The sequence below is a fragment of the Microcystis aeruginosa NIES-4325 genome (genome assembly GCF_008974145.1).
Classification (GTDB): Bacteria; Cyanobacteriota; Cyanobacteriia; order Cyanobacteriales; family Microcystaceae; genus Microcystis; species Microcystis aeruginosa_G.
This window is the reverse complement of the sequence record NZ_BJKP01000005.1, coordinates 56,748-150,113: the sequence shown is the minus strand read 5'-3', so window position 1 is coordinate 150,113 and position 93,366 is coordinate 56,748. Positions and strand designations below refer to the sequence as shown.

The 93,366-nt window shown below is 44.8% G+C and carries 93 protein-coding genes, 3 tRNA genes and 5 pseudogenes (1 of these 101 cut by a window edge); 40 read left to right on the top strand and 61 right to left on the bottom strand.

The features are described 5' to 3' along the window. Positions 1-143, bottom strand: a pseudogene (locus tag MiAbW_RS04665) (IS630-like element ISMae26 family transposase); the annotation flags it as partial. 63 nt (positions 144-206) lie between these two features. Between MiAbW_RS04665 and MiAbW_RS04660 the strand changes: the two are divergent. The 9 genes and pseudogenes from MiAbW_RS04660 to MiAbW_RS04615 form a co-directional block, all read left to right on the top strand. Continuing rightward, positions 207-401, top strand: a pseudogene (locus MiAbW_RS04660) (transposase); the annotation flags it as partial. A gap of 199 nt (positions 402-600) precedes the next feature. Beyond that, on the top strand, positions 601-933 hold the full coding sequence (locus tag MiAbW_RS04650; RefSeq protein ID WP_151695127.1) for a TMEM165/GDT1 family protein: 333 nt from the start codon (positions 601-603) through the stop codon (positions 931-933). A 327-nt stretch (positions 934-1,260) separates the two neighbouring features. Continuing rightward, positions 1,261-1,536 (top strand): TMEM165/GDT1 family protein, encoded by a 276-nt coding sequence (locus tag MiAbW_RS04645; protein WP_151695126.1) that lies wholly within the window; start codon positions 1,261-1,263, stop codon positions 1,534-1,536. 546 nt (positions 1,537-2,082) lie between these two features. Then, positions 2,083-3,399: an urea ABC transporter substrate-binding protein gene (gene urtA / locus MiAbW_RS04640; protein WP_151695125.1), complete on the top strand. Its 1,317-nt coding sequence runs from the start codon at positions 2,083-2,085 to the stop codon at positions 3,397-3,399. 94 nt (positions 3,400-3,493) lie between these two features. Continuing rightward, positions 3,494-4,654, top strand: coding sequence for an ABC transporter permease subunit (locus MiAbW_RS04635; RefSeq protein ID WP_151695124.1), 1,161 nt, complete (start codon positions 3,494-3,496; stop codon positions 4,652-4,654). A gap of 3 nt (positions 4,655-4,657) precedes the next feature. Continuing rightward, positions 4,658-5,812, top strand: a complete 1,155-nt coding sequence (urtC, locus tag MiAbW_RS04630) for an urea ABC transporter permease subunit UrtC (RefSeq protein ID WP_151695123.1) — start codon at positions 4,658-4,660, stop codon at positions 5,810-5,812. A 110-nt stretch (positions 5,813-5,922) separates the two neighbouring features. Then, positions 5,923-6,669 carry an urea ABC transporter ATP-binding protein UrtD gene (gene urtD, locus MiAbW_RS04625; RefSeq protein ID WP_002732385.1) on the top strand — a complete coding sequence of 249 codons (747 nt, stop codon included), beginning with the start codon at positions 5,923-5,925 and terminating at the stop codon, positions 6,667-6,669. A gap of 39 nt (positions 6,670-6,708) precedes the next feature. After that, a complete protein-coding gene (gene urtE, locus MiAbW_RS04620) occupies positions 6,709-7,407 on the top strand; it encodes an urea ABC transporter ATP-binding subunit UrtE (RefSeq protein WP_151695122.1) in 699 nt (232 codons plus the stop codon). A 21-nt stretch (positions 7,408-7,428) separates the two neighbouring features. Beyond that, complete coding sequence (locus MiAbW_RS04615; RefSeq protein ID WP_151695121.1) at positions 7,429-8,646, top strand: NAD(P)/FAD-dependent oxidoreductase; 1,218 nt, start codon at positions 7,429-7,431, stop codon at positions 8,644-8,646. Between the two features lie 124 nt (positions 8,647-8,770). Here MiAbW_RS04615 and MiAbW_RS04610 read toward each other — a convergent pair whose 3' ends face one another. Next, positions 8,771-10,405 carry an alpha-D-glucose phosphate-specific phosphoglucomutase gene (locus tag MiAbW_RS04610; RefSeq protein ID WP_151695120.1) on the bottom strand — a complete coding sequence of 545 codons (1,635 nt, stop codon included), beginning with the start codon at positions 10,403-10,405 and terminating at the stop codon, positions 8,771-8,773. Between the two features lie 250 nt (positions 10,406-10,655). Beyond that, the gene (pruA, locus tag MiAbW_RS04605) at positions 10,656-13,625 is read right to left on the bottom strand and encodes an L-glutamate gamma-semialdehyde dehydrogenase (RefSeq protein WP_151695119.1); all 2,970 of its coding nucleotides are present in this window, start codon (positions 13,623-13,625) and stop codon (positions 10,656-10,658) included. 506 nt (positions 13,626-14,131) lie between these two features. On the opposite strand from pruA, the gene psb27 reads away from it, so the two are divergent. Then, positions 14,132-14,533 (top strand): photosystem II protein Psb27, encoded by a 402-nt coding sequence (psb27, locus tag MiAbW_RS04600; protein WP_151695118.1) that lies wholly within the window; start codon positions 14,132-14,134, stop codon positions 14,531-14,533. 138 nt (positions 14,534-14,671) lie between these two features. Further along, positions 14,672-17,041 (top strand): endonuclease MutS2, encoded by a 2,370-nt coding sequence (locus tag MiAbW_RS04595; protein WP_151695117.1) that lies wholly within the window; start codon positions 14,672-14,674, stop codon positions 17,039-17,041. A gap of 616 nt (positions 17,042-17,657) precedes the next feature. On the opposite strand, the gene MiAbW_RS04585 is transcribed toward MiAbW_RS04595, so the two are convergent. Together MiAbW_RS04585 and MiAbW_RS04580 are read right to left on the bottom strand one after the other, a co-directional pair. Next, positions 17,658-20,762 carry an efflux RND transporter permease subunit gene (locus MiAbW_RS04585; protein ID WP_151695115.1) on the bottom strand — a complete coding sequence of 1,035 codons (3,105 nt, stop codon included), beginning with the start codon at positions 20,760-20,762 and terminating at the stop codon, positions 17,658-17,660. A 150-nt stretch (positions 20,763-20,912) separates the two neighbouring features. Further along, entirely contained in the window at positions 20,913-21,590 is a 678-nt protein-coding gene (locus MiAbW_RS04580; protein WP_151695114.1) for a C40 family peptidase, read from the bottom strand. Between the two features lie 496 nt (positions 21,591-22,086). Here MiAbW_RS04580 and MiAbW_RS04575 point away from each other — a divergent pair, with 496 nt between their 5' ends. The 7 genes from MiAbW_RS04575 (at position 22,087) to trpE (ending at position 29,530) form a co-directional block, all read left to right on the top strand. Next, positions 22,087-23,475, top strand: coding sequence for an LCP family protein (locus MiAbW_RS04575; RefSeq protein ID WP_151695113.1), 1,389 nt, complete (start codon positions 22,087-22,089; stop codon positions 23,473-23,475). 2 nt (positions 23,476-23,477) lie between these two features. Continuing rightward, positions 23,478-23,978, top strand: coding sequence for a pentapeptide repeat-containing protein (locus MiAbW_RS04570; protein WP_151695112.1), 501 nt, complete (start codon positions 23,478-23,480; stop codon positions 23,976-23,978). 127 nt (positions 23,979-24,105) lie between these two features. Further along, positions 24,106-24,693, top strand: a complete 588-nt coding sequence (locus MiAbW_RS04565; RefSeq protein WP_151695111.1) for an anthranilate synthase component II — start codon at positions 24,106-24,108, stop codon at positions 24,691-24,693. A 61-nt stretch (positions 24,694-24,754) separates the two neighbouring features. Further along, positions 24,755-25,564, top strand: coding sequence for an MBL fold metallo-hydrolase (locus MiAbW_RS04560; protein ID WP_151695110.1), 810 nt, complete (start codon positions 24,755-24,757; stop codon positions 25,562-25,564). Between the two features lie 79 nt (positions 25,565-25,643). Then, positions 25,644-27,281, top strand: coding sequence for an ABC transporter permease (locus MiAbW_RS04555; protein ID WP_151695109.1), 1,638 nt, complete (start codon positions 25,644-25,646; stop codon positions 27,279-27,281). A 168-nt stretch (positions 27,282-27,449) separates the two neighbouring features. Then, entirely contained in the window at positions 27,450-27,875 is a 426-nt protein-coding gene (locus MiAbW_RS04550; protein WP_151695108.1) for a photosystem I reaction center subunit II PsaD, read from the top strand. Between the two features lie 134 nt (positions 27,876-28,009). Continuing rightward, positions 28,010-29,530, top strand: a complete 1,521-nt coding sequence (gene trpE / locus MiAbW_RS04545; RefSeq protein ID WP_151695107.1) for an anthranilate synthase component I — start codon at positions 28,010-28,012, stop codon at positions 29,528-29,530. Positions 29,531-29,560: 30 nt separating this feature from the next. Here trpE and MiAbW_RS04540 read toward each other — a convergent pair whose 3' ends face one another. Next, entirely contained in the window at positions 29,561-30,742 is a 1,182-nt protein-coding gene (locus MiAbW_RS04540) for a PulJ/GspJ family protein (RefSeq protein WP_151695106.1), read from the bottom strand. A 257-nt stretch (positions 30,743-30,999) separates the two neighbouring features. On the opposite strand from MiAbW_RS04540, the gene gloA reads away from it, so the two are divergent. Beyond that, positions 31,000-31,410: a lactoylglutathione lyase gene (gene gloA / locus MiAbW_RS04535; protein WP_151695105.1), complete on the top strand. Its 411-nt coding sequence runs from the start codon at positions 31,000-31,002 to the stop codon at positions 31,408-31,410. 21 nt (positions 31,411-31,431) lie between these two features. Then, positions 31,432-31,905 (top strand): CYTH domain-containing protein, encoded by a 474-nt coding sequence (locus MiAbW_RS04530; RefSeq protein WP_151695104.1) that lies wholly within the window; start codon positions 31,432-31,434, stop codon positions 31,903-31,905. An 18-nt stretch (positions 31,906-31,923) separates the two neighbouring features. On the opposite strand, the gene nusB is transcribed toward MiAbW_RS04530, so the two are convergent. The 3 genes from nusB to hemJ all read right to left on the bottom strand — a co-directional run bounded on the left by nusB (position 31,924) and on the right by hemJ (position 35,175). Continuing rightward, a complete protein-coding gene (gene nusB / locus MiAbW_RS04525; protein WP_151695103.1) occupies positions 31,924-32,577 on the bottom strand; it encodes a transcription antitermination factor NusB in 654 nt (217 codons plus the stop codon). Positions 32,578-32,714: 137 nt separating this feature from the next. Further along, complete coding sequence (locus MiAbW_RS04520; RefSeq protein WP_151695102.1) at positions 32,715-34,178, bottom strand: DNA phosphorothioation system restriction enzyme; 1,464 nt, start codon at positions 34,176-34,178, stop codon at positions 32,715-32,717. Between the two features lie 409 nt (positions 34,179-34,587). Then, complete coding sequence (gene hemJ, locus MiAbW_RS04510) at positions 34,588-35,175, bottom strand: protoporphyrinogen oxidase HemJ (protein ID WP_151695101.1); 588 nt, start codon at positions 35,173-35,175, stop codon at positions 34,588-34,590. Positions 35,176-35,563: 388 nt separating this feature from the next. Here hemJ and MiAbW_RS04500 point away from each other — a divergent pair, with 388 nt between their 5' ends. Both MiAbW_RS04500 and MiAbW_RS04495 read left to right on the top strand, forming a co-directional pair. Further along, positions 35,564-36,220, top strand: coding sequence for a sigma-70 family RNA polymerase sigma factor (locus MiAbW_RS04500; protein WP_151695100.1), 657 nt, complete (start codon positions 35,564-35,566; stop codon positions 36,218-36,220). A gap of 113 nt (positions 36,221-36,333) precedes the next feature. After that, entirely contained in the window at positions 36,334-36,885 is a 552-nt protein-coding gene (locus MiAbW_RS04495) for an anti-sigma factor family protein (protein WP_151695099.1), read from the top strand. A 3-nt stretch (positions 36,886-36,888) separates the two neighbouring features. Here MiAbW_RS04495 and MiAbW_RS04490 read toward each other — a convergent pair whose 3' ends face one another. Continuing rightward, on the bottom strand, positions 36,889-38,094 hold the full coding sequence (locus MiAbW_RS04490) for an acetate kinase (RefSeq protein WP_151695098.1): 1,206 nt from the start codon (positions 38,092-38,094) through the stop codon (positions 36,889-36,891). A 377-nt stretch (positions 38,095-38,471) separates the two neighbouring features. Between MiAbW_RS04490 and trxA the strand changes: the two genes are divergently transcribed. Continuing rightward, positions 38,472-38,795, top strand: coding sequence for a thioredoxin (gene trxA / locus MiAbW_RS04485; protein WP_151695097.1), 324 nt, complete (start codon positions 38,472-38,474; stop codon positions 38,793-38,795). Positions 38,796-38,804: 9 nt separating this feature from the next. On the opposite strand, the gene dprA is transcribed toward trxA, so the two are convergent. The 5 genes from dprA to efp all read right to left on the bottom strand — a co-directional run bounded on the left by dprA (position 38,805) and on the right by efp (position 43,529). Then, positions 38,805-39,953 carry a DNA-processing protein DprA gene (dprA, locus tag MiAbW_RS04480; protein WP_151695096.1) on the bottom strand — a complete coding sequence of 383 codons (1,149 nt, stop codon included), beginning with the start codon at positions 39,951-39,953 and terminating at the stop codon, positions 38,805-38,807. 294 nt (positions 39,954-40,247) lie between these two features. Next, on the bottom strand, positions 40,248-41,102 hold the full coding sequence (locus MiAbW_RS04475) for an Rpn family recombination-promoting nuclease/putative transposase (RefSeq protein ID WP_151695095.1): 855 nt from the start codon (positions 41,100-41,102) through the stop codon (positions 40,248-40,250). Positions 41,103-41,322: 220 nt separating this feature from the next. Beyond that, complete coding sequence (locus MiAbW_RS04470) at positions 41,323-42,309, bottom strand: zinc-dependent alcohol dehydrogenase family protein (protein ID WP_151695094.1); 987 nt, start codon at positions 42,307-42,309, stop codon at positions 41,323-41,325. 2 nt (positions 42,310-42,311) lie between these two features. Continuing rightward, complete coding sequence (accB, locus tag MiAbW_RS04465; RefSeq protein WP_151695093.1) at positions 42,312-42,806, bottom strand: acetyl-CoA carboxylase biotin carboxyl carrier protein; 495 nt, start codon at positions 42,804-42,806, stop codon at positions 42,312-42,314. Between the two features lie 165 nt (positions 42,807-42,971). After that, positions 42,972-43,529: an elongation factor P gene (efp, locus tag MiAbW_RS04460; RefSeq protein WP_151695092.1), complete on the bottom strand. Its 558-nt coding sequence runs from the start codon at positions 43,527-43,529 to the stop codon at positions 42,972-42,974. Positions 43,530-43,823: 294 nt separating this feature from the next. On the opposite strand from efp, the gene MiAbW_RS04455 reads away from it, so the two are divergent. Beyond that, on the top strand, positions 43,824-44,141 hold the full coding sequence (locus MiAbW_RS04455; RefSeq protein ID WP_151695091.1) for a DUF3067 family protein: 318 nt from the start codon (positions 43,824-43,826) through the stop codon (positions 44,139-44,141). A gap of 108 nt (positions 44,142-44,249) precedes the next feature. Here MiAbW_RS04455 and MiAbW_RS04450 read toward each other — a convergent pair whose 3' ends face one another. Together MiAbW_RS04450 and MiAbW_RS04440 are read right to left on the bottom strand one after the other, a co-directional pair. Next, positions 44,250-44,873: a PEP-CTERM sorting domain-containing protein gene (locus MiAbW_RS04450; RefSeq protein ID WP_151695090.1), complete on the bottom strand. Its 624-nt coding sequence runs from the start codon at positions 44,871-44,873 to the stop codon at positions 44,250-44,252. 418 nt (positions 44,874-45,291) lie between these two features. Continuing rightward, positions 45,292-45,945: a PEP-CTERM sorting domain-containing protein gene (locus MiAbW_RS04440; RefSeq protein ID WP_151695089.1), complete on the bottom strand. Its 654-nt coding sequence runs from the start codon at positions 45,943-45,945 to the stop codon at positions 45,292-45,294. Positions 45,946-46,242: 297 nt separating this feature from the next. On the opposite strand from MiAbW_RS04440, the gene MiAbW_RS04435 reads away from it, so the two are divergent. The 3 genes from MiAbW_RS04435 (at position 46,243) to MiAbW_RS04425 (ending at position 49,239) form a co-directional block, all read left to right on the top strand. Further along, the gene (locus tag MiAbW_RS04435; protein ID WP_151695088.1) at positions 46,243-46,926 is read left to right on the top strand and encodes a PHP domain-containing protein; all 684 of its coding nucleotides are present in this window, start codon (positions 46,243-46,245) and stop codon (positions 46,924-46,926) included. A 222-nt stretch (positions 46,927-47,148) separates the two neighbouring features. Further along, positions 47,149-49,047, top strand: a complete 1,899-nt coding sequence (locus MiAbW_RS04430; RefSeq protein WP_151695087.1) for an NAD(P)H-quinone oxidoreductase subunit F — start codon at positions 47,149-47,151, stop codon at positions 49,045-49,047. A 120-nt stretch (positions 49,048-49,167) separates the two neighbouring features. Further along, positions 49,168-49,239: transfer RNA gene (locus MiAbW_RS04425), tRNA-Thr, on the top strand. Positions 49,240-49,428: 189 nt separating this feature from the next. On the opposite strand, the gene MiAbW_RS04420 is transcribed toward MiAbW_RS04425, so the two are convergent. From MiAbW_RS04420 to MiAbW_RS04405, 4 genes are all read right to left on the bottom strand, one after another. Further along, entirely contained in the window at positions 49,429-52,935 is a 3,507-nt protein-coding gene (locus tag MiAbW_RS04420; RefSeq protein ID WP_151695086.1) for a DEAD/DEAH box helicase family protein, read from the bottom strand. A 331-nt stretch (positions 52,936-53,266) separates the two neighbouring features. Beyond that, complete coding sequence (locus MiAbW_RS04415) at positions 53,267-54,412, bottom strand: restriction endonuclease subunit S (RefSeq protein WP_151695085.1); 1,146 nt, start codon at positions 54,410-54,412, stop codon at positions 53,267-53,269. A 149-nt stretch (positions 54,413-54,561) separates the two neighbouring features. Next, positions 54,562-54,753: a hypothetical protein gene (locus tag MiAbW_RS04410; protein ID WP_104397518.1), complete on the bottom strand. Its 192-nt coding sequence runs from the start codon at positions 54,751-54,753 to the stop codon at positions 54,562-54,564. Positions 54,754-54,756: 3 nt separating this feature from the next. After that, positions 54,757-56,268, bottom strand: coding sequence for a type I restriction-modification system subunit M (locus tag MiAbW_RS04405; protein ID WP_151695084.1), 1,512 nt, complete (start codon positions 56,266-56,268; stop codon positions 54,757-54,759). Between the two features lie 180 nt (positions 56,269-56,448). Here MiAbW_RS04405 and MiAbW_RS04400 point away from each other — a divergent pair, with 180 nt between their 5' ends. Together MiAbW_RS04400 and MiAbW_RS04395 are read left to right on the top strand one after the other, a co-directional pair. Further along, positions 56,449-56,640 (top strand): hypothetical protein, encoded by a 192-nt coding sequence (locus MiAbW_RS04400; protein ID WP_151695083.1) that lies wholly within the window; start codon positions 56,449-56,451, stop codon positions 56,638-56,640. 58 nt (positions 56,641-56,698) lie between these two features. Then, on the top strand, positions 56,699-56,896 hold the full coding sequence (locus MiAbW_RS04395) for a type II toxin-antitoxin system RelE family toxin (protein WP_274596519.1): 198 nt from the start codon (positions 56,699-56,701) through the stop codon (positions 56,894-56,896). 79 nt (positions 56,897-56,975) lie between these two features. On the opposite strand, the gene glmS is transcribed toward MiAbW_RS04395, so the two are convergent. From glmS to MiAbW_RS04275, 23 genes are all read right to left on the bottom strand, one after another. Next, entirely contained in the window at positions 56,976-58,877 is a 1,902-nt protein-coding gene (gene glmS / locus MiAbW_RS04390; protein ID WP_151695082.1) for a glutamine--fructose-6-phosphate transaminase (isomerizing), read from the bottom strand. A 680-nt stretch (positions 58,878-59,557) separates the two neighbouring features. Continuing rightward, positions 59,558-60,124, bottom strand: coding sequence for an adenylate kinase (locus tag MiAbW_RS04380; protein WP_151695080.1), 567 nt, complete (start codon positions 60,122-60,124; stop codon positions 59,558-59,560). A gap of 71 nt (positions 60,125-60,195) precedes the next feature. Further along, positions 60,196-61,515, bottom strand: coding sequence for a preprotein translocase subunit SecY (secY, locus tag MiAbW_RS04375; protein ID WP_151695079.1), 1,320 nt, complete (start codon positions 61,513-61,515; stop codon positions 60,196-60,198). Between the two features lie 249 nt (positions 61,516-61,764). Beyond that, entirely contained in the window at positions 61,765-62,208 is a 444-nt protein-coding gene (rplO, locus tag MiAbW_RS04370; RefSeq protein WP_151695078.1) for a 50S ribosomal protein L15, read from the bottom strand. Positions 62,209-62,218: 10 nt separating this feature from the next. Further along, a complete protein-coding gene (gene rpsE, locus MiAbW_RS04365) occupies positions 62,219-62,740 on the bottom strand; it encodes a 30S ribosomal protein S5 (protein ID WP_151695077.1) in 522 nt (173 codons plus the stop codon). Between the two features lie 26 nt (positions 62,741-62,766). Beyond that, complete coding sequence (gene rplR / locus MiAbW_RS04360) at positions 62,767-63,129, bottom strand: 50S ribosomal protein L18 (protein WP_002746610.1); 363 nt, start codon at positions 63,127-63,129, stop codon at positions 62,767-62,769. A gap of 3 nt (positions 63,130-63,132) precedes the next feature. Further along, complete coding sequence (rplF, locus tag MiAbW_RS04355; RefSeq protein WP_151695076.1) at positions 63,133-63,693, bottom strand: 50S ribosomal protein L6; 561 nt, start codon at positions 63,691-63,693, stop codon at positions 63,133-63,135. Positions 63,694-63,798: 105 nt separating this feature from the next. Further along, positions 63,799-64,200, bottom strand: coding sequence for a 30S ribosomal protein S8 (gene rpsH, locus MiAbW_RS04350; RefSeq protein ID WP_151695075.1), 402 nt, complete (start codon positions 64,198-64,200; stop codon positions 63,799-63,801). A gap of 229 nt (positions 64,201-64,429) precedes the next feature. After that, a complete protein-coding gene (gene rplE / locus MiAbW_RS04345) occupies positions 64,430-64,969 on the bottom strand; it encodes a 50S ribosomal protein L5 (protein WP_002787866.1) in 540 nt (179 codons plus the stop codon). Between the two features lie 54 nt (positions 64,970-65,023). Then, positions 65,024-65,377: a 50S ribosomal protein L24 gene (gene rplX, locus MiAbW_RS04340; protein WP_151695074.1), complete on the bottom strand. Its 354-nt coding sequence runs from the start codon at positions 65,375-65,377 to the stop codon at positions 65,024-65,026. Between the two features lie 40 nt (positions 65,378-65,417). Next, complete coding sequence (gene rplN, locus MiAbW_RS04335) at positions 65,418-65,786, bottom strand: 50S ribosomal protein L14 (RefSeq protein WP_002732358.1); 369 nt, start codon at positions 65,784-65,786, stop codon at positions 65,418-65,420. A 20-nt stretch (positions 65,787-65,806) separates the two neighbouring features. Then, on the bottom strand, positions 65,807-66,049 hold the full coding sequence (gene rpsQ, locus MiAbW_RS04330; protein ID WP_002734070.1) for a 30S ribosomal protein S17: 243 nt from the start codon (positions 66,047-66,049) through the stop codon (positions 65,807-65,809). Between the two features lie 6 nt (positions 66,050-66,055). After that, positions 66,056-66,274: a 50S ribosomal protein L29 gene (rpmC, locus tag MiAbW_RS04325; RefSeq protein WP_002796424.1), complete on the bottom strand. Its 219-nt coding sequence runs from the start codon at positions 66,272-66,274 to the stop codon at positions 66,056-66,058. Continuing rightward, positions 66,274-66,693 carry a 50S ribosomal protein L16 gene (rplP, locus tag MiAbW_RS04320; RefSeq protein WP_002734310.1) on the bottom strand — a complete coding sequence of 140 codons (420 nt, stop codon included), beginning with the start codon at positions 66,691-66,693 and terminating at the stop codon, positions 66,274-66,276. The genes rpmC and rplP overlap by 1 nt, the downstream gene beginning before the upstream one ends. Positions 66,694-66,723: 30 nt before the next feature. Beyond that, the gene (gene rpsC, locus MiAbW_RS04315; RefSeq protein ID WP_061432468.1) at positions 66,724-67,452 is read right to left on the bottom strand and encodes a 30S ribosomal protein S3; all 729 of its coding nucleotides are present in this window, start codon (positions 67,450-67,452) and stop codon (positions 66,724-66,726) included. A 23-nt stretch (positions 67,453-67,475) separates the two neighbouring features. Beyond that, positions 67,476-67,835 carry a 50S ribosomal protein L22 gene (gene rplV / locus MiAbW_RS04310; protein ID WP_002734454.1) on the bottom strand — a complete coding sequence of 120 codons (360 nt, stop codon included), beginning with the start codon at positions 67,833-67,835 and terminating at the stop codon, positions 67,476-67,478. Positions 67,836-67,956: 121 nt separating this feature from the next. Next, positions 67,957-68,238: a 30S ribosomal protein S19 gene (rpsS, locus tag MiAbW_RS04305; protein ID WP_002753908.1), complete on the bottom strand. Its 282-nt coding sequence runs from the start codon at positions 68,236-68,238 to the stop codon at positions 67,957-67,959. Between the two features lie 30 nt (positions 68,239-68,268). Beyond that, positions 68,269-69,102, bottom strand: coding sequence for a 50S ribosomal protein L2 (rplB, locus tag MiAbW_RS04300; protein ID WP_151695073.1), 834 nt, complete (start codon positions 69,100-69,102; stop codon positions 68,269-68,271). 33 nt (positions 69,103-69,135) lie between these two features. Beyond that, positions 69,136-69,441 carry a 50S ribosomal protein L23 gene (locus tag MiAbW_RS04295; RefSeq protein ID WP_002746599.1) on the bottom strand — a complete coding sequence of 102 codons (306 nt, stop codon included), beginning with the start codon at positions 69,439-69,441 and terminating at the stop codon, positions 69,136-69,138. Further along, a complete protein-coding gene (gene rplD, locus MiAbW_RS04290) occupies positions 69,431-70,063 on the bottom strand; it encodes a 50S ribosomal protein L4 (RefSeq protein ID WP_151695072.1) in 633 nt (210 codons plus the stop codon). Before rplD ends, MiAbW_RS04295 begins: the two co-directional genes overlap by 11 nt. Positions 70,064-70,083: 20 nt before the next feature. Then, positions 70,084-70,722 carry a 50S ribosomal protein L3 gene (gene rplC, locus MiAbW_RS04285; protein ID WP_151695071.1) on the bottom strand — a complete coding sequence of 213 codons (639 nt, stop codon included), beginning with the start codon at positions 70,720-70,722 and terminating at the stop codon, positions 70,084-70,086. Between the two features lie 566 nt (positions 70,723-71,288). Further along, positions 71,289-71,627, bottom strand: a complete 339-nt coding sequence (locus MiAbW_RS04280; protein WP_151695070.1) for a P-II family nitrogen regulator — start codon at positions 71,625-71,627, stop codon at positions 71,289-71,291. A gap of 183 nt (positions 71,628-71,810) precedes the next feature. Continuing rightward, positions 71,811-72,296 (bottom strand): DUF4079 domain-containing protein, encoded by a 486-nt coding sequence (locus MiAbW_RS04275; RefSeq protein WP_151695069.1) that lies wholly within the window; start codon positions 72,294-72,296, stop codon positions 71,811-71,813. A 198-nt stretch (positions 72,297-72,494) separates the two neighbouring features. Between MiAbW_RS04275 and MiAbW_RS04270 the strand changes: the two genes are divergently transcribed. Then, the gene (locus MiAbW_RS04270; protein WP_151695068.1) at positions 72,495-73,166 is read left to right on the top strand and encodes a phosphoribosyltransferase; all 672 of its coding nucleotides are present in this window, start codon (positions 72,495-72,497) and stop codon (positions 73,164-73,166) included. A 162-nt stretch (positions 73,167-73,328) separates the two neighbouring features. Here MiAbW_RS04270 and MiAbW_RS04265 read toward each other — a convergent pair. Next, positions 73,329-73,401, bottom strand: a tRNA-Arg gene (locus tag MiAbW_RS04265). A 56-nt stretch (positions 73,402-73,457) separates the two neighbouring features. Between MiAbW_RS04265 and surE the strand changes: the two genes are divergently transcribed. Further along, positions 73,458-74,270: a 5'/3'-nucleotidase SurE gene (gene surE / locus MiAbW_RS04260; protein ID WP_151695067.1), complete on the top strand. Its 813-nt coding sequence runs from the start codon at positions 73,458-73,460 to the stop codon at positions 74,268-74,270. 47 nt (positions 74,271-74,317) lie between these two features. After that, a complete protein-coding gene (locus MiAbW_RS04255; RefSeq protein ID WP_151695066.1) occupies positions 74,318-74,899 on the top strand; it encodes a DUF3727 domain-containing protein in 582 nt (193 codons plus the stop codon). A gap of 221 nt (positions 74,900-75,120) precedes the next feature. Here the strand turns inward: MiAbW_RS04255 and MiAbW_RS04250 are convergent, their stop codons facing one another. The 5 genes and pseudogenes from MiAbW_RS04250 to MiAbW_RS19900 form a co-directional block, all read right to left on the bottom strand. After that, a complete protein-coding gene (locus tag MiAbW_RS04250; RefSeq protein ID WP_151695065.1) occupies positions 75,121-75,951 on the bottom strand; it encodes a metal ABC transporter permease in 831 nt (276 codons plus the stop codon). 270 nt (positions 75,952-76,221) lie between these two features. Further along, positions 76,222-76,986: a YebC/PmpR family DNA-binding transcriptional regulator gene (locus MiAbW_RS04245; protein ID WP_151695064.1), complete on the bottom strand. Its 765-nt coding sequence runs from the start codon at positions 76,984-76,986 to the stop codon at positions 76,222-76,224. Positions 76,987-77,072: 86 nt separating this feature from the next. Next, a pseudogene (locus tag MiAbW_RS04240) lies at positions 77,073-77,651 on the bottom strand (RNA-guided endonuclease TnpB family protein); the annotation flags it as partial. A 4-nt stretch (positions 77,652-77,655) separates the two neighbouring features. Further along, positions 77,656-78,051 (bottom strand): transposase, encoded by a 396-nt coding sequence (locus MiAbW_RS04235; protein WP_172967341.1) that lies wholly within the window; start codon positions 78,049-78,051, stop codon positions 77,656-77,658. 191 nt (positions 78,052-78,242) lie between these two features. Continuing rightward, positions 78,243-78,643 (bottom strand): annotated as a pseudogene (locus tag MiAbW_RS19900) (PEP-CTERM sorting domain-containing protein); the annotation flags it as partial. A 253-nt stretch (positions 78,644-78,896) separates the two neighbouring features. On the opposite strand from MiAbW_RS19900, the pseudogene MiAbW_RS04225 reads away from it, so the two are divergent. Continuing rightward, positions 78,897-79,391 (top strand): annotated as a pseudogene (locus MiAbW_RS04225) (Rpn family recombination-promoting nuclease/putative transposase); the annotation flags it as partial. Positions 79,392-79,440: 49 nt separating this feature from the next. Continuing rightward, positions 79,441-80,328, top strand: a complete 888-nt coding sequence (locus MiAbW_RS04220; RefSeq protein WP_151695062.1) for a lipid kinase — start codon at positions 79,441-79,443, stop codon at positions 80,326-80,328. 2 nt (positions 80,329-80,330) lie between these two features. Here the strand turns inward: MiAbW_RS04220 and MiAbW_RS04215 are convergent, their stop codons facing one another. Together MiAbW_RS04215 and MiAbW_RS04210 are read right to left on the bottom strand one after the other, a co-directional pair. Continuing rightward, entirely contained in the window at positions 80,331-81,386 is a 1,056-nt protein-coding gene (locus tag MiAbW_RS04215) for an amino acid ABC transporter substrate-binding protein (RefSeq protein WP_151695061.1), read from the bottom strand. Between the two features lie 36 nt (positions 81,387-81,422). Continuing rightward, positions 81,423-82,163, bottom strand: coding sequence for a TIGR00297 family protein (locus MiAbW_RS04210; RefSeq protein WP_151695060.1), 741 nt, complete (start codon positions 82,161-82,163; stop codon positions 81,423-81,425). Between the two features lie 44 nt (positions 82,164-82,207). Here MiAbW_RS04210 and MiAbW_RS04205 point away from each other — a divergent pair, with 44 nt between their 5' ends. Further along, positions 82,208-82,912 carry a cytochrome b/b6 domain-containing protein gene (locus MiAbW_RS04205; protein ID WP_151695059.1) on the top strand — a complete coding sequence of 235 codons (705 nt, stop codon included), beginning with the start codon at positions 82,208-82,210 and terminating at the stop codon, positions 82,910-82,912. Positions 82,913-82,927: 15 nt separating this feature from the next. Here MiAbW_RS04205 and MiAbW_RS04200 read toward each other — a convergent pair whose 3' ends face one another. The 3 genes from MiAbW_RS04200 to MiAbW_RS04190 form a co-directional block, all read right to left on the bottom strand. Further along, entirely contained in the window at positions 82,928-83,167 is a 240-nt protein-coding gene (locus MiAbW_RS04200) for a 2Fe-2S iron-sulfur cluster-binding protein (protein WP_151695058.1), read from the bottom strand. A gap of 9 nt (positions 83,168-83,176) precedes the next feature. After that, complete coding sequence (gene cobQ / locus MiAbW_RS04195; RefSeq protein WP_151695057.1) at positions 83,177-84,652, bottom strand: cobyric acid synthase CobQ; 1,476 nt, start codon at positions 84,650-84,652, stop codon at positions 83,177-83,179. 219 nt (positions 84,653-84,871) lie between these two features. Then, positions 84,872-85,273 carry an Npun_F0494 family protein gene (locus MiAbW_RS04190; RefSeq protein ID WP_172967342.1) on the bottom strand — a complete coding sequence of 134 codons (402 nt, stop codon included), beginning with the start codon at positions 85,271-85,273 and terminating at the stop codon, positions 84,872-84,874. Between the two features lie 115 nt (positions 85,274-85,388). Here MiAbW_RS04190 and MiAbW_RS04185 point away from each other — a divergent pair, with 115 nt between their 5' ends. The 3 genes from MiAbW_RS04185 to MiAbW_RS04175 all read left to right on the top strand — a co-directional run bounded on the left by MiAbW_RS04185 (position 85,389) and on the right by MiAbW_RS04175 (position 86,985). After that, positions 85,389-85,691, top strand: a complete 303-nt coding sequence (locus tag MiAbW_RS04185) for a hypothetical protein (RefSeq protein WP_151695055.1) — start codon at positions 85,389-85,391, stop codon at positions 85,689-85,691. A gap of 55 nt (positions 85,692-85,746) precedes the next feature. Then, positions 85,747-86,202, top strand: a complete 456-nt coding sequence (locus tag MiAbW_RS04180; RefSeq protein ID WP_151695054.1) for a (2Fe-2S) ferredoxin domain-containing protein — start codon at positions 85,747-85,749, stop codon at positions 86,200-86,202. A 99-nt stretch (positions 86,203-86,301) separates the two neighbouring features. Then, positions 86,302-86,985 carry a response regulator transcription factor gene (locus tag MiAbW_RS04175; RefSeq protein ID WP_151695053.1) on the top strand — a complete coding sequence of 228 codons (684 nt, stop codon included), beginning with the start codon at positions 86,302-86,304 and terminating at the stop codon, positions 86,983-86,985. Positions 86,986-87,067: 82 nt separating this feature from the next. Here the strand turns inward: MiAbW_RS04175 and MiAbW_RS04170 are convergent, their stop codons facing one another. The 4 genes from MiAbW_RS04170 to MiAbW_RS04155 form a co-directional block, all read right to left on the bottom strand. Next, a complete protein-coding gene (locus MiAbW_RS04170) occupies positions 87,068-87,724 on the bottom strand; it encodes a discoidin domain-containing protein (protein ID WP_151695052.1) in 657 nt (218 codons plus the stop codon). A gap of 324 nt (positions 87,725-88,048) precedes the next feature. Next, positions 88,049-88,234: a hypothetical protein gene (locus MiAbW_RS04165; RefSeq protein ID WP_045360613.1), complete on the bottom strand. Its 186-nt coding sequence runs from the start codon at positions 88,232-88,234 to the stop codon at positions 88,049-88,051. Between the two features lie 235 nt (positions 88,235-88,469). Beyond that, positions 88,470-89,324 carry a prohibitin family protein gene (locus MiAbW_RS04160; protein WP_151695051.1) on the bottom strand — a complete coding sequence of 285 codons (855 nt, stop codon included), beginning with the start codon at positions 89,322-89,324 and terminating at the stop codon, positions 88,470-88,472. A gap of 3 nt (positions 89,325-89,327) precedes the next feature. Beyond that, positions 89,328-89,801 carry an EVE domain-containing protein gene (locus MiAbW_RS04155; RefSeq protein ID WP_151695050.1) on the bottom strand — a complete coding sequence of 158 codons (474 nt, stop codon included), beginning with the start codon at positions 89,799-89,801 and terminating at the stop codon, positions 89,328-89,330. Between the two features lie 320 nt (positions 89,802-90,121). Here MiAbW_RS04155 and MiAbW_RS04150 point away from each other — a divergent pair, with 320 nt between their 5' ends. Next, on the top strand, positions 90,122-91,471 hold the full coding sequence (locus MiAbW_RS04150) for a sensor histidine kinase (protein ID WP_151695049.1): 1,350 nt from the start codon (positions 90,122-90,124) through the stop codon (positions 91,469-91,471). Positions 91,472-91,490: 19 nt separating this feature from the next. Here MiAbW_RS04150 and MiAbW_RS04145 read toward each other — a convergent pair. Continuing rightward, positions 91,491-91,563, bottom strand: a tRNA-Glu gene (locus tag MiAbW_RS04145). 127 nt (positions 91,564-91,690) lie between these two features. On the opposite strand from MiAbW_RS04145, the gene MiAbW_RS04140 reads away from it, so the two are divergent. Beyond that, positions 91,691-93,196 carry a hypothetical protein gene (locus tag MiAbW_RS04140; protein WP_151695048.1) on the top strand — a complete coding sequence of 502 codons (1,506 nt, stop codon included), beginning with the start codon at positions 91,691-91,693 and terminating at the stop codon, positions 93,194-93,196. Between the two features lie 18 nt (positions 93,197-93,214). On the opposite strand, the gene MiAbW_RS04135 is transcribed toward MiAbW_RS04140, so the two are convergent. Further along, on the bottom strand, positions 93,215-93,366 hold the final stretch of the coding sequence (locus tag MiAbW_RS04135) for a DUF4126 domain-containing protein (RefSeq protein WP_151695047.1). The gene runs 397 nt beyond the window's last position; only the last 152 of its 549 coding nucleotides appear in the window; its start codon lies off the right edge, out of view; the stop codon is at positions 93,215-93,217.

Here is a 93,366-nt window from a genome sequence, read left to right as displayed (position 1 = left end):
CCTGTTTCTTTATGTTGCTTCAATAACTTCTGAATAAAGCTTTTAGCCACGTCAAATCTCTGGGCTAGTCCTCGAATGGAAATTTTTTCTTTCTTCCAGACATCGATAATTTTTTGGCGAAAATCTAGGGAATAGGGTCTCATAGGAAGCTGGTAAGTTCTATTATTTGTCTATTTGCTTTTCATTGTACCTCATAGCTCCAAGAATTGCTATATTTACCTCCTTATTCTCCCGAATTCTCTCCTATTGAAAACTTTTGGTCAAAAGTGAAAGCGATGTTAAGAAAACTGAAGGCGAGAACTTACAAAGACTTAATAGAAGGGATTGAATTGGCTATGTTACAAGTTACTCAAAAAGATATTCGCAATTGGTTTACTCACTGTTGCTATTGTACCTCATAAGTCAGAGAATTGCTATAAATTCCCGTATTCATAGCTATTATGACACTGAAAACGGTCAAAGAATCGAGAAAAAAAAAGAATTACCCAGTTTTAAGGCACTGGGTAAAGATGGTCTCTGTCGCTTGCTTTTTTACGAGACTAGACTTTTGTATCAACTTTTGACGGACAATTTAGTAAAGTGATGATGTTAAATGAGCCGATGAGTGATAGCAAATCGATCCCCTTGACCGAGAAAAAGCCAGATAATCCACCTTCTTGGAGTTTTTGGACGGTGTTTAGTTCCACCTTCCTAACCATATTTTTGGCTGAAATCGGCGATAAAACCCAATTAGCCACCCTTCTGATCAGTGCCGAATCCCGATCCCCCTGGGTGGTTTTTGCCGGGGCAGCCACCGCTTTAATCGCTACCAGTCTCCTCGGTGTCCTGATCGGTTATTGGATTGCCCGTCGTCTTTCCCCCAAAACTTTAGATATCGCTGTCGCTATCCTTCTTCTTTTGATCACCGGGTTACTGATCGGCGATATTCTCTAGGTCATCATTAATCAGTATTCGGGAGTCAAGAGCCAGGAGACAGGGTGATAGGGTTTTGGGCTTCGGCCGTGAGCTTTTGCCGAACGGGTGATAGGGTGATGAGACAGCTTCCCCACTTCCAATCACCCCAATCTCTAAAATAAATGTCTTGCATAATCAAGTTTTGGTAGTCCAAAAACGTCAAAAATAAGGATTAAGTGGCACAAAATCTCTAAATAGAGCATTTAATTGATTATTTTTCCTTCCTAATTCTCCTGACTACTGACTACTGGCGACTGACTCCTAACCAACCACGAAAATTTTTGATTTTTACAAGAGGTCTAATTTATGAATTGGCAATTATTCGGACTGACATTTATCACGGTTTTTTTGGCAGAAATCGGCGATAAAAGTCAGTTAGTAGCGATCGCTCTCGGTGGCAGTTCCAAATCCCCCAAAGCTGTCTTTTTTGGCTCAATTACCGCCTTAATCCTGACCAGTTTCTTAGGAGTCCTTGCGGGCGGCAGTATGGCGCAGTTATTCCCCGCTAAGATATTAAAAGCGATAGCGGGCATTGGTTTTGCTCTGCTTGCTGTCCGGCTGCTTTGGCCAGATTCGGATTGATAATTGGGTTTGGCTGAATATTACTGGAAGCCTTACTAGAAAACGGTTTTGGCACTTTTTCTAGGCAGGCGAGGCCATTGTGTTATTATAGCGTTTCCTGTTCGCAAGAGGTACATCATCAATGTTGAAAAGCTTAATTATCAAAGGTTTAATTGTGCCACACAGGTATGAGAAATGCTATATAAACCTCTTGCATAATTAATTTTTGAGTGTTCAAAAACGTCAAAAATAAGGATTAAATCGCATAAAATCTGTAAATAATAGACCATTTAATTGATGATTTTTCATTCTTAATTCTCCTGACTCCTGGCTACTGACTCCTGATAGCTAAATAACTGAGGCAAACTCCCTAAAAATAATTAATTTTTCCTAAAAAAGTAGCGAAAATTACAAAAAACATCTAAAAAGTAGCGAAAATTACAAAAAATCTGCTAACCTAGCCTTAATATCACACAGATATTCGTAGAAAAATTGCCGAAAATCTCCTCAGCAAAAACATCCGTGTGAAGTAGCTAATATTGTCAGCGAGGTTAGTTCAAGATCATCATGTCAAATTTAGGACGACGTAAATTTCTCCTGTACGGTTCTGCCGCTTTGGGAACCAGTATTCTGTTAAAAGCTTGCGGTGGCAATCAAAGCCAAACTCCGACGGCTAGTCCTAGCCCAGCTGCTAGTCCTGCTCCAGCTTCTGGAGAGACAATTAAGGTGGGTATTCTGCACTCCCTCAGTGGCACCATGGCCATCAGTGAAACCAGCGTAGTTGATGCGGAAAAACTGGCGATCGAGGAAATCAATGCCGCCGGTGGTGTTCTTGGTAAACAGATCGAGGCAGTGGTGGAGGATGGCGCTTCCGATTGGCCAACTTTTGCCGAAAAAGCCACCAAACTGATCGATCAGGACAAAGTTGCGACTGTCTTCGGTTGTTGGACTTCCGCCAGTCGTAAGGCGGTTTTACCCGTGTTTGAAGCCAAAAACCATATGCTCTGGTATCCCGTCCAGTACGAGGGTCAAGAGTGTTCTAGAAATATCTTCTACACCGGTGCCGCACCTAACCAGCAGATCGAGCCGGCAGTGACTTGGTTGCTGGAAAATAAAGGGAAAAAATTCTTCCTCGTCGGTTCCGATTACGTTTTTCCCCGCACCGCCAACACGATTATTAAAGAGCAGCTAAAAGCGAAAGGCGGCGAAACCGTGGGCGAAGACTATCTACCCCTAGGTAACACGGAAGTTACCCCGATTATCACCAAAATTAAGCAAGCTTTACCCGATGGCGGCGTTATTTTCAACACCCTCAACGGTGATAGTAACGTGGCTTTCTTTAAACAACTGCAAGCGGCTGGTTTAACTCCCGATAAATATCCAGTCATGTCGGTGAGTGTTGCTGAGGAAGAAGTTAAACAGATTGGTAAGGAATATCTCCTCGGTCAATACGCTTGTTGGAACTATTTCCAAACCGTAGATACCCCCGCTAACAAGAAATTTGTTGCGGCTTTTCGAGCTAAATATGGTGAGGATCGCGTCACTAACGACCCCATGGAAGCGGCCTACATCATGGTCTATCTCTGGAAGCAAGCGGTGGAAAAAGCGGCAACCGCCGATGATCTGGACAAAGTTCGCGCCGCAGCCGTAGGACAGAAATTCGATGCTCCCGAAGGACCGGTGGAAATGTTCCCCAATCATCATATCTCCAAAACCGTCCGCATTGGTCAGGTGAGAGATGATGGTCTATTTGACATCGTTTGGTCAACTCCGGGGGTAGTGGATCCGCAACCCTGGAACCAATTTGTCCCCGAAACTAAGGGCTTTGCCTGTGACTGGACGGATCCGGCTAAGGGCGGTAAGTTCAAAATGGAAAAATCCTAGTTTTAAGAATTTTTCCAGATAATAACGAGGGTGAGGTGGACATTAATGTTCACCCCCCTCTTTAAAACTTAAAAATGCACGGGAATAAGGAAAAGTGTCAGCATTATTAGAAGGATTGTTTAATGGTATTAGCATCGGTTCTGTGCTATTGCTGGCCGCTTTAGGACTGGCGATTGTCTTTGGACTGATGGGGGTGATTAATCTCGCTCACGGTGAGTTGATGATGTTAGGGGCCTACAGTACTTTTGTGGTGCAGAATGTCTTTAAAGGTTTCGGTTCTCCCTTCTTTGATACCTATGTTTTATTCGCCCTACCGATAGCTTTTTTAGTGTCGGGATTGGCTGGATTATTATTAGAAAGAGGGGTGATTAGGTTCCTCTACGGCAGACCCCTAGAAACGCTGCTGGCTACTTGGGGAGTCAGCTTAATTCTGCAGCAATTTGTCAGAAGTGTCAACGGATTATTAGTAATTAGTTTAATAGTTTTCTGTCTCTTATTTTTTGGGGCAATGACCCTGTTAACTCGTCGCTTAGATTGGGAGAGAATTCGCAATTTAGCTATCGGTGTCACCCTGCCTTTATCCCTAGCTATCGCTGGATTATTAGGCTATCTTTTATCTTTTAATCCCGTTCTCGCTCGACCCTGGTTTAGTGCCAGAAACGTCGATGTCACCGCTCCTGTTTGGTTACGAGGAGGTTTACCTTTACTGGGTTTTCAAATGCCCTATACCCGTATATTTATTATCATTTTAACTGCTATTTGTTTGTTAGGGACTTATTGGTTTTTAAATAAATCTTCTTGGGGTTTACGCATTCGTGCCGTCACCCAAAATCGCCAGATGAGTGCCTGTTTAGGCATTCCCACCAATCAAGTGGATGCTTTGACTTTTGCCCTCGGTTCGGGATTAGCTGGAGTTGCCGGTTGTGCGATTAGTTTCTTGGGTTCCGTCGGTCCAAATGTGGGACAAAATTATATTGTTGATACCTTCATGGTAGTGGTGGTGGGAGGAGTGGGTAATCTACTGGGAACTATTATCGCAGCCATGGCCATTGGTGTGGCTAATTATTTAATTGGTTCGGGAACTTTTGCCCTGATGTCCGGTTCCGTGGCAGCACTAAAACCCCTAACGGATTTCTTCGTCTTTTTCTCCACCACTAGCATGGCCAAAGTGATGATTTTTGCTTTAATTATTGCTTTCTTGCAATTCAAACCTGCGGGAATTTTTCCTCCTAAAGGACGTACTGCCGAGTTATAGATTATGATTACCGAAACCATCACTAGAAACGAATCCCGACAACGGGAGAAGAAAAAGTTAATCACGGAAATCGCTGTTATTGTTGGTTTAGTGGTCATCTTTGCGGTGTTGCTGCCCTTAGCTTTGTCGGCTTTCCGTTTGCGTTTATTGGGGCGATTTCTTTCCCTGGCTATTGTCGCTTTGGGGATAGATTTAATCTGGGGTTATACGGGTTTATTAAGTCTTGGTCATGGCATCTTTTTTGCCCTCGGTGGTTACTCTTTAGCCATGTACCTAAATCTTCAGTTACCACCCGGACAAATGCCCGAATTTTTTACTCTCTACGGGGTGACAGAATTACCTTTTATTTGGCAACCTTTTTATTCACTACCTTTGACAATTCTAGCCCTAATTATCGTACCAGCGATCGTGGCGGGATTGTTAGGTTATTTAATCTTCCGCAATCGCATTAAAGGGGTTTATTTCTCGATTTTGACCCAAGCGGCTTTACTGGTATTTTTTAACTTTTTTAACGGTCAACAAAAGTTAATTAACGGCACTAATGGCTTAAAAACCGATACCCAAACAATTTTCGGGTTGCTGGTGGGTTCTGATGCCGTTCAAGTGGCCTTTTATTTACTCACAATTGTCTGTTTACTGGCCATTTATCTCCTCTGTCGTTGGTTAACTACGGGCAGATTTGGGCGCTTATTAGTCGCCGTTCGCGATGATGAGGTGCGTGTCCGTTTTTCCGGTTATGATCCTACTTGGTTTAAGGTGTTAGTTTTTGCCATTTCTGGGGCAATTGCTGGTGTTGCCGGCGCTCTTTATACCGTGCAAACGGGAATTATCACTCCTAACTCTATGGATGTCGCTTTTTCCATTGAAATGGTGATTTGGGTGGCTGTGGGGGGACGTGCTACCCTTGTAGGGGCAGTTGTCGGTACTTTATTGGTACGCCTGGCCCAAACTTTTTTAAGCGAACAATTTCCAGAAGTCTGGGTATTTTTCCAAGGGGCCTTATTCCTAATTGTGGTGACAGTGCTTCCCGATGGTATTCTCGGTGGGATTAAACGTTTGCTGACTCATTTTGGTTTCCGCAAAACTTTAATTACCTATCCTAGTATTGAGGAAGATCCAGAAGTGCAACTGGAAAAAGAAGAATTAGAGCATAAGTGATCTTAGCTATCAGGAGTCAGGAGTCAGGAGACAGCTTTTTTCTCCCCTCTCCCTAATCCCCATCACACCATCACCCTATCACCCCTATTCCCTACATCCTCTTAGAAATTATGACTGGAAAAATCTTAGAAATCGAGAATCTCACCGTTAGTTTTGGGGGTTTTAAAGCTCTCAATAATCTTAATTTCAGTATGGATACGGGAGAATTGCGGGTGATTATCGGTCCTAATGGTGCGGGAAAAACCACGTTTTTAGATGTGATTACGGGGAAAGTGCAACCCACCATCGGACGGGTATTATTTAAAGGTCGAGATCTCCGCAAAATTCCCGAATATGCGATCGCTCGTTTAGGTATTGGTCGCAAATTCCAAACTCCCAGGGTATATTTAAATCTAACTGTCCGAGAAAATCTCGATTTAGTTAGTAATCGCAATAAAAATGTTTTCTCAACTCTTTTCGGTCGTCCTCCCCTAGAAGATAGCAGAAAAGTTATTGGTTTATTGGAAACTATCGGGTTAACTGCTAAAGCTGATTTATCCGCTTCTTTACTGTCCCACGGCGAAAAACAACGCTTAGAAATTGGCCAATTAGTGGCCCAGTCACCAGATTTACTGCTAGTAGATGAACCCGTAGCAGGATTAACCGATGAGGAAACGGAAAACGTGGGTAATTTGTTATTAAATCTAGCGGAAAGTCATTCAATTATTGTCATTGAACATGATATGGAATTCGTCCGTCAAATTGCCCGCAAAGTCACGGTTTTACATCAAGGAACTGTTCTCTGTGAGGGGAATATGGAGCAAATCCAAAATGATCCGAAAGTTATTGAAGTTTATCTAGGTTCCTCGGAAGAATAAGAAAGTAAAATGATTAAAATTAGTTAAAAAGGGTTGACAATGTTACACATATCTGATCTCAATGTTTACTACGGAGAAAGTCATATTTTAAGAAATGTTGATCTCAACATTAATGCGGGAGAAATGGTCTGTTTAATTGGACGTAATGGCGTGGGTAAAACTACCCTATTAAAAACCTTGATGGGTATCTTAAAACCGCGAGCGGGAGCAATTAGTTATGAGCAAGAAAACCTGATTAATAAAACCTCAGATCAAAGAGCCAGATTAGGACTGGGTTATGTGCCGCAGGGTAGGGATATTATTCCCCGTTTAACGGTAAAAGAAAATTTAATTCTCGGTTTAGAAGCTTTACCCACAAGGAGAAAAAATGCCACAATTCCCGAAGAAATCTTTGATTTATTTCCCGTTTTAAAAACCATGTTATCGCGGATGGGAGGAGATTTAAGCGGGGGACAACAACAGCAATTAGCCATCGCTCGCGCCTTAGTCGGAGAACCGAAATTATTAATTTTAGATGAACCCACGGAAGGAATTCAACCGTCAATTATTCTCGAAATTGAAGCGGCGGTGCGGCGTATTGTGGCCAGCAAAGGAATCGCCGTTTTATTAGTAGAACAACACCTGCATTTTGTCCGCCAAGCTGATCGATATTACGCCATGCAGAAAGGGGGAATTGTTGCTTCTGGTTTCACGAGCGAATTAAGTCAAGAAGTCATTCAGCGATTTTTGGCGGTTTAAACTTAACTTTTTCCTTGACATATGACTCAAATAGTCGTAATTGGTGGCGGGGCAGCGGGATTTTTTGGGGCAATTAAAGCGGCAGAATCTAACCCAAAAGCTGGCGTTACTATCCTAGAAGCGGCAAAAGAACCTCTGGCGAAAGTGCGGATTTCGGGAGGGGGACGCTGTAATGTAACCCATCATTGTTTTGATGTTTCCCAATTGGTTAATTATTATCCTCGCGGTGGCAAAGCACTACGGGGAGCTTTTAGTCGGTTTCAACCTCAAGATACTATTAAATGGTTTGAATTGCGGGGGGTAAAACTCAAAACAGAAGCGGATGGGCGAATGTTTCCCAGTACCGATAATTCTGAAACTATTGTTAATTGTCTGCGGGAAAGTGCGACTTTTGCTGGGGTTGATTTAAGGCTAAATTCCCCAGTTAAATCGGTAAAAAAACAGGAAGAAAGTTTTTTGATTGAATTAAAAAAAGATGAGCAAATTAGGGCAGACAAGCTGTTAATTGCTACGGGAAGTAGTCCTTTTGGTTATCGCACCGCTCAAGATTTAGGTCATTCTCTAGTCTCTCCCGTCCCCTCTTTATTTACCTTTCAAATTGCCGATCCTCGTCTGCAAGATTTGTTAGGGGTTACTGTGGATAAAGTGCGAGTTCGTCTTGGGGGGAGTAAATTAGAACAAATCGGATCTTTATTAATTACCCATTGGGGAGTCAGTGGACCGGCTATTTTAAAACTCTCTGCTTGGGGAGCGCGGGTACTTCACGAGCATCATTACCGAATGCCTTTAATAATTAATTGGTTAGGGGATTATCATCCTGAAAAATTGCGAGAAATTATCTTACAAACTAAAAGTGAATATCCCAAAAGAAAACTTTTTAATTATTGTCCTTTTGAACAGTTACCTAAGCGTCTTTGGCAGAGTTTATTAAGTTACTTGACTGTTAACTCGGAAACTCCCTGGACAGAATTATCTAAAAATACTCTCAATCGATTAATGATTGAATTACAGCAAGGGGAATATCAAATCAAAGGCAAAGGGGTGTTTAAGGAGGAATTTGTCACCTCTGGGGGAGTGAATCTTCAGGAAGTGGATTTTAAAACTATGGAAAGTAAAATCTGTGCGGGGTTATATTTTGCCGGGGAGGTACTAGATATCGATGCAGTCACGGGGGGATTTAATTTTCAAAGCGCTTGGACTACCGGTTATCTCGCCGGACAAGCTATGGGCAATAGATAGGGCTGGCTGAATAAATCTAAAAACCTTGTTATCTTTCGGCTTTTTTGAGATCAAAAAGTGCCAGCCCCCTGAAAATGGTTAAAACCCCACACCCTGCCCCCATGAGAAACTTTTTCAACCAACCCTAGGTAATAACCGTGGGTTGTTCCCGTCCGGTGGATTGACGAATTTGACCGATTTCTTCGGCTAAATCAATTAACGGCTGTAGGGCCTTTTGGGTGTCGATATCGTGTTTACTTGCGTCCGGTTCATAACTTTCTAGATAAACCCGGAGAGTTGCCCCTTTAGTTCCCGTACCCGAGAGACGGTAAATAATCCGAGAACCATCGGTAAAACCAATGCGAATCCCTTGATTTTTACTCACACTACCATCCACGGGATCGGTATAGCTAAAATCATCGGCATATTCCACTTCATAGTTACCAAATTGTTGACCCTTAAGGTCTAAAACCAGCTTCTGGAGACGTGCCATCATCTCTTTAGCCGGTTCTAAGGCGACTTCTTCATAATCATGGCGAGAATAGAAATTGCGGCCAAATTCTTGCCAATGACTGCGGACAATTGCCTCTACAGATTCCCCTTTAACTGCCAAAATATTTAACCAGAAAAGAACCGCCCATAAACCATCTTTTTCGCGAATATGATTGGAACCCGTGCCGAAACTTTCCTCCCCGCAAAGGGTTGCTTTCCCCGCATCCAACAAATTACCGAAGAATTTCCAACCGGTGGGAGTTTCATAACAGTCAATTCCCAGTTTAGCCGCTACGCGATCGGCCGCCGCACTGGTGGGCATCGATCGCGCCACTCCCGTGATACCATTTTGATAGCCTGGTACTAGATGAGCGTTGGCAGTTAGTACAGCTAAACTATCACTGGGGGTAACAAAAAAATTCTGACCGAGGATCATATTGCGATCGCCATCTCCATCGGAAGCAGCCCCAAAATCCGGGGCTTCTTGACCGAAGAGAATTTCTACCAGATCATGGGCATAGACTAGATTAGGATCGGGATGACCACCACCAAAGTCCTCTAGGGGAACACCATTTAATACTGTACCCTTGGGCGCGCCTAAACGCTGTTCAAATAGGGCATAAGCGTAGGGACCCGTCACCGCATGGAGAGAATCCATGCACATTTTAAACTTACCAGAAGTGAGTAGGGCCTGAATGCGATCGAAATCAAAAATCTTTTCCATCATTTTGACGTAGGGAGTAACCGCATCAATCACTTCCACATCCATAGTTCCCAGTTTAAAGGAACCGGGGCGATCGAGGTTAATATCGGCCCCTAAGAGGATTTTATAACTGCTAATCACCTTCGTCTCAGCATAAATTGCATCGGTGATATTTTCCGGGGCCGGTCCGCCGTTAGTAATATTGTACTTAATGCCAAAATCCCCCTCTGGACCGCCGGGGTTATGACTAGCGGAGAGAACAATACCGCCAAAAGCGTTATTTTCCCGAATTAACCCAGAAATAGCGGGAGTGGAGACAATACCATCGGTTCCCACGAGGATTCTACCGATACCGTTAGCGGCGGCGATTTTCAGGATAGTTTGAATAGCTTGACGGTTATAATAACGACCATCTCCACCGACAACTAGGGTTTGACCCTCGATACCGTCTAAAGTATTGAAGATAGCTTGAATAAAATTTTCCAGATAATGGGGTTGTTGAAAAACGGGAACGGATTTTCGCAGTCCGGAAGTCCCCGGTTTCTGGTCACTAAAGGGTTTTGTGGCAACGGTTTCAATCGTCATAGTCTTTTCTTGATGGGCTGACGCAATTGTAAACTTAAGTATATAGCAGTAGGTTGACAGCCAAGAAATCGGGTAATACTAAATCCGTTGAGTATAGGCTACATATTAGGATAGGCAATAGGCAAAAAGGCAATAGGCAAAAGGAGGAATAAATAATCAGTCTTTAATAACCGGATTTAGTATTAGCCGATAAATGAACTAGATTTGGGGGGTATAAACCCCCAATAATAGCCAATTTTAGCTATATCGCCTAATCAGCCCCTTCAATCGGTGCAAATCCCTGACGTTGAATATTCTCGCTGATGTGACGAGGTTCGAGGAATTGCAGCAGATAATCGGGACCCCCTGCTTTGGAACCTACCCCCGACATCTTGAAACCCCCGAAGGGTTGACGGGAGACAATCGCGCCGGTGATTCCCCGGTTAATATAGAGGTTTCCCACTTCAAATTCCTCCATAGCTCGGTTAATATGGGCAGGAGTGCGAGAATATAAGCCACCGGTTAAAGCATAGTCGGTTCCGTTAGCTACAGCTAAAGCTTCCTCGAAATTGCTCACTTTGATAATCGCCACCACTGGACCAAAAATCTCCTCCCTGGCAATCACCGCATCGGGGGGAACATTCTTAAAGACGGTGGGACTGACGAAGTAACCCACTTCTGGAATTGGCATCTCTAGGGCTAATTCTGCCTCTTTTTTGCCAGTTTCGATGTATTCCCGAATTCTTGCCTGAGCTTTCTCGTCGATAACCGGTCCTACTTCCGTACTCGGTAAATCCGTCGGCCCGATATTGAGGGACTTGGTAGCCTCAACAAAGCGATCCACAAAGCTATCATAGACGCTTTCCAGAACGATTATCCGCGAACAGGCCGAACATTTCTGGCCGGTGTAGCCAAAAGCCGACTTAACCGCACCGACAACGGCCTGATCTAAATCGGCACTCTCATCGACAATTAGGGCATTTTTGCCGCCCATTTCGGCGATAACTCGTTTTAGGTGTTTTTGACCCTTTTGCACGATAGAGGCATCTGTATAGATGCGACAGCCCACTTCTCGTGAACCGGTGAAGGCGATTAGGTGAACATCGGGATGGCTAACTAAATGCGCCCCCACCTGGGAACCTTTACCCGGGATATATTGGAAGACTCCGGCAGGAATACCAGCTTCTAGGAGAATCTCGGCAAATTTCGCCGTAATTACCGAAGAAGTCTCAGCCGGTTTCAATAGCGTGCAGTTACCTGCTACTAAAGCTGCTACTGTCATCCCAACTGCGATCGCTAGAGGGAAATTCCAGGGAGAAATCACTAAAGCAATACCCCGGGGTTGGTAGGAATAACGATTATTTTCGCCTGCTACGTCGAAATTATGCCCTAAATCCAGTCTTTCCATCTCGGAGGCGTAATAACGGCAAAAATCGATCGCTTCTGACACTTCTGGATCCGCCTGTTGGATAACTTTGCCCACTTCCAAACAAATCCAGGCCGATAACTCGTGTCGTCGCGCTTCCATCAAATCTGCCGCTTTTCGTAGTATTTCGGCTCTTTTAGCCACTGGGGTGCGTTTCCAAGCGGGAAAAGCCTGTTTAGCCGCTATGATCGCTTTTTCTGCCTGTTCCACCTCAATTAAGCCTACTTTTCCCACTATTTCCTGCGGGTTACAGGGATTAACGGAATTAATTTGAACATTGGTGGTGACGTATTCGCCATTAATTAGGGGTAAATAGGTCTTACCGAGGGAATTTTTGACAAAATTAAGGGCTTGATTGGCTTTATTTCTTAATTGCTCGTTGGCATAATCTGTATCGGGGGCATTGGGAAAACCGGGGATAATCGGGTTATCCTTGCCTAAAACCCGGGGGGCTGCGATTAAATCTTCCACGGGACGATCCTCCAAATTTTGCCGTAGGAAGGAACTATTAGCGGTATTTTCTAATAAACGGCGGATTAGGTAGGCCATACCGGGTAAAAGTTGTCCGTAGGGGGAATACACCCGCACCCGATGACCCCGCTTCACTAAGGCTTTGGCTAATTGGTCGCCCATGCCGTACAATACCTGCATTTCAAAGCGACGACGGGGAATTTGTAAACTTTCTGCGATCGCACAAGCCAGAGCTTGCGATCGCACGTTATGACTACCGATAGCAGCGTATAAATATTGATGATTTTCCAATAATAACCGTGTCATACGCTCATAATTGGCATCTGTGGCGGATTTTTCGTTATATACTGGCTGTGGCCAGTGATTTTGCCTAGATTTAATCGTTTCCTGATCCCAGTAAGCACCTTTGACTAGCCGGACAGTCAGGGGATAACCGCGCTTTTTAGCCCAATTAATTAAATCTTGTAAATCTTGGGCAGAATCTCTTAAATATGCCTGTAGGGTGATGCCAATATCGGTACGACTGCGAAATTCTTCTTCTAGGAGTAATTCTTTTAGGATAGCCAGGGTGAGGTTTTTATAAACGTACTGTTCCATATCAAAATGGACTGCTACCCCTAACTCCTGAGCGCGTCGCAACAGTAGGCGAATGCGATCGCAGACTTTCTCCTTACTGCCAATGGGATCTATGGGATCAAACTGAGAATAAAAGGCAGTTAGCTTGACAGAAACCTGCACTTGTGGTAGTAAGTCGCCGTCCGCTTCATCAATTTGGCTAACTTTATTCCATTTAGTCGCTTCTTGAGCCAAATGGGTCATTAAATCGAGATAACTTTCTAGATAAACTTGGGTTTCTGCTTCAGTAATTACCGCTTCACCGAGGAGATCTATAGTAAAAGCCATTTTTTCCTTGCGCAGACGGGTGACAGTGCGAGTAATTTGTCCTAGGTCTTCCCCGGCGATATACTTACGAGCTAAGGTTTCTACGGATTTACTGATCACACTGGCGGCCGTTTGAGCCGGCAGGGAGTTAGGATCACTAAAGTTGAGGATACTTTTCAGCGCACTGGGCAGTTCTACGGAGGCATCACCGAGGTATTGTTGGAGATGATTAGCGATCTCGGCATTACTGCGTAAAGCGGGTAAACAATCAATAAAACGGAATAATTGTACTCGTAAATTGGGGTTAGACATGGCCCAATCGAGTAATTTATCATCCCAACGCATTTGATCCTGTAAAGCAGACCAAAGACCTTTTTTTTCGCGAGTTTCGGCTAAAAGTTGTCTAGCGATCTCTTGGGTTTTGGTTTCGTAGTTTTGAGTTGAGTCGATTTGGATAACCACGGCGATTCAAATAAAAAAATTATCAATGGATTCAGCTTTCAGCAAGCTACCGTCAGCCTTCAGCCTAAAATTCAGTTTTTGAGCTTTTTCAGCTGATTGCCGCTCTTAATGGCTCTTTTCTCTGGTTTATATTCTTACCGAAGGACTAATCAAAGCTAATAGCCGATCACTTTTGCTGAACACTCTATTGTACTCGATCGAGTGGGGAAGTGGCACGGTTGGGGAATTGATCACTGATATAGCGTTTTTCAGTCTGCTGAGGTACAAAAGTTATGGGTTTTAGACAAAAGGCAACCGCCACCAGTGCCTTATCGCAACTCACTCCGGGTTGATGGCATCGCAACTTTTAGGCAAAAATGGGGCTTTTGCAGCCCAAAAAGCCTATATTTTGGCTATTTACCCCCAGTTGACCCCTGATTTTTGCAGCCGGTTGACTCTCATGGAGAACTGGTCACGGTTTCCTGATAGGATAAGGTGACTTGGGATTAACTTATGGTGTTGAAAATATGTCTCTAAAACCTTACATTTCTCGCTTATTAGCTTTGGTTCTCGTCCTTGTCATCGGATTGATGGGTTGTTCTAGTAGTTCGGGGTTAACGGGCAATTATGGAAAGGATACCCTGACGGTGATTGAAACTTTAACCACAGCCCTTGATTTAGTCAAAGATGACCCGAATAAAGCGGCAGTTGAGTCGCAGGCAAAGGAACAAATCAACGATTACATCTCCCTCTACCGACGAGATAAAAAATCCGGGGGTTTGCGTTCTTTCACTACTATGCAAACAGCTTTAAACTCTGTAGCAGGTTATTATACCGCCTACGGTTCCCGTCCCATCCCCGACAAACTCAAACAACGTTTAAAACAAGAATTTAAACAGGTGCAATTCTCTCTCCAGAAAGGAATTTAGATACAGTGATCAGTTATCAGTTATCAGATGTGGGTTTACTATCTACTGCCGACCGCCGACCGCCCCCTGCCTCCTGCAAAAATCAGACCAAATCCGGTTAGACTAGAAATACAAAGCGTATTATAAAAAACTACAAAATTGATTCAAGACGAAACCCTAGAATTATTGGAATGGCCGCGGCTATGTCAACACCTAGCTACTTTTGCAGCGACTAAACTAGGTGCGATCGCAATTCGTCAATTGCCGTTACCGGAAAGCAAAGAGGAAAGTTTAAACCTACTCTCCCAAACCAAAGAAGTTTATAGCTTAGAACAAAAATTAGATAGTCGTCTTTCCTTTGATGGGATTAGCGACATCGGCGATGCCCTAGAAAGGGCGCATCTGGGGGGTTTATTATCGGGACAGGAACTTTTAAATATTGCCACGACTTTAGCGGGAGTGCGACGTTTACGCCGTTTAATTGACGAACAGGAAGATATACCAGTTTTAAAAGAGTTAGTAGCGGAAATTCGCACCTATCCAGAGATAGAACAGGAAATACACCGTTGTATCGATGAAGATGGCCGGATATCTGATCGCGCTAGTCCCCAATTACGGGAAATTCGGGGACAAATGAAGGTGATTAGAGAGCGAATTTACCGAAAATTACAGGATATCATGCAAAAACAGGGGGGGGCTATCCAAGAAGCGGTGATTACCCAAAGAAGCGACCGCTGGGTGATTCCCGTCAAAGCAGCGCAAAAAGAGCAAATACCGGGGATAATTCACGATACTTCCAGCACAGGGGCTACTTTTTACATTGAACCTCACTCTATCGTTGACCAAGGCAATCAACTACGGCAATATCGTCGTCAGGAACAAATCGAAGAAGAAAAAATCCTGCGGCAGTTAAGTAATCTGATCGCCGAAGCCTTTGAGGACTTAGAATATTTACTAGCGATCGCTACTAGGCTCGATCTGGCCACCGCTAGAGCCCGTTACAGTTTATGGTTAGAGGGTAATCCCCCCCGCTTTATCGATGGTTCGGAAACGATTACTTTACGGAATTTGCGTCACCCTTTGCTCTGGTGGCAAAAACACCACGAACAGGGGGGGGAGGTCGTACCAATAAATGTGCAGATTAGCCCAGAAATTCGGGTTGTTGCCATCACCGGACCAAATACTGGCGGAAAAACCGTTACTTTAAAAACCCTCGGATTAGCGGCTTTAATGGCGAAAGCGGGCTTGTTTATTCCGGCGCGGGAACCAGTGGAGATACCCTGGTTCGATCAGGTTTTGGCCGATATCGGGGATGAACAGTCTTTACAACAGAGTTTATCGACTTTTTCGGGTCACATTCGCCGGATTGTCCGCATTTTAGCGGCTTTAAATTCTCGTTCCTTGGTTTTACTCGATGAGGTGGGAGCAGGTACGGATCCAGCCGAGGGAAGTCCTTTAGCGATCGCTATTTTACAATACCTCGCCGATCATAGTTTACTGACGGTGGCTACCACTCACTACGGGGAATTAAAAGCGTTGAAGTATCGAGATTCTCGCTTTGAAAATGCCTCGGTAGAGTTTGATGATCGCACTCTTTCCCCCACTTATCGACTATTATGGGGCATTCCGGGGCGTTCTAATGCTTTAACTATTGCCCAGCGTTTGGGATTGAATCCCGAAATTGTGGCCGAAGCGAGAAATCATCTGGGTGGGTTATCGGAGGAGATAAATCAAGTAATTGCCGGTTTGGAAGCGCAAAGACGGGAACAGGAGTCAAAAGCTAAGGAAGCTAGTCAATTACTGCAACAAACGGAGAAATTTTATACAGAGGTGTCCACGCGGGCTAATTCTCTACAGGAGAGAGAGCGAGAATTAAAGCGTTATCAAGACCAGGAGATACAAAAAGCTTTATTATCTGCAAAAGCAGAGATTAATGAGGTTATTCGCCGGTTGCAAGCGGGAACAAAAACCGGTAAAGATGCCCAAAAAGCCACAGAGGAGTTAACTGCGATCGCAGAAAGGTTATTACCAAAAACGGAAAAAACTAAGGTTAATTATCGTCCGCAAGTGGGGGAAAGGGTACGCTTGCCCAATTTGGGACAAACTGCCGAAGTTTTAGCAATTTCATCAGAATCAGAGGAGATTTCCCTGCGTTTCGGTATGATGAAGATGACCCTACCCTTAGATCAGATTGAGTCTTTGGATGGTCAAAAAGTGGAAACTGTGCCAAAACCTGCCAAAAATTTGCCACAAACTCCCGCAAAACCCCAGGAGACTCCTTTAATTCGTACTTCTAATAATACCGTCGATATTCGCGGTTCCAGGGTGGCAGAGTCAGAAACGGATATCGAACAGGCGATCGTCAGGGCTACCCCATCGGGTATATTATGGATTATTCACGGTAAAGGTACGGGGAAATTGCGTCAAGGTGTTCACGATTTCCTATCCCGTCATCCCCAGGTAAAACGCTTTCAATTAGCACCCCAAAATGAGGGCGGTTCGGGAGTAACTATCGCTTATTTAACTTAGGGTTTGCTGAATAGGTTTTTTGTCGGGTTAGAAGTCAGTTATCAGTTATCAGTTATCAGTTATCAGATGCGAGTTTTCAGTTCATTGTTTACTGATCACTGAAAATACTCCCCAACTCCCACTCTACAATAACTACTGGCAGCCAGAAATACATTGGGTTACTATCATACTTTGTGCTTTTTGTCAAAAAAACTTTTTTTTTGCAATAAAACTACACAAAAAAAAGATCATCGTTGTGGGTGAAATTGACTAATTTACCCGTCTTAATTAGGATCACCTTCTAGGTGTGGTAAGGGTTTCAACCGTTGCCGCCCAAAAAATTACAAGATAAACCATTATGAAATTCTATCAAATCGCTGTAACCATTGGAACATCGTTGTTAAATAAAAATCTTTCTCAATTAATTCTTAAGAATTTGTAAATATTGCGTAATGTTAATTTAAATATTCTCAAGTTTTGGGAGTTAATCAATAATTTTTGCTTATATTTAGCCAAGATTCGGTTAGGAGACAGTATTCTCCGAGTCAGAATTCAGGAGTCGGGAGTCGGGAGACTGTTTTTATTTATTCTCCCTTCTCCCTTCTCCCCTCTCCCCACTTCCCACTGTGCAAGGGGATTATTTTGTGGAGAATAAAACGTAAAAACAGGGAATAATAAAGAGAGTTAACAGAGTTGCTAAAGACAAGCCCGAAAAAACGACAATTCCTAAAGGCTGCAGGAATTCTCCCCCCTCTCCCAATCCTAAAGCGAGGGGAAATAAACCTAAAACCGTGGTCACGGTAGTCATTAAAATCGGTCGTAAACGTTGGGGAGCGGCCTTTAAAATAGCTTGTAGTCGAGTAAAACCGAATTCTTGCCGCAATTGATTGGCTAATTCCACCATAATAATCCCGTTATTAACCACAATGCCCACCAATAAAACCACCCCGACGATGACAATGGCATTGATCGGGGTTTTGGTCAAATATAGTCCAAAAATTCCCCCCGCTAGGGCCAAAGGAACGGTTAACATAATCACCAAAGGGTCTATGAGCGAGTTATACTGCACGGCCATGACCACAAAGACTAAAAATACCGATAAACCCGCTAATAAACCCAAAGAACCCTGAATTTCTTGATTAGACGTGGCAGCAGCACTGGGTAAAATGCTGATACCATCAGGTAAGGGAGTGGAATTTAAAACCGATTTTACCCCTGCGAGTGCGTCACTTAATTTCGCTCCCTCGACCAAACTGCCGATAATAATAAAAACTTGACGCTGATTGATTCTCTGGATGACCCCTGGGGTTTTTCCCGCTTCAATCTGGGCGATATCTGCTAATTTTAAGTCTTCTTGCCTATTGACAAAAATCGGTATTTGTGATAGGTCACTAATGGTTTGCTGCGAGTTGGGGTCCAATTGCACCCGGATATCGATTAATCTTTCTCCCCGTTGCAGTTGGGTGGGGATAAATCCTTGAATAGCGGTCTGTACCGTTTGTCCCACTTCTGGGGTACTCAATCCCAAACTATTTAAGCGCGTCCAATCGGGTTTAATCTGGATTTCTGGTTGTCTGGGGTCAGCATCGGCACGAAAACGCACACTAGGGACTTTTTCATCGAGAATACTGAGGATTTCTTCACCAGCTTGCTCTAAAGTTTTGCCATCGCGTCCCTGTAACATCACATCCACATCGGCACCAACGGAGGGAGAGTTATTAAGAATAATACCGCGCACTTGACCGGGGGTGAGACGCAAACGCACGTTAACGAGGTTTAATTGCTCTAATGCTTTGCTCATGCGTTCGATATATGCTTCTGTATTAGTGCCTTTTTTGAGATTAATCGTACTAGAAGCGCGCAAAATATTTTCATTGGTAGTTGTACCAAAAAGAGAACCGCCACTGGTAGTAAAAACATACTGAGTTTCCGGTTGTGATAATAAAATCTTTTCTACTTCCCGCATCACCTGACGGTTAGTATTTAAATTGGTACCGGGGGGAAATTGGGCAAAAACGTTCACCTGTCCGGTTTGAATACGACTAAAGACTTCTTGGGGGATATATTGCCAGAGATAAAAACTACTTCCCCCTAAAATTAAAAAGGCCAGTAGGATAACAAGTATTCTGTAGCGGATGATTTTAGCTAAAAAACGACCGTAGAGAATAGTTAAACCTTCTAGACGTTGACTAAAGACTCTTAAGAGCCAAAATCGCTGAATACCACTAGAAACCCGCATATTTAACAAACGACTGGCTAACATGGGAACAACGGTTAACGCACACAGCAGAGAAGCAGCCACAGCAAAACTGATAGTGAGGATAATCTCGTTAAACAGTAGGGAAATAAAACCACCCAGTAATAAAAATGGCAGGATAGAGACGAGATTAGTCGCAGTGGAGGCCACTAAAGCAGATTCTACCTCTTGGCTGCTATTCCGGGCAATTTCTAAAAAATCTCGCTTATTTTGGTTTTGATTAACTTTGAGGGCAATATTTTCCAGCATGACAATGGAATTATCTACCACGATACCCACTCCTAGGGCCAATCCTCCCAAACTAAACACATTTATCGATAACCCGAATAACTTCATACAGATAATTGCGACGAGGGTAGAAAGAGGAATCGCTAGGATAATGATAAAAGTCTGTCGCAGGGAACCCAGAAAGACGAATACAGTCAATCCTGCTAAAATTGTCCCCGCTAATCCCGAAGAAACCACGTTATTAACCGCGTTTTGGATAAATACAGACTCATCGGTAGTGGGGACAACTTGTATCCCCTCTGGAATTAACCCGGATTTTTTTAATTCGGCAATGCGTTTTTTGACCCCTTCTACCACAGCAATCGTGTTCGCATTCGGTTGTTTTTGGACGCTAACCCTGACGGCATTTTTTCCATTTAGGGTGACAAAAATTCTTTGTTCTTCTGTCCCATCGATAACTCTGGCCACATCCCGCAGATAGATTTTTTCTTCGGGATTATTACTATCGGTCAGTGCTAAATCTTGAATGTCCGCTACGTTTTTAAATTTCCCCACCGAGCGGGTTAAAGGTTCCCCTGTTTCTCCCTCTAGTCGGCCACCAGAGATGTCCTGATTACGTCTTTCTAGGGTGTCTAAAACCTGATTTAATCCCACTCCTAAAGATTGTAATCGCTGCAGGTCAATATTAACTTGAATTTCTTCTCTAACTCCCCCAATCACGTCCACTACTGCCACTCCTTCCACAAATCCTAATTCTCTCCCTAATTCTTCATCAGCAAATAATCTTAAATCTTTTAGGGGTAGGGTATCAGAAACGAGAGCAAATTCATAGACGGGTAAACGAGATGGTTCAAATTTATTTAAGCGCGGTTCTTCAATAATATTGGGTAAATTTTGTCGGACACGATTAAAACTTTCGGTAGCTTCATTTAAAGCAACATTTAAATCTCCCCCTGGTTGAAAAAATAAATCTACTCGCATCCTTCCCTCGCGAGTTTCTGAATAAACTTGCACTACTCCCTCGGTGGCACTCATTCCTTCTTCTAGGGGTTTAGTTACTTCTTCGAGAATAACTTCCGGGGAAACTCCAGGGACATTCATCCTTAAACTAATGCGAGGATAAGTGATAGAAGGAAGCAAATCTACTTGTAACCGATTTAGAAAAAAAAGACCGATGATGATAACTGCTATAGTTAACATCAATACGCCTATATGACGACGAATTGATAGACCGCTTAGGGAGATGTTTTCTAACATGATTACACTAAATAAGTTGAGTATAGGCTACTTATAGAGGAGATGCAAAAGGCAAAAAGCAAAAGGCAAAATGGGAGATAAATAATCAGTTTTTAATAACTAAATTTATTATTACCTATGGGGAATAGTAACCTGATAACTGATAACTAATTAATTGTACATAACTCGACCGAAACCCCATAATTTTTGATAATAATGACGACTGACGCTATCCCTATCATCGGTGAGTAGATTGATAGCTATACCATTATTACCTGTTTCTTTTCCTGAACTGTGGATATATTGATTATTACCTAAATATAAAGCCACATGATTAACTCTTTTATCACCAAAGAAAATTAAATCTCCTGGTAGTAATTCCTCTCGGTTTATTTTTTGACAAAAAGCCTCCTGTTGATAGGAATCTCTCGGCAACCAAATGCCAAAAGTGGCAAAAGCAGCTTGGATTAATCCTGAACAATCGTAATTAGGTGCAAGGGTTCCACCCCAGAGATAATGATTGGTACGATTCATTGCTTCCTGAGTAAAAGTTATAATCTCAAGAATATGTTTTTCTATATCGGAACGAGTTAGAGGAATTTTTTGATAAGCTGTGGCGGCTGCCGCAATCGCATCTAAATCTTCTAGGGATAACCAAGCTAAATAATTATCTTCCCTTAGCTGAATTTGTAGCCCTTTTTCGGTAATTTCTAGGGAAAGAAATTTTAATTTTCTTCCCTGTTGTGCTTGGGTAGCTAACTCTTGACAACTGGGAGAATTGTAGAGATTTAAGTCTCGCACACAGAGATATTCTTGGGTAGATGATGGGGGAAGGGAGATGATTCTCATAAAAAATATATCAGAATTATATTGACAGAAAAAACTGCCCAACTAGCCAAAAGCAAAGGGATAAAAACGAGTAGAATAACCTTAGTTCTGTCATCTTCAAGTTTCCACCTCTCTTAATTCTTGGCTACAGAGATAATCTATAACTGAACTGAATCCCTGAAAAATTATTAAACCTCTTGCCTAATTAACTTTTCACGGTTCAAAAACGGCGAAAATAAGGATTAAATCGCCTAAAATATCTAAATAGAGCATTCAATCGCTTATTATTCATTCTCAATTCTCCTGACTACTGACTACTGGCTACTGACTCCTAACCCTAACAACAATTTTTGATTTTTACCACAGGTGGATGATAGCCAGTTCCTTAACAATATGTTACAATAACCAGCGGGAGGGGGGAGTGATCAATATCTGGAACTTTTGGGCTAGAGATAGATTCTATGGATCAGCAGTCACCTCCTAAAGTAAGCTTTTAATCAGATGTTGAGGTTAGTCCATGGCCAATGTTTCGGGGCGGTTTGAAAAGCAAGAATACAGCCAAAACTCAGAAAATACCGTCGCAGTGGTCAGTTCAGTCATGTCCGGTTTTAAAAAAGCATCTCCCCTGCAAAAGGGCTTATTTTGGGGAATAACCCTTAGTTTTACCGCCCTAGTTTCCGCCACTGTTGGGGCTGCTGTCGCTTTAATTAGCCCCTTACCCGCGCCAATTGGGGCCATCTTCCAAAAAACATCTTTTCCCACCCAAACAGACATCCTTGAGGATCAAGCTTGGAATAGCTTAATCAATCAGCAGCTTTCTCGTCCTGTTAATATTTTAGTTATGGGCATCGATCGAGTTTTAGATGCCAAAAACGGCGACGATGTATTTAAAGGTCGCAGCGACACCATGCTCCTAGTGCGCTTCGATCCTAGCGATAAAACCGTGAGAATGCTGTCTATCCCTCGCGATAGCCGCGTCAGAATACCCGGCCACGGTTTCACCAAAATTAACGATGCCAACGTTCACGGTGGACCCACTCTAGCGGCAGAAGTGGTCAGTAATACTTTAGGGGATGTCACCGTTGATCGCTATGTCCGGGTAACTACCGATGCCTTTAAGGAATTAGTCGATTTAGTCGGGGGTGTAGAGGTTTATGTACCCGAACGAATGTATCATAAAGATGTCACCCAAAAATTAGAAATTGATTTACAAGAGGGTTGGCAAAATCTCAACGGCGACCAAGCCGAACAATTTGCCCGTTTCCGTAACCCGCAATACGGCGATATCGGTCGCGTACAAAGACAACAAATTTTATTAAAAGCACTCCAACAAAAGATTTTTAGTCCGACAATTCTCCCCAGTCTCCCGAAAGCAGTACAGGTTTTACAACAATATATCGATACAAATTTAACCGTCGAGGAAATGCTGGCTATCGCTAATTTTGGCCGGGAAATTAAACAGGATGACTTAAGAATGATCCTACTACCCGGCCGGTTTAATAGCCTCGAGGAATACGATGGTCGCAGTTATTGGATTTTGAACCGTCGCGAAATTAGAACCATTGTGGCTAATAATTTTACCGATAACTACGCGGGGGGAGAAACCTCCGTTTATAGTCTGCGGATTGCCATTCAAAATGCCACCCATACCAAAGGTTTAGCCCGTCGTACCCGCAATTATCTGGCCAAACGGGGCTATACAAATGTTTATATTAGCGATGACTCCTCCCAAAAGCTAGAAACCACCGCAATTATTGCCCAAAAAGGTGATGTTCAGTCCGCTAACCTCTTGAAAAATCAATTGGGAATCGGTAAAGTAGAATCATCCTCCACTGGTGCTTTAGACTCAGACCTAACTATTCGGGTGGGTGATGATGTGGCCCAGTTTCTCGACGCTCAACAGTAACAATGTTGAAAAATTTTTTCAGTCTGGTTTTAATTATTTTGCTGGCGATTCTTTGGCTACTTTTCGCCGCCCGTCCGGTGGCTTTAGCCCAAGATAAAACGATTAACTATAGTTTTGCCCAGCTGCAAGATCGGGATTTTTCCCATCAGGATTTGCGCGGAGGAGTTTTCGCAGCTGCCGCGATGCGGGGAGTTAACCTAGAATGGGCCGATTTATCCTATAGCATTCTCACCGAGGCTGTCCTCTTAAAAGCTAACTTAAAAGGGGCCGATTTAACCGCCTCTCTAGTGGATAGAGTTACTCTCGATTTTGCCGATTTAACTAATACTATTTTTACCGATGCGATCGCTACTCGCAGCCGTTTTTATGACACAATTATTACCGGGGCCGATTTCACTAACGCGGTAATTGATCACTATCAGGTCAAGTTAATGTGTGAACGGGCCGATGGCATTAATCCGGTCACGGGAGTGGCCACCAGAGATAGTTTAGGCTGTAATTAGCAATTCTGGGCAGATTCTAGCTGAAGGCACAAAAATAGCTTACCTCCTAGGGCCAGGCTATCTCGATCGAGACAGCCTAGATGTAGAATGAAAATACTGAGCGAGGCTAGAGAAAGGAGAGGGACTCTTGATAATCGTCATCGATAACTATGATAGTTTTACCTACAATTTAGTCCAGTATTTGGGAGAATTAGCCTCCGATTTCCCGATCGCTGTGCCGATCGAGGTCTATCGTAATGATAAAATCGACCTGGCCACAATCGAACAAATGCGGCCGGATGGAATTGTCATTTCCCCCGGTCCCGGTCGTCCAGTCGATGCGGGCATATCTCTGGAATTAATCGCCAAATTTAGCCCCCATTTGCCGATTTTGGGGGTCTGTCTGGGTCATCAAAGTATCGGTCAGGTATTCGGAGGGGATGTCGTCCGGGCCCCGGTCTTGATGCACGGCAAAACTTCCCCAATCTATCACAACAGTGAAGGGGTATTTCAAGGCTTAGAAAATCCTTTTACTGCCACCCGTTACCATAGTTTAGTGATCGAGCGCTCCACCATGCCGGATAATTTAGAGATCACGGCCTGGGTCGAAGATGGTACGGTCATGGGAGTCCGTCATCGGGATTACCCCCACATTCAAGGAGTACAATTCCATCCCGAAAGTATTTTAACCACTGCTGGCAAGGAACTTTTAAGAAACTTTCTCCGATCCCTCTAGTGTTCACTAATCCCCAACCCCTGAAATTAACCTTAACTTGATTAATTCTGTATCTACATTTATGAAAAGGCGAGATTTTATCTTATCGGCGGGGACAAGTTTCTTAACCGTGGCAGTAAGCTCAGTTTTAGCGGAAACTAAACCGAAACCCACTAACCCCACTTCCCCCCAAAAACCCGATAATTCCCTCCTAGTTCAATGGTTGGGTCATAGTTGCTTTTTATTCACCGGAGGAGGGCAAAGAGTCCTAGTTAATCCCTTCCGGGCAATCGGTTGTACGGCGGGTTTTCCTTTGCCAAAAGTAGAAGCAGATATCGTTTTAATTAGTAGTCAACTCTGGGATGAAGGGGCCGCCGAGAATTTACCCGGTAATCCGAAAATTTTGTTTGAGCCGGGGGCCTATGATCTGGGTAAATTAAAATTCCAGGGCATTAGTATCGCCCACGATCGCATGGGGGGGCAACGTTTCGGCATGAATGTGGCTTGGCGTTGGACCCAGGCGGGGATTAGTATTGTCCATTTAGGGGGGGCTGCTGCCCCAATTGAATTAGAACAAAGAATTCTCCTAGGTTCGCCGGATTTAGCTTTTATTCCCGTGGGAGGTGGTCCAAAAAATTATAATCCCCAAGAAGCAAAACAGGCGATCGAAGTTTTACAGCCGCGAATTGCTGTCCCGACGCAATACTTCACCAGTGCCGCCGATAAAAATGCCTGTGAATTGGTGTCTGTAGATGAGTTTCTCAAGTTAGTCAAGGATAAAAATATCCGTTTAATCGAGGACAATAAATTACGGATTCGTGCCGCCGATTTACCCAAAAAAGGGACTCTCATTCGCGTGTTTGACTACCGCAATCTGTTACAGAAATCCTAATTTTTAGGAGCCAATGACCTAGGACTGCTGTAGATCATCTCCTAGTTCTCTAAAAATTGCTTTAACAATCTTATTTAAAATGTTTTTGCCCAAAGAATCTCGCTCTTTTTTTAGACAGGGATGGACAATTGCAGTTTTACTAATTGCCCTGCTTGTTTCCCTGCCAATTTTATCGGTGGCCAGTAGTTTATTAACTAATTCCAGTCAAGTCTGGCAACATCTGATCGAAACTGTTCTCTGGGATTATCTAGTTAATTCTTTTTGGTTAATGGGCGGGGTGGGTAGCGGCGTTTTAATCATCGGTGTTGGCACCGCTTGGTTAATAACGATGTGTCAATTTCCCGGTCGTCAACAATTTCAATGGTTATTATTACTACCCCTTGCCGCTCCCGCCTATCTCTTGGCCTATACTTATACCAATATGATGGACTATTTTGGTCCGGTGCAGACCTTCTTAAGAAGCGTTTTCGCTTGGGATAGTGTCGAGGATTATTGGTTTCCTAATATCCGTTCTCTTTGGGGGGGGATTCTGATGTTAATACTGGTGCTTTATCCCTACGTTTATCTGTTAGCAAGGGTCGGTTTTTTAGAACAATCTGTCTGCACGGTGGAGGCAAGTCGCTCCTTGGGATGTAATCCTTGGCGCGGTTTTTTTACCGTTGCTTTACCCCTAGCAAGACCAGCAATTATGGCGGGATTGGCCCTAGCTTTAATGGAAACTCTGAACGATTTTGGTACGGTGCAGTATTTCGGCATTAATGCTTTTACCACGGGGATTTATAATACTTGGTTCGGCATGGGCGATCGCATAGCGGCGGGGCAGTTATCAACAGTTTTAATGGTATTTATCCTCGTTTTAGTTTTCCTTGAACAATCCTCCCGTCGTCAAGCTCGTTACTATGAAATGACCAATCGTTTCCAGTCACCGACTAAGTACGAACTAGGATTTGTTCGCAGTTTTTTGGCAATTATCTCCTGTTTTGTGCCGGTATTTCTTGGGTTTATTGCCCCTGCTTTTTATCTAGCTTATCTAGCCTTTAATCATGCCCAAGAAACTTTTAATAATGACTTTTTTAGTCTATCGGGAAACAGTTTTTTTCTGGCTACTTTAAGCGCAATTATTGCGGTAGTTTTAGCTTTAATTCTCGCCTACGGGGAAAGACTTAATCCGAATAAAACTCTTAAGGGATCTGTGCGGATTGCGGCCGCTGGTTATGCTATACCCGGCATTGTTATCGCGGTGGGGGTTTTAATTCCTATCGGCAAATTAGATAACTTTTTCAATCAAGGATTAAATACAAATTTAATTCTGAGCGGCACGATTTTCTGTCTGATTTTTGCCTATATTGTCCGGTTTTTAGCCGTAGCTTTCTCCACACTAGAATCGAGTTTAAGTAAAATTAAACCTAGTTTAGATGATGCTTCTCGCAGCCTTGGTTATGGCACTGGTGCCACTTTAATGAAAGTGCATATTCCTCTTTTGTCGGGGGGATTATTGACGGCAGCTATGTTAGTTTTTGTCGATGTGATGAAGGAATTACCGGCTACTTTGGTCCTAAGACCTTTTAATTTTGATACCCTAGCGGTGCGCGTTTATCAATACGCCAGTGATGAACGTTTGGTGGAAGCGGCAGCCCCAGCCTTGGCCATTGTCTTAGTGGGATTAATTCCGGTAATTTTTTTAAGTTGGCAAATTTCCCGACGGGCGATCGATTAAAGTGGTGGCCGATTCCTAGACCAGTTGGCGATCGGCTGGCAGCTTAGTTCCATAGTCTAGTACAAAATAATGTTACAGTTCTTGACAAGACTACTAGAGAGAGGGGCTGTCAGTGATAGGATTCCCTAAAACCCCTTTTCTTTATTTTTGTAGAGAGAACAAAATCCTATGACAGAACTTTCTGGAAAAGCTCCTAAGTTCGGTGGCAGCACGGGCGGTTTACTCACCAAAGCCGATCTGGAAGAAAAATACGCCATCACCTGGACAAGCAGCAAAGAACAAGTCTTTGAAATGCCCACCGGTGGCGCCGCTATCATGAACGAAGGCGAAAATCTCCTCTATTTAGCCCGCAAAGAACACGCGCTCGCTCTTGGTACCCAATTCCGGACGAAATTCAAACCCAAAATCGAAGATTACAAAATCTATCGGATTTACCCCAGTGGTGAAGTGCAGTATCTCCACCCTGCTGATGGTGTCTTCCCCGAAAAAGTTAACGCCGGTCGTGAATTTTTCGGCAAAAAAGACCGCAGTATCGGCAAAAACCCCGAACCGGCGACAATTAAGTTCTCTGGTGTCACTCCCTACGAAGCATAAATAATCCCTAAAATCGAGAGTGGGGAGTTAGATTTAGAAGCTATTTGGCCCTAGTATTTAACTTCCGACTCTCGATTTCTCTGATCGCAATCGGCTGCAAGTGTTGTGCTATCCGTTTCCTAAACCATCAAAATATGATCTTCCCCGACTTCGATCGCTTTCGTCAACTCGCCGGCCAAGGTAACTTTATTCCTGTCTATCAAGAATGGATCGCTGACCTAGAAACGCCGGTTTCCGCCTGGTATAAAGTTTGTGGCGATCAAGCCTACAATTTTTTATTAGAGTCGGTGGAAGGGGGCGAAACCTTGGGACGCTACAGCTTTTTAGGTGGCGATCCCGTCTGGGTATTGGAAGCGCGGGGAAACACCACCACCCAAACTTTTCGCGATGGTTCTCAAGAGATTTTTTCGGGGGATCCTTTCGAGATTTTAGGCCAATGTTTAGCCCCGATCGTACCAGTTAAATTGCCGCAATTACCCGCAGGAATAGGGGGTTTATTTGGTTTTTGGGGTTATGAATTAATTAATTGGATCGAACCGCGAGTGCCTATTTATCCCGCTACGGATGCCGATCTACCGGATGGTATTTGGATGCAGGTGGATAATCTGATTATTTTTGATCAAGTTAAACGGAAAATTTGGGCGATCGCTTATGCCGATATCCGGGGTAAAAATCCCGATTTAGCAGCCGCTTATCAAGCGGCCTGCGATCGAGTGACCCAGTTAGTTCTGAAGTTACAATTACCCCTACCAACTAATGCCAAAACTCTGGAATTATTACCGGTTGGTCAGGGAAAAGAATTAGTCTATGAAAGCAATACAACTCAGGAAAAATTCTGTCAAAATGTCTTGAAAGCCAAGGATTATATCAAAGCGGGGGATATTTTTCAGGTGGTTATTTCCCAGCGCTTAAATGCTAATTATCAGGGTCATCCCTTCGATTTATATCGTTCCCTGCGTCTGATTAATCCTTCTCCCTACATGGCTTTTTATAACTTTAAGGATTGGCAAATTATTGGCTCTAGTCCTGAAGTGATGGTTAAGGCAGAACGGGACGAATTAGGTAAAATAAGGGCTACGGTCAGACCAATTGCTGGCACCCGTCGCCGGGGACAAAGCTTCAGTGAAGACCAAGCTTTAGCAACGGATTTATTGCAAGATCCCAAAGAAATTGCCGAGCATATTATGTTAGTGGATTTGGGTAGAAATGATCTAGGTCGAGTATGCGATCGAGGTACGGTCAAAGTGGATGAATTAATGATAATTGAACGTTATTCCCACGTTATGCACATTGTTAGTAATGTGGTGGGGGATTTAGCCACCAATAAAAGTGCTTGGGATTTATTAAAAGCCTGTTTTCCGGCGGGAACTGTCAGTGGGGCCCCGAAAATTCGCGCTATGGAAATTATCCATGAATTAGAACCCTGTCGTCGTGGTCCCTATTCAGGGGTTTATGGTTACTACGATTTTGAGGGACAGTTAAATAGTGCGATCACGATTCGCACTATGATTGTTCGTCCCCAAGGTAATCAAAATTATCTGGTTTCCGTGCAAGCGGGAGCAGGGTTAGTAGCCGATTCTGAGCCGGAGAAAGAGTACGAAGAAACCCTCAACAAAGCTAGGGGTTTATTGGAGGCAATTCGCTGTTTAAGTTAGATTTTAAGGTTCCAGCTTATTGCCATAAGTTTAGCGAGGGGTAATAGTTAATAAAACCTGATAGGAGGCTGACGGCGTCGTAAACACCAATAAAACCTGATTATTCTCAAGACTTCTGGGTGAACTGCGACTAGTAGAAGTATATGCCCGTACTGTGTCCGTCCGAGAGTTCCAACTGCGATTAGTCAGTGTCGAATTGATAGTGAGTACAACAGCGTCTCCAGAATTTCCCCTAATACTTGTACCCGCAACAGTTGAAGGTATAGCTACTCCTGGCGGAATATTATTCAGGGGACCTGTAGCAACAGTACAGGATGCACAAAAATCTCCCCCAATAACTTGAGCTTTAACATTTGCTGCTGCGGTAAGGACGGGTACAGTTAATGCTAGACCAGTACCAAAAAGACGATCTGTGGAAGGGGGGATGAGGTTAAATATTCCATTGGCGGCTCTGGTGGCAACTCTGGTGCTGGCAGCGTAGTCAACTCTATCCCTATTTCCAGCAGTCACAGTAGTCATCTCCACCTGAGCGTTGGCATTCAAAATCACTTGACCACCACCATCGCGAACACAGGCAAAAAAACCATCCACAGGAGGGGCATCAGGATTGTCGATTAGGTTAAAATCCGCAGGACAATTGGGGTTATTAGCAGCCGTTGCTAACATATCAGTGACAGGGGAACGAATCCAAGTATCAATATCTGCGGGGGTGATGTAGTTGCCATTAGGGTCCAAATTAGGACCAAAGCGCCACAAGACTCGCGGACCGGTCAAAGAATTTTCAGGGCCTGTGGTATAGTAAACGATCTGATCGGGGAGCGCCTGACCTGGATTGTTGGGATTAGAAATTTGGAAAGCAAGAACTACTCGTGATCCGGCGGCACGCGCTTCGGCTACTTGATCCGTCACGATCGCAGCGTCAGCATCAGCGATAATTCTTGCCCGTCTCAGGTCATCTGAAACAAACTCTAGAGTACGATTAAGATTATTTCGGATTTCACTATCAGCACTAGCTCGATAATTGCTTCTGAGCAGGTTAATCACGCCAATTCCCGATACCAAGACGGCAATCAGCATCATTACACCCGCCAGTAAAACTTCTGTAATCGTGAAACCGGCGTGTCGAACTGGTTGGTGAGCTTGTCGAACCAACCCGGCGGATTTTTTCTGTAAACGACCTAAGTGATTGATATACTCTAAATAAAAACGCATAGTTTTAACCCGTGCCAATTCCTATTTTCTATACTTCCCTAGATATTTAACATTATATTCCAGTCCCAGAGATTTGATTAAACTGGGTGATTCTGTTCACAGCTATTAACCGCTTGGGGGAGTAGCTGATTTTACAGGTGAGGTTTTCGTACACTTGTATTAGTATAATTGTTGAGCCTCAAGGAGATAAGAAGTCCCAAGCACTGGTTACAATCAAGGATAAGTAATTTTTCGATCGATGTCATCTAAAAATAATCATGCGTCTTTTACACACCATGCTCCGGGTCAATAATTTGCAGGAATCTCTACAATTTTACTGCGATGTGCTGGGAATGAAGTTACTGCGCCAGAAAGACTATCCCAATGGTCAATTTACTCTCGCTTTCGTCGGTTATGGCGATGAGGCTAATCATGCTGTCATCGAACTGACCTATAATTGGGGAGTCGATCGCTATGAAGTCGGTAATGCTTACGGTCATATCGCCCTAGGTGTGGATGATATCTATAGCACCTGTGAGAAAATTAAAGTTCTTGGTGGTAATGTCACCCGGGAACCGGGCCCGATGAAACATGGTTCTACGGTGATTGCTTTTGTGGAAGATCCTAATGGCTACAAGATCGAGTTAATTCAACTAGGAACCCAAGCTGCTGCCGTGGCTACGGCTTAAATTTATTGTCGTCAAAAACTTATGTCTGTTGAAATTGAACGGAAGTTTCTGGTTAAAGGGGATTCTTGGCGATCGCTGGCTGCTGGCAAGTTGTATCGTCAGGGATATATTCCTACCCAAGAGGGATTGACAACTGTGCGAGTTCGTGTAGTTGGAGATCGGGGTTATTTAACCATTAAAGGCAAGACTGAGGGTATTAGTCGCCTGGAATTCGAGTATGCAATTCCCCTAGAAGAGGCGGCAATCATGTTAGAAAACCTCTGTAAAAAACCTTTAATTGAAAAGATTCGTCATCGTATTTCTCTGGAGAATTTAACTTGGGAAGTTGATGAATTTTTAGGGGATAATCAAGGTTTAATTATGGCTGAAATTGAGTTAGAACAAGAGGATCAAGTCATTAGTATTCCTGATTGGATCGGCGAAGAAGTCACGGGAGATGAGCGATACTACAATAGCAATTTACAGAAATTTCCCTATAAAATGTGGTCATTGTAGTATTGATTTCTTTCGGGGTTAACTCTGGGTAGATACGGCTTTTTCTGCTTCGTTTAGCTTATTTGTTACCCGTCGGAGAACGCCATTAATAAAGCGATAACCTTCATCATCAGAATAACGTTTGGCTAATTCGATCGCCTCATTGATTGCTACTTTTTGAGGTATATCGAGATAGAGCATTTCTGCCACGGCAATTTGCAGGATATCTCGATCGATTCTCGGTAAACGATGCAGTTGCCAATCCACTAAAGCACCGGTTAATTCCTGTTCGATTTCCGCACGACGACGATAGACTGTACCGATTAATTCTAGGGCATATTCCCGCACTTCGTACTGACTAGATAACTGGACAATTTCGGGAAAATCTATCACAGTTCCTAAGCGATTAATGGCATTGTGGGTAAGAGAAATTGCTTCTTGTACCATAGTTTGGGCGCTTTTTAGATTTGTCGCCTTAGTATCACTAGCGAGAATCCGTTCATTACCACGACTAATTTCGGCAGCTGCGGTTTCTAAGGTTTCTTGAATTTCTAGGGTTAAGGTTCTAACTGCGACTAAAATTAAATCGTTTAAAGTTTGCTGTTCCAGGTTTTCAGGATTGCCTTTAATCTGACTTAAACTCAAAAGGGCAAGTTCTCGAGCAATGCGGCGGGGTTGTTGACGGGGATGCATAGAAGTTTAGAAGTAGAGGAAAGAAAATTATACAACTTTATCGATCGCTATTCGCTTGGCTTAACTTTTCTCGGCGATCAATTCTTAACTAACCTCTATTCTAGCATAAAAGCTGCAAAAATATGAATCTTTAGCTTTTAATTAGACAAAAGACAATATCTATCTTGAATCTCCCCTAATTTAGTCTCAGCTTCTTGAGCATTAATAGCTAATTGGGCAAACTCTAGAAAGCGTTTTAATTCCTTGCGTAACAAATTCCTTTCTACTTCCCAGGTTTCTCGATCTAAGGTGGGCGGCATAACAATCATATCAAATAAAGTCGCCTGTTTTTTATCGGGATGGGGGCGCAATATTCGCCCGCGACGCTGAATAAATTGTCGAGGATTACCACTACTAGCCAGAATGACTGCGTTTTGAATTGATGGCAGATCTACTCCTTCATCTAAACATCTAATTGCCACTAATCCTTGTAGATAACCCTCCTCAAATTGTTGGCGAATTTTTTCTCGTTCTTCCAGGGAAGTTTCGGCGGTGTAGGTAGCAACTCGATAACCTAATTGATTGCCCAATAAATGAGTAACTGCCTCTACTTGACGACGATAATTAGCAGTATAATTTTCTACATAACCATCCCCACAATAAAATAAAGTATGATCCGTATCTAAACGCTCTTGCATCAGTTGTTGTAAAGCCTGTAATTTGTTACTTGCCGAACCAACTAATCGTGACCTTTGCATTAATAATGTAGTCAGGTTTTCATTGCTATTAAAATTACTATTTTTCTGTAAAATCCAGCCGATTCTTTGGGTTAATTTTGCGTATAATAAAGCCTCATTATCGGTTAATTCAACCAAGACTGGATAATAAAAATAATTGACTAAAGCACCTTTACTAATAGCATCAGCTAGGGTAAATTCTGGTTGTAAAATTTGTCCAAAATATTCAAGAATAGCGTCAGTTCCTTCCTCATCAAAATATCTTTCAGGAGTAGCGGATAAAGCCAATCTTAGCCCTAAAGAACGGGGTAATAATTCTTCTAATCGGGGGGAACCTAAATTATGAGCTTCATCACCAACGATTAAAGTTTTATCGGGAAAAAATTTTATTTGTGATTGAAAACCCTCGCTAATAAAAGTTGAGTTAGTAGTTAAAATAGTGACAAATTTTTGATTACCCGCTTGCACATTATATAATTCTGTGGCTAGTTGACTTTGCCATGTGTGGACACTTTCGTAGGCTAAAATCGGTTTAAGATTAAATTTTTCCGCTTCTCGTTGCCATTGATTGACTAGGTGACGATAGGGACAAATTACTAATAATACTTGCAGTTCTATCGCTTGGTAAAGTTCCATGGCAATAGCTAAAGCAGTAATAGTTTTACCGCTGCCAGTGGCCATTTTTAAAGTTCCTCTTCCCCGATTACGAAACCAACTGATAATCGCTGTATTTTGGTAGTCTCTCAATTCTAAATCGGGGGGAATTCTAGGAATACCGGAGGGATTAACTCGATAGAATCCTCGCAATTCAGCAACTTGCTTGATTTTGCGGGAATTAAGAAAATCCCTAGTTATTTTCTCCCAATCTATCCAGCAATTATTCATAAGACCTATTGTAAAAATCAAAAATTGTTGTTAGGGTTAGGCTTCGGCCGTGAGATCAGCGTTCGACCGAGCGTTCGACAAAAGCTCACGCCGAGGTCCGAACGGAGTCGGTCGTCAGGAGATTGTTTTTATTTATAGCGTTTCCTATTCGCAAAAGGTTTATAATACTAAATCCTGTTTAAAAGGTATAGTGGATCAGCGGAGTGCTAGACCAGCGAGAAACAATCGATAGCTTGGGAGTTAATCACACTATTACAAATAGTTTTGGTATAAGTTTAAAAATAGCAAAAAGCCAAAAACTTAAAAGCTAAAGGTTAATCCCTAGACAATTGGGATGGAAAGACCATCCCACAGCTATCAAAGCACTCTTAACTGTTATCCTAGAAACCTAGGCAAGGATTGGTATAATTTACCTGGTTGCTACTTCCTCTTTTTGGGGAGTATTTTGTAGAAGTTTTTCCTGATCTTTGCGCCGTTTTTTAGCATAGAGTTGGATTGTCACCGCCATTAATACCACTAAAGCTACAATTAACCAAGTGGTCAAATCGAGGGGTAATTGATTCTTAAATACTGCCAAAAGGACAATAACTACCAATAACAGGGTTGGTGCTTCATTTAACGCCCGAAATTGCTGTCCCGTCCAATTACATTCCCCATTTTCTAGCTTTTTCATGATGCGACCACAGTAGAAATGATAGAGCAGTAAAAGAGCCACAAAGGATAATTTAATATGTAACCATCCCGATTTTAAAATTTCCGGTTCTGTGGAGATTAAACCGATCGCCATGGCCACGGTGACAATCATCCCCGGTGTGGTAATGATATTGTAGAGTCGCTTCTCCATGATCTCGTATTGCGCTTTCAGAATAGCTTGTGCCGGTTCCGTTTCTGTTGCTGCCTCCGCATGATAGACAAACAAACGTACTAAATAAAATAATCCCGCAAACCAAACAACTACCCCAATCAGGTGAAATGCTTTAAACCAATAGTAAGCCATAGTCTATATTGTGATTTGAGTCCCGAATTACTTAGTTTAAGAGTTGTCCATACTTTCCCAGACTACCCCTATACAAAAGTTTAGACGGAAAATAGGGGTTGGGGGTTGGGGAGAGACTAGAGTTACAGGCATTTTACAACTAAGAGGAAGGTGAATCGACAAACCCTTCGGTAAATCAGCAACTAGAGTCAGACAAACCAGAAGAAAACAAGAAATCCGACGGAAGGGGTTTGAGCTTGAGAGTTAGGCTATCGACTCAGCGATGGGAACCCGATCCGATCAGTTAGAATAAAAACATGGGAAAAAAATTATTTATTTTCGGGAACCTTTCCTGACTTCTCCCGTCCTCAAGCTCTGAGTGAGGAGCTTATACCCTTGAGGAAATCCCATGAGTCAATCGATTCCAGCATCTTGGTCACTTGAGGCCAAAAAGTCTCAAAATCCCTTGTCCCCTGACAAACTCTCCAACTACGATCTGATTGTACGCTGTCAGGAAGGGTGCCAGCCTGATCGAGCAGCTTTTGCGGAACTGCTGCGGCGCTATCAGGCTCATATTGATAAATTACTCTATCATTTGGCTCCCGATTGGCAAGATCGCGCTGATTTGGCTCAAGAGGTCTGGATTCGCGTCTATCGCAATATTAACCGTCTCCATGAACCCCTCAAGTTCCGCGGTTGGTTAAGTCGCATTGCTACTAATCTTTTTTACGACGAATTGCGGAAACGCAAGCGGGTTAGTCACCCCATTTCCCTCGATGCCCCCCGGCGCGTGGAAGATGGCGAAATCGATTGGGATATCGAGTCCGATTACCCCAGTCCCGATGAACATCTCACCACCCACGAATTCTACGATCAATTACAGGCGGCGATCGCTGATTTACCAGAAGCTTTTCGGACAACTATTATTCTCCGGGAAATTGAAGGCATGGCCTACGAAGAAATTGCCGAGATGACGGGAGTTTCTTTAGGAACCGTTAAATCCCGCATTGCCCGTGCTCGCGCTAAATTACAATCTGTTTTACAGCCCTATTTTACCGAAGGCTAAAGAAAATTGTGGTGATTCGGCACTAACGGCCGAAGTGAGGAGTCGTTAAATTTAACTAGCTCCGTGCTGGTGAAAAGTGATTGCATACCGATCGCTTCTGGTCGAGGTCAACCATGAATAATTATCAACCCGAAGACGTTCAATGGATCAAGTCTTTGTTAAGTCACGATGAAGGGGATTCCAACTCCGCAGCCGAGGATATTTTGTTCTTAGATGAGGATAACGAAGAAGCTGATCGTTTCGATTTAATTAGTGCCTATATTGACAACGAAGTAACGGTAGAGGAAAGGAAGCTAGTTCAGCATTGGTTAGACCATGATGCTGCCGCTAAAAAACTCTATCGGCAGCTCTTGGGATTACAAACTAATTTAAGGCAAATTCCTGCACCGGCTACTATTGCCAGCGACCAGTTAGCAGAACAGGTGTTCAGAAAAGTCGATGGTCAGCGTCGTCGGCAATACTATGTTTATGGTGGCGCAATTTTAACGGCTATTGCGATCGCTGTTAGCTCCTACCTCGTCTCGGGACGCAATGATCCCCTCTCCCAAATGGCGAGCAGTCCGAGCAGTATTAGCCAAGAGGGAGACCATTTGATGATTGCTCTTAACCATCCAATTATGGAGATTCCCGCGGCGGAACAGCCAAAAGAGAATGGCCAAAGGTAAGGTCTATGGAGATAAATGCCAGCATTCTCGTGCGATCGCCCAATCTTCGGCCGTAGCAATTACCATCACTCGCACTTTAGATGTGTCGGTGGCGATATCCTCATCCCGGGTACGAGCGGCATTTTTAGCCAAATCTAACTCTAAACCCAAAAAAGACCAGCCTTGACTGGCTTTTTCCCGTACTAAAGCTGAATTTTCGCCGATTCCTGCCGTAAATACTAACACATCTAACCCCTCTAGAGAAGCAATCATCGATCCGATTAAACTTTTCAGACGATGAATATACATCTCAAATGCTAATTTTGCCCTCTGGTTGCCTTCGGCCATCGCTGTGGTAATTGCTCGCATATCCCCAGAAATACCCGAAATTCCCTTTAAACCCGATTCTTTATTCAGTAAACTATTTAAACTATCGGGATTGTATTGATATTCTCGCTCTAGATAAATCAGAATCGCCGGATCGATCGAACCGCTGCGGGTTCCCATCATCAATCCCTCTAGGGGGGTAAATCCCATAGTAGTATCGATACTTTTACCCCCCTTGACTGCCGATAGGGAAGCACCATTACCCAGATGACAGATGACCATTTTCAAGGATTCTAGGGGTTTTCCCAACAAATCGGCAGCCCGTTGCGAGCAATACTGATGACTGGTGCCATGAAAACCATAGCGACGGATTCCCAGTTCACTCCATTGGTAGGGAATGGGATAAAGAGAAGACTCCGGAGGGATAGAACGATGAAAAGCGGTGTCAAACACTGCTACTTGAGGAACATCGCCCAAAACTTGCTCGATCGCTTCAATTCCTTCCAAATGAGCGGGATTATGGCTAGGAGCAAGGGGAATTAGCTTTTTAATCGTTTCTTTGACTTGGGGAGTGATCATGGTTGCCTGGGAATATTCCGTGCCACCATGGACAACTCGATGACCGACTATACTAATGTCGGAGAAGTGGGCCAGTACCTTAGTTTCTCCAGTTACTAAGGTATCTAACATCCGAGCAATTGCCGCCGGACGATCCCGACTAGAAAGATTAATTTCCTGTTTAATTCCCTGAGCTTTTACCGTTAAAACCCCGTAATCAGGGTTAACCGTCCAATCGATCCCCGCTGCCCAAATTGGTTGGGGAGGATGGGAGGGGAGAATATCTAAATCGTATAAACAACTTTTTTGACTGCTCGATCCCGCATTTAAGACCAGAATTTTCATAGAAAAGCTCAATTAGGAGGAGTCCTATACCGATCATAATCAAACTCAGGTTAAGCCCAGATAAAATCGCTGACTTTTCGGGTTTTTCTTCCAGAAAATTTTATCTGGCTGCCATCACCCATCCCTGACTCGGGCAATATTACAAAACTTTATCAAAAAAAAGTCAAAATAGAGCCTCTAGGGTTATAAAATACAAGAATGCCCCTTGTGAAATTGATCCAAGAAGCTACCTCTGATGCAAGTTAAGGCCTCTAAAGTGGATTTAGAGCTAGTTCTCGTCCTTTTCACCAGTGGAATGTCAACATCGCACCACGAATCTCTAGAATGGAATTTTTGCGTATTCTAGATAACCGTGATTACTAGAGGATTTCTTAAGTATGTCAGAGGTTCCTGCCGTTACAGATGCCACCTTTAAAGATGAAGTTTTAGATAGTGCCGACCCTGTCCTAGTGGATTTCTGGGCTCCCTGGTGCGGTCCTTGTCGAATGGTGGCTCCCGTTGTCGGAGAAATTGCCGAAATGTTCGAAGGGCAAGTCAAGGTGGTGAAACTCAACACCGACGAAAACCCCAATGTCGCTAGTCAGTACGGGATTCGCAGTATTCCCACTCTGATGATCTTCAAAGGAGGTCAAAAAGTTGATATGGTGGTCGGGGCTGTACCGAAAACCACTTTAGCTAATACCTTAAGTAAACACCTGTAGAGCAGTTGACTAGGTTTTCTGGTAACGCATACCGGGTAACTGAGTCACTAAACCCATTAATTCTAATTCCAATAATATCCCCGCCACTTCTGAGGTGGGGATTTGCATTTTTTGAACAATCAGATCAAACAACAGAGCATCTCTATCAAATAACTGATACACTTGTGCTAATCTAGGTTCTAGATTCGGTTGAGGAGTAAGATTAACTACTGGGGATTTCTCTGGAGGGAGTGGAGAGGAAACATTAACAGGTACAGATTTATCCAAGCTGGGAATTGCCCCCAACATTTCTAATAATTTCTCCTCAGAAACGATAATTTCTGCCCCCTGATGAATCAGTTGTAAACAACCCCTAGCGGCAGCAATATCGGGAGAATTGGGTAAAGCATAGATATCGCCGCCGAATTCGTTAGCATAATTAGCTGTGATTAGGGAGCCAGACCTTTCTGGGGCTTCGATAACAATCGTCGCACGACTTAAACCGGCGATAATGCGATTACGACTGGGAAAATGGGCTTTATTCGGTTGAGTTGCGGCAGGATGTTCACTAATGACTAAACCCTGCTTTTGGATGTCCCCCTGTAGCTGCCGATGACGACTAGGATAAACCACATCGACCCCCGTTCCCAAGACGGCAATCGTCCTTCCCCCCGCTTTTAAACAGCTTTGGTGTGCCTCTCCATCAATTCCTTCGGCCATCCCAGAAACAATAGTAAATCCCTGTTGGGCCAAAAGGGTACTTAAGCGCCGCGCCCAGCGCCGGCCATGATCCGTGGGGTTACGAGTACCCACAATAGCGACGGTGGGGATATTTCCCTGATTTTCCCCTAAATTGACCTTTCCTTGATAGTAAAGTAAGGGGGGCGGACTGGGAATTTCCCCGAGAAAGCGGGGATATTCTGGGTCGCTAGGAGTCCAAAAAAGGGGGTTTTTCTGGATATGTTCGGCGAAAAGAGCTTCTGGGTCAATTTGCGATCGCCCTTCCTGTACCGCCACCATTAACTTTTTGCCAAATCCCGCCACTTCTGCGATCGCAATATCGGACGCATTCCAAGCCACAGCGACACTGCCAAAATGCTGATAGAGTCGCTTCAGGGAAATTGGCCCCACTCCAGCAATACTTGACCATGCTAACCAATAAACGCGATCGTCTGTCAATTTGAAAAGCTCCTCAGACAAAGTAATATTTTAAGTCGATTAAAACTGACTGCGGCCAGATGACCTTATACCATTTTTCTAAAGTAATGGCAGAGATGGTTAATTACCCTCACCCTCAACCCCCCTGCTCCCTAGAAAGCAGGGTAGGGCTGATTCATTCTCCGAATCTAATTCTTTTTTTGGCGTTCTCAGATCAGAATGGGAAAGATGCAATGCAATCCTTGCCATCAAAGTAATTTCAGTTCCCAGGTGATTCGGAGCATCTTTCAATTTGACAACGCCAGAAAAATGGTCTTATGTCCCGTTTTGTATAGCTCTAACCTGTTTAACCTCTAATTCTAAGGCGGATGCGACTTGCTCAACACTTAACCCTAAGGCTAACAAACGAGGAACCGCCTCTAGTGCTTTGTTTAGTCTGCCTTGCTCAATGCCTTGCTCAATGCCTTGCTCAATGCCTTGCTCAATGCCTTGCTCAATGCCTTCCTGACGCGCTTCCTCGCGCACATCTTGAAAATACTGAGTTTGTTTTAATTCATCTAAACTAAACATAGTTTCTATCTCCCGACGATTGAGAAGCGGTAACTTATAAACGAGAATCGTCTCTATTAATTGTAAGAGTTCTTGCGGTTTTTGGTCGGGGGTTAATTCTTGCCTCACTCTTTGGATTAATTTTCGGGTACTATCAAGCGCTTTTGCTTGAGATAGGGTGATTAATTGCACTGTGGCTAAACCAATGGAAGTTTGAGGAATGTTTTCTAATTCATTCAGATAAATCCGTCTCACTCGCTCGCAGTTGAGGAGTTCCCGATAGCGTTGAACTTGATTGGTTTCTACTTGAGGGTTAGGATAGACAATCACACCCCGCCAATCATTGGTTAAGTTAGTTTTACTGAGATATAAGAATATTTCAGTGAAAAAGCGCTGATAAAAAGCCTCATCTTCTTGAAATTGTACCTCACAGAAGTAGATGGGAGTCTGGGGGTTATTATTTTGCGGCAGAAATACTCCATCAAGACGAAAGGAAAGTTGTTTGACTTCCACTGAGTCAAAGCGGTAGTTATTGGCTTCGGTGATAGGGAGTTGAATTAATTCAAAGAAGATAGAGGGGAATGATTGAAAGAGTTGATAAAAAATCGTGTCAGTTTTCATGCTTTTATTTTATAGCAGTACGCACTAAAATTAGGACGTTTTGCTCCCCCCTAACCCCTAAAATTTAGAAAATTGGCGTAAGGAAGGCTTTTAAACCTTCCTTTTTGGTTAGGGACAAAGGCGCTCTCGCTTATTGAATTTTGGAACATAATGGATAAGTAGCTAGACACAATTAATCACACATATCTAACCACCCCTTGCAAGAGCGCCTCATCTCAACTTAGTCAATAATTAGGGCAATTTTTCCCGTCACCGCACCAGTTTCTAGCAGTTGATGGGCGCGGATGGCTGCCTCTAAAGGGAAGGTTTGGGAGAGATGAATAGTTAACTTTTTCTCGTCAATTAAACGCGCCCCTTGCTTGAGAATTTCTGTTTGATATTTTTGCGCTTCTGGCAGTCCCATCAAAGCCGGGGTTAACATTAATTCTAAACTGATTCGCAAATTGCGATCGCGGGCTTCCTTCCAGCTGCCCGTAGGTTCCAAAATCGTCACCATATCGCCATAAACTCGCACCACTCGGCAAGTCTGCCCAAAAGTTGCCCCTCCCACCGTATCAAAAGCGATATCTACTCCTTTCCCTGCGGTTTCTTGAAGTATCGCCGCGACAAAATCGGTTTGTTTGTATAAAATCGGGTAATCTGCCCCTAATTGCCGCACTAAACGCTCTTTATCGCTATTTCCCACCGTTGTATAAACTTTAGCCCCCCTCAGTTTCGCCAATTGAATCGCAACGTGACCAACACCCCCGGCTCCGCCATGGATAAGGACGCTTTGTCCCGACTGGAGACGGGCGCGATCATAGAGTGCTTCCCAAGCGGTGATTAAAACCAAAGGTACAGCGGCCGCCTCGGCAAAAGAAAGAGATTTCGGCTTATGGGCTAGATAATCCGCCTCAATCAGGGCATATTCCGCATAATTTCCCGTGCCGGCCTTGCCCAGTCCGCCGCTACAAAAGTAAACTTCATCCCCAGGGCGAAAATCCTGCACCGCCGCCCCAACGGCCTCGACAATTCCCGCCCCGTCACAGCCCAAAATGGCTGGCATTTGCTCGGGGTAAAAAGTGCCGCGTTTACGAATTTTTGTATCAATAGGGTTGACACCAGCGGCTTTTAATGCTACCAAAACCTGATGCGGTTGACTAATTTTCGGGGTGGGGACTTGCTGAAGCTGCAGCACATCCACCGCAGTCATAAGGATAGCTTTCATTACTATTCGGGATTAACCCACATTAACGTCTGGCCAAATTCTACCGGTTCACCGTTAGCGACGGCGATTTCGACGATTTGCCCAGCCACTTCCGCTTCGATTTCGTTCATCAACTTCATCGCTTCGATGATACAGACCGTTTGTCCGACCCGGACTCGATCGTTTTTTTCCACGAAAGACGGTTCATCGGGAGCGGGAGCGCGATAAAAAGTGCCGACCATGGGGGAAGTAATCGCCAGCCATTTTTTATCAATAGCGGCGGCAACGGGTTCAGGACTGGGGGTTTCCTGGGCCAGGGTGGGACTTGCCGCTATCACTGGAGGGGCAACAGGGACCGTCACCACTGGCAAGGGAGCGGGCAGAGGACTAAGGGCAGTATTAACGCTTCCTTTGCGGATATTTAGCTCCAAATCTCCACTTTTTAGGCTAAATTCACTGATATCCGTGGCTGCCAATGTTTTGATCAGTTCTCGAATTTCGTTGTAATCAATAGTCACCGCTCTGAAATCCCCTCGCAAATAAAAAGCAACAAATCCCAATTCGCACCCACCAAACCGTCGATTTTTGGCATCTAGGGGCTAAGTTTTGGGGAACAGGCCCATAAAACTGATTTTAGTCCTAAACCCGTCCCTAAGCCCTTATTTCTGGGCTTCTGATCACAATTATTCCCGTCCCAGATAGGAACCATCCCTAGTGTCCACTTTAATCCTTTCACCGATGGAAATAAACAGGGGAACCATCACCTGCGCTCCCGTTTCTACGATCGCCGGTTTCGTGCCACCGGTGGCCGTATCTCCCTTGACTCCTGGATCCGTATCGGTGATTTCCAAGATTACCGAGGTGGGCAATTCCACCTCTAACACTTGCTCATTCCAAAAGAGAATATTGACTTCCATTCCTTCTTTCAGATACTTGGCTCGATCGCCCATTTGTGCTGGGGTGAGAGTTGCTTCCTCAAAACTCTCCATGTCCATGAAGACAAACTGATCGCCTTCTTTGTAGGTGTGCTGCATGGTACGCTTTTCGATCGTGGCTGAGGGCAAGGTTTCCCCCGCCCGGAACGTCCGTTCTACCACGTTGCCCGTCTGGACATTTTTTAACTTGGTTCGCACGAAGGCCGATCCCTTACCCGGTTTGACGTGCAGGAATTCTACCACCCGCCAGACAGAGCCATCTATCTCGATGGTTGTGCCGCTCCGAAAGTCGTTACTCGAAATCATGAAATGCTGTTTAGGCCAAGAAAGATCAACATTCCATTTTACATACTCGCCGTACCGGAAAAAACTTTTTTACAGGAATTTGTCTGAATCGAAGCGCAGTGGACTAACTTAGGGCCAGCAGCTAAAAGTAAGTTAGAATTAATTGACTGACTGACATCTGAGAAGCGATAAGCTAAGACGCATTGTAACCGCCTATCCTTAGATGGGCTGAATTTACCCCAATCTATTTACTGTTGCCTCTTGCCCCTTGCCTAATCTCAACAAGTAATTTTAATTATTAACAGCTTACCAACCATGACGGGTGTGGACTTACAGCAATTATTACTAGAAAAATGGGGTCGTTCCTACGATATCCAGCTACGACGCATCAAAGATAAGGTTCATGTCCAGGTAATGTGGAAATATCTCGAACAGGTTTCTTTTCCCCTCTCCGAGTCTGAATATCTGGAACATCTCAATGCGATCGCTAATTATCTCCACGAGTGGGGCGGTTTTAGTCAATTTCAAGCTTTTATCCGCGAAACCCGCGAGCGTCCCCGTCTCGGTAAAGCGGTTAGTCTGCCCCTAGATCTAGGTGAAAGGGCATCGGAATGGCTAATCAGCGATCAGTGATCAATTTGAGATCGGGCAGGGGGGAGATTCAGCTAATCTCTAGCCACAAAAAAAGGCGCTAAGTGGACCTTAACGCTTGCTTTTTCCATTGTTTTTGAATGGCAGCGACTAGCTCTTGCGACGAGCGAAAGCACCAACACCAGCAACGGCCAAGATACCGAGGATAGCAGAAGGTTCGGGAACGTTAGTTGGTACAGGTTCGTCGGTTTTTGTGAAAGTCAAAGTATAGGTTTGCGACCCCGCAGCTCTAACGAAGACTAGGGCGAAAGTTCCCGCAAGATCTGGACCAACAGGCTCATTAAAAATCACCGAACCGCTTATAACGTAAGTAGTAAGGGGAACGGGAGTAGTAACATTTGTACCCACAGCAACCAGAGGAGTAACATCAGCGATTACAGGACCTGCACCGGTCGTTATGGTAGTAAAACCAGCTATAGGGCCAGGAACACCAAAGTTGGTAGATGATCCAACACCAGTGCCGGTTAATGTAAAAGATCCGGGAAGGGTAACGTCAGCAGCTGTCACTCCCGTAAATTGACCGTCCCCGCCCACGAAGTTGATGTTTGTGGGAGTAAGGACTGGGTTAGCGGTTCCCCACGCACCGATGGTTGCATTCCCTCCGATGGTGAAAACACTTACAGCCTGGGCAGCACCAGCAAAGCTGAAAGCGGCAACACTGCCCGCAAGGGCAAGAGCGCCGGTGGTTAGTTGTCTAGAGATGTTTGGGATCATTTTGGGTTATGGTTTATTTTTGAGATTAAAGCACGGATGTTTTGGTACTTTTACATACTTATAACCTCAACTATAATTAAATGTCAAGTTAGTGAAGTGAAAGGTTGATGACAAACCTCTAACGGTTTCCTAAAAAGCGATGGATTCATCTTTTCCGACAAAAAGGCGGCTCTCTTATTCTTTGTGTGACAAGTTTAACTTATACAGTAGCGATTGATCTTTGTGTTCTTTGTGTCCCTGTGGTTCGTTCCACTCACTGCCCCAAGACTGTATCTTAGAAGACATTTTACCCACCAAATCTAAGAGGGCCAAAATGCTCAAGACTGTTCCCCATTTTCCCTTCTCTAGCCACAAAAAAAGCGCTAAGTTTTAGCCTAACGCTTTTTTTTTTCGATTATTTTTGATTTAATGGCAGTGACTAGCTCTTGCGACGAGCGAAAGCACCAGCACCAGCAACGGCTAAGATACCGAGAATAGCAGAAGGCTCGGGTACACTGGTGGGGGAGGGCTGAGAACCAAAGGTACTAGAGGCGTTAACTGCATTACCCGGACCGCCGACTTGGTTGAGGTTAACGAGAATTTCAGCGAGAGTGGTATCGAACCCAGTCCCAGTGATTGTACCTTCGATCATCAGATCAAGGGTATTTAAATTACCAGGAGAAGTATCGGTTGTGAAGGAGGTGGCGGTGAAAGTAGCCGGGCCAGAGGCGGTAGTAAAGGTTACGGTAAAAGCACCGGCACCGGGATCACCATCTGTTGCAGAGAAGTCGAAGGTCAGGGGGGCGAGAGTTACACTCGAAGCAACGGCAACCGCTAGAGGGCCAGAGAAAAAGTCGTTGGGGTTACCTAGATAAGTTGGTGGGTTGATATTGACAAGGTTTAGAGCAGGAAAGGTAACTGAGGTGGCACTGGATAGATCAGGGCCAGTGTAAGAAACTACACCCACTGGAACATAGCCAACGTTAGCATTTAATTGAGCAGCCTGAGCGGCACCGGCAAAGCCGAAAGCCGCAACACTGCCCGCAAGGGCCAAAGCACCAGTGGTTAGTTTTCTAGAGATGTTGGTGGTCATTTTGGATTGTTTGTTGTTTTTTATTAGAGCAAAACACAGACTCATCTGTGCCATACATATTTATAACCCCAGATCAGGCAAAACATTCTAAATATTTTATAAAGATTGATCAATATGGCTTGTCTGATAAAAATGCTCAGGACTGTTCCCCCTTCCTCTTTCTCCCTTCTCCTAGTTACCCATACCTTTGAAACAGGATTTAGTATTACTGGTGACAGCAGCTAAGCAATTTTTGTTGGTATTTGTTATGCTGACTGTTAACAATTTGTAATCTTTGGGAAAGTTCCTCAATACTGCATGGTCGTTTCTGCTACAATTCCCCCCCTAGCTCAAGATACCCTCGCCCTGAAAGCGGTGTGGGCGAATATTGGCTATGATAGTTGTCCCCACCATTACAATTTCCATCTTCATACCCATTGTTCCGATGGTCAAATGAGTCCCCAAGACTTAATGAGACAAGCGTTAGACATCGGACTAAAAGGATTAGCAATTACCGATCATCACTCGATCGAAGGTTATCGACAAGCCCAAATTTGGCTAGAAAATCAGCATTTAAAGGTTTCTCTACCCTATCTCTGGACAGGGGTAGAAATTACGGCCAATCTGTTAGACACAGAAGTGCATATTCTTGGTTATGGTTTCGATCCTACTCATACCGTCTTGACTCCCTATCTGCAAAGAGTCAAACCAGAAGGAAATCTGGCTTTAGCCTCTAGAGTCATTAACAGTTTACAGCAAGCGGGGGCTTTAGTGGTTCTTGCCCATCCCTTTCGTTATCATCGTCCCGCAGCTGATTTAGTGGCGGCGGCGGTAGAATTGGGTATTGATGGTATTGAGGCTTTTTATGCCTACGGCAATCCCAAACCCTGGCTACCGAGTCAACCGGAAACCGAACAAGCTCTCGCTCTGAGTCGTCAATATCAATTATTCGCCACCTGTAGCACCGATTCCCACGGTAAATCTTTATTGCAGCGCATTTAGCCTGATCGCAGGATTAACTGTAAAATACCTAAATTGACTAAACTCGATCCCTGTTCGATCGAGTCTTGGTTTTTTATGCCCGTTGATCAGTGATCAGTAACCAGTGAAAGAGCCTAAATTTGTTGAAAATTGAAAACCTAAACCTGATAACTTAAAACTTAAACCTGATCACTGATAACTGATAACTGATAACTGATAACTGATAACTGAATAACCCCCTGAATGAAAGATTTATTCCTTTACACTTGCTGGTTAATTCCCATTTATGGCTTAATTGGTTCGATTTTAACCCTACCTTGGTCTTTAGGAATTATTAGTCGCACCGGTCCGCGGCCGGCGGCTTATATTAACCTATTGATGACCGTCTTAGGGTTAATACACGGATCGATCGCTTTTAATCAAATTTGGCATCGAGAGACGATTAAACTGGCTTTTGAATGGGTAAAAGTGGCCGATCTTAGTTTATCCCTTTCGATCGAACTTTCTCCCGTCAGTTTAGGGACGCTGGAACTGATTACCCTCATCAGTCTCTTGGCCCAAATCTATGCCCTTGGCTACATGGAAAAGGATTGGTCTTTGGCGAGATTTTATGGCTTAATGGGCTTTTTTGAAGCAGCTTTGGGGGGAATTGCCCTCAGTGACTCCCTACTATTCAGTTACGCTTTCCTAGAGATGTTAACGGTCTCTACCTATCTCCTCGTCGGTTTTTGGTATGCCCAACCTTTGGTCGTAACCGCGGCCCGAGATGCCTTTTTAACCAAACGCGTCGGCGATATTATTTTATTGATGGGTTTGGTGGCTCTGTCCAGTTACGGAGAGGGATTGAGTTTTTCTCAGTTAGAAAATTGGGCAGTAAATAACCCTGTACCGCCTCTGACGGCGACTTTGTTGGGATTAGCCCTTATTGCCGGTCCAACGGGTAAATGCGCCCAATTTCCCCTGAATTTATGGCTAGATGAGGCGATGGAGGGACCCAATCCAGCCGGAATCATGCGGAATTCGATCGTGGTTTCAGCCGGGGCCTATGTTTTAATTAAGCTGCAGCCAGTTTTTACCCTATCTCCGATCGCTGCCAATGTTTTAATAGTTTTGGGGACAATGACGGCAATCGGGACTTCTCTGATGGCCTTGTCCCAAATTGATATTAAACGGGTTTTGTGCCACTCCACCAGTGCCTATCTCGGTTTGGTCTTTATTGCGGTGGGATTAGGTCATGTGGATATCGCCTTACTAATTTTATTTTCCCATGCGATCGCAAAAGCCCTATTGTTTATGAGCGCAGGAGCATTAATTCTCACCACCAGTAACCAAAATATCACGGAAATGGGGGGAATTTGGGCAAGAATGCCGGCTACAACCCTGGCTTTTTTGGGAGGTTCCGCGGGGATGACGGTTTTAATGCCCCTAGGGATGTTTTGGACGTTAAAAAAGTGGTTAGGTGGCGAATGGGCGATTCCTTGGTGGTTATTAGCGGTTTTAATCTTTGTTAATTGTCTTAGCATCGTCAATCTCACCAGGGTATTTCGTTTAGTCTTTTTGGGACAAACCCAAAGTAAAACCCATCGCACCCCGGAAGTGGCTTGGCCGATGGCTTTGCCCATGGTAGCATTGATTTTAATCGCTTTATTGGCCCCGATTATTCCCCTACGTTGGGATTTTTGGCTATCTTTCACCAATCCCCTTCTTAATAACCAGAGTTTTACTATTGTCTGGGGTTTTCCCTTACTGATAGCCTCTGGAGTAATTGGCCTAGTTATCGGGTTAATGGTAGAGTTAAGACGAGCTTGGGCCAGACCAACCGGGTTAATCCTGCGATTCCTGCAAGATTTGTTCGCTTATGACTTCTATCTCGATCGCATCTATCAGTTTACCGTGGTTTTAGCGGTGGGCAGCTTGTCCAAAATTACCGCTTGGATCGATCGTTATATTATTGATGGTCTGGTTAATTTGGTCAGTTTAGCGACGATTTTTAGCGGCAGTGCCTTAAAGTATAATGTTTCCGGTCAATCACAGTTTTATGTCTTGACTATTCTCTTCGGAATAGGGGGATTAATCTGGTTCTTATTAAACGGTCAATGGTCACTGATAACTGATTATTGGTCATCCCTGTTGACTCATTGAACCTCTGTGTATCGGTCCCTAGTCTCCCGGTTGCGGACTAGGGAAGGCAAAAATCTCCACACTTCGACAGGGATCAGTGACCTATCGGTCTATTTGTGTTATAATGGGTTGACGGAAAATGCTGGTGTAGCTCAGTGGTAGAGCAGCTGATTTGTAATCAGCCGGTCGCGGGTTCAAATCCCATCACCAGCTTCTGGGAAAACTAACTGTTTTCATTCCCTACAAGGCTTTATAGCTACCTATCAGGATAGGCGCTCATGCAAAAGGGAGAATAAATAAGCTATTAAGCATTGAAATTGCTTATTGAGATGAGGCAAGAGGCAAAAGTAAAGGGATTAGGGGAGATTCAGCTAATCTAAGGATAGGCGGTTAAGATGCGTCTTAGCTTAATCGGTTTTTAATAACTGGATTTAGTGTAAAATTCCGATCAACGGACTCATTAAACGATCGCAAAATCGAGACGATCCGATCGGCTTCCTGATCATTAAACATCCCATCTAGACCTTCGGGATGGTTATCGGTAAAAGGAGGCTCGTAGAGCGCCCCCGGATTGATAACTCCGTTTTTAGCGAGCATATCGATGATATTTTCGATAAAACGGATTTGATTGGCCGAGAAGTTTGTCCCCTGCAAATAACGGGCAAAAGCTTGTTTAGCCGCTTGGCGTGCCGCTACGCGGATCCCTGCGGGATCGAGTCCGACGATTTCCAGGATCAGAAGCTTGAGGCTTTTTGTCCGGCCAAAGACCTCCTCAAAACGCTGACGGCTCTCAATTTCTGCGGCCGAAAATAGCATCTCCTCTAGGGCAGATAAATCCGTCTCCGTTAGGGGGATATTGCGCCGCAACTTAGCGATCGCAAGGTGATCCTGATGCTGACGGATATAGGCCTCGACTTTCCGGCGATACTGTTCGCGACTAAAACCGGTCTGATGGAGGTCACTGAGCGGCGTCGAAGTGGTGGGAATATCGACAATCTGCACCTCCCCCATCTCATCGACAAAATCGGTGATCACGATCTGCTGCTTTTGGCGATCGATAAACTTGACCAGATCCCGGACACGCACCCGAATCCCCTCCACCATTGACGGCGTTGCGCCGGTCCACCAGCTTTCGTCCTGCACCTCGCGAATAAAGGCCAATTGTCCCTTAATCATCGGGATATCGGGCTTAGTCTCCAGTTGACCGAGAATATCCCGCACTTTGTCCCGCAATCGCTCATAACTACGGTCGGCCTTGAGAATGGCTAATTGCAGTTTCACACAGAGAAGGTCGAATTCCTTGGCCAGGGGATCCTCATTGGGCAAACCATTGGGTAAACCGGCCAAGGAGTCGGCAATGGTGGCCGCGTCCTCCTGACTCAGGTTGTTCCAACGCTGACGCTGACTAAAGGTCTCCACCTGCGGCAAGCGACGACGCACGAGGAAATTATCCCGGGGCATGGTGGCGATGTGTTGATGGAGTGCATCGAGCAAACTCGTGTATAGGTCGTCGGCCCGATCGACTTTGTAAGTAGAGGACTGCTCTCTTGCCCTAGGTGTCGCGCTTGGCTGGGCGGGAGCGAGACGGGTTGCCAACTCGAGGCGATGTTTAACTAGGCGACTGGTGAGGCTTTCGGGTATTTTCTCGCTTGTTTCATCGATATCCTGCTCGAAATACTCGAAATTCCCGCAGAGGTCGAAGACCAGAAACTCGGTTTTATGGTTGCCAGGCCCAAACAAATCCTGACAGAGACGGGTCCCGCGCCCGATCATCTGATTGAACTTCACCCGGGAGAATACGGGCTTAAAAAAGACCAAATTGACCACTTCCGGCACATCTACGCCGGTATCGAGCATATCCACCGAGACGGCCAAAATCGGTTCTTTGTTGGCTTCGCTGAAGTCATCGAGCAGACTCTGGGCGTAATTGTCGTGACTGTCAATAATTTTGGCGAAATGGCCTTTGTAGTGAGGATAGTTACTGTTAAAGCGATCGCAGATACATTGGGCGTGTCGGTGATTACGGGCAAAAATAATCGTTTTACCCAATCGATCGCCACTGTTGACCTTTAGCCCCCGTTGCATCAATAATTCTAATGCTTGATCCACGGTGTCGATATTGAACAACCAGTGATTAAAGGCAGCTGCGTTAATTGCCTGCGGTAGTTCGCCGCTTTCCTCGTCCCGGAACTTCTCCTCGTAGTCTAGCTGCTCCTGTGGGGTTAAATCACTGTATTTAACCCCAGTACGCAGAAACTTAAACGGTACAGTAACGCCCTTGGGGGGGACAAGGTAGCCATCCCTAACGGCATCATTTAACTCGTAGGCGAAGGTAGGCAAGCCCTGGGGTAGCTGGAAAATGCGGTAGGTGTCCCGGTCTATTTCCGAGCGCGGCGTGGCAGTTAGCCCCACCAGCAGGGCATCGAAATAATCGAATATTTCGCCGTATTTCCGATAAATGGAGCGATGGGCCTCATCGACGATCACTAGGTCAAAATAACCCACTCCAAAGATTCGCCCCTCTGCATCCATGCGATCGATGGCGTTGAGCATGGTTTGATAGGTGGAGAAGAGGACGTTAGCCCCCGTCACGTCCTTGCTGCGGGTCAGATATAGGACGGTAACGCTGGGTAGATGCCTCTGAAAGGCTCGATAGGCTTGCTTTAATAGGGCATTGCGATCGGCCAGAAACAGGACTCGGTTTACCCAATTGGCGCTCTTGAGCAGTTCCACCAATGCGATCGCGGTTCGGGTTTTGCCGGTTCCGGTGGCCATTACCAATAGGGACTTACGGGCGCACTTTTCTTCAAAGGTTTCGGTAATACGGCGGATGGCCTCTTTCTGGTAGGGGCGGCCGACAATATCCTCGTTAATGGCGGTGTCCCTGAGGCGTTTACGGTGGGAACGGCGGAAAATTAGCCGTTCTAGCTCGGTTTTTCGCAGGAAACCGAGGACGGGACGGGGGGGATAGGCGAGATCATCCCAGAGATAGGTTTCATAGCCGTTACTGTAGAAAATAACGGGGCGTTGGTTGTAGTTTTTTTCTAAGCAGTCGGCGTAGAGTTTGGCCTGATTTTGGCCGCTGTCGGGGCTTTTGCTGCTGCGTTTTGCCTCCACGACGGCGAGGGGTTTGCCGTCATCACCCCATAGTACATAATCGGCGAAACCGCGTCCGGTATCTCCGGGCTTTTGGATGGGCATCCCCTGCAGCTCGAACTCGGTGACGTTGGCTGCTTTGGTATCCCAGCCAGCCTCTTGGAGTAGTACATCGATCAGGTAGCGGCGGGGGTCGGCTTCGTTGTAGTCGTGCTGGTCAGCGATCGCTCGATTTTGGGCGAGGAGGGCATCCCGTTCGGCCCTAGCGGCTGCCAGTTCGGCCTCGGTTTGGCGCTGTTTTGCTTCGGCCAATTGGCGCAGGGCATCGCTTTGGGACAGGCGTTTTTCCAGGTCTTGCAGTTGTTTGGGAGCGGGGGGTGCGGCCGGGGGTATCTTCTGGCGATCGAAGCTAATATCGCCCAATTTTCGCCCATTCTGCCCATAGTAGCGCACCAGCCAGTAGGTGAGATGAAATAGTTCCTCGATCAGGTGCAGGGAGTCCCGTTCACTGATGAGGCTGGTATCGTGGGCGGCGTTGTTGCCGACTTTGTGGATGGTGCGAATTTTGCCGAAAAGTCCAGGTTTAAGGTTATCTTTAAAGGTTTGCTCGTGGATGAGAGCGCCTAGGCTATTGTCCCGGGGCGGTTGCAGGTAGGGGTCGTTTTCATAGAGCCAGCAGACCATTTGTTCTAGGACAAAACGGGTATAGAAGCAACTGGCCCGGGGGTTGCTGAAGACTAATCCCTCCGCTTGGCTGGCATGATCGTAGATTGTCGGGAATTGATCTCGCAGGAAGGAGAAGTTTGAGTCCATATTGCGCTCCCCAGTCTATAACTCTATTATTCCCAAAGTTTTGGCTATCTCTATATTTTACCTGATTATTGTTTAACAGTTATATAAAAAAACAGCAAGTTCGGTTATTTTATCTAGGTTTTTCCCTCGTGACAGTGTGAGATGATAGGAATCCTATACCGCACAGAAAACGGGTTTCTCCGAGAAACCCGTTTTCTTCTCATGCAAAAGGCAAAAAGGGGAATAAATAATCAGTTTTTAATAACCAGCTTTAGTATTAGTTAATTGTCCAACGGTCTTTTTTAATGGTATTTCCCACAAGATTATGGCAGTAATCCGCCGGCTGCCATGGCTACAGTTCCCCCCTAAATGCCCTTTGTAAAAGGGAATTAAAGAGATTTTCGGATTCTTTAAACATTTCAGAATTTTTCTGAATGCTATCTGTCAAGTAATGGCTAACTACGGCGAACTTCTCCTGTAAATCAATTGGCGGAACGGGGATCTCAAAATTCTTCATAATTGTAGTATTGAGATTAGGTTGAGTTCCAGCAGGTGCGATCGCTCGAAAATGTTCGGTAATAGAATTCAGTAATTTCAGCAAAAATATTTGATTTATAGATTTATCTAAATCAGAAAAAGCTAACCAACCATCATGAATACACCCCGCAATTTTTAGAATTCTTGCAAATCCTAGACTCACACCGCAATTTGCAAAAATCAGAGATCCTGGTTCTAAATAGCGACTTTTCTTGACTCCATCAGGCTTAATAGCTTCAGCAGTTTTGTGAATATATATATCATCTCCCTCTGTAGCATCGCCTATCTTAATCCAAGGGATAGAACCACCTAGATAATCGTTAATTGGTCTTGGAGAACCGCCACGAACAATTGTACATAGGTTTCCTAGTTTTATCTTCTCCCACCCTTTCGGATTAGTAACAGGATCACCGAACATCTCTAGGAAAGTTGATCGCAATAACTCCTCAGTCAACCGAATCGCCTCTTTGCGCTTACGTCGCACCCCATCCGCTTTATCTAAAATTGCCGCAATTCTTCGCTGTTCTTCGAGGGGTGGGAGGGCAATAGGAATATTATTAGCCGCAGTCTTAGTTAGCTTCCCTCGTGTACTTCCAGTAATAAACGGGGTAACGTCATATCTTTCTAAATGACGGCAGATGTATCTAATATCGACATCTTTTTTGGGTCGCAAAACATGAGCGTGATTGTTAACCCAACATTTTCCCTCCACTTGATAAGCAATAGTCTTATCAGCATCCCCAAAATGCCCTCCGTCTTCCGCTAAAAGTACAAGAGGCTCATCAAAGATATAATCGGCGACGGAGTCCTGCTGACCATTAGCTCCATAATATGGATATGGTCCAGGCACTCGATCTTTTTGAGTAATTGGTTTTCTCTTACTATCGAGGAAATCAACGACTTCTGACAAAGGGCGGTGAGGCCACTTCTTTGTGATTTCTGATGGATAGATCATGATCATCCCAACATCTCCTTATAACGCGCGTAAAACCTGATCAATCTTATTTTCAAACATAAATCAAATATCCTTTCTGTTGACTAAAGCGGTGGGTTACGACGGATTGTTAGATTGACTTTAACGCCTAGATTGTTGCCGTCTAACCCACCCTACTATAAACTCTTCTCCCCCCTTTTTAAGGGGGGTTGGGGGGGATCGGATGGCAGTGTGGCAAGCAAATCTAAGCACGCTGCTTCTGGTGTCCCCGGAGGTACTTCCAGAAGCGACTCAATCTCCAGTAAAGCGGCCTCATACTCGGATTCGGTTTTGAGAGGATGTAGGTCTAATGGCTGTAGATTTTTCATCTCCTAATCTCCTAACATCTCCTCTAATGCGTCCAAATCCTGACGAATATCAGCCTCTAAATCTCTTAACTTCTGTAAAATCACCTTCGGCGGCTCATAGCTCACTTCCTCGTACTCTATCTCTTTATAGCGGTTAATTGATAGATCATAAGCATTGGCCTGAATCTCCTCGCGAGGCACAAAAAACGCCTTCCCTGTGCGGTCACTGAGCTTTGTCGAAGTGCGGTTGGTATCCTTAGCGGAGTCGCGTTGCTGCCAACAGCGCAGCAAGTCTGGGATATCATTATCGGCAATCGGTTGGCGCTTATCATCGAGAGAGAAACCATCCGCCACCATGTCATAAAACCAAACGAAGTCAGTCCCCTTTTCCCTTACCCCCAGCTTCGTAAAAATCAGGATCGCGGTAGATACCCCCGCATAAGGTTTAAACACCCCCGACGGCATCGATATCACCCCCTCTAGCTTATGTTCTTCTACCAAGATGGTGCGGATGTCCTTATGGGCCTTGGACGAGCCAAATAGCACCCCATCCGGCACAATTACCGCACCTTTTCCCCCCGTCTTCAGCAAGCGCAAAAACAGGGCCATGAATAATAACTCGGTTTTAGTGGTGTCGATGATTTTCGATAAATCCTTGGCAATAGTGGACTTCTCCACCGAACCCTTAAACGGTGGATTAGCCAGAATCATGGTAAAACTATCCTCTACCCCGGCGTGATCCTCCGATAGGGAATCCCGGGCCTCGATAATCGGCTGCTCGATACCGTGTAACATCAGGTTCATGCTGCCAATGCGTAACATCGTGGCATCGAAATCAAAACCGTGGAACATTTGGTTATTGAAATGCTCTAGGTTGCGGCGTTCATGGAGCAAACGTCCCCCCTCGCTGTCCTTTAACTCCCGCACATACTCGGCAGCCGCCACTAAAAAGCCTCCTGTGCCACAGGCCGGATCACAGATAACCTCCCGGGGTCCCGGCGCTAATAACTCCACCATCATTTTGATAATATGGCGCGGTGTGCGAAACTGTCCGTTAGTCCCGGCTGTACTCAGTTTCGAGAGCATATATTCGTAAAGGTCGCCTTTGGTGTCCCGATCCTCCATGGGGATTTTTTCAATTTGCTCGATTACCGTCGCCAGCAGTGCTGGAGATGCGATGAGAAACACTGCGTCCTTCATGTGTTTAGCGTAGGTGCTACCCTTAGAAAACTGTCCCAGATCTTTGATAAAGGGAAACGCTTCATCCCGGACAATCCGCAGCATTGTCTCGGCATCATCGATATTTTTGAAGTGGGACCAACGGATATGCTGTTGGCTGGGGGAAAAGGTGGGATTTTCGAGGTTTTCGCCTAATCTTTGGGACCTACGCTCCTTAGCTAGTTCTAGGTCATCTAGGCGCTTGATGAAGAGTAAATAGGAAATCTGCTCGATTACCGAAAGCGGGTTACTAATGCCGTTATTCCAGAAGGTTGTCCAAAGTTTATCTATTTTGGATTTTAATTCGCCGGTGATCATCGCTGTTTATTTGTTCACTGCTTTTAATATTGCAGTAATATTGTACTGAAAATCGGGGTGTCTCTTAGGTTTTCTGGGTAAAATATATTCTAAAACTGGCTAGGGGGTGGAATGAACCACAAAGACACAAAGGACACAAAGATCGATCGCTTCTATATAAGTTAAAATTATCGAACAATTATGAAAGGAATTAACTTTGTGATTAATGAAAAAGGGGAAAAGAAAGCTGTTCTCATTGACTTAGAAGAATGGGGAGAGCTTTGGGAAGACTTTTCTGATATTTTAATCTCTCGTAGTCGAGAAAATGAATCAGAAATTTCTTGGGATGAATTAAAACAAGAATTAGAAACAGAAAATACATTCGATGAGTAATTATCAAATTCGATTGAAAACCTCTGCGGCTAAAGAATTTTAAAAATTACCTTCTTCGATTAGGCAAAGGGTGAGTGACAGTCTTGAGAAATTACAGCAATATCCCCGTCCCTCTGGTGTTGTAAAACTAAAAGGAGAAGATAAAATGTATCGGCTTCGTGTTGGTGATTACCGCATTGTTTACACAATAGAGGATAATGATAAAATCATAAAGGTTACTAGAATCGGACACCGACAAGATGTTTATCAAGAATAAAAAATTAAAATGTCCATGTAAGCTAGGACGCATTTTAACCGCCTATCCTTAGATTAGCTGAATCTCACCCAACCGAACCTTATTCTACCGTGACACTTTTGGCTAAATTGCGCGGCTGATCCACGTCTAAACCGCGACGGTAGGCGATATGATAGGAGAGCAATTGTAGGGGAATTACCGTTAAAATTGGCGATAATAATTCCTCAACTTCCGGCACATACAACAAATCATTAAAGACTTTTGGTGCTTCCGTATCGTTGTCAGCAACTACTCCCAATAACCGCGCATCCCTGGCTTTTGCTTCCTGTGCATTGGAGAGAACCTTATCATAAACTATCCCCGGCATCGCAATCGCCACTACGGGAACTTTTGCATCTAAAAGCGCAATCGGTCCGTGTTTCATTTCTCCGGCTGGATAGCCTTCCGCATGAATATAACTGATTTCTTTGAGTTTTAAGGCCCCTTCCAAGGCAATGGGGAAATTAATCCCCCGTCCCAAGAAAATAAAGTCCTGGGTGTCGTTAAATTCATGGGCCAATTCTTCGATCGCTTTTTCCTGTTTTTCTAGGACAGTTTCGATCAACCTTGGCAGCGATCGCATTTGATTAATAATTTCCTCGATTCTCTCTAAGGACAGAGTTTGACGACGATAGGACAAATCCAAAGCTAAGAGATAAAAACCCAATAACTGGGCGGTAAAACTCTTAGTTGCCGCCACTCCGATCTCGATCCCCGCTTGGGTATTAATAATCTGATCGACCATTTGTGCTAGGGTACTTTCGGGGCGATTGGTAATACCGATAATCCGGGCCTGATATTTTTTTCCTAATCCTAAACGACGCTGTTTTTCCGTTTCCAACGCCGCTAAAGTGTCGGCTGTTTCCCCCGATTGCGTCACCCCGATAGTTAAAGTATTGGGCATCAGGGGGGTGGGTGCATAGCGAAATTCCGAGGCGTACTGTACCCTTGTGGGAATACCTGCCAACTGTTCGATCAAGTATTTACCGACTAAACTAGCGTGCCAACTGGTTCCACAGGCTAAAATCTGAATATGTTCTAAATTATCGTAAATTTCTTCAGAAAAATTAATATTTATCGGGTTGACATTACCTTCGTTTTGTGCTGTCCAATGGGGATGCAGATAGGTCCCTAAACAGTCGCGCACCACTCCTGGTTGTTCGTGGATTTCCTTGAGCATGAAGTGACGATAACCCTGTTTTTCTACGTTGGTCGGACTCCAATCGAGGACTCTGGGGCTTTTACGGACTCTTTTCCCTTCAAAATTATAGATTTCTACTCCCAAGGGTGTTAACCGAGCGATTTCGCCATTATCAAGGGACAGCACCGCCCGGGTATGGGGAACTAAAGCACTCACATCGGAGGCACAGAAAAACTCCCCTTGACCAAAACCGATGATTAAAGGAGCGTGTTGCCGCACGACAATCAATTCATCGGGATAATCGGGACTAATCACCCCCAGGGCAAAAGCACCCTCTAAACGTTCAATTGCCCTTAAAACTGCCTTGAGGAAAGGACTCACCCCCAAGTCTTCTTCATCGCTAGGTTTGGGTAGATAACTGGCAATTAGATGGGGAATAACTTCTGTGTCGGTTTCCGAGTCAAATATACAGCCTTTTTCCTTTAATTCTGTTCTTAATGCCTGAAAATTTTCGACAATGCCATTCTGTACCACTGCCACCCGTTGACTGTTATCGGTGTGGGGATGGGCATTACTTTCTACGGGTTTGCCGTGGGTTGCCCAACGGGTGTGACCGATGCCAATTTGGGAGGGATTAACTTCCTGTTCTAATTTTTCCCGCAGATTGTAGAGTTTTCCCTGGGCGCGGACTCGATGTAATTCACCTTCAAGAATTGTGGCAATCCCTGCCGAATCATAACCCCGATATTCTAAACGTTCCAATCCAGCTAGGAGAATATCGATCGCTGTTTGGGTTCCGATATAGCCAACAATTCCGCACATTCTTTCGCTCACCCCATTTAGGCTAAGTCCGATCTATTCTATCGCAAGCGTGGCGCTTGTTTGCTTAGAGCCTCAAGACGCAGGGGTAAGGGTAAAGTTTCCCTTCTAGGAGATTGGGATGTGGGGTGTGGGGAGAATAAATACAAGCAATATAGATCACTCAGCAGCACACTTTGTTCTTTTTGTCAAAAAAACTTTCTCTTTGCAACAAAACTACACAATTAATTGATCAACCGGTTTGGTTTTAAAAGGCTCTTTAACCGCCATTTATTGCTGTTGCTGAATAGGTGAGTGTAGATTTAGCAAGGGTTTTCAGGATCAACAGACGGCTAAAAACCCTAAAAAGCACAGAATATCCCATCACTTCATACTGCGAAATTATACCATAATCGCTGGAACTATTGCAACCTCGTAAACAAATGAGAATTATTTTCAATAAATTCTTAAGAAAAGATAAATATTGCGAAGTGTAAATTTAAATATTCTCAACTATTAACGCTTGTTTGATATAAAAAACTTATGAAAAGTTGTAATTTTTACTGACTGATGACTGATTACTGAATTGATTCGGAGGTAAATTGGCTCTCTTATTCTTTGTGTGATCAGTTTAACTTATATAGGAGCGATCGATCTTGGGGTCCTTTGTGTCTTTGTGGTTTGTTCAAGAGAGCCAGTAAACTTTACCCAGGAATGACAACTGCTGTTAAAGCCGCCGTAACCGCGTCCATAGGTTGATTACCGTCGATATGGTTAAGAGTCCCTTTTTGACCGTAATAATCTAAAACGGGGGCAGTTTGGTCGATATAAACCTGTAGGCGACGGGAGATCGTTTCTTGAGTATCATCTTGACGACCGCGTTGCATAAGACGCTCAATTAAGACCGTATCTGGTACAGCCAAATTAAGCACAAATGTGTAACTATCGGCCAATTCCTCCAGTAATGCGTCTAAAAAGCTCGCCTGTGCCACCGTGCGGGGAAAACCATCAAGAATCCAACCCTTAGAACTGTCAGGCTGTTTTAAACGTTCCTGAATTAAACCCAATAACAACTCATCCGGGACTAATTCGCCCTTTTCCACATAAGCTTGTGCCTGCTGACCAAGTTCTGTCTTCTCTGTAATTGCTTGACGTAAAATTTCACCGGTAGAAATATGGGGAATCGTCAGAGATTCCGCTAATTTTGCCGCTTGGGTTCCTTTTCCCGATCCGGGCGGTCCCAAAAATATCACACCGATCCGTTTGCTCATGGGATTAAATATAGGGTTTTAAGGGAAAAAATAACCAGCAACCGCTAAAAGGTCACTGGCTGACTATCTAACTACTGTTTAATCATGCCCTCATAGCGTTGAGAGATGACATAGGTTTGAATTTGTTTCGCCGTATCGATCGCCACCCCCACCAGAATTAACAGGGAAGTTGCCCCCAAACCGCGAAAAGTGGTGACACCGGTGGCGCTTTCTACTACAGTCGGCACGGTAGCCACCAAACTTAAAAAGAGAGCGCCCAAAAGGGTGAGACGATTCAGCACCCCTTCCAGATAATTAGTAGTAGCGGTCCCCGGACGAATCCCCGGAATACTGGTTCCCATTTTTTTCAGGTTTTGGGACATATCCTTGGGGTTAACGATCAGGGAAGCGTAGAAGAAACTAAAACCGAGAATCAGTAAGCTATAAAAAGCCACATAACCCCAACTATCGGGACGCAGGGCATTAACCAACTGGACTAAAACCTGGCCGACCGGGTTATCCGTGGGTAAAGCTTGCACCAATTGGAAAGGTAAGACCAACACTGCCGAGGCGAAAATAATCGGCATCACGCCCCCTTGATTGAGTCGTAGGGGTAGATAACTGGTTCTTTCCCGATAGAGACGACGACCCACCTGACGACGGGCAGAAACAATCGGAATCCGACGGGTTCCCTCCTGAACAAAAACAATGCCGATAATCATCACCAAGAAAACCAGCAAGAGAATCACCACTTGAGCGATCGCTTGTCGGCCACCCTGTTGGGCAAAAGTAATCGTATCACCGAGGGTTTTTGGTAAAACAGCGACAATGTTGACAAAAATCAGCAAAGATGCTCCATTTCCCAGACCGCGTTCTGTGATCAGTTCCGAAATCCACATCACGAACATAGAACCAGCCACTAAAGCGAGAACCGTAGCGGCGATCGAGGGTAAAGTTCCAGCCACAACACCGTTAGCCACCAATAAACCGAGAGTAATACCGATACTTTGAATAATTGCCCAACCAAAGGCAACATAACGGGTAATTTGGGCAATTTTTCGCCGTCCTGCTTCTCCTTCATTTTTCTGTAAATCTTCCAAAGAAGGAAGGGCAGCGGTGAGCAGTTGCACGATAATTGAGGCGTTGATATAGGGAAGAATGCCGAGGGCAAAAATCCCTAACGTCGATAATCCTCCCCCAGTAAACAGGTCAAGGATTCCCAAAGCGGCGTTACTTTGAATAATTTCTGCTAATCTTGCCCGATCCAAACCGGGGATCGGTACAAACATCCCAAAACGGAGCAGAATCAGTAAACCCAATGTAATCAACAAGCGACCGCGTAAACCGGCCGCCTGTGCCATTTGCATAAACGTTTCCTGTGCCGTGGGAGCCTTATCACGACTAACGACCATTAACAGTTACCTCTAGTGCAGTTTTTTTTATGGGAAAAAGTAATCGAGGGGAAAACTTTCTCGATTTTTTTAAGATTTCCCCTGTCTTTCTTATGATATAGCAATCCAGTCTTCAGTTATCAGTGATCAGTTATCAGTTATCAGTCATCAGATGTGAGTTTTCAGTTCACTGATTACTGTTTACTGCACACAGCAAAAAACTCGCTGCTGCCCGTTCCCCGCCTGCTTCTTGTAATCTCCTGGGGAAATTTATATCTCTTCCCAAGTCCCTTGAGCGGCGGTAATTTTCTCTTTAGCACTATTGCTAAAAGCGGCGGCCTTCACCTTGAGGGGAACGGTAATTTCACCATCACCCAAAACTTTTAAAGGGCCGTCGTTGCTGGTGAGAATTTTAGCTTCGAGGAGACTTTCCAAGGTAACTTCCGTATTAGCGGGTAAAGAAGCTAATTTTTTCAGATTAACGATCGTGTATTGACGGGGGTTAACCAAAGGAAAATGCTTTAATTTCGGCACCCGACGATAGAGGGGCATTTGTCCCCCCTCAAAACCGGGACGAGTCCCTGTCCCAGAGCGAGATTTTTGTCCGCGCATTCCCAGACCGCAACTAGCGCCCTGGCCGGCCGAGACACCCCGGCCCACACGACGACGGCGTTTAGTTGACCCCGGTTGGGGGGCGATTTCGTGGAGTTTCATGGTGATTTCTCTAGGTGTACAAATGTTCTACAGATACGCCTCGCTCCTTGGCCACTTCCGAGAAAGTGCGGAGAGTTTCCAGGGCGTTAACGGCGGCTCTAGCGTTATTGAGGGGGTTATCGCTACCGAGTTGTTTAGCGAGGATATTTTTCACCCCGGCTAGTTCTAAAACGGTACGGACAGCACCTCCGGCAATAACCCCAGTTCCTGGGGCAGCCGGACGCATAAGCACCTGAGCCCCCCCGGAAGCGCCCCGGGTGAGGTGAGTGATAGAACTGGCCTTAGTTAAGGAGACTTCAATTAGTTGTTTTTTACCATCGGCCACACCTTTACGGACGGCCCCGATCACATCCCCTGCTTTGCCGACTCCCACTCCCACCTGGCCGTTTTCATTACCGACCACGACGATAGCCCGGAAGCTGAGTTTTTTACCACCCTTAACCACTTTACTAACCCGGCGGATCTGGATGACCCGCTCTTGCCAAGTGGTTTCTTTTTCTTTTTCGCGGTTGCCTTTGCGACGTTTTGCCATAGTTTTATCAGTGTTGAAAGGATATTTTAGAAGTTTAAGCCGGCTGACCGAGCCGCTTCTGCTAAGGCTTTGACGCGACCGTGATAGAGATTGCCACCGCGATCAAAAACCACTTGTTCAATGCCTCTTTCTAGGGCCCGTTGGGCCACCAGTTTACCCACGGCAGCCGATGCTTCTTGGGTAGCGGTGGACTCTAATTCCCCGCGCAAGGTGGCCTCTAGGGTAGAAGCGGCCGCAAGGGTGTGTTGGGCTACGTCGTCGATAATTTGGGCGTAGATGTGGTTATTAGAACGAAATACGGATAAACGGGGCCGTTCAGCAGTGCCATTAATTTTGCGACGCACACGCTGGTGACGACGACGGACTGATTCTTTGCGACTAAGTTTCATGGTTTATTTTTTACCTCCTTTACCGCCTTTACCGCCAGCTTTACCCACTTTGCGACGGACGACTTCACCAAGATAGCGAATCCCTTTTCCTTTATAAGGTTCGGGGGGACGAACTTCGCGGATTTTAGCGGCAATGTTACCGACCGCTTCTTTGTCGATGCCACTGACGATAACTTGGGTATTATTTTCTACGGCGACGGAAACACCATCGGGCATCTCCATTTCCACGGGTTTACTGTAACCAACATTAAGAACTAATTTACTACCCTGGGACTGGGCGCGGTAGCCCACCCCTTGGATATCGAGGCGTTTTTGAAAGCCAGTCGCGACTCCTTCTACCATGTTGGCTACTAGAGTTCTACAGAGTCCGTGGCGTTCTCTGGCGGTACGGGAATCGTCTTGACGGGTAACGAGGATGGTTTCGCCATCTTTATTGATGGTGACGGCGGTGGGTAGGGTTCTTTGGAGAGTTCCTTTTGGCCCTTTCACCGTCACGGTAGCACCATCGATATCGACGGTGACTTTATTGGGAATAGGAATCGGGCGTTTGCCAATACGAGACATAACAGTTATCAGTTATCAGTGAGTCAGATATCCCGGAAGAGTTATCAGTGGGTCAGCTATCAGGTTTAAACTGGGAAAGGCTGACGGCTGATAGCTTATCCTTGTTTACCAGATGTAGCAAAGGACTTCGCCGCCAACGTTTTGTTTACGGGCTTCGCGATCGGTCATAATGCCTTTAGAGGTGGAAACAATGGCGATGCCAATGCCACCGAGGACGCGCGGTAAGTCTTTACTGTTGGAATAAACTCGCAGGCCCGGTTTACTGACTCTGGTGAGGGTAGTAATGATCGGTTGACGGTTTTTGCCTTTATATTTGAGGGAAAGAACTAATTGAGATTTAATCCCCTCACCCACTTCCTCAAAGTCAGCAATAAAGCCTTCGTCCTTGAGAACTTGAGCAATATTGCGGGTCATCCGCGTGGTGGGAATTTGAGTAGTGGTCTGCCGAACCGCGCAAGCGTTACGGATGCGGGTCAGCATATCCGAGATGGTATCGTTAGCAGACATGAATTACCTGTTTTTCTCCTAAATTGGGATCAACATCAGTTATCAGTTATCAGTTATCAGTTATCAGTTATCAGTTATCAGATTTGAGTATTAAGTGAGTAGTATTAAATAGCAGTTTCCTGCTGTCTTTTCACTGAATCACTGTTTACTGTTTGCTATTCACTGTTTACTGTTTGCTGTTCACTGTTCACTTATTTACCGGTCACTGTTTACTTTTCTCTTGATTGATTTATCTAAAGGGCATTCCCATCTCTTTGAGGAGGGCGCGTCCTTCTTCGTCGTTTTTAGCGGTGGTGATGATTGAGATGTCCATCCCGCGAATTTGATCGATTTTGTCGTATTCAATTTCGGGGAAGATCAACTGTTCACGAATGCCTAAACTGTAGTTACCACGACCATCAAAACTGTTACCACTGATACCGCGAAAGTCGCGAATGCGTGGTAAGGCCAGATTAATGAGACGGTCTAAAAAAGCGTACATTCGATCGCCGCGCAATGTCACCATCACACCCACGGGCATTCCTTCGCGAATTTTGAAGCCAGCGATCGCTTTTTTAGCTCTAGTCACTACCGGTTGTTGTCCGGTGATGGTGGACAGTTCCGCCTTGGAAGACTCCAAAGCTTTGGCATTTTGTGAAGCTTCCCCAAGACCACGGTTAACAGTAATTTTGATAACTTTAGGTACTTGGTGGATATTGGTATAACCAAATTGTTCTTTCAGTTTAGGAACAATGGTTTCTTGATAGGTGGTTTTTAGTTTTTGGCTCATAGTTTTGCTGCTTGCTTTTCCTGGGCTTGGTCAGGAACTAGAATTGATGGGACACTAATCAATAATTTCGCCAGTTTTCTTCAGTATCCGCACTTTCCGACCGTCTTCGGTAAAGGTATAACCCACCCGACTGGCGATTTTTTTCTTCTCGGAATAGAGCATCACTTTGGAACTGTGAATCGGTGCTTCGTAGGTAACGATTTGACCCGATTCCCCTTCCTGTTGGGGTTTAGTATGTTTGGTGCGGATATTAACTCCCTTGACCACCACGGTACTTTCTTGGGGTAGGGCGCGTAAAATTTCGCCCACTTTGCCCTTATCGGAACCGGCGATTACTTGAACGACATCCCCTTTTTTAACGTGCATTTTTTGCCTTTGGGGTGAGGTTTGACTGTTTTTCTTACTCATTTTTTTTGACCTCCGATTGCCTTTATACTTTTGACTTTGATCAGAGAACTTCTGGGGCCAAGGAAACAATTTTGGTGTAGTTTTTATCGCGCAATTCCCGAGCGACCGGACCAAAAACCCTAGTACCTTTGGGATTACCGTCATTATTAATAATTACGGCGGCGTTATCATCAAAACGGATGCTCATGCCACTATCGCGACGGACGGTTTGACGGGTTCGCACAATCACCGCAGTGACCACATCGGATTTTTTCACGGGCATATTGGGGATAGCGTCCTTAACCACGGCGATAATTTTGTCACCGATGCCACCGTAGGTACAGTTACCTGTTCCCAGCACCCGCAGACACATTAGTTTCCGCGCCCCGCTATTGTCAGCGACATTTAAGTAGGTTTGTTGTTGAATCACGGTTTTTACCTAGGTGAAATTTAACTATCGGTTAATATTTCCGCCACTTCCCAACGTTTGGTTTTACTGAGGGGGCGGGTTTCACGAATGCGAACTCGATCGCCTTGTTTGGCTTGATTTTCTGCGTCGTGAGCCTTAAATTTCTGGGTTTTCACGACGATTTTGCCGTATTTAGGGTGAGGAGAGCGGTTTTCAATGGCTACCACTACGGTTTTATCCATTTTGTCGCTGACTACTACCCCAACTCTTTCTTTAACTGCCATAGCGGGTTATGCCTCCGGGGTGGACTGGGCTAGTTGGCGCTCCCGTTCTACGGTCAACAATTGGCCGAGACGGTGGCGGGTGTGTTTGAATTCGTGGGTTTTTTCCAAGCGACGGGTGGCCTGCTGCAAACGCAATTCAAACAGTTTCTTTTTGGCAGCGAGGATAGCATCAGCGATGTCCTCATCGCTCATCTTCCTCACTTCGGCGATTTTCGGTAGAGCCATTAGACAAAATCCTCCTCGCGAGTGATAAATTTGGTCTTAATCGGTAATTTTTGAGCCGCTAGGCGCATGGCTTCCCGGGCTACCGGTTCAGCTACCCCGGCAATTTCAAACATAATGAACCCCGGTTTAACCACAGCCACCCAGAATTCGGGCGAACCTTTCCCGGAACCCATCCGAGTTTCTGCGGCTCGTTGGGTGACGGGTTTATCGGGAAAAACGCGGATCCAGATTTTGCCACCCCGACGAATATAACGAGTCATTGCCCGTCTGGCGGCTTCGATTTGACGGGAAGTAATCCAACAGGGTTCGGTGGCTTGCAGGGCGAAATCGCCGAAATTAATCGTATTTCCGCCGGTTGCCAGCCCGCGCATCCGTCCGCGCTGTTGTTTGCGGAATTTTGTTCTTTTGGGACTTAACATGAGCTATTTACCACTGATAAATGTTAGGGATCAGCCCTCACTAGAGCGATCTTCAAACTGTTGACGGCGGCGCTGTTGACGGCGCGGTGCTTGAGCGGGAACGGCGGCGGCAATTTCTTCTTGACCGGGGATAATTTCGCCCTTAAAGATCCAAACTTTCACGCCTAGAATCCCGTAGATGGTGCTGGCGGTTTTATAGGAGTAATCAATATCGGCCCGCAGGGTATGCAGGGGAACTCGTCCTTCCCGCACCCATTCAGTCCGAGCGATTTCTGCCCCGTTGAGACGACCGCTAACTTGAATTTTGATCCCTTTGACTTCGGCCCTTTGCGCCCGTTGGATGGCCTGGCGAACCACACGACGGAAGGAAACCCGTCTTTCTAGTTGTTGGGCGATGTATTCGGCGATCAGGTTGGCATCGGCGTCAACGCGAGCCACTTCGATGACGTTAATGCGAATTTGACGCTGGCCACCGAGGGCTTTTTGCAAACCTAGGCGCAGCTGTTCGATTCCCGTGCCACCACGACCGACGACGACTCCAGGGCGAGCGGTATGGATGGAGATATCTACTTGATCGGCCTTGCGTTCGATGCGAATATCGGCGATACCGGCATTAGCGAGGTTTTTTTCGACGTATTCACGAATGCGGCGATCTTCTTGCAGTAGTTCGGGGTAACGTTTCGCGTCGGCATACCAGCAGGATTTGTGATCTTTGATAACGCCGAGACGAAAACCGAGGGGATGGATTTTTTGTCCCATTGTGGTTTTTTTAGTTAAGGTGATTAGTCTTCGAGGCTAGGAGCGACGGCGACGGTGATATGACAGGTGGGTTTGCGAATTTGGTAGGCGCGCCCTTGGGCCCGGGGTCGAAAACGTTTTAGGGTCGGTCCGCCATCGGCAAAGGCTTGGCTAACTACCAAAGTGGCGGGATCGAGTCCTTCGTTATTTTCGGCGTTGGCAACGGCGGAACGCAGGACTTTGAGAATCGGATCACAGGCCCGGTAGGGCATAAATTCGAGAATAATTAGGGCTTCCCGATAGGAGCGACCGCGGATCTGATCGAGTACCCGTCTGACTTTCAGGGGTGACATCCGAATATAGCGGGCGATCGCTTTGACTTCGTTAGAGGTATCGATGGTCATTTCAGTTATCAGTTATCAGTTATCAGTTATCAGTCATCAGTCTTGGTGATTTATGGTCACGACTCTTCGGCCTTGCTCAGAGGCCACTATCTAGCTGACGACTGAGGGAGTATCGGCTGATCTATTTCCGTCCTGCTTTTTTGTCGCTCTTGGCGTGGCCGCGGAAGGTGCGGGTGGGAGCGAATTCACCGAGTTTATGACCGACCATCTGCTCGGAAACATAGACGGGAACGTGCTGTTTGCCGTTGTGAACGGCGATCGTGTGACCGACCATATCGGGAATGATGGTCGAGGCCCGGGACCAAGTTTTAATCACTTGTTTACTGCCCTGGGCGTTGAGTTTTTCGATTTTTTCCATCAGGTGGCCGGCGACAAATGGCCCCTTTTTCAGTGAACGACCCATAATTTTCAGTCAAAAGTAAAGTAATAATTTCTAACCCTGGTTACGACGGCGCACGATCAGATCGCTGCTGCGTTTTTTCTTGTTGCGAGTTTTGCGACCGAGGGCGGGTTTACCCCAAGGAGTCATCGGTCCAGAACGTCCGATCGGAGCGCGACCCTCTCCACCTCCATGCGGGTGATCCACTGGGTTCATGACGCTACCCCGAACATGAGGTCGTTGACCGCGGTGACGGGTACGACCGGCTTTACCGAGACTGATATTTCTCGCTTCGGCGTTACCGACTTTTCCGATGGTGGCGTAGCATTCACGCCGGATCATGCGTACTTCTTTGGAGGGTAGGCGAATGGTAACGTAATCGCCTTCTTTGGCTACCACTTGGGCGAAACCACCGGCGGCGCGCACCATTTGACCACCGCGACCGGGTACGAGTTCGATGTTATGAACTTCTGTCCCTAGGGGGATACGACTTAAGGGTAGGGCATTACCGACCTCGAAGGGAGCGTTTTCTCCGGCGATGACGGTATCACCAACGCCTAAACCGGCGGGGGCGATGATGTAGCGTTTTTCCCCGTCTTTGTAGAAAAGCAGGGCAATGCGGGCGTTACGGTTAGGATCGTACTCGATCGCCGCTACTCTGGCTGGAATATCCCGTTTATCGCGACGAAAATCGATAATCCGGTAGAGGCGCTTATGGCCGCCGCCCCGGTGACGACTGGTAACGACACCGCGATTATTACGCCCCTGTTTGCTGTGTTTGTGATGAGTTAGGGACTTTTCTGGTTCGGTTTTGGTGATCTCTTTAAAGTCGGAGATGGCCGCCTGCCTTGTCCCGGGGGTTAAAGGTCTAAAAGAACGAATACCCATAGTTTAGTTTTCCGTTATCGGGTTTCTTGGTGGTTATACGTCGGGATAGAGGGCGATCGAGTCGCCTTCCGCTAGGGTCACGATCGCGCGTTTGTATTGGGGTTTGTAACCGAGGAAACGGCCGACGCGTTTTTTCTGACGAGAGGGGCGACTGGTGTTCACTTTCGTTACTTTCACGTCAAACAACAATTCGATCGCCGCTTGAATTTCCGGCTTGGTCGCTTTCAAGGCGACATCGAAGACGTATTTATTTTGTTCTAGGAGTAGGGTGGCTTTCTCGGTGACGATCGGCTTTAGGATCAGATCGGCGAGTTGTCTGGCTTCAGTTTTAAGCACCATAGACCTCCTCAATTTTAGCTAGGGCTGCGGCGGTGGCGATAACTCGATCGGCTAGGAGGACATCATAGACGTTGAGACTATCGGCGCGAATAATTTTGAGATTGCAGATATTACGTCCCGATAAATAGACATTTTCGGGAATTTCCGTCAAAATCAGCAGAATTTTTTCCTCTGGACTGGCTCCCCAGCGACTTAAGGCGGCGGTGAGTTCTTTGGTTTTGGGTTGGGAGAATTGTTCAGCGAAGCTTTCCACCACGATAAAGTTATCGGCTTGGCTGATCAAAGCGGTTCTCAGGGCTAATCTTTTCTCTTTGCGATTGACCTTAACCTCAAAATCTCTCGGTTTTGGTCCGAAGATGACGCCGCCACCACGCCAGAGGGGAGAACGGATCGAACCAGCCCTGGCGCGACCGGTGCCTTTTTGCCGCCAAGGTTTGCGACCACCGCCGCGCACTTCCGAGCGGGTTTTGGTGGAGGCGTTACCTTGACGGGCCGCCGCTAGATGGCTGATGACGACGCGGTGAATTAGGTGTTTGGCGGTTTCGGGTTTAGCGGTTTTCAGTTCCAGGGTGCCTGTTCCCGCTTCTTCCCCTTGCCAATTTTTGACTGTGTAGTTAACCATGGCTTTAATCTTTCCTTGCCCTATTTACCAAATTTCTTGGCGGGGGTGATGTTTAACAGGGTTCCTGGTTTACCCGGGACGGCTCCTTTGATCAGGATCAGGTTGCGTTCGCTATCGATTTTGACCACGGACAGTTTGCGGATGGTCACTTGGGTGGCTCCGTATTGTCCGGCCATTCTCTTACCTGGGAAAACCCGGCCGGGGGTAGTACCGGCGCCGGTGGAACCGGGGAGACGGTGGTTTTTGGAACCGTGGGTCATGTTACCGCGTTTGAAGTTATGGCGTTTTTGATAGCCGGAGAAACCCCGTCCGATGGTGGTTCCAGCCACATCGACTAAATCCCCTTCTTGGAAGATAGCGGCGGTAATTTCTTGGCCTAAAGTGTAGGCGGATGCGTCCTCGATGCGGTATTCGATTAAATGCCGCAGGGGGGAGACGCCGGCTTTGGCTAAATGACCGAGTAGCGGTTTGTTGAGGGCTTTTTCTTTGACGGTTTTGTATCCCACTTGGATGGATTCATAACCGTCGGTTTTTTTCGTTTTGACTTGGGTGACGGGACAGGGACCGGCCTGAACGACGGTGACGGGAATGGCGACTCCCGTTTTGTTGTCGAAGATTTGGGTCATGCCCAGTTTTGTACCGAGGATACCGATAGACACGGATTGTTCTCTTTATCTTTACTAGACGACAATCAAAAATAACGTGGCCGTGGCTATAGGAGCGGGAGAAATCTTTCCCGCTTTATCAGCCTGCCCAACTTGAATGACTTTTTTGGAGTTATTTAAGCTGGCATCCCGTTAAATTCGTAAGTAGGACTAGACAGGGTTGCTGGTTCTGCCTAGATTGTTGCTGGTCTTTGTTTCTTCAGGACTTAAAGCGTTGATCTTCAGTATCCCGGCGAAGACCGAGCGACCAAGGCGGTTCTGCTGGGCAGTGCCTTCGGCACCACCTAAGACCGGTTTTGGCCACAATCAAACATTATATAATATTTGTGACTTTTTAGGCAAGAGGTTTTTTTTAGTCACTGGAAATGATAATATCTAATTCTGCAGTGAGGGGGCGGACTGAGCTAATAGATTTAATTATAGTAGTTATCTTAATGGTGAGGTACAAAGTTTTCCTTTGGGGGAATCGGTCGTCGATACCAAATTAGGTTGGACTGCTTGATGGGAATCACTGTCAATGGGGGGATGACAGCATTGTACTATCATCCCTTGTCTAGAGGTTAAATCGCTTCGAGATCCTTTTCTCCAGTACGGATGCGGACGATTTGTCCCACGGGGGAGATGAAGATTTTACCGTCTCCAATTTCACCAGTACGCGCCGCAGAAATCAGCTTATCGACGACCATATCGACTTGATTATCTTCGACAACTATCTCGATCTTGAGTTTTTGGAGAAATTCGACGGTGTACTCGGAACCGCGATAACGTTCCGTTTGACCTTTCTGACGACCGAAACCTCTAACTTCGGAGACGGTCATGCCGACAATGCCCGCGTTAACCAGGGCGATTTTCACTTCTTCCAGTTTAAAGGGTCGGATAATCGCTTCTACTTTCTTCAAAATATCTATCTCCTCGTTGCGTGACGATACCTTCTTGGCGAATTAACTGTTAATTCTAAACGCAGAATCCCGACAATAGCACTTAAAGTCATGATTTCTTCAATTATTGGCCTTGGCCAGAGTCTGCCACCGTGAAAAATTTCTGGGTGGGCCAATTCCCACCCGAAGCCATAAATAAACCAACTAGAGAGATAATCCTAACTGAAGACCAAAAACACCGTGAACTAGCAGTAAAATCAGGGCAATACTGCCGATATAGGCGTGAATAGTCCGGAAAAGTTCTTTTTTACCGCCAGCGAAGCCTGTGAGGGACAATAATCCATTGAAAGCTAATAAACCGATCGCGATCGATCCTGTCCAGAAATGGCTGCTTTCGAGGATGGGATGTTTCTGCATGACTAGGGATAAAATACCGCCAGTGTAACCGAGAGCGATAAATAAAAACAGCCAAGGGGCGAGTTTGCGGTGATCGGTCCGATTTTTGGCCACTACTTCCCCATCTTTGCTTAAACGGCTTTGCCAGCCGGCATAGGCAGTATAACTACCCATAATTAAAACCACAATCCCCATCATGACTGGATGTCCCCAATGAACGATCGGTTCAGGAGTTCCGAGACTGCGAAAAGCAGCGGCGATCGGCTCTAGCGCATCACTTAAACTTTGATTCATGTTTGTTACCTAACTTTACAAAACCCTTTTGCCTAAGATTTTAGCCGATCTCTGGTCTGGAAAAACTGCGGTTAGCCGAAAAAATGTCAAGCCTTCGCTAAATTTCTTAACATTTCCGCTAGAGATGAGCGGAGAAATATAGAATAAAGGCAGGGGAGACTAGGTATCCTCACGGGGATTAGCCCCTAGGAGGGCATTATGAATTATCTGCTCAAAGATCGGCGATCAGCAGGGAGACTATTAGCTAGTTACTTGACAGAATATACCAATAGTGCTAGGGTGCTGGTTTTGGCTTTGCCCCGGGGTGGGGTTCCGATCGCCTTTGAAATTGCCCAAAGGTTACATTTACCTCTGGATCTGTGTTTAGTGCGGAAATTAGGTGTACCGGAGCGAAAAGAGTTAGCTTTTGGGGCGATCGGTCAGAATGGTGTGCGGGTGATCAATGAAAGTATCGTTGAAGACTTGCACCTATCGGAGACGATGATGGAACGGGTAGCAAAGGAAGAAATGATCGAATTAGAGCGACGCGATCGCTTGTATCGAGGTGAGCGACCCTTTCCTGTCCTAACGGGAAAAACGATTATTCTAGTAGATGATGGTATCGCCACGGGAGCAACGATTAAAGCGGCGATTCAGACCCTTAAAGCTGGGGATCCCGCTGCTATTATTATTGCTGTTCCTATTGCCCCAGTGGAAGTCTGTGAGCAATTAGAAAAATTAGTCGATCGAGTAATTTGCCTACATAAACCCTACGAATTGAGATCAATTTCCCTTTGGTACGAAGATTTTTCCCAAACCAGCGATGAGGAGGTGCAAACACTTTTGTCCACCGTCGATAGTTCTTTGATTCCAGTTTGTGGACATGATTGAAAATCAGTAATCAGCAGATATACATTTTATTAGTACACAAGACAAAAGCAAGCTGTGATTGGGTTATAAATTTTGGGGATGTCTCTGTTTGCTGATCAAAGCAAAAAGCTGACGGCTTAGATGTGTAATTAATTTTGCTTAGGTAATTAACTGATCACTAAACGAGTACGGAGGGAGTCGAACCCCCGACACCCAGGACCGGAACCTGGTGCTCTATCCTCTGAGCTACGTACCCACGATAAAATACTATTATATTATACCACTAGCCGACGCAGTAGATCAGAAATTCTTATGACTAGCGATCGATCTTTAAAATTACTGATCAGTAACGATGACGGCATTTCCGCCCTAGGAGTCCGCACCCTCGCTAACACCCTTGCTACTGCGGGCTATCAAGTCACTGTAGTTTGTCCCGACGGTGAGCGCTCTGCTACTGGTCATGGCTTAACCTTACACCATCCCATCCGGGCCGAACAGGTGGAGGGAATTTTTCATCCGGATGTGATTGCCTGGTCTTGTTCGGGAACTCCGGCCGATTCGGTGAAATTTGCCCTTAGTGCCGTCCTGAAAGAGCGTCCCGATTTAGTTCTAGCTGGCATTAACCACGGGTCTAATCTCGGCACCGATATCCTCTATTCTGGCACGGTTTCTGCGGCCATGGAGGGATTAATTGAAGGGATTCCCAGTATTGCTTTTAGTCTCGCTAGTTTTAAGGTCTGCGATTTCCAACCGGCTGCCGATTTTGCCCTCACTTTAGTCAGCAAAGTTGCCCTTAACCCTTTTCCCGTTCCCACTTTACTCAATGTTAACGTCCCTCCGGTTAGTAGTGCCGAAATCAGGGGGGTGAAAATCACTAGGCAAGGATTGCGACGCTACGAAGAAACCTTCGAGAAAAGACTGGATCCTAGGGGTAAAAGTTATTACTGGTTAATTGGGGAAGTGGTCGAAGATATCGAACAACCAGACTACAGCCATTTACCCCCGGAAGTGCCTACGGATGTGCGCGCTATTGGCGAGAATTTTATCACCATCACGCCCCTACAATACAATTTAACTGATGTGCAGGGTTTTCAACATTTGCACCGAAATTCTTGGCTTGATTGAGGATCAACTCATGATATTCTGATTCAATCATTAGCGTTTGAGAGCCTATGTCCCCTCAATTTAATTTTGAAGAAAACGAACTCGAAGAAGCGGAGATCATAACCCTCTGGGATGAGCAAGGTCGATCGCTAGACTGTTATATTGAGAATGCCTATGAAACCGATGACCTCACCTATATGCTTCTTGTCCCCGTGGATACACCGGTGATGATACTAGCTTGGGATGAGGAATCGGAGGAAGAAGAATCTGATGCCTTTTTAATCGAAGATAGCGAGGAAATCGAGCTGGTTTTTGCCGATGCTAAGGCAGTTTTAGCAGAATTAGACCTATTGCTCAAATCCACTGCTCACACCTTGACTGTTAGTGGTGAATTACCGCCCCTAGAAGAAGATAAGGTTCTCAGTTTAGAAATTGATAGCGATAGCCCTTCCTCGTCATCAGAGCCGGAAGAATTGCAATTTCTCGCCAGTTTCTTTTCGGAAGATCAAAAATACTCGATTTACAGTCCCCTCGCTCCCTTGTTATTCTTAGCCGTCGGTGACGCAGAAGGGAAAGTTGAATTAGTCTCTCCCGATGATGACGGCATGGGACCAATTCTAGAGGAACTTTTGTTTGATGAACTCGAATAATCAGATAATTTTACCAAATCCGCTGGGGAGAAGGGAGAAGGGAGAATCAATAAAAAGCGTTCGACTGTCTCCTGACTCCTGAATCCTGATAGAAGCATCCCAGATTGCCACGGGCAGTATGCCTATTCTATATAGATTGATTCGCTAATTTTCTCTCTGGGAAAGACTTCTAGTCTCTCCCCTAGATAACTTTTTCTGATCACCACAACTACGGGAGAACCTTAAAGATTAGCTATTTTTCTGGTGATAGTGAGGACGAAAGGTTTGCAAGCAAGACTGATTAAATAGCCCAATCCGGCTACTAAAATAATTGTCGCCCCTGAGGTGAGATTTAAACTATAGGATAACCATAAACCAACTAAAGTAAAAACAATTCCTAAAATAATCGCTAGGATCATCATTCCCTTCATATTTTTAACAAATTGTCCACTGATAGCCGCAGGAATAGTTAATAAAGCAATTACCATAATTAATCCTACCACCTGCATTACCGCCACAATAGTTAAAGCGGTTATTCCCATTAAACCTAAATAAATTATCTCCACGGGAATATTGCGAATAATCGCAAAGGTTTCATCAAAAGATATGGCTAACAACTCTTTATAAAAGATACTAACTAAGGTTATAATTAATATATCTATGCCCACCATTATCCACAAATCATCCCTTGGTACAGTTAAAATACTACCAAAAAGATAACTCATTAAATCAGCTTTATAACCAGGGGTTAAATCAATAAAAATTACCCCAATCGCCATACCAATCGCCCACATCACCCCGATTAAAGTATCGGATCTCTCCCGGATACGACGCTGTAAAAAGCCCATACCTAAAGCCGAAAAAAAGGTAAAAAATATCGCCCCCACTAGGGGATTAATCCCCAAAAAATAACCGATTCCGATCCCCCCATAGGCAGCGTGAGCGATTCCCCCACTGATAAAAACCACGCGATTAACTACTACCAAAGTACCAACAATCCCACAGGCAATACTAACCAATATTCCAGCGGCGATCGCATGGCGCATAAAATCAAATTGTAAAGCCTCTAGCATAGGTTGTTGTCAGTAATCAGTTATCAGTAATAAAGACAGTACGGTTAATGTTATTTAATAAGGATCCAGACAGAATTAATTACATATATTTTTCCTTTACCTAGGCAAAAATAAGGATTAAATGGCATAAAATCTATCAAGAGACCATTTAATTAATTATTATTCATTCTTAATTCTCCTGACTACTGACTACTGGTTACTGGTTACTGACTCCTAACCCCACCAACAAACTTTTTCAGCAAACCCTAATCACTGCCTAGTAATTTAGTATTATACATCCACTGACATCAATTCCTCGACTAAATCAAAATTAGCAGTTACCGATTGCACATCATCGAGGGATTCTAGGGTGTCGATTAACTTGAATAAAAGACGGGCCTGCTCTCGATCGCTCACTTCTAGGATATTAGTGGGAATCCAGCGTAATTCTGCTTCTTTGACTCTAAATCCCGCTTCTTGCAGAACTTTATTCAATCTCTCCAGGTTAGACACCTCAGTAAACACCTCTGCCCCTTGACCTTCCTCCTGACTCTCAAAAAACTCGTAGGATTGGGCTTCTCCCTCTAGGGAAGCTTCTAAAAGCTTATCCTCATCAATAGTTCCCTCAAGGCGAATTACCCCCTTATGGTCAAACATCCAGCCCACACAGCCCGTTTCGCCTAAATTACCGCCATTTTTGCTAAAAGCCGCCCGCAGATCCGCTGCCGTGCGATTGCGATTATCGGTCAGTGCTTCGATCAAAATCGCCGCCCCTCCAGGGCCATAACCCTCGTAGCGAATTTCTTCAAAAGCCGAGTCATTTTCAAAAGTTCCCGCCCCTTTAGCGATCGCTCTTTCGATATTTTCATTAGGAATACCAGCTGCCTTCGCTTTTTCGATCGCCGTGCGTAGTTGAAAATTGCCTGCCGGATCGGCAACCCCGTTACGGGTAGCCACGATAATCGCCCGGGATAACTGGGTGAAAGTTTTGCCTTTTTTTGCGTCAACGCGGGCTTTTTGTCGTTTAATATTTGCCCATTTACTATGACCAGCCATATCTATAACAGTTATCTTAATGGTGACGTACACTGTGTCATTGAAAATGCTCGGTGTGAAATACTCTCAAGGTCGTTGAGAGCTTCCTATTTCACGGGGGATTGCCTCAAGACGGACTTACGCCCAGCTTTTGGTCTTACATCCCCTCTATAGGCAGTATCGCGCTTTTCCTAACGAAAATACCCTTTGACGTAGCTCAGGGCAAGTATCCGTAAGGCTTCATTTTTGATATTTGTTGCCGCATTTATGTCCCGGTCATGAGTTGTCTGAGAATGTTCACAAGTCCATATTCTAACATCAAGGGATAAAATACACACTTGATTCAGACAGACATTACAAGTCTTAGAACTAGGGAAAAACCTATCAACTTCAATATAGGTTTTTCCTTCCCATTCTGCCTTGTATTTGAGCATTGTACAAAACATTCCCAAACCACAATCACTAATAGCCTTAGCTAAATTATGATTGCGTACCATGCCTTTGACATTGAGATTTTCTACCGCAATAACTTGGTTTTCGTTAACTATCTTACGGGATAGCTTGTGGAGAAAATCCTCACGACATCTTGAGATTTTAGAGTGAACTTTAGCTACTTTACCTCTAGCTTGTTGACGGTTGTTACTTCCCTTCTTTTGACGCGATAGCTTTTGTTGTTTCCTTTTTAAGTAGCTAGGCAGAATTAAACTTAAAACAGTGAGTTTCGTATCCTCCTTTTTGAGCGCGAGCTTCGATCCCTTGTTTAACAGCGATCTCTAAATCGTAATCATCGGGAAAAATTTGACCTACCAGTTCGTGAGTTTTCAATTGATGCCATTCAGTTTCAATAAGATTCATTTCAGAGGAATATTTGGGCAGTTGAAAGAAAAATAATCCTTGCTGCTGCCACTTATCCCAATATTCTCTGACTTGCTTACTTGTATGAATGGGATGATTATCTTGAACGATGACGGTAATCTCCCCCGTCTTTTCAAAATGTTGGGCAGCAAGTTGGACTTGCCATTCGAGAAGCTTAATATAAGTGTCCCCGTATAGAGAGCCTAATTTCAATCCATAGTCAAAACTCACGCCCACCGAGTAAAGTCCCCGAATATTTAATCTTTTTCCTCATCTTTTATAGCAGTTCTCACGCCTGTGTGGCACAATTAAACCTTTAATAATTAAACTTTTCAACATTGATAATGTACCTCTTGCGAACAGGAACCGCTATATTCAATCTGAAAAATGGCGTTCTGGGGTTGTCATATTCTTGAATGTAAAGTTTTGTTACGAGATTCAACATTTCTGCCATCACCCCATTGGAAAGGAACAGCCGTTAATTGTCCTAAGGCATTGGTGACAAAGCTTCCTGTACTACCATCCAACCCATCACCCCCATTAGGATTAAAGGTAGTAACGTGGGCCCCATTACCAAAGTTGAAGGTGACACTCACAATATCACTGGCGGTTCATGTTTGGTTGAGCAGGGAAGTTCCCCCATTGTCAAACTGATAGGTAATAACCGCAGTATCACCGGCATTAACGTTATCGACACCACCAAGGTTTTGTGAAACAGTATCCGATAGGTAGCGGTAAAAATGGCGGCATGGGCGGGAATGGCACTGAAAACGGAACAAGTCACCGCAGAAAGGCAAAGGGCTTTAAGCAGTTGATTAGTCATTTTTGATTGATGGCAAGTTAATGTCATGGCTAAGAATGGGGAAAAATTGCTATTTATACCCCATAAATCATTGCTTAATAGTAATAAGCAGCCTCATTCTACCCCCCCGAATTTGTCAAGTATTCTCCGTTTTTGATTGATGAATCTGGAAAAAGCTAATCAGGGAGAGACTGGAAGGGTTCGCCAAGTAAACATCTTAAATTAATCGGTAATGATTAAGATTGCGCTATTTTAGGGGTTAGGGGGGAGCAAACCTAACCCTCAAGTAGAAACCAATCAAGTTCAACGCTATCGGGAACTCCTCAACTGCGAGCGAGTGAGACGGATTTATCTGAATGAATTAGAAAACACTCCTCAAACTTCCATTGGTTTAGCCACAGTGCAATTAATCACCCTATCTCAAGCAAAAGCGCTTGATAGTACCCGAAAATTAATCCAAAGAGTGCGGCAAGAATTAACCCCCGACCAAAAACCGCAAGAACTCTTACAATTAATAGAGACAATTCTCGTTTATAAGTTACCGCCTCTCAATCGTCGGGAGATAGAAACTATGTTTAGTTTAGATGAATTAAAACAAACTCAGTGTTTTCAAGATGTGTGCGAGGAAGCGCGTCAGGAAGGCAGACTAAACAAAGCACTAGAGGCGGTTCCTCGTTTGTTAGCCTTAGGGTTAAGCGTTGAGCAAGTCGCATCCGCCTTAGAATTAGAGGTTAAACAGGTTAGAGCGATCAGCAGTCCGCGCATTTAAATTCGCGGGCAGCTTAATCTTTATCCTTGCACTGCTAAGAAACTTACCTATGACTAAAAGAGCTTTACTACTAATTAATCGTCACTCACGCAAGGGTAAAGAAAACTTTGCTCAAACTGTTGATCTGCTTAATAATTGGGATTTTGAAATTATCAGCGTCCCTTTTAAAAAGGTAGAAGATATACCTTTTTTGTTGGAAAAATATCGCTCTAGTATTGATTTAGTTATCGTCGGTGGTGGCGATGGGACTCTTAATGCTATGGCGGATATGTTGGTAGAAACTCAACTGCCTTTAGGCATTATACCTCTGGGAACGGCTAATGATTTAGCCCGGACTTTAGGGATACCGAATTCTATTGCCGAAGCTTGTCGAATTATTGCGGAAGGTAATTTAAAATATATCGATTTAGGTTGGGTAAATAATAAATACTTTTTCAACGTGGCTAGTTTAGGATTAAGTGTGAAAATTACCCAAAAACTGAGCAAGGGTTTAAAGCGACGTTTAGGAATTTTTGCCTACGCTTGGACAGCCCTACAGGTATTAAGTAAAACCCGTCCTTTTACTGCTATGATCGGTATTGATGGAGAAAATATCAAAGTTAAAACCCTACAAATAGCGATCGGAAATGGTCGTTATTATGGGGGAGGAATGCCGATCGCTTACGATGCCCAAATTGATGATCAAAGATTAGATTTATATAGCCTAGAAATTCAACACTGGTGGCAAATTTTCCCGCTTTTGTGGACATTACCGCGAGGACAACAGGGTTTATTATCTTGGGTGAGAACTCTTAACGGCAAAGAAATTCAAATTGAGACTCGTAAACCCCATAGTATCAATACCGATGGCGAAATTACTAGCACTACTCCCGCCATGTTTCGAGTTATTCCAGCAGCCATAGGGGTCTATATTCCCCGTCAGGAAACACAATCTTAAAATTAACGAAAAGGAGGAGAATACAATAAACCCCCCTTTGTCCAAAGATTATTTAAACCTCGATCGAGTTGCAGGGGTTTACCGATTTCCCGATCATAAATTTCACCGTAATTACCCACCTGTTTTAAGACTCTTTGGGCAAAATCATTGGGTAAACCCATATCTTCGCCTAACTTCTCATCGATACCCAAAAAGCGCCGAATACTGGGGTCTTTGCTGTCGGCAAAAGTGGCAATATTTTCTGAGTTAATCCCGAATTCTTCCCCTTGAATTAAACTAAAAACGATCGAGCGGACGGCATTCGACCAAGCGGGATCACCATCGGCCACGGCCGGGGCCAAGGGTTCCTTCGATATTACCACTTCTAATAATTGATGATCCTGCGGTTGGGGAAAAACCGAGCGCCGGGCCACCAATTGGGAGCGATCGGAGGTGACAGCCTGACAGCGCCCCGCCTGATAAGCTGTATATAAAGCCTCCACATCATCGGAAACGATCGGTTTATAACCTTGCACTGCCGCTTTTGCCATGGCATCGGCCAGATTTTGTTCTGTGGTGGTTCCCGATAGCACACAAATAGACTTTCCGCTTAAATCTTCTAATTTCTTAATATTACTGGCTTTCGTGGCCATAATTCCTTGACCATCATAGAAAACCGGGGTGATAAACTCCATCCCCAGGGCGGTATCCCGGTTAATCGTCCAGGTGGTGTTGCGACTGAGGATATCCACTTCTCCCGTCTGTACGGCAGTAAATCTCTCTTGGGGACTAAGTTTACGATATTCGACTTTGGAGGGATCATCAAAGATAGCCGCCGCAATAGCTCGGCAAATTTGCACATCTAAGCCCAAATATTCGCCTTTTTCATTAACAAAGCTAAACCCTGGCACTTCTCCGTTAATGCCACAAATTAACTTACCGCGATTTTTCACCGTTTGCAAGCGGCCCGTATCGGGACTATTTGCAGTGTTAGAACTAGAATTCGGTTGATTTTCCGTCCCACAGGCAGTAGTTAGCAGTAACAGTAGGGACAATGCACAAAAACGCCACTTTAGCATAGATATTCTCTGAAAAATTTTTTTAGTCACTTAATTTTAGCTGAAAGACCAGAGCAAACTTAACAGTATAGCGACGATCGCACCGATAACCGTATTGATCACATTGACCAATTCATTAGTTAACCACAGAAAGCGAGTTTGTAGGGTAGCGCCGATGAGACTTTCGATATTGGTAGCGATAAAGGCCGCAATTACGCACCATAACACACCCAGAAGATCGATCGCACCGATAGCCCATGCTAACAGGGAAATAGCCGTGGCTGCCAGCAAACCGGCGATCGTTCCCTCTAAACTAACAGCCCCTTCCGTTCCCCGGGGGACGGATTTAAAATTAGTAATCAGATAAGTAGTTTTACCGTAAGCTTTGCCCACCTCACTGGCAGTAGTATCGGCTAATTTAGTGCTAAAACTAGCCACATAAGCGAGTATGAAGAGGTAATTCCAGGGAGAAGCGGCAAAAAGACTTAGGATAGCGCAAATTGCCCCCGCTAAAGCGGAACCCCAGACATTTTCTGGACCGCGTACCCCCGCTCTTTTTTCGGCGATTCCCTCCGCTTCCTTGCGCGCTAAACCGATGCGGGTGACAGTAGAGCCGACAAGGAAATAGAATAAAACAATTAGATAACCGCGCCATCCCAAGCTTCCCCAGACAATTACCCCTAAAACCCAAGCATGGAGATAACCCATCGGAGTTAAGAGCTTTTTTGGCGCAATTGCAGCGATTCCGAGGAGGACGGTATTGAGAAGAATAGCGACGAGCCAAGGATTAGTTAACATAGTATCTGGGCAAGTTTACATCCCCTATTGTATCGATCGAGTCCATGAAAACTAATCAACCTTATCAACCTCTTTTACTGCGAATTCTGCACGGATTAACGGGAATTGCCCTCATTGCCGCCATGGTTACGGCCTATTGGACCTATGATACTTTTGACGGTCGTTGGTTAAAACTGCCTTTACCAGAATATCGAGAAATTGAAAGTATTCATGGCACTTTTGGCCTCTATACTCTGATTATTTTTCCCGTTTTTGCTATCTATGCTTTTCGTCGCGGCAACAAAAGATTAATTCAAAGTGATTCTCTTAACAAATTAACCCAATTTGGTAAGCCGATTTGGTGGTATAGTCTCCATCGTTTAGTCAATACTTTGACTCTTTTTGCCCTCACTTTTGCTTTGTATAGTGGCCGGATGATGGATTCCGAATGGCTACCAGAAGGGGAATTAAATCACTTTTGGTATTATGCCCATTTGCTCAGTTGGTTAATTATGGTAGTATGTCTGGTGCTGCACCTGCTCATGACTGCTAAAGTGGGAGGAGTTCCCCTGTTATTATCTATCCTTAAATGGGGTTTTCGTGAACAAGATAATCCGAAATTATGGTTATCTCAATTACGTCAATGGCGGTTAAGTTTGCGTCTAGCCAATACTTGGCAGTGGCTACAATCTCTTAACTTATATAAAGTCTTAGAAATTGTTGTTTTATTGGCTATTATAGCGGCTTGGATTGTTCCCAAGTTTGACTAGATCCAAGGGATCAACCTACCAAAGCGGATCGGAGTATAAATGAACGGTTAAAGAATCTCGATCGCATGGAATACCAGTAATACAACTACAAATTTGAGTACCATCATCTAATTCTACTTCACAGGCGTGACAGGAACCCATTAAACAGCCGGTAGGAATCTCAATTCCTGCTTTTTTGGCCACATCTAATAATAGTTCTCCAGTTTCCGCTTCCATGATGATATCATCGGGTAAAAAACGCACTGAAATAGTCATAATTTCTCCTTACAAATGAGCAAAAATAGGGTTAAGATTTAAATGTTCTTCCAGTAAATTAGCCATATTATCTAGGGTTATTTCTCTTTGTTCACTATAGTTAGCAATTCCCGTAGGCAAAGATAATAAACCGCGACGCTGACGCAGATGATTTAGCCAATTTCTTCGCCAAGAACCATTATCAAAGATACCATGTAAATAACAGCCCCAAATTGACAGAGAATCATTGACAATTCCTAGACTAGCATCTTCCACGAACATTTTTTGATAACCTGATTCACTTTCCCATGCGCTTATTCCCTGGTGAATTTCGTATCCTGTTACTGGTAAACCCCCTTGGGGATAATTGGATAAAACGTGTCGTTGACGAGTAATTTTTTCGGCAGTAATTACCGTTTTCAATGGCAATAAATTTAAGCCAGCTGCCTCACTATCGGAACCTTCTTGATGGTCAGGATCCAAGATTAATCGCCCTAACATTTGCAAACCACCACAGATGCCAAAGATAATACCTCCCCTTTGGTGATAGGCTTGTAATTGATTAGCCATACCACTTTCATTAAGAGCAATTAAATCAGCGACAGTGGTTTTAGAACCGGGGATAATTACCCCATCGGGATCACCTAAAGATTCCTGTAATTCTAGATAACGGACATTAACCGTTGCTTCACCACAAAGAGGGTCAAAATCAGTAAAATTAGCGATATGAGGCAGACGAATGACACTGATATTTAGTTCAGCTTTGGGTTTTTGGGCGGGGCGATCGAGTAAACTGAGAGAATCCTCGGCACTTAAAAAGATATCGCTATAGGGAAGAACTCCTAAGACGGGAATTTTTGTATAATCTTCTAGCCAAGTAATCCCCGAATCTAAGAGAGATTTTTGTCCGCGAAATTTATTGATCACAATACCTTTAATTAAAGCTCTTTCCTCCGGTTCTAATAATTCTAACGTACCAACGACGTGAGCAAAAGCCCCCCCGCGATCAATATCCACCACTAAAATAGTAGCGGCATCGAGATATTTAGCCACCCGCATATTAGTTAAATCCCGATGTTTGAGATTTATTTCCGCCGGACTTCCCGCACCTTCACAGACAACTAGATCAAATTCTGCCGATAATTTAGCTAAAGATTCTTTAATTGCTTGCCAACCTTGGTCAAAATAATTCTGATAATAATCCGCTGCCGTGGTGACACCAACAGCCTTGCCTTTAATAATCACCTGAGAGGTCATATTTCCCTGGGGTTTTAATAAAATTGGGTTCATTTCTACCCGGGGAATTGTCCCCGCAGCCCATGCTTGCACCGCCTGGGCGTGACCCATTTCTTCCCCTCCAGCGGTAACATAGGCATTAAGGGCCATATTCTGACCTTTAAAGGGTGTTACCTGCCAACCTTTCCGGTTGAATAAACGACATAAAGCGGCAGTTAAAAAAGATTTACCCGCGTGGGAAGTCGTCCCCACTACCATAATTGCTTTCATCTAGTTTTTTTATTGAGCATTTTCAGTGAACAGTAATCGGTAAACAGTAATCAGTTGATACTAAATCCGTTGAGTATATGCTACTTATAAGGACAGGCACTCATGCAAGAGGCTAATAACTGAAAACTCACATCTGAAAACTCACATCTGATAACTGATAACTGATAACTGATAACTGATAACTGATAACTGATAACTGACTCCCGACTCCTGACACCATTAAAAAGAAAACCAACGTTGCAGAGTATTGACAAATCTTTGCCAGAAAGTGGGTTGAGGGAAAAAGTCTCCTTGGGGTTGCCATTTTTCTATTAATTTTCTCCCTAAAGGAGTGAGACGAAAACTATCGGTTATTCCCTGTCCATCTACTTCGCGCCGCAAAATTCCCACTTTAATCAACCAGAGAAGATAGCTTTCCGCTGCTGCTTCCGTCAGCAGTCTGGAAGTATAACCTTTCTCCAAACCCCCAGCACCAGGGATGCTTAAAAGTGATACACTTCGCTCCAGCATAGCCGCAAATAGGGTGACACGGAAAGGAGAACAACAGAGGGCGCGTTCGGCCCTGGTGATGGTAGCATCAGGATAATTGATGGCGGTAACGGTGGCAGTCGATAGGCTCATGGATTCTGGTGGTTTAGCTATTGATAAACTCATTGTTACATTAATCTGGCCTCAACCCCTGTCAACCCCAATCACCGATAAAATAGGGATGAAGTGTTAAGTAGCTTGAGTGTTTATGCAGTCTCCCGAACCGTTCGATACTAAATATACCCCAGAGGAAGTGGAAGTGGAAATTGAAACCGACGATTTCCCCCCCGTTGATACCCCGGTTAGTTTCGCTGCCACTGTTGAAAAAGTGAAAACTTGGTACGGCAGCCTGTCCACACCAGCACAGGTAGTTGTGGCAGTGGCGGGGGTTTTTGTGACTTTTTCCATTTTAACGGCAATTTTACGCCTAGTTAGCGCAGTTTTAAGTGCTTTAATCCTCGCCGCTATCTTTTATCTCATCTATCGTTACATCCTCAAACCGAAAGTTTAGTCGGCTATGCACATTTTCTATTCAATGTCAAGAGTTTAGTTGATAAAAAAAATTTATGGAAGAAACAGACACCAGAGATATCTTGGGGGAAAATGTGGCTAAGTTGGGACTGGCCCAGATCCAGCGTCATCTATTTCTCTGCTGCGATCAGACTAAGCCAAAATGCTGTGACAAGCAAGAAGGGTTAGAAGTGTGGGATTATTTAAAGAAACGGTTAAGTGAATTAGAACTCGATCGCCCTAGCGCGGACCGTCCAGGTTGTATTTTTCGCACTAAAGCCAACTGTTTGCGGGTTTGCAGCCAGGGTCCGATTTTATTAGTGTACCCGGAAGGGGTCTGGTATGGAAGGGTAAACAAGGAAGCGATCGAAAGAATTATCCAAGAACACCTAATCGGTAATCAAATCGTCACCGAATATGCTTTCCTTTGCCACGATTTACCGGCAATTTCCCTGAACTGTCCGGGAGGAGAACCGGAAACAATAGAGGAAAACAGCGTTAAAACTAACTGAAACCCTAATTAACTACACATATCTAACTACCTTTTACCTTTTGCCTGTCGATCCTTTGTCCGTCTCCATTCCCCCAACCCTGCAGCCCGGAAAATAGCGATGAAAGAGACCAACAAAGACAACAAACAACTTTTATTAATCGACGATGACCCAAATTTAATACTTTTGGTGAAGGATTATCTAGAGTTTCGTGGTTATAGGGTGACAACCGCAGAAAACGGTCGGGAGGCCTTAGAAATCCTCGAACGTGGGGCAAATGCTGCCAAAGCAAGGGAAATGCCCGATATGATTATCTGCGATCTGATCATGCCGGAAATGGACGGTCATGCCTTCCTCGAAAAAATTCGTCAGGACAGTCGTTTTAGTGGCCTTCCCGTGATCTTTCTCTCCCCTAAGGATCAAAGTCAGGACAAGGTGACAGGTTTAACCGCCGGGGCTGATTTTTATATGGTCAAACCCTTTGAACCGGAAGAATTAGTAGCCCTGGTGGAGTCTTCCCTCACACAAGCGGGCCGGTTGCTGAAACGCAGCGCCCGCGTTCATTCTCCAGATGTCACCTCTTTTCAGGTTCCGGGTAATGTGGAATTAACCCCAACGGAGTTAAAAGTAGTACAAATGGTCGCTCAAGGACTGGCTAATCGGGAAATCGCAACAAAACTCAATGTTAGTCAACGGACAATCGAAAGTCATGTGTCGAATATGCTTCATAAAACTGGTCTTCATAATCGCACGGAATTGACTCAGTGGGCGATCGAAAGTAATATCATTTTTCTTTATTCCTAGCAGGTATCCTAGACTAAATCCTGTTTAAGAAAAGTGGGGAGAGGATGGCTAAGGGTAATTAACCATCCTTGCCATCTAACTATTAACTTCTTTTTCTTAAACCAACACCCGCTAAACCAACGGCTAACAGGGCAAGCAAGGAAGAAGGTTCGGGAATGGGAGTTCCCTTAAATTGAACCTCAGAGAAGCCAGTACTACGAAGAAAACCTGGAAGTGATTGAAAGTTACTATTAACAACAAACCGGACAGAAGACGCAGTAACTGGGCTAAAACTAAACACTTGTGGAGGCTGAATAAGTAAATTTCCACGAGCGAAGGAAGTAGGGGCGCCTGGTATGGTAGTCCAAGTCGTACCATTGGTGGAGGATTGAACCGTTACGCCATTAATCCCCAGATTGCGAACAAGAAAACCGCTAAGGTTCCAGAAGCTAAAACCTTCGAGACTATAGGCACGACCGAGATTAAAAGTGATATTGCCAGTGGAACTGCCTAAAGCTGAAATCCAAGCATTACCCCCTGCTGACAAATTATGATTGCCCGTCAGACTTGGGTTGTTACCTGGCAACCCGTCCCCATTGACGGTCTCGACTATACCAGGAAACAACAAAGAGTTCCCCATATTGGTTGAGGCAGTGATATCAGGAATCAGGGCGGGGGCGGCTTGGGCGTTTTGTGCCACACCCAACATCAAGCCTAAAGTGGCAGTGGATAAAACAATCGGTGCAATCGTGACTTTCATTGGCAAACTGTTTTCTGTAAAGTTTAGTTGATTTAAGGTTAAGTAGATGTGAAACACCCAGTTATATCTTAATTTTTTTTTAAGCCCATTTCTGCTATTTTTAATACAGTTTTTTTTGCGTTTTTATGGTATGGGATTCAGGTTTATTCTCTCAATATCAGAAAAAAAAGAGCCTCTCTTGGCTCTTGGCTGAAAAATGTTCACATTGCAGCAGCTGTGACTGGTAGAGGCGTTCATCACCATAAACCCAAGAAGGCCAAAATATTCCCCAGCTTGCTGTATTGTCTGTTCTGCGGCTCAAATGACTATGGTAAAATCGGTCAACTAGAAATGACGGGAAACGATTTTTTCGATGGTTGCTTGGGTATCCTGCAGCAGTTTCTCGCGACTATCTCTAGTATTAGTCAGACTGGGAACGAGATTACGAGCTTGTAAAGCCATGTGAAGCTGTAGTTGAGCTACATACTCGCGGATATCTTCACGGGTTTCCGATTGGTGAGGATGAAACATAGAGAAACTGGAAGGGTCGTCTAGCTGATGGTGTCTTGTCGATGACTCCTCTACAAGTTATCACGAGAGCTTAGGTTCCAGTCAAGGGTCGGCTCCAACTCTACACATTTCTCAACAAAACTGATAAAAGTTATCTTAATGGTGAGGTACAAAGTTTTGCTTTGGGGGAGCCGAGCGTCGATACTATGGGAAAGGCTGTATCTTGAGAAAATAATGCAGCTAAATAGACCGGAATTTAAGGGGTATTTTCCTGAAAAGAATCACTATAATTAAATAAAAATGGTACGCTATTTTTTCCCGATCCATCCATGACTAAAACCCGGGGCATTTGCGCCCCACCTTCGCGCCAAGCTTCGATCGCTTCTTTCTGTAAAACTAATCCGCCTCCCTGTTCTTTTAAAGTTTCTGCTAATAGTCTTTGTGCCTCAGCTTTCCCTTTAGCGCGATTAATTTCTGCCTGGGCCTGTTGTTCCGCTTCTTGGGTGATATAAACCGCTCTTTGGGCGCGTTGTTCTGCGATTTGTTTATCTTCGACAGCCCGGGCAAATTCTGGAGAAAAATTCAAATCTACCACACTGGTATCTAAGACTAGAATACCATACTTTTCTAACCGAGTCGATAGGGCATTATCAAAGTCTTCTTTTAACTCACTGCGTCGAGTAATTGCCTCCTCTACGGTTCTTTTAGCTGCGGCAATTTTAAAGGATTCTTGGGTTTGAGGGGCGATAATTTTAGCGACAATATTTTGTAGGGTGCCTTGGGTTCTTCTAATGACCACTACCTGGGTAGGATCGAGACGAAAATTAATCGCAAAACTAGCTGATAAATCCTGTAAATCTTTAGTGGAACTTTGGGCGGGAACTTCAAATTTTTGCACCGTAACATCGTAAATATCGACACTAGAAACAAAGGGAGGTTTAAAGTGCAATCCCTCCAATAAAACCCCGTCTTTAGCCTTTCCTAAAACACTTAAAACTCCCGCTTGTCCGGGGGTGATAATCACATAGGCATTAAAGGCCGCTAAAATGACAATAGCAGCTAATAATCCCCCGATCAGGGAAAGTAAATTAATAGCATCTTTCTGGTTCATAGTTTATACTCCTTGACGAGGGACTAAAGCGAGAATTTTTGTGGCGATCACTTGATTAACGGGCATCACTGACAGACGATTTCCTGTCCTTACTAATAATAATTCATCGGCGGTAAAATTTTGTTTTAAAATTCCTAGGGGCAGCAGTTGGGGAAAAAGGCGATCAAATTCAACTTTAACCGTCCACCAGCGCGGGGAATCTGGAGATGATTTAGAATCATAGTAGGGACTATTGCGATCGAATTGTGTCGGATCGATCCTATCGGTTTCCACTACGCGCATCAAGCCCACAATCCCCGGCGGGGTCGTATTAGAATGATAAAAAAAGGCCAGATCTCCCCGCTTCATCTGACGGAGAAAATTGCGGGCCTGATAATTTCGCACTCCCTCCCAAATAGTTTGACCATCTTTTTTTAAATCCTCGATACTATAGACATCGGGTTCCGATTTCATTAACCAATAATTTAAATTCATCATTTATAGTTGTTATTAATTCAAATAAGCTCAAAAATATTTTTAGCCGTTCCTGTCAGCCTTGTTACCATAGGGTTAAATATAATTCACTTTGGCTGCTTTTGCAGTTCTACTCAAACAATTATTGAGAAGAATGTATCTAAAAATACTTTTGTTAGCAACAATTTTTCAGGACTATGAGCCTTCAAGTCTAGCTATTCTTGGCAACCGTCAGTTTTTCCCTATGGCTAAAAATAATTTATTCTCCAGCATTAAATCGCTCAAATAAGCTGTAAAATAAGATACATTGCTCTAAAAATATCTAGCCAATCCATAGATTATCGGTGTTCCAAGCCACTCGCCGCCGTTTAGCCTTATGGTACACTGTTGTCACTGCCATACTACTGCTTTTTCTCGCTACGGGAATGTATTTTTATGTGCGCCATACCCTAGTGGATCGCATTGATGATACCCTCAAACACATCATTGAGGTGGTAAATCGTTCCCTCGTGATCGAATCGATTCCCCCGAACCAAGGACGTTATCGCGTCGATCCCCTGGCAAGTTTTCCCAGTCAGGGTAAATCTGTGGAGGACGATCATATAGATTTGGAATGGTTCGATCCCCAAGGTAATCTAGTTTGGTCAACTCTGGCCGAATCCTTAGATATTCCCCTCCATCCCCACCGTCAAGGGGAAACTATTCGCTTATCCGATGATCGTCTGCTGCGACAAATAACCGAAAGGGTGGAAATCGATCATTATGTTTTGGGATATCTGCGGGTAAGTCATCCTTGGTTTGAGGTGACAAAACCAATTAGACAGCTATTATTGGATTTAATCCTCGGAATTTGCCTGATGATTGCCAGTGTCGCCGGAATTGGTTGGTTTTTGTCCGGTTTAGCCATTCAACCAGTAAAAGAGTCCTATCAGAGTTTAAAACAATTTACCGCCGATGCTTCCCATGAATTACGCAATCCGATCGCCACTATCCAAACTAACGTGCAAATGGCGATCGCTTATCCCCAAACTGGCGATCAACGCTTGCAAGTGATCGAGCGTTTAACGGAAAGATTGGGCAATTTAGTCAATGATCTGCTTTTTTTAGCCCGTTCTGATAGTGGCATCGTCCAACCGATCGAGCAAGCTGTACCTTTGGATGCTTTATTGATGGAAGTGGTGGAAGAACAGCGTTTAATCGCCGATAAGCAGGGAATTTCCCTCTCTTTGTCGATCGTGGAACCGGACCAAGAGGATTTTTCCTACAGCGATGAAATGTTTACTATGGGGGGAGATTGGGATCAATTAGCCCGTTTATTCACAAATTTAATTTCTAATGCCCTAAAACACGCTTTTTTACCCGAATCTGAGCCTAAAAATGTGGCTGTGGAATTGGAAAAAAGTAAACGCGATCGACAATCGGTGTTACTGGTACGCGTCAAAGATAACGGAATCGGGATTCCCGAGGCTGCTTTGTCCCATATTTTTGATCGCTTTTATCGTCTCGATCCTGCGCGACAAAATTCCGCCACTTCCGGGGGAACAGGATTAGGATTAGCGATCGCTTTAGCGATTACCCTCAGTCATCATGGACAAATTAGCGTCGAAAGTCAGATCGATCAAGGAACAGTTTTCACCGTCACCCTACCAAAAAGCTATCAACGGGAGAAAAAAACCGAAAAGTCAGAAGCTTAACACCGCTGACTTTTTTTCATACCCCCAAGGGAATTCGAATCCCTGTCGCCTCCGTGAAAGGGAGGTGTCCTAGGCCACTAGACGATGGGGGCTTGGATTTCAGACCTTTTTAAATATAACAATAATCTTTCTGGGAGTCAAGGGTTTTGGCAAAAATTTTTTTTATCCCGCCCTTGCACAATAGGATAGTCTAAATGAAGATGATATCGCCCAAAATCCATGGCTGCCGATCCCTATAAAAGCCGACTGTTCAACCTGATCAACCGTCGTTTGATTCGTCTGAAAGATAACCTCGGCCGCGTCTCCCGTCGCGGTCAAAATGCGATCGCTCTTGCCCTGCAAATAGCTATCTATCCCGTCTATTTGCTGGTACAATCCCTGCGGATGACGGCTAATCAATTGGGGAACAGCCTCCAGAAACAATTATCACCCTCTGGCAAAGAGGGGACGGATGCGATCGAAGAATTTCTCCAGAGCTTATCTGACCAAAAAACGCCATTTATTGGCATAGCAGCCGATCTAGAGGATCAAGCTTTAGTTTTCGTCACTAACGATCACCAGACTGTTAAAATCACCGATAATCAAACCCAAAGACAAATAGAAAAACAAATTAGGACGGCACTGGCTAACTACGCCCTCGAAAAACGGAAAATTAAGCGATTAAACCCTCAATATCCGCCTTTATTACCGAATTTTACCGACAAAAATCCCGTCTTGCCTCCGATCCGTTGGTTTTGGAACCTACTACGCTGGGAACAACAGGGACAAATAGCGATCGCCATAAATCTCTTCCAGGAATCCCATCTCGTCAAAACCTCGACACCACCCTCCTTACCACTGCCTAATTTAAATTCTCAAGCAATTTTAGGAGTCATTGACGAAAAATTAGCGATTTTCGAGGCTAAATTTCTCGCTATCTCCCCCGCAATCCCCAGCAGTTTGAGCCACACCTCTAACCCTCCTTCCGATCTCCTTAACGAATCCCCGACTCTGGAGAAAAATTCCTCCTATCTCTGGCACCTTTATTGGTTAGTTTATGCGGCGATCGAGCATTTCTGGGCAAAAGAGAAGAATAATTTAGCATATAGTGCCGATTACCCCGCTTTATCGGCAAAATATCCCCTAAGTCTTCCTAATTCTCTGCTGATCACCTTCAAGCAACGTCTCCAGGATTGGCTAGAAAAACAAACCCAAGCGGATCCCTTCACGATCGGCAAACTCATCCAAGCGGCGATCGATCACTTCTTTTCCTCTCGCCAATCCCTGACATTTTCCGCCGTCAGCGAGCAACCTTGGCTAGAATCCGCCGATATCTTGGCTATTTCTCCCCAAGACTCCGAAAAACCCCGCTTTAAACCCGCTCATTCCCTTCCCCAGTCCCCAGTCACCCCAGCAAAGCCAGATAGCACAAAAGGAGCTTTTAGTCAAGAAAAACAAAATAAATCTTTACAAAAAATCCCCCCGGCCGTTGCCGAAATTATTCATGGAGAATCCCCCCCCGCCCCCCAATTAGATCCCCGCTACACTAGGGAGATAATTCAACCAATTAACGAAGAATGGCTAGAAACCGAGTCAACTCCTCTCGGCTACGTTAAACACCCCTTAGAACGGATTTTAGAGGGATTAGATGCGATTATTTCATGGCTGGAGGAATTAGTTATTAAAATTTGGCGTTGGTTGCGCTACAATCGAGGCATTTCTAAATTACTCAAACGCAAACGTTAATCAGGTCTGAAGTCACGGCTACTGTTTTTGGCTATACCAATTGCGCCACAAGCTGGAACTACGAATCACCAGCCAGAGTAGCAATAAAGCGATTAAACCGCCATTTTCTGGGGCGCTGAGGGCAAAAAGCACTAAAATAAAACATAAAAATTCCTCGGACAAAGTCACCC

Coding starts and splice junctions, on each gene's coding strand:
- MiAbW_RS04295 (WP_002746599.1), bottom strand. CDS start 69,441: ATGGTGCTTAAAACTGAAGCCAGACAACTCGCCGATCTGATCCTAAAG.
- rplD (WP_151695072.1), bottom strand. CDS start 70,063: ATGGTTAACTACACAGTCAAAAATTGGCAAGGGGAAGAAGCGGGAACA.
- MiAbW_RS04190 (WP_172967342.1), bottom strand. CDS start 85,273: ATGAGCCTATCGACTGCCACCGTTACCGCCATCAATTATCCTGATGCT.
- MiAbW_RS04220 (WP_151695062.1), top strand. CDS start 79,441: ATGACTAAAAGAGCTTTACTACTAATTAATCGTCACTCACGCAAGGGT.
- psb27 (WP_151695118.1), top strand. CDS start 14,132: ATGTCTCTAAAACCTTACATTTCTCGCTTATTAGCTTTGGTTCTCGTC.
- MiAbW_RS04495 (WP_151695099.1), top strand. CDS start 36,334: ATGAATAATTATCAACCCGAAGACGTTCAATGGATCAAGTCTTTGTTA.
- MiAbW_RS04455 (WP_151695091.1), top strand. CDS start 43,824: ATGACGGGTGTGGACTTACAGCAATTATTACTAGAAAAATGGGGTCGT.
- MiAbW_RS04410 (WP_104397518.1), bottom strand. CDS start 54,753: ATGAAAAATCTACAGCCATTAGACCTACATCCTCTCAAAACCGAATCC.
- MiAbW_RS04140 (WP_151695048.1), top strand. CDS start 91,691: ATGGCTGCCGATCCCTATAAAAGCCGACTGTTCAACCTGATCAACCGT.
- MiAbW_RS04560 (WP_151695110.1), top strand. CDS start 24,755: ATGAAAAGGCGAGATTTTATCTTATCGGCGGGGACAAGTTTCTTAACC.
- MiAbW_RS04435 (WP_151695088.1), top strand. CDS start 46,243: ATGGTCGTTTCTGCTACAATTCCCCCCCTAGCTCAAGATACCCTCGCC.
- MiAbW_RS04200 (WP_151695058.1), bottom strand. CDS start 83,167: ATGACTATTTCAGTGCGTTTTTTACCCGATGATATCATCATGGAAGCG.
- trxA (WP_151695097.1), top strand. CDS start 38,472: ATGTCAGAGGTTCCTGCCGTTACAGATGCCACCTTTAAAGATGAAGTT.
- MiAbW_RS04210 (WP_151695060.1), bottom strand. CDS start 82,163: ATGTTAACTAATCCTTGGCTCGTCGCTATTCTTCTCAATACCGTCCTC.
- efp (WP_151695092.1), bottom strand. CDS start 43,529: ATGATTTCGAGTAACGACTTTCGGAGCGGCACAACCATCGAGATAGAT.
- MiAbW_RS04450 (WP_151695090.1), bottom strand. CDS start 44,873: ATGATCCCAAACATCTCTAGACAACTAACCACCGGCGCTCTTGCCCTT.
- rpsQ (WP_002734070.1), bottom strand. CDS start 66,049: ATGGCAGTTAAAGAAAGAGTTGGGGTAGTAGTCAGCGACAAAATGGAT.
- MiAbW_RS04215 (WP_151695061.1), bottom strand. CDS start 81,386: ATGCTAAAGTGGCGTTTTTGTGCATTGTCCCTACTGTTACTGCTAACT.
- MiAbW_RS04500 (WP_151695100.1), top strand. CDS start 35,564: ATGAGTCAATCGATTCCAGCATCTTGGTCACTTGAGGCCAAAAAGTCT.
- MiAbW_RS04270 (WP_151695068.1), top strand. CDS start 72,495: ATGAATTATCTGCTCAAAGATCGGCGATCAGCAGGGAGACTATTAGCT.
- MiAbW_RS04205 (WP_151695059.1), top strand. CDS start 82,208: ATGAAAACTAATCAACCTTATCAACCTCTTTTACTGCGAATTCTGCAC.
- MiAbW_RS04380 (WP_151695080.1), bottom strand. CDS start 60,124: ATGAGCAAACGGATCGGTGTGATATTTTTGGGACCGCCCGGATCGGGA.
- MiAbW_RS04440 (WP_151695089.1), bottom strand. CDS start 45,945: ATGACCACCAACATCTCTAGAAAACTAACCACTGGTGCTTTGGCCCTT.
- rpmC (WP_002796424.1), bottom strand. CDS start 66,274: ATGGCTCTACCGAAAATCGCCGAAGTGAGGAAGATGAGCGATGAGGAC.
- MiAbW_RS04170 (WP_151695052.1), bottom strand. CDS start 87,724: ATGAAAGTCACGATTGCACCGATTGTTTTATCCACTGCCACTTTAGGC.
- MiAbW_RS04185 (WP_151695055.1), top strand. CDS start 85,389: ATGCAGTCTCCCGAACCGTTCGATACTAAATATACCCCAGAGGAAGTG.
- urtC (WP_151695123.1), top strand. CDS start 4,658: ATGATTACCGAAACCATCACTAGAAACGAATCCCGACAACGGGAGAAG.
- MiAbW_RS04475 (WP_151695095.1), bottom strand. CDS start 41,102: ATGAAAACTGACACGATTTTTTATCAACTCTTTCAATCATTCCCCTCT.
- MiAbW_RS04650 (WP_151695127.1), top strand. CDS start 601: ATGAGTGATAGCAAATCGATCCCCTTGACCGAGAAAAAGCCAGATAAT.
- MiAbW_RS04430 (WP_151695087.1), top strand. CDS start 47,149: ATGAAAGATTTATTCCTTTACACTTGCTGGTTAATTCCCATTTATGGC.
- gloA (WP_151695105.1), top strand. CDS start 31,000: ATGCGTCTTTTACACACCATGCTCCGGGTCAATAATTTGCAGGAATCT.
- rplX (WP_151695074.1), bottom strand. CDS start 65,377: ATGAGTAAGAAAAACAGTCAAACCTCACCCCAAAGGCAAAAAATGCAC.
- MiAbW_RS04550 (WP_151695108.1), top strand. CDS start 27,450: ATGACAGAACTTTCTGGAAAAGCTCCTAAGTTCGGTGGCAGCACGGGC.
- glmS (WP_151695082.1), bottom strand. CDS start 58,877: ATGTGCGGAATTGTTGGCTATATCGGAACCCAAACAGCGATCGATATT.
- MiAbW_RS04610 (WP_151695120.1), bottom strand. CDS start 10,405: ATGACGATTGAAACCGTTGCCACAAAACCCTTTAGTGACCAGAAACCG.
- rpsS (WP_002753908.1), bottom strand. CDS start 68,238: ATGGGTCGTTCACTGAAAAAGGGGCCATTTGTCGCCGGCCACCTGATG.
- MiAbW_RS04400 (WP_151695083.1), top strand. CDS start 56,449: ATGAAAGGAATTAACTTTGTGATTAATGAAAAAGGGGAAAAGAAAGCT.
- MiAbW_RS04275 (WP_151695069.1), bottom strand. CDS start 72,296: ATGAATCAAAGTTTAAGTGATGCGCTAGAGCCGATCGCCGCTGCTTTT.
- MiAbW_RS04645 (WP_151695126.1), top strand. CDS start 1,261: ATGAATTGGCAATTATTCGGACTGACATTTATCACGGTTTTTTTGGCA.
- MiAbW_RS04255 (WP_151695066.1), top strand. CDS start 74,318: ATGTCCCCTCAATTTAATTTTGAAGAAAACGAACTCGAAGAAGCGGAG.
- rplO (WP_151695078.1), bottom strand. CDS start 62,208: ATGAAACTCCACGAAATCGCCCCCCAACCGGGGTCAACTAAACGCCGT.
- rplV (WP_002734454.1), bottom strand. CDS start 67,835: ATGACCATCGATACCTCTAACGAAGTCAAAGCGATCGCCCGCTATATT.
- MiAbW_RS04555 (WP_151695109.1), top strand. CDS start 25,644: ATGTTTTTGCCCAAAGAATCTCGCTCTTTTTTTAGACAGGGATGGACA.
- surE (WP_151695067.1), top strand. CDS start 73,458: ATGACTAGCGATCGATCTTTAAAATTACTGATCAGTAACGATGACGGC.
- urtE (WP_151695122.1), top strand. CDS start 6,709: ATGTTACACATATCTGATCTCAATGTTTACTACGGAGAAAGTCATATT.
- MiAbW_RS04575 (WP_151695113.1), top strand. CDS start 22,087: ATGGCCAATGTTTCGGGGCGGTTTGAAAAGCAAGAATACAGCCAAAAC.
- rplE (WP_002787866.1), bottom strand. CDS start 64,969: ATGAGCCAAAAACTAAAAACCACCTATCAAGAAACCATTGTTCCTAAA.
- urtA (WP_151695125.1), top strand. CDS start 2,083: ATGTCAAATTTAGGACGACGTAAATTTCTCCTGTACGGTTCTGCCGCT.
- MiAbW_RS04540 (WP_151695106.1), bottom strand. CDS start 30,742: ATGCGTTTTTATTTAGAGTATATCAATCACTTAGGTCGTTTACAGAAA.
- rplP (WP_002734310.1), bottom strand. CDS start 66,693: ATGTTAAGTCCCAAAAGAACAAAATTCCGCAAACAACAGCGCGGACGG.
- MiAbW_RS04470 (WP_151695094.1), bottom strand. CDS start 42,309: ATGAAAGCTATCCTTATGACTGCGGTGGATGTGCTGCAGCTTCAGCAA.
- MiAbW_RS04530 (WP_151695104.1), top strand. CDS start 31,432: ATGTCTGTTGAAATTGAACGGAAGTTTCTGGTTAAAGGGGATTCTTGG.
- MiAbW_RS04250 (WP_151695065.1), bottom strand. CDS start 75,951: ATGCTAGAGGCTTTACAATTTGATTTTATGCGCCATGCGATCGCCGCT.
- rplB (WP_151695073.1), bottom strand. CDS start 69,102: ATGGGTATTCGTTCTTTTAGACCTTTAACCCCCGGGACAAGGCAGGCG.
- MiAbW_RS04415 (WP_151695085.1), bottom strand. CDS start 54,412: ATGATCATGATCTATCCATCAGAAATCACAAAGAAGTGGCCTCACCGC.
- MiAbW_RS04175 (WP_151695053.1), top strand. CDS start 86,302: ATGAAAGAGACCAACAAAGACAACAAACAACTTTTATTAATCGACGAT.
- rplF (WP_151695076.1), bottom strand. CDS start 63,693: ATGTCTCGTATTGGCAAACGCCCGATTCCTATTCCCAATAAAGTCACC.
- MiAbW_RS04405 (WP_151695084.1), bottom strand. CDS start 56,268: ATGATCACCGGCGAATTAAAATCCAAAATAGATAAACTTTGGACAACC.
- MiAbW_RS04490 (WP_151695098.1), bottom strand. CDS start 38,094: ATGAAAATTCTGGTCTTAAATGCGGGATCGAGCAGTCAAAAAAGTTGT.
- MiAbW_RS04520 (WP_151695102.1), bottom strand. CDS start 34,178: ATGAATAATTGCTGGATAGATTGGGAGAAAATAACTAGGGATTTTCTT.
- rpsC (WP_061432468.1), bottom strand. CDS start 67,452: ATGGGACAAAAAATCCATCCCCTCGGTTTTCGTCTCGGCGTTATCAAA.
- MiAbW_RS04570 (WP_151695112.1), top strand. CDS start 23,478: ATGTTGAAAAATTTTTTCAGTCTGGTTTTAATTATTTTGCTGGCGATT.
- MiAbW_RS04615 (WP_151695121.1), top strand. CDS start 7,429: ATGACTCAAATAGTCGTAATTGGTGGCGGGGCAGCGGGATTTTTTGGG.
- MiAbW_RS04155 (WP_151695050.1), bottom strand. CDS start 89,801: ATGATGAATTTAAATTATTGGTTAATGAAATCGGAACCCGATGTCTAT.
- rpsE (WP_151695077.1), bottom strand. CDS start 62,740: ATGGCAAAACGTCGCAAAGGCAACCGCGAAAAAGAAAAAGAAACCACT.
- MiAbW_RS04165 (WP_045360613.1), bottom strand. CDS start 88,234: ATGTTTCATCCTCACCAATCGGAAACCCGTGAAGATATCCGCGAGTAT.
- MiAbW_RS04180 (WP_151695054.1), top strand. CDS start 85,747: ATGGAAGAAACAGACACCAGAGATATCTTGGGGGAAAATGTGGCTAAG.
- nusB (WP_151695103.1), bottom strand. CDS start 32,577: ATGCATCCCCGTCAACAACCCCGCCGCATTGCTCGAGAACTTGCCCTT.
- rplR (WP_002746610.1), bottom strand. CDS start 63,129: ATGAAACTTAGTCGCAAAGAATCAGTCCGTCGTCGTCACCAGCGTGTG.
- hemJ (WP_151695101.1), bottom strand. CDS start 35,175: ATGGCTTACTATTGGTTTAAAGCATTTCACCTGATTGGGGTAGTTGTT.
- MiAbW_RS04585 (WP_151695115.1), bottom strand. CDS start 20,762: ATGTTAGAAAACATCTCCCTAAGCGGTCTATCAATTCGTCGTCATATA.
- cobQ (WP_151695057.1), bottom strand. CDS start 84,652: ATGAAAGCAATTATGGTAGTGGGGACGACTTCCCACGCGGGTAAATCT.
- rpsH (WP_151695075.1), bottom strand. CDS start 64,200: ATGTCTGCTAACGATACCATCTCGGATATGCTGACCCGCATCCGTAAC.
- urtD (WP_002732385.1), top strand. CDS start 5,923: ATGACTGGAAAAATCTTAGAAATCGAGAATCTCACCGTTAGTTTTGGG.
- MiAbW_RS04160 (WP_151695051.1), bottom strand. CDS start 89,324: ATGAACCAGAAAGATGCTATTAATTTACTTTCCCTGATCGGGGGATTA.
- MiAbW_RS04245 (WP_151695064.1), bottom strand. CDS start 76,986: ATGGCTGGTCATAGTAAATGGGCAAATATTAAACGACAAAAAGCCCGC.
- MiAbW_RS04420 (WP_151695086.1), bottom strand. CDS start 52,935: ATGGACTCAAACTTCTCCTTCCTGCGAGATCAATTCCCGACAATCTAC.
- secY (WP_151695079.1), bottom strand. CDS start 61,515: ATGGTCGTTAGTCGTGATAAGGCTCCCACGGCACAGGAAACGTTTATG.
- trpE (WP_151695107.1), top strand. CDS start 28,010: ATGATCTTCCCCGACTTCGATCGCTTTCGTCAACTCGCCGGCCAAGGT.
- MiAbW_RS04580 (WP_151695114.1), bottom strand. CDS start 21,590: ATGAGAATCATCTCCCTTCCCCCATCATCTACCCAAGAATATCTCTGT.